The 114,175-nt window shown below is 64.4% G+C and carries 103 protein-coding genes, 2 pseudogenes and 3 riboswitches (1 of these 108 cut by a window edge); of the genes and pseudogenes, 53 read left to right on the forward strand and 52 right to left on the reverse strand.

Translation table 11 applies throughout. The features are described 5' to 3' along the window. From ACZ2IA_RS08275 to ACZ2IA_RS08285, 3 genes are all read right to left on the reverse strand, one after another. Positions 1-1,008, reverse strand: a 1,008-nt coding sequence (locus ACZ2IA_RS08275; RefSeq protein ID WP_470292099.1) for a TonB-dependent receptor plug domain-containing protein, incomplete at its 3' end; no start/stop codon positions are given. Positions 1,009-1,158: 150 nt separating this feature from the next. Beyond that, positions 1,159-1,503 carry a RidA family protein gene (locus ACZ2IA_RS08280; protein ID WP_470292100.1) on the reverse strand — a complete coding sequence of 115 codons (345 nt, stop codon included), beginning with the start codon at positions 1,501-1,503 and terminating at the stop codon, positions 1,159-1,161. A gap of 133 nt (positions 1,504-1,636) precedes the next feature. Further along, on the reverse strand, positions 1,637-2,830 hold the full coding sequence (locus ACZ2IA_RS08285; RefSeq protein ID WP_470292101.1) for a DesA family fatty acid desaturase: 1,194 nt from the start codon (positions 2,828-2,830) through the stop codon (positions 1,637-1,639). A 134-nt stretch (positions 2,831-2,964) separates the two neighbouring features. Here ACZ2IA_RS08285 and ACZ2IA_RS08290 point away from each other — a divergent pair, with 134 nt between their 5' ends. Further along, positions 2,965-4,545: a YdgA family protein gene (locus tag ACZ2IA_RS08290; protein WP_470292102.1), complete on the forward strand. Its 1,581-nt coding sequence runs from the start codon at positions 2,965-2,967 to the stop codon at positions 4,543-4,545. A 229-nt stretch (positions 4,546-4,774) separates the two neighbouring features. Here ACZ2IA_RS08290 and bfr read toward each other — a convergent pair whose 3' ends face one another. Both bfr and ACZ2IA_RS08300 read right to left on the reverse strand, forming a co-directional pair. Then, on the reverse strand, positions 4,775-5,245 hold the full coding sequence (gene bfr / locus ACZ2IA_RS08295) for a bacterioferritin (RefSeq protein ID WP_470292103.1): 471 nt from the start codon (positions 5,243-5,245) through the stop codon (positions 4,775-4,777). Positions 5,246-5,402: 157 nt separating this feature from the next. After that, on the reverse strand, positions 5,403-5,603 hold the full coding sequence (locus tag ACZ2IA_RS08300) for a (2Fe-2S)-binding protein (RefSeq protein WP_470292104.1): 201 nt from the start codon (positions 5,601-5,603) through the stop codon (positions 5,403-5,405). 90 nt (positions 5,604-5,693) lie between these two features. Here ACZ2IA_RS08300 and ACZ2IA_RS08305 point away from each other — a divergent pair, with 90 nt between their 5' ends. The 3 genes from ACZ2IA_RS08305 (at position 5,694) to mnmA (ending at position 7,826) form a co-directional block, all read left to right on the forward strand. Continuing rightward, positions 5,694-6,140: an NUDIX hydrolase gene (locus ACZ2IA_RS08305; RefSeq protein WP_470292105.1), complete on the forward strand. Its 447-nt coding sequence runs from the start codon at positions 5,694-5,696 to the stop codon at positions 6,138-6,140. A 64-nt stretch (positions 6,141-6,204) separates the two neighbouring features. Then, the gene (locus ACZ2IA_RS08310) at positions 6,205-6,753 is read left to right on the forward strand and encodes a hypothetical protein (RefSeq protein WP_470292106.1); all 549 of its coding nucleotides are present in this window, start codon (positions 6,205-6,207) and stop codon (positions 6,751-6,753) included. After that, positions 6,750-7,826, forward strand: a complete 1,077-nt coding sequence (mnmA, locus tag ACZ2IA_RS08315; RefSeq protein ID WP_470292107.1) for a tRNA 2-thiouridine(34) synthase MnmA — start codon at positions 6,750-6,752, stop codon at positions 7,824-7,826. Before ACZ2IA_RS08310 ends, mnmA begins: the two co-directional genes overlap by 4 nt. A 141-nt stretch (positions 7,827-7,967) precedes the next feature. Here the strand turns inward: mnmA and ACZ2IA_RS08320 are convergent, their stop codons facing one another. Continuing rightward, complete coding sequence (locus ACZ2IA_RS08320) at positions 7,968-8,687, reverse strand: intradiol ring-cleavage dioxygenase (protein ID WP_470292108.1); 720 nt, start codon at positions 8,685-8,687, stop codon at positions 7,968-7,970. 17 nt (positions 8,688-8,704) lie between these two features. Then, on the reverse strand, positions 8,705-9,217 hold the full coding sequence (locus ACZ2IA_RS08325; RefSeq protein ID WP_470292109.1) for a Spy/CpxP family protein refolding chaperone: 513 nt from the start codon (positions 9,215-9,217) through the stop codon (positions 8,705-8,707). A 222-nt stretch (positions 9,218-9,439) separates the two neighbouring features. Here ACZ2IA_RS08325 and ACZ2IA_RS08330 point away from each other — a divergent pair, with 222 nt between their 5' ends. Together ACZ2IA_RS08330 and ACZ2IA_RS08335 are read left to right on the forward strand one after the other, a co-directional pair. Beyond that, positions 9,440-10,123, forward strand: a complete 684-nt coding sequence (locus ACZ2IA_RS08330) for a response regulator transcription factor (RefSeq protein ID WP_470292110.1) — start codon at positions 9,440-9,442, stop codon at positions 10,121-10,123. 58 nt (positions 10,124-10,181) lie between these two features. Further along, entirely contained in the window at positions 10,182-11,576 is a 1,395-nt protein-coding gene (locus ACZ2IA_RS08335; protein ID WP_470292111.1) for a HAMP domain-containing sensor histidine kinase, read from the forward strand. Position 11,577: 1 nt separating this feature from the next. Here ACZ2IA_RS08335 and ACZ2IA_RS08340 read toward each other — a convergent pair whose 3' ends face one another. Beyond that, positions 11,578-12,519, reverse strand: coding sequence for a LysR substrate-binding domain-containing protein (locus ACZ2IA_RS08340; protein ID WP_470292112.1), 942 nt, complete (start codon positions 12,517-12,519; stop codon positions 11,578-11,580). Positions 12,520-12,643: 124 nt separating this feature from the next. On the opposite strand from ACZ2IA_RS08340, the gene ACZ2IA_RS08345 reads away from it, so the two are divergent. The 4 genes from ACZ2IA_RS08345 to ACZ2IA_RS08360 all read left to right on the forward strand — a co-directional run bounded on the left by ACZ2IA_RS08345 (position 12,644) and on the right by ACZ2IA_RS08360 (position 16,890). After that, a complete protein-coding gene (locus ACZ2IA_RS08345) occupies positions 12,644-13,795 on the forward strand; it encodes a methionine aminotransferase (RefSeq protein ID WP_470292113.1) in 1,152 nt (383 codons plus the stop codon). 5 nt (positions 13,796-13,800) lie between these two features. After that, positions 13,801-14,631 (forward strand): carbon-nitrogen hydrolase family protein, encoded by an 831-nt coding sequence (locus tag ACZ2IA_RS08350; protein ID WP_470292114.1) that lies wholly within the window; start codon positions 13,801-13,803, stop codon positions 14,629-14,631. Between the two features lie 61 nt (positions 14,632-14,692). Continuing rightward, positions 14,693-15,466, forward strand: coding sequence for a transporter substrate-binding domain-containing protein (locus tag ACZ2IA_RS08355; protein WP_470292115.1), 774 nt, complete (start codon positions 14,693-14,695; stop codon positions 15,464-15,466). A 41-nt stretch (positions 15,467-15,507) separates the two neighbouring features. Beyond that, on the forward strand, positions 15,508-16,890 hold the full coding sequence (locus ACZ2IA_RS08360) for an FAD-binding oxidoreductase (RefSeq protein ID WP_470292116.1): 1,383 nt from the start codon (positions 15,508-15,510) through the stop codon (positions 16,888-16,890). 177 nt (positions 16,891-17,067) lie between these two features. Here the strand turns inward: ACZ2IA_RS08360 and ACZ2IA_RS08365 are convergent, their stop codons facing one another. Beyond that, complete coding sequence (locus ACZ2IA_RS08365) at positions 17,068-17,508, reverse strand: VOC family protein (RefSeq protein ID WP_470292117.1); 441 nt, start codon at positions 17,506-17,508, stop codon at positions 17,068-17,070. 77 nt (positions 17,509-17,585) lie between these two features. After that, positions 17,586-20,411: an excinuclease ABC subunit UvrA gene (gene uvrA / locus ACZ2IA_RS08370; protein ID WP_470292118.1), complete on the reverse strand. Its 2,826-nt coding sequence runs from the start codon at positions 20,409-20,411 to the stop codon at positions 17,586-17,588. A gap of 214 nt (positions 20,412-20,625) precedes the next feature. Here uvrA and ACZ2IA_RS08375 point away from each other — a divergent pair, with 214 nt between their 5' ends. Both ACZ2IA_RS08375 and ACZ2IA_RS08380 read left to right on the forward strand, forming a co-directional pair. Next, positions 20,626-21,987 (forward strand): MFS transporter, encoded by a 1,362-nt coding sequence (locus ACZ2IA_RS08375; protein ID WP_470292119.1) that lies wholly within the window; start codon positions 20,626-20,628, stop codon positions 21,985-21,987. Position 21,988: 1 nt separating this feature from the next. After that, positions 21,989-22,483 (forward strand): single-stranded DNA-binding protein, encoded by a 495-nt coding sequence (locus ACZ2IA_RS08380; protein WP_470292120.1) that lies wholly within the window; start codon positions 21,989-21,991, stop codon positions 22,481-22,483. 281 nt (positions 22,484-22,764) lie between these two features. On the opposite strand, the gene ACZ2IA_RS08385 is transcribed toward ACZ2IA_RS08380, so the two are convergent. The 5 genes from ACZ2IA_RS08385 to ACZ2IA_RS08405 form a co-directional block, all read right to left on the reverse strand. Beyond that, entirely contained in the window at positions 22,765-22,983 is a 219-nt protein-coding gene (locus ACZ2IA_RS08385; protein ID WP_470292121.1) for a hypothetical protein, read from the reverse strand. A gap of 176 nt (positions 22,984-23,159) precedes the next feature. After that, the gene (locus ACZ2IA_RS08390) at positions 23,160-23,609 is read right to left on the reverse strand and encodes a hypothetical protein (protein ID WP_470292122.1); all 450 of its coding nucleotides are present in this window, start codon (positions 23,607-23,609) and stop codon (positions 23,160-23,162) included. 86 nt (positions 23,610-23,695) lie between these two features. Further along, complete coding sequence (locus ACZ2IA_RS08395; protein ID WP_470292123.1) at positions 23,696-24,700, reverse strand: hypothetical protein; 1,005 nt, start codon at positions 24,698-24,700, stop codon at positions 23,696-23,698. Positions 24,701-24,710: 10 nt separating this feature from the next. Next, the gene (locus ACZ2IA_RS08400; protein WP_470292124.1) at positions 24,711-25,214 is read right to left on the reverse strand and encodes a hypothetical protein; all 504 of its coding nucleotides are present in this window, start codon (positions 25,212-25,214) and stop codon (positions 24,711-24,713) included. 77 nt (positions 25,215-25,291) lie between these two features. Then, complete coding sequence (locus ACZ2IA_RS08405) at positions 25,292-27,130, reverse strand: hypothetical protein (RefSeq protein ID WP_470292125.1); 1,839 nt, start codon at positions 27,128-27,130, stop codon at positions 25,292-25,294. A gap of 239 nt (positions 27,131-27,369) precedes the next feature. On the opposite strand from ACZ2IA_RS08405, the gene ACZ2IA_RS08410 reads away from it, so the two are divergent. Both ACZ2IA_RS08410 and ACZ2IA_RS08415 read left to right on the forward strand, forming a co-directional pair. Next, positions 27,370-27,993 (forward strand): response regulator, encoded by a 624-nt coding sequence (locus ACZ2IA_RS08410; protein ID WP_470292126.1) that lies wholly within the window; start codon positions 27,370-27,372, stop codon positions 27,991-27,993. Next, positions 27,990-29,729, forward strand: coding sequence for an ATP-binding response regulator (locus tag ACZ2IA_RS08415; protein WP_470292127.1), 1,740 nt, complete (start codon positions 27,990-27,992; stop codon positions 29,727-29,729). The genes ACZ2IA_RS08410 and ACZ2IA_RS08415 overlap by 4 nt, the downstream gene beginning before the upstream one ends. A gap of 188 nt (positions 29,730-29,917) precedes the next feature. Here the strand turns inward: ACZ2IA_RS08415 and ACZ2IA_RS08420 are convergent, their stop codons facing one another. From ACZ2IA_RS08420 to ACZ2IA_RS08435, 4 genes and pseudogenes are all read right to left on the reverse strand, one after another. Beyond that, entirely contained in the window at positions 29,918-30,232 is a 315-nt protein-coding gene (locus ACZ2IA_RS08420; protein WP_470292128.1) for a hypothetical protein, read from the reverse strand. Next, complete coding sequence (locus ACZ2IA_RS08425) at positions 30,229-30,558, reverse strand: hypothetical protein (protein ID WP_470292129.1); 330 nt, start codon at positions 30,556-30,558, stop codon at positions 30,229-30,231. Before ACZ2IA_RS08425 ends, ACZ2IA_RS08420 begins: the two co-directional genes overlap by 4 nt. A 397-nt stretch (positions 30,559-30,955) precedes the next feature. Next, a pseudogene (locus ACZ2IA_RS08430) lies at positions 30,956-32,394 on the reverse strand (IS1182 family transposase). Positions 32,395-33,052: 658 nt separating this feature from the next. Beyond that, entirely contained in the window at positions 33,053-35,626 is a 2,574-nt protein-coding gene (locus ACZ2IA_RS08435) for an EAL domain-containing protein (protein ID WP_470292130.1), read from the reverse strand. A gap of 584 nt (positions 35,627-36,210) precedes the next feature. On the opposite strand from ACZ2IA_RS08435, the gene ACZ2IA_RS08440 reads away from it, so the two are divergent. Together ACZ2IA_RS08440 and ACZ2IA_RS08445 are read left to right on the forward strand one after the other, a co-directional pair. Beyond that, complete coding sequence (locus tag ACZ2IA_RS08440) at positions 36,211-37,887, forward strand: SulP family inorganic anion transporter (RefSeq protein ID WP_470292131.1); 1,677 nt, start codon at positions 36,211-36,213, stop codon at positions 37,885-37,887. Between the two features lie 201 nt (positions 37,888-38,088). Next, positions 38,089-38,493, forward strand: a complete 405-nt coding sequence (locus ACZ2IA_RS08445; protein WP_470292132.1) for a hypothetical protein — start codon at positions 38,089-38,091, stop codon at positions 38,491-38,493. A gap of 85 nt (positions 38,494-38,578) precedes the next feature. Here ACZ2IA_RS08445 and ACZ2IA_RS08450 read toward each other — a convergent pair whose 3' ends face one another. Beyond that, positions 38,579-38,791 carry a DUF3562 domain-containing protein gene (locus tag ACZ2IA_RS08450; protein WP_470292133.1) on the reverse strand — a complete coding sequence of 71 codons (213 nt, stop codon included), beginning with the start codon at positions 38,789-38,791 and terminating at the stop codon, positions 38,579-38,581. A 200-nt stretch (positions 38,792-38,991) separates the two neighbouring features. Beyond that, positions 38,992-40,503, reverse strand: coding sequence for a CYTH and CHAD domain-containing protein (locus ACZ2IA_RS08455; protein WP_470292134.1), 1,512 nt, complete (start codon positions 40,501-40,503; stop codon positions 38,992-38,994). Positions 40,504-40,807: 304 nt separating this feature from the next. Here ACZ2IA_RS08455 and ACZ2IA_RS08460 point away from each other — a divergent pair, with 304 nt between their 5' ends. Genes ACZ2IA_RS08460 through ACZ2IA_RS08495 form a run of 8 tightly spaced genes read left to right on the forward strand, consistent with a single transcriptional unit; the run spans position 40,808 to position 47,231 of the window. Continuing rightward, positions 40,808-41,281 (forward strand): SUF system Fe-S cluster assembly regulator, encoded by a 474-nt coding sequence (locus ACZ2IA_RS08460; protein ID WP_470292135.1) that lies wholly within the window; start codon positions 40,808-40,810, stop codon positions 41,279-41,281. Positions 41,282-41,284: 3 nt separating this feature from the next. Then, positions 41,285-42,733, forward strand: coding sequence for a Fe-S cluster assembly protein SufB (sufB, locus tag ACZ2IA_RS08465; protein WP_470292136.1), 1,449 nt, complete (start codon positions 41,285-41,287; stop codon positions 42,731-42,733). A gap of 10 nt (positions 42,734-42,743) precedes the next feature. Beyond that, positions 42,744-43,514 (forward strand): Fe-S cluster assembly ATPase SufC, encoded by a 771-nt coding sequence (gene sufC, locus ACZ2IA_RS08470; RefSeq protein ID WP_470292137.1) that lies wholly within the window; start codon positions 42,744-42,746, stop codon positions 43,512-43,514. Beyond that, positions 43,511-44,836, forward strand: coding sequence for a Fe-S cluster assembly protein SufD (sufD, locus tag ACZ2IA_RS08475; RefSeq protein ID WP_470292138.1), 1,326 nt, complete (start codon positions 43,511-43,513; stop codon positions 44,834-44,836). The genes sufC and sufD overlap by 4 nt, the downstream gene beginning before the upstream one ends. Before the next feature lie 8 nt (positions 44,837-44,844). Next, positions 44,845-46,098 (forward strand): SufS family cysteine desulfurase, encoded by a 1,254-nt coding sequence (locus ACZ2IA_RS08480; RefSeq protein ID WP_470292139.1) that lies wholly within the window; start codon positions 44,845-44,847, stop codon positions 46,096-46,098. Then, positions 46,098-46,550 (forward strand): Fe-S cluster assembly sulfur transfer protein SufU, encoded by a 453-nt coding sequence (gene sufU / locus ACZ2IA_RS08485; RefSeq protein WP_470292140.1) that lies wholly within the window; start codon positions 46,098-46,100, stop codon positions 46,548-46,550. The genes ACZ2IA_RS08480 and sufU overlap by 1 nt, the downstream gene beginning before the upstream one ends. A 5-nt stretch (positions 46,551-46,555) precedes the next feature. After that, the gene (locus ACZ2IA_RS08490; RefSeq protein ID WP_470292141.1) at positions 46,556-46,909 is read left to right on the forward strand and encodes an SUF system Fe-S cluster assembly protein; all 354 of its coding nucleotides are present in this window, start codon (positions 46,556-46,558) and stop codon (positions 46,907-46,909) included. Between the two features lies 1 nt (position 46,910). Next, on the forward strand, positions 46,911-47,231 hold the full coding sequence (locus ACZ2IA_RS08495; protein ID WP_470292142.1) for a non-heme iron oxygenase ferredoxin subunit: 321 nt from the start codon (positions 46,911-46,913) through the stop codon (positions 47,229-47,231). Positions 47,232-47,487: 256 nt separating this feature from the next. On the opposite strand, the gene ACZ2IA_RS08500 is transcribed toward ACZ2IA_RS08495, so the two are convergent. Continuing rightward, positions 47,488-48,885, reverse strand: coding sequence for an amino acid permease (locus ACZ2IA_RS08500; RefSeq protein WP_470292143.1), 1,398 nt, complete (start codon positions 48,883-48,885; stop codon positions 47,488-47,490). 350 nt (positions 48,886-49,235) lie between these two features. Continuing rightward, a riboswitch (glycine riboswitch) is annotated at positions 49,236-49,335 on the reverse strand. Positions 49,336-49,856: 521 nt separating this feature from the next. Then, a riboswitch (glycine riboswitch) is annotated at positions 49,857-49,946 on the forward strand. 226 nt (positions 49,947-50,172) lie between these two features. On the opposite strand from ACZ2IA_RS08500, the gene gcvH reads away from it, so the two are divergent. The 8 genes from gcvH to ACZ2IA_RS08540 all read left to right on the forward strand — a co-directional run bounded on the left by gcvH (position 50,173) and on the right by ACZ2IA_RS08540 (position 60,085). Next, complete coding sequence (gene gcvH / locus ACZ2IA_RS08505; RefSeq protein ID WP_470292144.1) at positions 50,173-50,547, forward strand: glycine cleavage system protein GcvH; 375 nt, start codon at positions 50,173-50,175, stop codon at positions 50,545-50,547. A gap of 16 nt (positions 50,548-50,563) precedes the next feature. Further along, positions 50,564-53,434 carry an aminomethyl-transferring glycine dehydrogenase gene (gcvP, locus tag ACZ2IA_RS08510; protein WP_470292145.1) on the forward strand — a complete coding sequence of 957 codons (2,871 nt, stop codon included), beginning with the start codon at positions 50,564-50,566 and terminating at the stop codon, positions 53,432-53,434. Between the two features lie 83 nt (positions 53,435-53,517). Then, positions 53,518-54,789 (forward strand): serine hydroxymethyltransferase, encoded by a 1,272-nt coding sequence (gene glyA, locus ACZ2IA_RS08515; RefSeq protein WP_470292146.1) that lies wholly within the window; start codon positions 53,518-53,520, stop codon positions 54,787-54,789. 17 nt (positions 54,790-54,806) lie between these two features. Next, positions 54,807-56,186, forward strand: coding sequence for an L-serine ammonia-lyase (locus tag ACZ2IA_RS08520; RefSeq protein WP_470292147.1), 1,380 nt, complete (start codon positions 54,807-54,809; stop codon positions 56,184-56,186). A gap of 10 nt (positions 56,187-56,196) precedes the next feature. Further along, positions 56,197-57,315, forward strand: a complete 1,119-nt coding sequence (gene gcvT, locus ACZ2IA_RS08525; protein WP_470292148.1) for a glycine cleavage system aminomethyltransferase GcvT — start codon at positions 56,197-56,199, stop codon at positions 57,313-57,315. A gap of 4 nt (positions 57,316-57,319) precedes the next feature. Further along, positions 57,320-58,288, forward strand: a complete 969-nt coding sequence (gene lipA, locus ACZ2IA_RS08530; RefSeq protein WP_470292149.1) for a lipoyl synthase — start codon at positions 57,320-57,322, stop codon at positions 58,286-58,288. A gap of 50 nt (positions 58,289-58,338) precedes the next feature. Beyond that, on the forward strand, positions 58,339-59,211 hold the full coding sequence (purU, locus tag ACZ2IA_RS08535; RefSeq protein ID WP_470292150.1) for a formyltetrahydrofolate deformylase: 873 nt from the start codon (positions 58,339-58,341) through the stop codon (positions 59,209-59,211). Between the two features lie 16 nt (positions 59,212-59,227). Next, positions 59,228-60,085 (forward strand): methylenetetrahydrofolate reductase, encoded by an 858-nt coding sequence (locus ACZ2IA_RS08540; RefSeq protein WP_470292151.1) that lies wholly within the window; start codon positions 59,228-59,230, stop codon positions 60,083-60,085. A gap of 76 nt (positions 60,086-60,161) precedes the next feature. On the opposite strand, the gene ACZ2IA_RS08545 is transcribed toward ACZ2IA_RS08540, so the two are convergent. The 3 genes from ACZ2IA_RS08545 to ACZ2IA_RS08555 form a co-directional block, all read right to left on the reverse strand. After that, positions 60,162-61,007 (reverse strand): DMT family transporter, encoded by an 846-nt coding sequence (locus tag ACZ2IA_RS08545; protein WP_470292152.1) that lies wholly within the window; start codon positions 61,005-61,007, stop codon positions 60,162-60,164. A 67-nt stretch (positions 61,008-61,074) separates the two neighbouring features. Next, positions 61,075-61,884 carry a DUF2182 domain-containing protein gene (locus ACZ2IA_RS08550; RefSeq protein WP_470292153.1) on the reverse strand — a complete coding sequence of 270 codons (810 nt, stop codon included), beginning with the start codon at positions 61,882-61,884 and terminating at the stop codon, positions 61,075-61,077. A 20-nt stretch (positions 61,885-61,904) separates the two neighbouring features. Beyond that, on the reverse strand, positions 61,905-62,507 hold the full coding sequence (locus ACZ2IA_RS08555) for a DUF1326 domain-containing protein (protein WP_470292154.1): 603 nt from the start codon (positions 62,505-62,507) through the stop codon (positions 61,905-61,907). A 531-nt stretch (positions 62,508-63,038) separates the two neighbouring features. Here ACZ2IA_RS08555 and ACZ2IA_RS08560 point away from each other — a divergent pair. Both ACZ2IA_RS08560 and ACZ2IA_RS08565 read left to right on the forward strand, forming a co-directional pair. Next, entirely contained in the window at positions 63,039-63,317 is a 279-nt protein-coding gene (locus ACZ2IA_RS08560) for a methylenetetrahydrofolate reductase (protein WP_470292287.1), read from the forward strand. Then, complete coding sequence (locus tag ACZ2IA_RS08565; RefSeq protein ID WP_470292288.1) at positions 63,287-63,445, forward strand: methylenetetrahydrofolate reductase; 159 nt, start codon at positions 63,287-63,289, stop codon at positions 63,443-63,445. Before ACZ2IA_RS08560 ends, ACZ2IA_RS08565 begins: the two co-directional genes overlap by 31 nt. 258 nt (positions 63,446-63,703) lie before the next feature. Here the strand turns inward: ACZ2IA_RS08565 and cyoE are convergent, their stop codons facing one another. From cyoE to ACZ2IA_RS08595, 6 genes are all read right to left on the reverse strand, one after another. Next, positions 63,704-64,594, reverse strand: coding sequence for a heme o synthase (cyoE, locus tag ACZ2IA_RS08570; protein WP_470292155.1), 891 nt, complete (start codon positions 64,592-64,594; stop codon positions 63,704-63,706). An 11-nt stretch (positions 64,595-64,605) separates the two neighbouring features. Further along, the gene (gene cyoD, locus ACZ2IA_RS08575) at positions 64,606-64,935 is read right to left on the reverse strand and encodes a cytochrome o ubiquinol oxidase subunit IV (protein ID WP_470292156.1); all 330 of its coding nucleotides are present in this window, start codon (positions 64,933-64,935) and stop codon (positions 64,606-64,608) included. Further along, complete coding sequence (gene cyoC / locus ACZ2IA_RS08580; RefSeq protein ID WP_470292157.1) at positions 64,935-65,549, reverse strand: cytochrome o ubiquinol oxidase subunit III; 615 nt, start codon at positions 65,547-65,549, stop codon at positions 64,935-64,937. The genes cyoD and cyoC overlap by 1 nt, the downstream gene beginning before the upstream one ends. Before the next feature lie 6 nt (positions 65,550-65,555). Further along, on the reverse strand, positions 65,556-67,607 hold the full coding sequence (gene cyoB, locus ACZ2IA_RS08585) for a cytochrome o ubiquinol oxidase subunit I (RefSeq protein WP_470292158.1): 2,052 nt from the start codon (positions 67,605-67,607) through the stop codon (positions 65,556-65,558). Between the two features lie 6 nt (positions 67,608-67,613). Beyond that, on the reverse strand, positions 67,614-68,552 hold the full coding sequence (gene cyoA / locus ACZ2IA_RS08590; protein ID WP_470292159.1) for a ubiquinol oxidase subunit II: 939 nt from the start codon (positions 68,550-68,552) through the stop codon (positions 67,614-67,616). 778 nt (positions 68,553-69,330) lie between these two features. Then, complete coding sequence (locus ACZ2IA_RS08595) at positions 69,331-70,791, reverse strand: cobyric acid synthase (RefSeq protein WP_470292160.1); 1,461 nt, start codon at positions 70,789-70,791, stop codon at positions 69,331-69,333. A 124-nt stretch (positions 70,792-70,915) separates the two neighbouring features. Here ACZ2IA_RS08595 and cbiB point away from each other — a divergent pair, with 124 nt between their 5' ends. The 18 genes from cbiB (at position 70,916) to bluB (ending at position 92,309) form a co-directional block, all read left to right on the forward strand. Continuing rightward, a complete protein-coding gene (cbiB, locus tag ACZ2IA_RS08600; RefSeq protein ID WP_470292161.1) occupies positions 70,916-71,842 on the forward strand; it encodes an adenosylcobinamide-phosphate synthase CbiB in 927 nt (308 codons plus the stop codon). Further along, the gene (gene cobD / locus ACZ2IA_RS08605; protein ID WP_470292162.1) at positions 71,835-72,824 is read left to right on the forward strand and encodes a threonine-phosphate decarboxylase CobD; all 990 of its coding nucleotides are present in this window, start codon (positions 71,835-71,837) and stop codon (positions 72,822-72,824) included. The genes cbiB and cobD overlap by 8 nt, the downstream gene beginning before the upstream one ends. A gap of 40 nt (positions 72,825-72,864) precedes the next feature. Continuing rightward, positions 72,865-73,042: riboswitch (cobalamin riboswitch) on the forward strand. Positions 73,043-73,139: 97 nt separating this feature from the next. Continuing rightward, positions 73,140-74,207 (forward strand): HoxN/HupN/NixA family nickel/cobalt transporter, encoded by a 1,068-nt coding sequence (locus tag ACZ2IA_RS08610; protein ID WP_470292163.1) that lies wholly within the window; start codon positions 73,140-73,142, stop codon positions 74,205-74,207. Next, a complete protein-coding gene (locus ACZ2IA_RS08615) occupies positions 74,204-74,533 on the forward strand; it encodes a (2Fe-2S) ferredoxin domain-containing protein (RefSeq protein WP_470292164.1) in 330 nt (109 codons plus the stop codon). The genes ACZ2IA_RS08610 and ACZ2IA_RS08615 overlap by 4 nt, the downstream gene beginning before the upstream one ends. Beyond that, on the forward strand, positions 74,530-78,639 hold the full coding sequence (locus tag ACZ2IA_RS08620) for a cobaltochelatase subunit CobN (protein ID WP_470292165.1): 4,110 nt from the start codon (positions 74,530-74,532) through the stop codon (positions 78,637-78,639). Before ACZ2IA_RS08615 ends, ACZ2IA_RS08620 begins: the two co-directional genes overlap by 4 nt. Next, a complete protein-coding gene (locus tag ACZ2IA_RS08625) occupies positions 78,636-80,570 on the forward strand; it encodes a putative cobaltochelatase (RefSeq protein WP_470292166.1) in 1,935 nt (644 codons plus the stop codon). Before ACZ2IA_RS08620 ends, ACZ2IA_RS08625 begins: the two co-directional genes overlap by 4 nt. Beyond that, on the forward strand, positions 80,567-81,325 hold the full coding sequence (gene cobA, locus ACZ2IA_RS08630) for a uroporphyrinogen-III C-methyltransferase (RefSeq protein WP_470292167.1): 759 nt from the start codon (positions 80,567-80,569) through the stop codon (positions 81,323-81,325). The genes ACZ2IA_RS08625 and cobA overlap by 4 nt, the downstream gene beginning before the upstream one ends. Then, entirely contained in the window at positions 81,322-82,023 is a 702-nt protein-coding gene (locus ACZ2IA_RS08635; RefSeq protein ID WP_470292168.1) for a cobalt-precorrin-7 (C(5))-methyltransferase, read from the forward strand. Before cobA ends, ACZ2IA_RS08635 begins: the two co-directional genes overlap by 4 nt. Then, the gene (locus ACZ2IA_RS08640; RefSeq protein WP_470292169.1) at positions 82,020-83,597 is read left to right on the forward strand and encodes a precorrin-8X methylmutase; all 1,578 of its coding nucleotides are present in this window, start codon (positions 82,020-82,022) and stop codon (positions 83,595-83,597) included. The genes ACZ2IA_RS08635 and ACZ2IA_RS08640 overlap by 4 nt, the downstream gene beginning before the upstream one ends. Continuing rightward, positions 83,594-84,730: a cobalt-precorrin-5B (C(1))-methyltransferase CbiD gene (gene cbiD, locus ACZ2IA_RS08645; RefSeq protein WP_470292170.1), complete on the forward strand. Its 1,137-nt coding sequence runs from the start codon at positions 83,594-83,596 to the stop codon at positions 84,728-84,730. The genes ACZ2IA_RS08640 and cbiD overlap by 4 nt, the downstream gene beginning before the upstream one ends. Next, positions 84,727-85,458: a precorrin-2 C(20)-methyltransferase gene (gene cobI / locus ACZ2IA_RS08650; protein ID WP_470292171.1), complete on the forward strand. Its 732-nt coding sequence runs from the start codon at positions 84,727-84,729 to the stop codon at positions 85,456-85,458. The genes cbiD and cobI overlap by 4 nt, the downstream gene beginning before the upstream one ends. Continuing rightward, the gene (gene cobM / locus ACZ2IA_RS08655; protein ID WP_470292172.1) at positions 85,455-86,264 is read left to right on the forward strand and encodes a precorrin-4 C(11)-methyltransferase; all 810 of its coding nucleotides are present in this window, start codon (positions 85,455-85,457) and stop codon (positions 86,262-86,264) included. Before cobI ends, cobM begins: the two co-directional genes overlap by 4 nt. Further along, positions 86,261-87,034, forward strand: coding sequence for a cobalamin biosynthesis protein (locus ACZ2IA_RS08660; protein WP_470292173.1), 774 nt, complete (start codon positions 86,261-86,263; stop codon positions 87,032-87,034). The genes cobM and ACZ2IA_RS08660 overlap by 4 nt, the downstream gene beginning before the upstream one ends. A 25-nt stretch (positions 87,035-87,059) precedes the next feature. Then, positions 87,060-88,604, forward strand: coding sequence for a precorrin-3B C(17)-methyltransferase (gene cobJ / locus ACZ2IA_RS08665; protein ID WP_470292174.1), 1,545 nt, complete (start codon positions 87,060-87,062; stop codon positions 88,602-88,604). Next, entirely contained in the window at positions 88,601-89,719 is a 1,119-nt protein-coding gene (locus tag ACZ2IA_RS08670; protein WP_470292175.1) for a CobW family GTP-binding protein, read from the forward strand. Before cobJ ends, ACZ2IA_RS08670 begins: the two co-directional genes overlap by 4 nt. A gap of 14 nt (positions 89,720-89,733) precedes the next feature. Next, positions 89,734-90,336: a cob(I)yrinic acid a,c-diamide adenosyltransferase gene (gene cobO / locus ACZ2IA_RS08675; protein ID WP_470292176.1), complete on the forward strand. Its 603-nt coding sequence runs from the start codon at positions 89,734-89,736 to the stop codon at positions 90,334-90,336. A gap of 3 nt (positions 90,337-90,339) precedes the next feature. After that, positions 90,340-91,644, forward strand: coding sequence for a cobyrinic acid a,c-diamide synthase CobB (locus ACZ2IA_RS08680; RefSeq protein WP_470292177.1), 1,305 nt, complete (start codon positions 90,340-90,342; stop codon positions 91,642-91,644). Further along, positions 91,641-92,309, forward strand: coding sequence for a 5,6-dimethylbenzimidazole synthase (gene bluB, locus ACZ2IA_RS08685; protein ID WP_470292178.1), 669 nt, complete (start codon positions 91,641-91,643; stop codon positions 92,307-92,309). The genes ACZ2IA_RS08680 and bluB overlap by 4 nt, the downstream gene beginning before the upstream one ends. 195 nt (positions 92,310-92,504) lie before the next feature. On the opposite strand, the gene ACZ2IA_RS08690 is transcribed toward bluB, so the two are convergent. The 9 genes from ACZ2IA_RS08690 to ACZ2IA_RS08730 all read right to left on the reverse strand — a co-directional run bounded on the left by ACZ2IA_RS08690 (position 92,505) and on the right by ACZ2IA_RS08730 (position 102,937). Next, complete coding sequence (locus tag ACZ2IA_RS08690; RefSeq protein WP_470292179.1) at positions 92,505-93,845, reverse strand: nicotinate phosphoribosyltransferase; 1,341 nt, start codon at positions 93,843-93,845, stop codon at positions 92,505-92,507. A 148-nt stretch (positions 93,846-93,993) separates the two neighbouring features. Further along, on the reverse strand, positions 93,994-94,416 hold the full coding sequence (locus tag ACZ2IA_RS08695) for a pyridoxamine 5'-phosphate oxidase family protein (protein WP_470292180.1): 423 nt from the start codon (positions 94,414-94,416) through the stop codon (positions 93,994-93,996). A 166-nt stretch (positions 94,417-94,582) separates the two neighbouring features. Continuing rightward, positions 94,583-95,413, reverse strand: coding sequence for an ABC transporter permease (locus ACZ2IA_RS08700; RefSeq protein ID WP_470292181.1), 831 nt, complete (start codon positions 95,411-95,413; stop codon positions 94,583-94,585). A gap of 15 nt (positions 95,414-95,428) precedes the next feature. Further along, on the reverse strand, positions 95,429-96,694 hold the full coding sequence (locus ACZ2IA_RS08705) for an ABC transporter permease (RefSeq protein ID WP_470292182.1): 1,266 nt from the start codon (positions 96,692-96,694) through the stop codon (positions 95,429-95,431). 58 nt (positions 96,695-96,752) lie between these two features. Next, positions 96,753-97,787, reverse strand: coding sequence for an ABC transporter substrate-binding protein (locus tag ACZ2IA_RS08710; RefSeq protein WP_470292183.1), 1,035 nt, complete (start codon positions 97,785-97,787; stop codon positions 96,753-96,755). A gap of 37 nt (positions 97,788-97,824) precedes the next feature. Continuing rightward, positions 97,825-98,937, reverse strand: coding sequence for an ABC transporter ATP-binding protein (locus ACZ2IA_RS08715; RefSeq protein WP_470292184.1), 1,113 nt, complete (start codon positions 98,935-98,937; stop codon positions 97,825-97,827). Positions 98,938-99,286: 349 nt separating this feature from the next. Further along, a complete protein-coding gene (locus ACZ2IA_RS08720) occupies positions 99,287-99,739 on the reverse strand; it encodes a GNAT family N-acetyltransferase (protein ID WP_470292185.1) in 453 nt (150 codons plus the stop codon). Positions 99,740-99,911: 172 nt separating this feature from the next. Next, positions 99,912-100,526, reverse strand: a complete 615-nt coding sequence (locus tag ACZ2IA_RS08725; protein ID WP_470292186.1) for a response regulator — start codon at positions 100,524-100,526, stop codon at positions 99,912-99,914. An 11-nt stretch (positions 100,527-100,537) separates the two neighbouring features. Beyond that, on the reverse strand, positions 100,538-102,937 hold the full coding sequence (locus tag ACZ2IA_RS08730; RefSeq protein WP_470292187.1) for a PAS domain-containing sensor histidine kinase: 2,400 nt from the start codon (positions 102,935-102,937) through the stop codon (positions 100,538-100,540). Positions 102,938-103,409: 472 nt separating this feature from the next. Here ACZ2IA_RS08730 and ACZ2IA_RS08735 point away from each other — a divergent pair, with 472 nt between their 5' ends. After that, positions 103,410-103,934: a cupin domain-containing protein gene (locus ACZ2IA_RS08735; protein ID WP_470292188.1), complete on the forward strand. Its 525-nt coding sequence runs from the start codon at positions 103,410-103,412 to the stop codon at positions 103,932-103,934. A gap of 139 nt (positions 103,935-104,073) precedes the next feature. Here the strand turns inward: ACZ2IA_RS08735 and ACZ2IA_RS08740 are convergent, their stop codons facing one another. The 12 genes and pseudogenes from ACZ2IA_RS08740 to pepP form a co-directional block, all read right to left on the reverse strand. Further along, positions 104,074-104,364 (reverse strand): transposase, encoded by a 291-nt coding sequence (locus tag ACZ2IA_RS08740; protein ID WP_470292189.1) that lies wholly within the window; start codon positions 104,362-104,364, stop codon positions 104,074-104,076. 78 nt (positions 104,365-104,442) lie between these two features. Then, complete coding sequence (phaZ, locus tag ACZ2IA_RS08745; RefSeq protein ID WP_470292190.1) at positions 104,443-105,519, reverse strand: polyhydroxyalkanoate depolymerase; 1,077 nt, start codon at positions 105,517-105,519, stop codon at positions 104,443-104,445. Positions 105,520-105,695: 176 nt separating this feature from the next. After that, positions 105,696-106,010 (reverse strand): annotated as a pseudogene (locus ACZ2IA_RS08750) (transposase family protein); the annotation flags it as partial. Between the two features lie 65 nt (positions 106,011-106,075). After that, positions 106,076-106,921, reverse strand: coding sequence for an S-formylglutathione hydrolase (gene fghA / locus ACZ2IA_RS08755; protein ID WP_470292191.1), 846 nt, complete (start codon positions 106,919-106,921; stop codon positions 106,076-106,078). Positions 106,922-106,931: 10 nt separating this feature from the next. Further along, positions 106,932-108,038: an S-(hydroxymethyl)glutathione dehydrogenase/class III alcohol dehydrogenase gene (locus tag ACZ2IA_RS08760; protein ID WP_470292192.1), complete on the reverse strand. Its 1,107-nt coding sequence runs from the start codon at positions 108,036-108,038 to the stop codon at positions 106,932-106,934. A 156-nt stretch (positions 108,039-108,194) separates the two neighbouring features. Beyond that, a complete protein-coding gene (locus ACZ2IA_RS08765) occupies positions 108,195-109,238 on the reverse strand; it encodes a GNVR domain-containing protein (RefSeq protein ID WP_470292193.1) in 1,044 nt (347 codons plus the stop codon). A 60-nt stretch (positions 109,239-109,298) separates the two neighbouring features. Beyond that, on the reverse strand, positions 109,299-109,559 hold the full coding sequence (locus ACZ2IA_RS08770) for an acyl-CoA-binding protein (RefSeq protein ID WP_470292194.1): 261 nt from the start codon (positions 109,557-109,559) through the stop codon (positions 109,299-109,301). Between the two features lie 135 nt (positions 109,560-109,694). Next, a complete protein-coding gene (locus ACZ2IA_RS08775) occupies positions 109,695-110,270 on the reverse strand; it encodes a hypothetical protein (RefSeq protein ID WP_470292195.1) in 576 nt (191 codons plus the stop codon). A gap of 18 nt (positions 110,271-110,288) precedes the next feature. Beyond that, a complete protein-coding gene (locus tag ACZ2IA_RS08780; RefSeq protein ID WP_470292196.1) occupies positions 110,289-111,029 on the reverse strand; it encodes a DsbC family protein in 741 nt (246 codons plus the stop codon). A 52-nt stretch (positions 111,030-111,081) separates the two neighbouring features. After that, positions 111,082-112,236, reverse strand: a complete 1,155-nt coding sequence (locus ACZ2IA_RS08785) for a UbiH/UbiF family hydroxylase (protein WP_470292197.1) — start codon at positions 112,234-112,236, stop codon at positions 111,082-111,084. A 25-nt stretch (positions 112,237-112,261) separates the two neighbouring features. Then, positions 112,262-113,446, reverse strand: coding sequence for an FAD-dependent oxidoreductase (locus ACZ2IA_RS08790; RefSeq protein WP_470292198.1), 1,185 nt, complete (start codon positions 113,444-113,446; stop codon positions 112,262-112,264). A 16-nt stretch (positions 113,447-113,462) separates the two neighbouring features. Further along, positions 113,463-114,175: the 3' portion of a Xaa-Pro aminopeptidase gene (gene pepP, locus ACZ2IA_RS08795; RefSeq protein ID WP_470292199.1), read on the reverse strand. It continues 580 nt past the right edge of the window; 713 of the gene's 1,293 nt are visible here — the last part of the coding sequence; its start codon lies beyond the right edge, outside the window; the stop codon is at positions 113,463-113,465.

Below are 114,175 nucleotides of genomic sequence, written 5' to 3' on the forward strand. Positions count from 1 at the left end.
GTTTTTTTGGTTGGGGGACGGGGAGGGGGGGGGGAAAAGGTTTTTTGGGGGGGAAAAGGGGGGGGAGTCCCGTTTTTTTTTGTTTCCCCCCCCCCCCCCCCCCCGCCACACCGTCTTGTTCGACAGCCGGGCCATGTCGATATTGCGCTGCTGATCGCCGCGCAGCGCGTCGCGGCTGGCCTGGCGCGGGTCGCTCTGCAGCTGCGCCTTGGTCAGGTTGCCAGGCAGCTCGGAGTTGCTGTGCACGGCGGCGATGAAGAAGCAGGTCTCGAGCTCGGCCGACGCCTGCCAGCCGGCGTTGGCGAACAGCCGATACGCCTCCTGCTCGGCATGGTCGCGGAAGCCGTCCTGGCTCGCACTCGTCAGGCTGACGTAACCGTCGAGCGCACCGCTTTGCCCTGCCGCGGCCAATTGCGCGCGCCGGTAGTCGAAGCTGCCCGCTTCGACCCGGGCGAGCAGCGACGGCGTGGCCGGGTCGCGGCCCGACGGCGACACGTAGTTGATCGCGCCGCCCAGCGTGGTCGCGCCGTAGCGCAGCGCGTTCGCACCGCGGTAGACCTCGACGTAACGGGTCGCCAACGGCTCGACCGCCTGGAAGTCAACGCTGCCGTCGGCCAAGTTGAGTGGCACTCCGTCCTGCAGCAGCGCGATGCCGCGCAGGTGGAAGGTGCGCTGCAGCCCCGAACCGCGAATCGACAAGCGCGACTCGTCGGCGCCGAAGCGCGGTTGCACGAACACCCCGGTGGCGTAACCGAGCGTATCGGCCAGCGTCGACTGCCGGCCGTTGCGCTCAACATCGACCAGCCCGGTGCCGCCTGGCACCCGTGCCAGCTCCGCCTCGGCCGCCGCCCGCGACGGCAGGGTCAGCGCCGGGGCCACCCGCTCGGCGTTGACCGCGACGCTGGGCAACACACTCTCACTGTCGGCCCGCGCATGCGGTGCGGCACTGCACAGTGCCAGCAGCAGCGGCAGCCGCCCTGCCCCACGCTTGGAATGGTTGCCTGTCATGATCTCCTCCTTGTTGTCGGCAAAGCGGCCGATTGTAAGGAAAGAAGAGATCTCACCCGCGCGACATAGTGTCGCAGCCCGATTCACTACAGGCAAAACAAAGCCCTCCGCATGGGAGGGCTGTCGGGACGGAAGCGGAGATCAACGCGCTTAGCGTACCGCGATCACCTTGATCTCGATCTTCCAGCTCGGGTCGACCAGCTTGGCCTGTACCGTCGCGCGGGTCGGGGTGTGGCCCGGGATAACCCAGTCATCCCACGCCGCGTTCATCTCGGCGAAGTCGGCCAGATCGGGCAGAAAGATCGTCACATCGATGACCTTGCTCTTGTCCGAGCCCAGGTCGGCGAGCACCTGGTCGGCCTGCTCCAACACGTCGGTGGTCTGCGCACGGGCGTCGGCGTTGCCGTCGCGCGGCACCTGGGTGGTGAAGATGAAACCGTTGGCGACAACCGCTTCGGCCAGGCGCTCGCCCGGCAGGTGGCGATGAACCGTCATGTGTATCCCCCTGAGTCTTTGCTGGTAACGTTGATGAGCGATCAGTCTAGCAGAGCCGCCATGCAAAACGGCGGGACAAGCCCGCCGTTGTTGCGTCGGTCGGCCCATTCGGCCAACCTGGATCGCTGTACGCTTACGCGGTGGTCGCGCGGCGCAGCTGCTGCGAGAAACGCTGCAGCGATTCGATGCCGCTCGCCTCGGCGCGAGCGCACCAGTCTTGCAGTTCCTTGAGCAGTTCGTCGCGGGTCAGCGACGAGCGCTCCCACAGGCGCGTCAGCTCCTGGCGCATGCTGTACACGGTGGCCAGCACCGGGCTCTTGCCGAGCAGCTCCGTCAGCGCGGCGCGCTCGTTCTCTGGGGTGTCCTTGGCGTCCTGCTTCAGCCAGATCTTCATCTTGCGCGTCAGGTTCAGGCCGCTGAACTCCGGCAGGTGGGCACTCTGCTTCAGCTTGTCGAGTTCGCTGCGATATACCGCCTTCAATTCGCGGGCGTAACGGGCCGCCACCGCGTAGCGGTTGGCGATGATCGCCTGCAGGTGGTCGACGCTCAACTGCGGGCCGGCATCGCCTTCCTGCAGCTTCGGCGCCACACGCAGCACCTTGGCGAGGCCCACCGTTTCCAGCGCACGGATATAGCCCCAGCCGATGTCGAACTCGTACCACTTGTACGAGAACTTCGCCGAGGTGCCGAAGGTGTGGTGGTTGTTGTGCAGCTCTTCGCCGCCGATGATGATGCCCCACGGGATCAGGTTGGTCGCCGCGTCTTCGTTCTCGAAGTTGCGGTAGCCCACATAGTGACCCAGGCCGTTCACCACGCCGGCCGCCCAGAACGGAATCCACACCATCTGCACCGCCCAGATGGTCAGGCCGATCGGGCCGAACAACACCAGGTCGATCGCCATCATGACGAAAATGCCCTTGGCGCTGTGGCGGGTGTAGACGTTGCGCTCCAGCCAGTCGTCCGGGGTGCCGCGGCCGAATTTCTCGACCATCTCGCGGTCTTTGGAGGCGGCGCGATACAGTTCGGCGCCTTCCCACAACACTTTCTTGATGCCCAGCACTTGCGGGCTGTGCGGGTCGTCTTCCGTTTCGCACTTGGCGTGATGCTTGCGGTGGATCGCGACCCACTCCTTGGTGACCATGCCGGTGGTCAGCCACAGCCAGAAGCGGAAGAAGTGGCTGATAGCCGGATGCAGGTCGAGACCGCGGTGGGTCTGGCAACGATGCAGGAAGATGGTGACCGAAGCGATGGTGATGTGGGTAAGCGCCAGCGCCACCAGCACATAGCCCCACCAGGGCAGATCGATCAAGCCGTTAAGCCATTGCATTCGCTAAAACCTTTTTCCTTTAGAGACAAGGCTCTATTGTAATCGAAACCCCCGATCAGCGCACAGTAAACACACTGCGGGCGGCTCTGGTGTAACATAGTCCTTCCATTTCAACCGGAATCTCCACTCCGAACGTGTTGCGTAAACACCATCTGATCGTGGCCGGCGCTTCGCTCGCCGGACTGTTCGTCCTGTACGGCGGCGCGTCCTACTGGGCCGGCGTCGAAGCCGAAAAGACTCTGCAACAGCAGCACCAAATGCTGGCCGACTTGTCGATTTTCAAGGTGAAGTCGCACGTCTACCAGCGTGGCTGGTTCTCTTCGACCGAAACCACCGAGCTGACGTTCAACCGCAAGCTGATCGGCCCGTACGAGAACATGCTGCCGGACAACGTCAAGCCGCTGCTCGGCTCGACCATCCACTACACCCAGCACATCAAGCACGGCCCGTTCCCCGGCCTCGGGCACTTCGACCTGCGCCCAGGCCGCGCGCTGGTGACCACCCAGTTCGCGATGAGCGACGCCACCCGCCAGACGCTGAAGCGCTTCTTCGGCGATGCCGAGCCGATCACCGTCACCAACCGTCTGGGCTTCGGCGGCGGCGGCGAGCTGCTGGTCGAGGTGCCGCCGTTCGACTACGAGGAAACCCTGTCCGGCGTAAAGATGAAGTGGCAGGGCTTCAAGCTCAACGTCGACTACAACTCGGGCTTTAAGGAATACAAGACCGAAGCGCTGTCGCCGGGCTTCATGCTGGCCGCCGCGACCAAGGGCGGCGTGACCTTCAACGGCGTGCGTTACATTTCCGACGTCCGCCCGGGCAACACCGGCGTGAAGCTCGGCACCAGCGAGCTGACCGTCGGCGACGTGGCGCTCAATTGGAAGGATAGCGTCCCGTACAGCATCAAGCTGAATGAATTGATCTACCTGCTGACCCGGATGCGGGTCGGCGAGTTCGTCAACCCGAGCGGAGAATTCAAGCCGTCCAACGTGACGCTGAAGGGGCTGCGTTACCAGATCGTCACCAGCGAGCAGGACGAGTTCATCAATAGCCGCGGCAAGCTCGACTTCGAGAAGTTCGGCTACAACGATCGCGTCTACGGCCCGATGCGGCTCGACGTCTCGGCGAGCCACCTGCACGGCCCGACGCTGATCAAACTCGACAAGGAACTGGGCAAGATCCCGTTCGAGGGCATCGACCCGGCGGTGTTGCGCAAACAGTACATCGACACGGTGAAGCGTTACGGCGTACCGCTGTTGACCAACAACCCGAAGCTGACGGTCAACGACTTCTACCTGAAGATGCCGACCGGCGAGGCGTCGCTCACCGGCCAGCTGGCGCTCGACGGCCTGCAGGAAGCCGATCTGAAGGATCCGGTGGCGTTCATCAAGCGGTTCGACGCCGAAGCCAAGATCAACCTGCCGAGGCAGACGCTGGAAGACTTGGTGGTGGCACAGGCGCGCAACCTGTTCACCGTCGACGCCAGCGCCGAAGACCAGCCGGACGTCGGCGAGATCGACAACCTGGCCAAGAGCCTGCTCGACTCGCAACTGTCCGAATGGTCGAACCAGGGCTTCATCAAGATGGCCGGCGGCCAGGTCGCGACCGAGATGACCTTCAAACAGGGTCAGCTGAGCATCAACAAGAAGAAGGTGCCGCTGCCGTGGGAAGAAAGCGGCGATCTGGACGGACCCGCCGCGGCCAGCGCGGCAAAGTAAGCGCCACACCATGCAAAAAGGGAGCCGATTGGCTCCCTTTTTTGTGCCCGGCGGCAGCACACCGGGCGATCGCCGCGGAACGTAGAGGCTCTAACAAAACCCAGTGAAACAGTTCCGGCTAGGCGCCCTGCCGCAGACAGTACATGTAGTACGGCAAGGCAGGGCAACAACGCCGAAAGGGTTTTAGCTACGCAGAAACTTCGGCTATGCCTCGTTTTGTTAGCGGCTCTTACTCGTCCATCTGGCTCTGCAGGTAGTTCTGCAGACCGATCTTCTCGATCAGGCCAGTCTGAGTCTCCAGCCAGTCGACGTGCTCTTCTTCGCTCTCGAGGATGTCTTCGAGCAGATCGCGGGTGACATAGTCCTGCACCGTTTCACAGTAGGCGATCGCCTCGCGCAGCACCGGGATTGCATCGAGTTCCAGCTTCAGGTCACTGCCGATCATTTCCTGGGCGTTCTCGCCGATGTGCAGCTTGCCCAGATCCTGCAGATTGGGCAGCCCCTCGAGGAACAGGATGCGCTCGATGATCCGGTCGGCGTGCTTCATCTCGTCGATCGATTCGTGGTATTCGTGCTCGTTGAGTTTCTTCAGGCCCCAGTTCTTGTACATGCGGGCATGCAGGAAGTACTGATTGATCGCGGTCAGCTCGTTCTTGAGGATGGTGTTGAGGTATTTGAGGACTTTTTTGTCACCTTGCATGGCCGTCTCCTGATGGGCGCGCATGCCGTGCATGCGTCGTTGAGCAGTCCGTTGCAGCACGGATGCGAAAACGCTGAAATTATGGCACAGCGAGGGGGAGAAACAAGCAAGGTACGACTAAGCCGCCTAGAAAAGGCGGCGAAAGGAATCGGACGACTCAGGCGGCTTCGAGCATCAATGATTTGCAAGACGACTGAGCGATCGTATCCTTCATGATCTGGCAGGCACAGCCGGCACATTTGCCGCATTCGCCGGCCACGCCCAACTCGCGGTTCAGATCACTCATGCGGGTCGCACCGTTTTCCACGGCGTGACGGATCTGACGGTCGGTGACGGCGTTGCAGAGACAGACGTACATGCTGCACACTCCACTAAATGAGAACTGTTATTGGTGATTTTATTTACAGACAATAACGATTGTCAATTACCATTTATCGGGAGACCACCCATGCGCTGGAAGCCGAATGTCACCGTCGCCGCCGTAATCGAGCAGGACGGCCGCTTCCTGATCGTCGAGGAAGACACCGAACACGGTCGCCAGATCAACCAGCCGGCCGGCCACCTCGAACACGGCGAAAGCCTGATCGACGCGGTGCGGCGCGAAGTACTGGAGGAGACCGGTTACGAGTTCGAGCCGGAAGGACTGGTCGGCATCTATCTGTCGGACAAAGCCGGCATCAGTGACGTCAGCTACCTGCGCTTCGCCTTCTTCGGCCGCGTCACCGCCCACCACCCGGAGAGACCGCTCGACGCCGGCATCGTCGCCGCACACTGGCTGAGCGCCGAGGAAATTCTGACGCACCGCTGCCCGCGCCGCAGCCCTCTGGTGGCACGTTGCCTCACCGACTGGCAGGCTGGGCAGCGTTCGCCGCTGTCGCTGCTCGATCGGGTGTGAACGCGCAACGACCCGAGCCGAGCTACCGTCTATAAATCAGGCTCTATCCCCGCTGGACGACCGTATGCGCCGCCTGACCGCCCTGCTGCTGTCCCTGCCCCTCTGGCTGGCCGCCCCGGCGTGGTCGGCGACGCTAAAGGTCTGTTATCATTACGGATGTCAACGACAGGCGTCGTTCGACGTCGACGAACAGGCCGAAACCACGCTGGCCGCACTGTTTGCCGCCAGCCACGATGACGTCGGTGAGCGCGACGCGGTGGCCCAGGCGGTGCAGCAGCTCTACCAGTTGGCCGCCATCCAGTTCGCGCCGATCGCCGAGGACCGCGGCGGCAACTTCGCCGATGGGACGGCGGAGGGCAAGATGGACTGCGTCGACCACAGCAGCAATGTGCAGGGCTTTCTCGACTATTTTCAGGCGCACGGCTGGCTGCGCTTTCACCAGGCGGTAGGCCGGGTCTGGCGGGCGCCCTGGGTACTCGACCTGCACTACGCGGCCAAATTGCATGACATCGTCGACGGCAGCGACTGGATCGTCGACAGCTGGTTCAGGAATTTCGGGGCACCGCCACTGATGGTGCCCCTTGCTATTTGGATGGAAGGATACTCCCCGTGACGGGCAAGAAACGGATCGTCGTCGGCATGTCCGGCGGCGTGGATTCGTCGGTGACCGCGTGGCTGCTGAAACAGCAGGGCCACGAGGTGATCGGCGTGTTCATGCAGAACTGGGAAGACGACAACGACAGCGAATACTGTTCGATCAAGGAAGACGCGCTCGATGCGATGAGCGTGGCCGACATCGTCGGCATCGACATGGAAGTGGTCAACTTCGCCAAGGAATACAAGGACCGGGTGTTCTCGTACTTCCTGAAGGAATACTCGGCCGGCCGCACCCCGAACCCAGACGTGCTGTGCAACGCCGAGATCAAGTTCAAGGCCTTCCTCGACTACGCGATGGAGCTCGGCGCCGACTGCATCGCCACCGGCCACTACGCTCGCAAGCACGTCGAGAACGGCCGCCACTACCTGATGAAGGCGATCGACCACACCAAGGACCAGAGCTACTTTCTGTACCGGCTGAACCAGTCGCAGCTGTCGAAGGCGATGTTCCCGCTCGGCGACATCCGCAAGACCGAGGTGCGCCAGTTGGCCGAACAGGCCGGCCTGCCGACCGCGGCGAAGAAGGACAGCACCGGCATCTGCTTCATCGGCGAGCGGCCGTTCCGCGACTTCCTGCAGCGCTACCTGCCGACCTCGCCGGGCGAGATGATCACCCCGGACGGCAAGGTGGTCGGCGAGCACGTCGGGCTGACCTTCTACACGCTCGGCCAGCGCAAGGGCCTGACCATCGGCGGCTCGCGCGATGGCAACGGCGAGCCGTGGTTCGTCGCCGGCAAGGACATCCCGGCCAACAAGCTGATCGTGGTGCAGGGGCACGACCACCCGCTGCTGCTCAAGCCGACGCTGAGCATGAGCGATCTGTCCTGGACGCTGGACGAGGCGCCGACCGCCGGCGACTACGCGGCGAAGAACCGCTACCGGATGGCCGACGCGGCCTGCTCGCTCAGCCCGGTGGTCGATGGCGCCGCCACGCTGACCTTCCGCGACAAGCAGTGGGCGGTGACGCCGGGCCAGTCGGCGGTGCTGTACGACGGCGATATCTGCCTGGGCGGCGGCATCATCCAATAAGCCCGAACGCCTACACAGCAGCTCGAACCGTCCCGCGTAATACGCCGGACGGTTTTTTCATGCCTCGCGCCGGCGAGCGACGAAAAAGCGGCCAACGAGCTTGCGCAGGTTGGCCGAAGGTACTTCTCTGGAGGGAAATCGTCAGGAACTCGTCAGGCCGATCTGGAAGTCGGCCGTCAGGCCGTCGGCGTTGCGCTGCACCTTCAGCAGCAAGCGCGTACCGCCGCGGCGGAAGATGCCGTCGTCGGCGTTGCGTGTCGTGCGCTGGCCGCGGCGGGCGTACGGCGCCAGCGTATGCACCCGGTCGGTCAGCGCGTCGTCGAAATACAGTTGCGAGGTGAACTCGCCGCCCTCGCGCGGCCGCACCTTGAAGTGGATATGCACCGTCCGGCCATCGTACCAACCCGGGTAGATGGTCAAAAAGCGCACCCGGCCGTCGGCGTCGCTGCGCTGGAAACCGCGCAGGAAGCGGCTGCCGCGGGTATCGAAGCCCGGGTCGACCGCGTCGGAGTAGACGCCGTCGGCGTTGCAGTGCCACAGGTCGACCTGCGCACCGGCGAGCGGATGGCAGACGCCGTCGACCAGCCGCGACACGTGCAGCGTCAGCTGCAGCGGCACGCCCTCCGACACCTTGCCGCTGACCGGGTCGCGGCGCAGGTCGACCCGTTCCAGTCGCTCGTCGACAAAGTACGGCCCCTCGGTCTGCGCCGGCGTCAGCACGCAGGCCGGTACGGCGGCGCTGCTCAGCGCCTGCACCACCGGCGCGGCCACCGCGCGGCCGACCAGCAGGCCGGCGCCACCAAAGCCGCATAGCGCCAGCACGGTACGCCGATTGAGTAACGGGCGATCGTCATCGTTCATCCCACCCTCCTTGGGGTTCAGCCCGGCCAGTGGCCGCGCCGCTGCTCACACTGCTTCACCTGTTGCTGCTGCTCCGGCGTCAACAGGACATAGAGCTTGTGACGCAGTTCGCTGCGGTAGCTGATCAGCTCGGCCGTCTGGCGGCCCTGCTGTTCGGCCAACTTGCGTACCTGCGCCGGGTCGTAGGCGCTGAAGCCGGCCGCGGTGGCCAGGCTTTCACGGGTGGCACGCAACGCCTTCATCTTTTGATATAGCGCCGGTTCGGCGTCGTGCATCAACTGAAATACCTTGTCCTGCTGCGCGTCGCTCAGTTTAAGGTCGTGCAGGGGCAGCAGCCCCCGTAGCGGCATACCGAAACCGGGCTCGTCGTGACCCATGCCATGGCATTCGCCATGATGCGGCCCCGGCTCCATGGCGGACGGCGGGTCCACCGGTACGGGCGTGGTCGGTTCGGCGGCGGACACGCTGCCGGCGCCGAGCAGGAACGAGGCGAGCGCCATCGCACGCAGGAAACGTTTGGTTCGAGTCATCGCGTCTCTCCGGTTTGAGTGGATCGGTCGACGCGCCGCACAGAGCGGTGCATCCGATGCCGCCACTATGCGCCGCGGCGCCGTAAACCGGGGTTAGCGAAGTGTAAAGATTGCGAAAAGCCGCGCCGCGACGGCCGCAGCGCCGCCCCCGGCCGGTATCATCGGTCGCATCGATTACGTATCGCCGCCAGTGCGGCGACGCACGCCATAAGGAGAACGAAGGTGCGGATCCTGCTGGTCGACGACGACACCGAACTGGTCGCGATGCTGAGCGACTACCTGCGCTCGGAGGGCTTCGAGGCCGACAGCGCCGGCGACGGCGAGAGCGGCGCGGCGGCGGCGCTGACCGGTAAGTACGCGCTGGTGGTGCTCGACGTGATGATGCCGCGGGTCGGCGGGCTGGAGGCGCTGCGGCGGATCCGTCAGCACAGCCGGGTGCCGGTGCTGATGCTGACCGCCAAGGGCGACGACATCGACCGCATCGTCGGCCTGGAGCTGGGCGCCGACGACTATGTGCCTAAGCCCTGCCTGCCACGCGAGCTGGTCGCGCGGCTGCGCGCGATCCTGCGCCGCACCGCCGGCCAGGCCGAGCCGAACTCGCACCAGCCTCTGCACGCCGGGGCACTGTCGCTGTATCCGGAGCGGCACCGGGTCGAATGGCGCGGCCAGCCGGTCGAGCTGACCAACGCCGAGTTCCAGCTGCTCGCCGCGCTCTTGGCGGGCGGCGGCCGGGTGCTCAGCAAGCAGGAGCTGAGCGAGCAGGCGCTGGGCCGGCCGCACACCCGTTACGACCGTAGCGTCGACGTGCACATGAGCAATATCCGCCAGAAGCTCGGCCCCGACACTAGCGGCCGCACGCCCATCCTCACCGTGCGTGGCGTCGGCTACCGAATCGTCCAGGAGTGAGCCCGATGCCCTGCTCCACCCCGCCCCGTTCGGCCGCCGGCCACGCCCGGATCTGACCATGGGCCGCTTGTTCTGGAAGATCCTGTTCGGCTTCTGGCTGACACTGCTGACCGTCGCGCTGATCGGCGGCACGCTGTCCTACTCCTACATGGCCAACCGCCTGCACCGCACCGGCGACGTCGCCGAGGGCCCGCGCGCGGCGATGGCCACCTCGGCCGCGGCGGCCACGCTGCACTACGGCGGGCTGCCGGCGCTGACCGAGCTGCTCGACGCCTGGCCGCCGCTCATCCACGAGCACTTGCTGGTGGTCGACAACCTCGGTCACGACGCGCTCGGCCGACCGGTGCCACCGACGTCGTTGGCCGAAGCCCGCCACCGCGCCACCCTGCGCAACGAGTCCCCCAGGGAGCGCAGCGTCCAGACCGCCGTCACCCCGCATGGCGAACGCTATCTGCTGTTCGTGCTGACCGAAGGCCCGATGCCGCGGCCGCTGGCCGGTGGCGCCCATCTGCGCCCACCGCCGCCGCTACCGCCTGGCCTGCCGTTCGACATGATGCTGAGCGTTGCGCTCGGCAGCCTGGTGTTCAGCGTCGCGCTCGCCTGGTACCTGACCCGGCCGCTGCGGCTCTTGAGCGGCGCGTTCGCCCGGCTGGCCGACGGCGACCTGGATACCCGCGTCGCAGCGGCGATAGGCAGGCGGCGCGACGAGGTGGCCGACCTCGGCCACGACTTCGACCGGATGGCCGAACGGCTGAAGACGCTGGTCACCGCGCAGCGCCAGCTGCTGCACGATGTGTCGCACGAGCTGCGCTCGCCGCTGGGCCGCCTGCAGGTCGCGGTCGGGCTGGCCCGCCAGCAGCCGGACAAGCTCGAACGCTCGCTCGACCGGGTCGAACGCGAGGCGGCTCGGCTCGACCGGCTGGTCGGCGAAATCCTGACGCTGTCGCGGCTGGAAGCCGGCGGCAAACCGGCCGAGTCGGACGAGTTCTTCGACCTGACCGAGCTGCTCCACAGCATCGTCGACGACGCGCGCTTCGAGGCGGCCAGCCGGGCGATCACGATCGGCTTCGCCCCGGCCGGGCGTGAGGCGCTGATGCGCGGCCGGGCCGAGCTGCTGTACCGCGCGCTGGAGAACATCGTGCGCAATGCGCTGAAGCATTCGCAGGCAGGTCAGCAGGTCGAGATCGAATTGGAATGCGACGCCGGCCAGGCCACCGTACGCGTCAGCGACCGCGGCCCGGGCGTTGACCCGGCGCAGCTGGCGACGATGTTCGAGCCGTTCGTGCAGTTGGACGGCAGCCGCAGCGCCTCCGGCTGGGGGCTGGGCCTAGCGATCGCGCAGCGCGCCATCGTGGCTCACCACGGCACGGTCGGTGCCGCCAACCGTCCGGGCGGCGGGCTATGCGTCAGCGTGGTGCTGCCGTTGCAGCCGGCCCTGCCGGACGGAGACTGACTCAGCCGGCCGCGATTGCGGCCAGGCTGGCCAGCCCGCTTTTCATCGTCTCCGGCGCGACCCGGTGTCGCGCCAGCAGCCAGTCGTGCATCAACAGCGCCGCCTCGCTTGCCTTGTCGGCCGGCGGCCGCGCCAGCGCGTAGCCGCAGCCGGTCAACAGCAGTTGATCGAACGGCGCCATCACCGTACCGCGCGCCAGCTCGTCCTTGAGCAGCGTCACGTCGGCGATCGACACGCCGAAACCCTGCAGCGCCGCGCTCATCGCCTGGTCGAGCGTCTCGAAGATCTGTCCCGAGGCGACGCCGATCTCGCCCGCCCCCACCGCCGTCAGCCACTGCGTCCAGTCGCGCTTGTCGCGCGTCGGGTGCAGCAGCGGGTAGTGCGTCAAGTCGCCGGGCTCGGTCAGCGGCACACCGACCTGTTCGGCCAGGCCCGGCGTCAACACCGGGGTGAGTCGTTCGGTGAACAGCGGGGTCAGGCTGGGGTTGGCCGAAGGCAACGGCACGAACACCACCGCCAGATCGAACGGCTCGCGTGCGAAGTTGACGTCGTGCGCGTGCACGCTGGTCACCTCCACCTCGATGTCCGGATGCTCGCGCGCGAAGTCGCGCACCTCGCCGAGCAGCCAGCGCGACGCGCACGACGGCGCCTTCAGCCTCAGCCGGTTCTTGACGCTGCGTCCGGTCTCCTCCAGCCCCTTCTCCAGCGTCGACAAGGCCCGCGTCACAAAAGGCAGCAACACCTCGCCCTGCGCGGACAGCGTCAGCTTGCGCACCTGGCGATGGAACAAGGGGTAGCCGAGCTGCGTCTCCAGCTGGCTGATCTGCTTGCTGACCGCGCTTTGCGTGATGAACAGCGCCTCGGCGGTGCGGGTGAAGCTGAGGGTGCGCGCGGCCACCTCGAACACCTGTAGCGCGTAGAGCGGCAACACCGGACGGGCCATGGTTTCATCCTGAGAAAAACTCATCCATACGATGCCGATAATTCGTTTGTCGCACAAGTGGCCGGGCCCGTTAAATGCCCTCAACCGCGCAAGATCTGCGCCCAACGCCACCGAGGATTTCGCGATGAGCACGCCCACCCTGCGCTCCAAACTGCCCGCCGTCGGCACCACGATCTTCACCGTGATCGGCCAGCTCTCCGCCCAGTACCAGGCGATCAACCTGTCGCAAGGGGCACCGAACTTCCCCTGCGACCCGGAACTGATCCGCTACGCCCACGAGGCGATGCAGGCCGGTCACAACCAGTACGCGCCGATGACCGGCCTGCCGGCCCTGCGCGAGGCGATCGCTGCCAAGGCCGAGGCGCTGTACGGCCACACCTACCACCCGGCCGACGAGGTCACCGTGATGGCCAGCGCCAGCGAGGCGCTGTTCTCGGCGATCACCGCGCTGGTGCACCCGGGCGACGAGGTGATCATCTTCGAGCCGGCATTCGACAGCTACGCGCCGATGGTCGAGCTGCAGGGCGCCATCGCGGTGCCGGTGAAGCTGAACGCGCCCGAGTTCGCGATCCCCTGGGACGAGGTCGCCGCCAAGATCGGCCCGCGCACCCGGATGATCGTGCTCAACACCCCGCACAACCCGACCGGCACCGTGCTCGGCGACGCCGACATCGCCGCGCTGACCCGGCTGACCGAAGGCACCGACATCGTCATCCTGTCCGACGAGGTGTACGAGCACGTGGTGTTCGACGGCCGCCCGCACCACAGCATGAGCCGCCACCCGAGGTTGGCCGAACGCGCGGTGGTGGTCGGCTCCTTCGGCAAGACCTTCCACGTCACCGGCTGGCGGGTCGGCTTCTGCCTAGCGCCGGCCGCGCTGATGGACGAGGTGCGCAAGGTGCACCAGTTCGCGATGTTCGCCGCCGACACGCCGATGCAGCACGCACTAGCCAAGATCATGGAAAAGCCGGACAGCTACCTGGGCCTCGCGGCGTTCTACCAGCGAAAGCGCGACCTCTTGATCGACGCGCTGAAGGACTCGCGGCTGAAGCTGCACCCGTCGGCCGGCAGCTTCTTCCTGCTCGCCGAGTTCGGCCACTTAAGCTCCGAGAGCGACAGCCAGTTCGTGCAGCGCCTGATCCGCGAGTTGGGCGTGGCGACGATCCCGGTGTCGGCGTTCTATAGCGACGGCACCGACGCGCGGGTGATCCGCCTGTCGTTCGCCAAGGACGACGCGACGCTGCTCGCCGGCGCCGAACGGCTGTGCCGGGTGTGACGACGATGAATGCTCCGATCACCTCGCTGACCGCCGCCGCGGTGCAGATGGTCTCCGGACCCAACCTTTCGGCCAACCTGGCCGTCGCGCGCCGGCTGGTGCGCGACGCGGCGCTGGCCGGCGCCGAGCTGGTGGCGCTGCCGGAATACTTCTACCTGATGCCGGAGGACGAGACCGAGCGTGTCGCCCTGGCCGAACCGGCCGGCGGCGGCCAGTTCGAAGCGTTCCTGTCGGAGCTGGCCCGCGAGCACGGCATCTGGCTGCTCGGCGGCACCATCCCGACCCAGAGCAGCGAGCCGGGCAAGATGTACAACAGCAGCCTGCTGTTCGGCCCGGACGGCACCTGCCGCCAGCGCTACCACAAGATGCACCTGTTCGGCTTCGACAACGGCGCCGAGCACTACCAGGAGTCGGCGACGATGAGCGCCGGTGACCAGGTGGCGAGCGCGTACACGCCGTGGGGCGCGCTGCGGATGTCGGTCTGCTACGATCTGCGCTTTCCTGAACTGTACCGCCAGGCACCGGCGCCGGCGCTGATCAGCGCGCCGGCCGCGTTCACCTACGCCACCGGCGAGAAGCACTGGGAGCTGCTGCTGCGCGCCCGTGCGGTCGAGAACCTCGCGTTTATGATTGCTCCGGGACAGGGCGGCCACCATCCGGGCGGCCGCCGCAGCTGGGGCCACAGCATGATCGTCGACCCTTGGGGCGACGTTCTGGCCTGCCACGCCGAAGGGGAAGGCGTGGCACTGGCCAAACTCGACCTGGTCTACCAGGCCGAGCTGCGACGCCGTCTGCCGGCGCTGCAACACCGCCGGCTGTTCAGCGCCGACGCGTGAGCAATATAACAACGACACCCCGTTACTCTTTGCCATGTCTACACATCGAGAAGGAATCGCCATGAAACGCCGTACCCTGTGTGCCGCCCTCGCCTGCCTCGCCCTGCCGCTGGCCGGTTTCGCCGCCGAGCCGCTGCGCATCGCCGCCGACGCCACCTACCCGCCGTTCGAGTTCACCGACGCCAGCGGCAACCTGGCCGGCTTCGACATCGATGTCACCAAGGCCGCGTGCGCCGAAATGAAAGCGGAGTGCGTGCTGGTCAACCAGCCGTGGGACGGTCTGATTCCCGGCGTGCAGGCGCGTAAGTTCGACGCCATCGTCAGCATGAACATCTCGGCCGATCGCCTGAAGGTCGTCTCGTTCAGCCAGCCGTTCTACTACATGTACAACAGCTTCGTCGGCCACGCAGGCGGCAAGGCGGACGTGTCGCCGGCGGCGCTGAAGGGCAAGATCATCGCGGTGCAGCGCGGCACCACCCAGGATCGCTTCATCTCCGACCAGTACGGCAAGAGCGCCACCATCAAGCGCTATGTCAACGCGCAGGACCCGATGATCGAGATGGCCAACGGCCGCGCCGATTACACCTTCGGCAATACCGCCCAACTGAAGCGCGGCTTCCTCGACACCCCGAAAGGCCAGGGCTTCGGCTTCGTCGGCCCGACCTTCGACGGCCGCAAGGACAAGGTGCTCGGCGAAGGCATGGCCTTCGTGGTGCGCAAGGACAACACCGAGCTGGCCAACCGCTTCAGCCAGGCGATCGCCGCGCTGAAGCAAAAAGGCGTGATCAAGCAGATCGCGGCCAAACATAACCTGACCGGCCTGATCGGCGAATAAGACAGCCCGCCCCCTGGGGCCTGACATCCTGGACACACGGCATGGACACACTTATCACGGCACTGCGCGACGCGCTCGGCGACGATTCGGTCATCTGCGGCGCAAGGTTGGCCGAACGGGCCCGCTCGTTCTGGGACCCGCGCCCGCTCGATGGCCGCGCGCTGTTGCTGCCGCGCGACACCGCCGCGGTGTCGGCCGCGCTGCGGCTGTGCCATGCCGCACGCCAGGCAGTCATCCCGCTCGGGGGCGGCACCAATATCGCCAACTGCACCGCCAGCGGACCGGACGATGTACTGATCTCGCTGGAGCGCCTGCGCGGCATCGGCGAGATCGACCTCGGCCAGCAGACGGTGGAGGTGGAGGCCGGCGCGCTGCTGGAGGCGATCCAGCTCAAGGCGGCCGAGGCCGGCTTGAAGGTCGCCGTCGACCTGGGTGCGCGCGGTAGCTGCACGCTGGGCGGCATGATCGCCTGCAACGCCGGGGGCAACCAGGTGCTGCGCTACGGCATGACCCGCGACATGATCCTGGGGCTGGAAGTAGTGTTGGCCGACGGCACCGTGCTGTCCGGCCTGACCCCCTATCTGAAGAACAATACCGGTTACGACCTGAAGCAGTGGTTCATCGGTTCGGAAGGCACGCTGGGCATCGTCACCCGTGCGGTGCTGCGACTGCATCCTGCGCCGCTGTCCCGCCACACCGCGATGCTGGCGGTGCGCGAGTTCGACGCCATCCCTCAACTGCTGCTGCGGCTGCGCGCGCGCCTGGGCGGCCTGTTGGCCAGTTTCGAGGGGATGTGGCGGAGCTTCTATCTGCTCAATAGCGGCGAGCACGCGTCGGCCAAGCCGATTTTCGAGCAGGCGCCCGACTACTGCTTGCTGGTCGAGATCGAAGGCAACGACCCGCAGGCCGACGGCGCGCTGTTCGAACAGGTGCTGGCCGAGGTCTGGGACGCGGGCTGGCTGGACGATGCGGTGATCGCCGGCAGCGAGGCCGACCGCTTGGCGATGTGGGCGATACGCGAAGGCTGCGAGGCGGAGAACACGCTGTACGTCCGCACCGACCAGTTCGACATCAGCCTGGCGCTGGACGCGATGCAGCCGTGTACCGAAGGCATCCGCGCGGCGCTGGCGGACGTCGCCCCGGAGAGTGAGCTGCACGTGTTCGGCCATCTCGGCGACGGCAATCTGCACCTCTTGATCGGCCACCGGCGCGACGAGGTGGATTCCGAGCGGGTCAAGCAACTGGTGTACCGCTGGGTGTCGCAATGGCACGGCTCGATCTCGGCCGAACACGGCATCGGTCTCGACAAGAAGCCTTATCTGCCGCTGTCGCGCAGCGAGGTGGAGATCCGGGTGATGCGGACCATCAAGCAGGCGCTGGACCCACACGGCATCCTCAACCCGGGCAAGATCTTCGACCTGTAGCCAGGACGCGACTCCTCTTCCACGACCCGCCGCCCGGCGGGTTTTCTGTTTTCGGCCAACCCGCGTATGACGAAGGCCGGGCGCCACGGCCCATGCTGCCAGCGGCACAAGCATCGTCCATCCGGACAAACAAAAACCCGCCTGATGGCGGGTTTTTGTTATACGAACAGGCCGAGTTCAGACGCGTGCCTTGAACTTCAGCTTGCCAGCCAGCCAGGTGTGGTCATAGCTGATGATCTCGAATGGATTGCCGTGCGGGTCGACGAAGGAAATCGCACAGAAAAAGCCGTGATCGGCCACCGAGTCGCGGGCAATGCTCAGGCCATCGCGGTTGGCGACGCGTTCGCCGGCCAACTGGTCGATCCACTCGAGGAAGTCCTGCCCGCTGACAACGAAGGCGATCGTGCCTGAATCGTCGTTGGGAACGGTGGTTTCGCTCAGAGCAATGCGCACCGAACCACTCTGGTTGGCCAACATGGTCACCCCGTGCGGGTCGTCATTCATGTGGTGGTAGCGGGCATCCGGCACCATGCCAAGCACCCGTTCATACCACGAGATTGCTTTTGGTATATCGCTTACCTTGACATGGATATGGTCGATTTTTCCTAGCGAGAGCATTCGTTCCTCGTAATTTCCATACGCCGGCACAACACCGCGTTTAAAGACTCATTACTGTAAAGGATAGCGGTATTTCATTAGCCGCGTGGCTGCAACATCGGTTTCAGATAGCGCCCGGTATGGCTGGCCGGATTATCGGCCACCTGTTCGGGCGTTCCGGTGGCGATGATCTGACCACCGCCGGCACCGCCCTCGGGACCGAGGTCGATCAACCAGTCCGCCGTCTTGACGACGTCGAGGTTGTGCTCGATCACCACCACCGTGTTGCCGTGCTCGCGCAAGCGATGCAGCACCTTCAACAACAGGTCTATATCATGAAAATGCAGACCTGTGGTCGGTTCATCGAGAATATACAGGGTCCGCCCGGTATCGCGCTTGGAAAGTTCTAGCCCCAGCTTCACCCGCTGCGCCTCGCCGCCCGACAAGGTGGTGGCGCTCTGCCCCAACCGGATATAGCCCAGACCCACGTCCATCAGTGTCTTCAGCTTACGTGCCACCGTCGGCACCGCGCCGAAGAACTCCAGCGCCTGCTCCACCGTCATCTCCAGCACTTCGGTGATGTTCTTGTGCTTGTACTGCACTTCGAGCGTTTCACGGTTGTAGCGCTTGCCGTGGCAAACGTCGCACGGCACGTAGATGTCCGGCAGGAAGTGCATCTCGACCTTGATCACGCCGTCGCCCTGGCAGGCCTCGCAGCGGCCGCCCTTGACGTTGAACGAGAAGCGCCCCGGGCCGTAACCGCGCTCGCGCGACAGCGGCACGCCGGCGTACAGCTCGCGGATCGGCGTGAACAGGCCGGTGTAGGTGGCCGGGTTGGAACGCGGCGTGCGGCCGATCGGGCTCTGGTCGACGTTGATCACCTTGTCGAGGTGGTGCAGGCCGGCCAGGTCGACGAACGGCGCCGGCTCCTCGCTGGCGCGGTTCAGCTCGCGCGCGGCGATCTTGTACAGCGTGTCGTTGATCAGCGTCGACTTGCCCGAGCCGGACACGCCGGTGATGCACACCAGCATCCCGAGCGGCAGCTCCAGCGTGACGTTCTTCAGGTTGTTGCCGCTGGCGCCGATCAGCCGCAGCATCCGCGCCGGATCGGGCTCACGACGGTCGCCCGGCATCGCGATGCGGCGCCGGCCGGACAGGAACTCGCCGGTGACCGAATTCGGCGCGGCGGCGATCTCGGCCGGCGTGCCGGCCACCAGCACCTCGCCGCCGTGCTCACCGGCGCCCGGCCCCATGTCGACCACGTAGTCGGCGGCGCGGATCGCGTCCTCGTCGTGCTCGACCACGATCACGCTATTGCCGATGTCACGCAGGCGTACCAGTGTCGCCAACAAGCGGTCGTTGTCGCGCTGGTGCAGGCCGATCGACGGTTCGTCGAGCACGTACATCACGCCGGTCAGGCCCGAACCGATCTGGCTCGCCAGCCGGATCCGTTGCGCCTCGCCGCCCGACAGGGTGTCGGCCGAACGGGACAAGTTAAGGTAGTCGAGGCCGACGTTGTTCAGGAACGACACCCGCTCGCCGATCTCCTTGACGATTTTTTCCGCCACCGGCTGCTTCTGGCCGGTGAACGCCAGTTGCTCGAAGAACTGCGCGGCGTCCTTCAGCGGCAGCTGGCTGATGCCGTGCAAGGTCTGGCCGCCGACCAGCACGTGGCGCGCCTCGAGACGCAACCGCGAGCCTTCGCAGCTCGGACAGGTCTGGTTGTTCTGGTACTTGGACAACTCCTCGCGCACCGCCGACGAATCGGTCTCGCGATAGCGGCGCTCGAGGCTGGGGATGATGCCCTCGAACGGGTGGCTGCGTGTGAACTTGCTGCCGCGCTCGTTCAGATAAGTGAATTCGATGTTCTCGCGTCCCGAGCCGTGCAGCACCGCGTGCTGCACCTTCTGCGGCAGCAGCTCGAACGGCAGGTCGATGCTGAAGGTGTAGTGTTCGGCCAAGCCCTGCAGCATCTGGAAGTAGAACTGGTTGCGCTTGTCCCAGCCCTTGATCGCGCCGGCGGCGAGGGAGAGCTCCGGATGCGCAACCACCCGCTTCGGGTCGAAGAAGGTCATTTCACCCAGTCCGTCGCACTTCGGGCAGGCACCCATCGGGTTGTTGAACGAGAACAGCCGCGGCTCCAGCTCCGGCAGGCTGTACGAGCACACCGGGCAGGCGAACTTGGCCGAGAACCAGTGCTCCTTGTCGGTATCCATCTCGATCGCGATAGCGCGGCCGTCGGCATGGCGCAGCGCGGTCTCGAAGCTCTCGGCCAGCCGTTGCTTGGCGTCCGGGCGCACCTTCAGGCGGTCGATCACCACCTCGATGGTGTGCTTCTTGTTCTTGTCGAGCTTGGGCACGTTGTCGAGCTCGAGCACCGCGCCGTCCACCCGCACCCGCACGAAGCCCTGCGCGCGCAGGTCGTCGAACAGATCGAGGTTCTCGCCCTTGCGGCCGACGATCACCGGCGCCAGGATCATCACCCGGCTCTCCTCCGGCAGCGCCAGCACATGGTCGACCATCTGGCTGACCGTCTGCGACGCCAGCGGCACATGGTGCTCCGGACAGTGCGGGTCGCCGACACGGGCGAACAACAGGCGCAGGTAGTCGTGGATTTCGGTCACGGTGCCGACGGTGGAGCGCGGGTTGTGGCTGGTCGCCTTCTGCTCGATCGAGATCGCCGGGCTCAGGCCCTCGATCAGGTCGACGTCCGGCTTTTCCATCAGCTGCAGAAACTGCCGCGCGTACGCCGACAGGCTTTCCACGTAGCGGCGCTGGCCCTCGGCGTACAGCGTGTCGAACGCCAGCGACGACTTGCCCGAGCCCGACAGACCGGTAATCACGATCAGCTGGTGGCGCGGCAGATCGAGATTGATGTTTTTCAGGTTGTGGGTGCGTGCGCCACGGATGCGGATGGTGTCCATGCCTTGCTCACGATTCGGTGAAGTAACCTGCTACTATACCGAAGTTTGCCCGGTGAACTCCACCCGTCGGCCCCGCCCAGACCCGCTCGTGCGGCCGGCACGGCGGGCGTTCCGGCCACCGGCGGAACGGCGCGTCCGGCTACCACTGTCATCGGAACCGGCCTCCACCGCGTTTAATCGTTGTGATCGATTCGCATTGCCCCACTAGAACAAGATGAACTCTCTCGAATTGCGGGCCAGCCTCGGCCTAGCGGGCGTCTACGCCCTGCGCATGCTCGGCATGTTCCTGATCCTGCCGGTGTTTGCGCTGTACGCAAAAACCCTGCCGGGCGCCCACAGCTATACCGCCATCGGCCTGGCCTTCGGCGCTTACGGCGGCGCCCAGACGCTGTTGCAACTGCCGCTCGGCATCCTGTCCGATCGGATCGGCCGCAAGAAGGTGATCTACGGCGGCCTGCTGGTGCTCGCCGCCGGCAGCTTCCTCGCCGCCTGGGCTCCCAACCTGACCTGGCTCATCGTCGCCCGCGCCATCCAGGGCGCCGGCGCGATCTCGGCCGCCGTGATGGCGCTGCTGGCCGACCTGACCAGCGAGGAAAACCGTACCAAGGCGATGGCGATGATCGGCATGAGCATCGGCACCACCTTCGCGGTCAGCCTGGTATTGGGACCGATCCTGGCGCACTGGATCGGCGTCAACGGCATCTTCGCACTGACCGGCGTACTGACGCTGGCCGCGATAGTAGGCGTGAAATACCTGATTCCCAACCCGACGATTTCGCGCTTTCACTCCGACGCCGAGACCAAGGCCGCCAACCTGCCGACCGTGCTGAAAAACGGCCAGCTGCTGCGGCTCAACTTCGGCATCTTCGTGCTGCACGCCGCGCAGATGGCGATGTTCGTGGTGATGCCCTTTGCATTGATCAACGTCGGCGGGCTGGACAAGGCGCATCACTGGGAGGTGTACCTGCCGGTGGCGGTGACCGGCTTCATCCTGATGGTGCCGGCGATCATCTACGGCGAAAAGCGCCACCAGCTCAAGCGCGTATTCGCGCTGTCGATCGCCATGATGGCGCTGGCGCAGCTGGGCATGGCGTTCGCACTCAGTTCGCTGTGGCTGATCGTGCTCTGGCTCACCTTCTACTTTGTCGCCTTCAACACCCTCGAAGCGACCCTGCCCTCGCTGGTTTCCAAGATCGCCCCGGCAGAAGCCAAGGGCACCGCGATTGGCGTGTATAATATGTCTCAATCGTTTGGCCTGGCCCTCGGCCCCATGCTGGGTGGCTGGCTCTACACTCATTACGGCAGCATCGGCGTATTCGGCTTCAGCGGCGTCCTGATGCTGATCTGGCTGGCCGTCGCCATGACCATGCGTCCGCCGCTACCGGTCAAGACCGCCATGTTCCATATTGGCGACACCTGGCAGGGCGACGCCGTCGCGCTGTCGAGCCAACTCGCCAAGGTGCGCGGCGTACGCGAGGCGGTGGTCATGGCGGACGAGCGCGTGGCCTACCTCAAGGTCATGCAGCAGGACTGGGACGAGCCCGCCGTACAACAACTCATTCAGGAGACTCATTAGAATGTCAGTCAACAAGGTCATTCTCGTCGGCAACCTGGGTCGCGACCCGGAAATCCGCTACCTGCCGAACGGTGAGGCCGTGGCGAACTTCTCCGTTGCCACCAGCGAAAACTGGAAGGGCAAGGACGGCCAGCGCCAGGAGCGCACCGAGTGGCACAACATCGTGATGTACCGCCGCTTGGCTGAAATTGCCGGTCAGTACCTGAAGAAGGGCCGCACCGTCTACATCGAAGGCCGCATCCAGTCGCGTAAGTACACCGGCAAGGACGGTGTCGAACGCACCGCCTACGAAATCGTCGCCGACCAGATGCAGATGGTCGGTGGCCGCGACAGCAGCGGCAGCAGCGCCTCGATGGACGACGACAGCGGCTACAGCCGCGGCCGCGACGACTCGGCGATGAGCGCCGCGCCGTCGGCGCCGCCGGCTGCCCCTCGTCGGATGGAGCCGAAGCCGGCGCAGAAGTTCGACGATATGGACGACGATATTCCGTTCTAGCGCCTACCTTTACCAATAATGTAACCATATTGAACGGAGTCATTGATTTGACTCCGTTTTTTATTGGTTGACGTTTTTTCGATGGCGGTGACTTTCCAAGAAATAAAATCCCGGTCACTGCTATTAACAGCGACCGGGAGAGTGGCCATCAAGGCTAGTAGCACTGGTTAGTAAAGGATGAGCCCCGACACCATCTAAGTCCACCTAGATAACGGATGAGAGACAGCCATGACTCTTCGAGCGTACGGCAGCTGGCGCTACTACTAGTCAGTTTCCCGTGCCTAATCGGCACCTTCCTCTTCATCTACTTCCGGAAACAGGATTGCTCCTCCCGGAATGCCATTGGACACGAACGGTTTTCCCAAGATATCGTTCCCTTGGAGATCGAAGTGCGTCAACGCCATCTTTATCCATTGGTTACCTTCTTCGTGACTCTTGACTGTGTAACTGCTGGAGTAAGTGTTCCGTGCCTTGGTTTTGAAACACTGGTAATAAGCCATGATTACTCCTTCCACTGTGGATGATGGATGGCACCGGTGAAGGGGCGCCGTTAGCTCTAACTTACCGCCCGTTGATGAACGAGAGCATGAAACAACATTCACAAACACTATGAAAATAGCGCCGCCGCAGATATACTTTTTGGTTGCAAATTGCAATTAATAATAAAATATTAAGGTCAGCTTAGTGGGTTGTCTTTGTTTGCCCATACCCCTTTTATGTTCTTGAGTTTGATGTTGTTGATCAGGCAGTGATTGGGATTGCCATCGACGGGGTCCTTGACCACTCTCGCGCCCTTGTTGATGAGTGTTGACGCGTTAGTAACGCCGACTTTGGACAGTCGACTAGCGGGAGGATGGCCCTTGTCCGACAGGATTAGGGCCTTGACTCCCGCCGGGCTCACGGTTTCGTTCTTCGGCGAGCACACCGCCGATACCGATTGCAGCTTATCGGGATAGCCCTGTTCCTTCTGGTAGTTTTCATCTTTGTAGGAGGTACCATAACGTACGACCAGCGAGCCGATCGGGACGTTCTCGGCCATGACTGGTACTGACATTATCAAGGCGGTCGCCAGGCCTAACCAGGTGTAGGCGGATTTTTTTCCTTGAAACTTAGAGAACAAAATCATTTGGCTTCCTTTTCGTAATTACGATCTAGTGGCATTTCCTACGCCGACTTAAAGCTTGCATGGCACAAGAAGATAAAGCGACTTAATTAATTGCCACAATAGTTGGTGGTACCGCTGATGAGACCGGCATATTGGCTACCGGCATCCAGTTCTCCGCCAAATTGCAGCAATGCCTCTTTCAGGTTATTGGCCCGATTTTCGGCCACGGTTCCGGCTACTACTGGCAAATCGGATTTCTTCGACAGCAGGCTATATAAGCTTTCTAGCGATTCGCGCCGGCTTTCAATGGCAAGTCCCAAAGTGGCATGCAATTTTTCCCAGAAATGCGCACCTTCATTCAGGAACACCACGATCTTGCGGTGGTCGGTCACGCGTTGCACAGCCTCGCTACGCATACGGTTCAGACTTTGGCGTTGCTGATCCAGGTCACGCTGCATGCTCTCCAACTGGACCAGTCGGTCCTGATTTCCTCTGAGTGTCGCCGAGCGGCTTTTCAACATCTGACGCTGGTCCTGTAGCGAATTACTTAGTTTGTGCACGTTGCCGATGTCGTCGTCAGCTAAGGTGCGTATGCCCAGATACAAGCCGTAGCCTGGCACCCACCAATACCGTTCCATCTCTTCCAGCTTCTTGTAATGCTGTTCCAACCGGGTCTGCAAGAGATTCAGCTGGGTGTTGAGCACCTCTACGAGGTGCTGGTTAGCCTGCTTCTCGGCGCTGGCGCCAGCGATGTTGGCACTGAGTACCTTGATGTCGCGATCCAAACGCTGCTCTTCTTGGTACAAGTCGCCGATACTCCTTTCCAGCTCGGTAACTTTGGCTAGGCAGCGTTCGTGCTCGACTCTGGCTTTAGCTTGGTAGCCGTCTAGTAACGATTGAAAATCCTGGGCCGTACCGCTAATTTCGCCCAGTGCTGCCTGCGACTCAGTCAGTTGGCCGGCGTTGAATAGCTCCAGCGATTTGGCCACTTGCTCGACCGCCAACTGAATTTTTCCACGATAGGCACCGTTCTCGGCCTTGGCGCTAATGGCACACAGTAGCAAACTGAGATAAAGTGCACTTTTCCTCACAAAACGATTGAACGGCTTCATCGCGGCCCTCCTATACCCAGTCTTTTTCTCCAAGCCGCTGAGATGCCAAGGCCATTACCTTATTGGGTACGCCTTCGTAAGATTCACGAATATAGTTGTCCTCCATACCGACACTCACGCAAAGACGCCTCATTTCTGTTGATACGGCGGTATCCACGACCAGATAGTCCACGCCCAACAATGCCGCTGTTTTGGCGGCAAGCCAGTGATAAACATAACCTATGCCTTTGTTTCGCATTATTTCCGGAAGATGGATATCGCTGTAACCGAAAGTAGAATGTTTGTCGTGATGGCTGTCTTTATTCACGACATACATTGTGTGTTGAAAAACCACGGAGTCACCGGAAATGGGACGGTAATGGAGGGTAAAGCAGACTTCGCGCCTGCGCTCACCCAAACCAGTTTTTTCTGTTCGCGTGATCCACAATACTCCATGCTGAGCATGCGTGAATTCAAATTTGGCGGATGGCAAGTTCAGTGCTTCAAAATCGGTATTTTGCTGGGTGGTTTGCATGGTGTTGATCCTGGAAATAGGCTTCGGAGCCGAAATAAACCGGGCCACCAGCCGATTTCGTTAGCGATTGTAAAAAGCTAAACCACGGCGGCTACGACGGGTTTTTCTTCTGCCTTGATGCTTTCTTTCAGCATGCTTTTTTCCAACTCGTTCTCGACGCGGTCCGCCTCGGTGTCGTTGAGCAGGATTGCACTCATTTGCTGGGCTTTTTCTCGTGCGGCCTCGATGGACAGATTGCGACTGAAATCGCGGTGCACGCGCTTTTGAATCTGCGCCGCCTCTTTAGCATATTCTTCGCACACCACTTCAATCGCCTTCCAGCCGGCGTAGTAGCTGATCACTTCTTGTTTGAAGCGCTCGTTATGGATGAAGACATGGCGTTTTTCCGGAGCCATCTTGCTGAAATGCTCGATCTTGCTTTTCAGCCGGGTGTCCGCCAATTGTTCGCAGGCGTTGTGCATTTGGGTCCAGAATTGACTGGCCATGCGCAACACCACCGCTACTTGCTTGAGAGCGCCACTGGCCAGGAACAAACTGGCGACCGCCATTCCCACGCTTTGGGAATCGCCGTCGAAGTTTTTGATTTCTACGGAGTATTTCTCGATATCGCCCAGCGCTTCCGCCTCCATATCCTGCTTGGCTTCCAGCATCTTGAAGTACGCCATTTTTTCCTGCCGCAAGTTCTCAGCCAGCGCCATATAGCTCTCGCCAGCCTTGCTGGCATTGTCGCTGGCTTGCCGGAGTGCATCGGCCGCCGCCTGCACCAGTGCCTGTTTGTTGCGTACCTCGGCCTCTCTCTCCTCCACCTTCTTGGCTGCAGCCGCGGCGACGGCTTGGGCCTTCTCCGCTTTGTTACTAGCGTTTGCGGCTTCGGCCTCGGCGCGCTTGGCAGCGGCTTCTTTCTGTGCACGTACCTTATTGTCTTGCTCTTTTTCTACCTCCGAACGTGCGGCATTGGCCGCTTCACTCTTGCCCGCCGCAGTTTTCTCGGCACGGTCTTTCTCTTCGGCGGCGACGGTAGATGCTTTCTTTGCTTCTTCTGCGGCGACAGTGGCTTCTTTCAGTTCCGCTTTTGCGTCCTCCTCTCGCTTTTCAGCGTCGGCTTTGCCTGAATGGAGATTGGTGGGGGGAAGAACATTGCGCGCGGTATTGGCCATTGCCAGCACCGGACCGCCGGTAGAAATGGCGGCAAAGGTACCTAGCCCAGCACCGATCGGTTGCATGATCGCGCCCAAGAAAGTCATGGCAAATGCACGGGCCTCTGCTGTGTCTGCCTTCTCGGCAGCCTTGCTATAGAGCTTTTCCAGCCTTTTCTTTTGCTCGGCCAGGTGCTTGAGCAGAGTTTTGGCTTTAATGGAGCGAGCCTCTAGTTCGGCCATCTTCTGTCGGATCTCCACGCCCCTTTCCTCCTGCAGCGCTTTGACCCTCTCGGTGCTGGCCAGAATTTTCACGGTGCTATTGCCAAGATGGTCAAAATCCTTGGCCAGTGTTTCGGCTCGGCTGGCTAGTATCTTGGCCGCCTGACCACACTCACTCAGCATGTCGCAGGCGAAACTGGGTTCGTCATTGAACAGGCTGGAGAAGGCATCCACCAAAATGTCTTGGATGTTCTTGCTTTGCATGGCGAAATGACCGAGCTCGACATCGCATTTGCCGCAGACAACACCGAACTGGTCGTGCAGTTCGGTAAGCGACGCGCTGAGATCTCCGGCACCTTCACCGGCACCGGCCACACCGTTGTAGGCTAGATAAATCAGGTCACCGGTGCGGTTCAGGCCAGTAACAAGCTTGTGAAGCTCGATGTTCTTCAATACGTTGGCACGCGCTTGGGCCACTGCACCGGTTTGCTTGCTTGGGACTTGATCCAGAGCGTAAGGGGTGCTCTCGCCGGGTAAGAGAACGGTCAGATCGGACATCTTCATCTCCTTAGAGTATTAACGGTTTCCACTTCCCAGCCCGGCGTTGCCGGCGGTAGCGATGCAGCGCAGGGAAGTAGAACGCCGCGTCGATGGAGAGGCAGTGTTCCGCGTTCATGCATACCAGGTAAATAATCCAATACGACTACTACTAGTCGATTAGGACTATTAATTGCATTTTTTATTGCGAGCGATGGGTAGGGCCGTTACCTTTGCGGCATTAGTCCGGAAAAGAAACCATGCTGCGCGCCCGATTGCTCCTCGTTGATGACCACACCCTGTTTCGCACCGGCTTGCGGCTAGTGCTGGCCGACTGCCCACAAGTAGCCGACATCCTGGAAGCGGGATCGGTAATGGAGGCAGTACACAACCATGGCTCGACACCGGTGGACATCATCCTGCTGGATATTCAGCTGCCAGGCCTCAATGGGCTGGATGGGGTGAAGGTGCTGCAACGTTACTTCCATGCGGCACGGATTCTGATCGTGTCAGGTAGCTCCGAGCAGGTGGCGACGCAGGCAGCGGGTGTATCCGGGGTGACTGGTTTTCTGGCCAAGTCCGCCACGGCGGAACAAATCGAGGAAGCCATCGCGCACTGCCTGCGCGGCGAGCGCTACTTTCCGCAGGAGGCGGCGTCGCGGGCACCTGCCTTCCCAGAAGCGTCGCTCACACCACGCCAGCTGGAAGTTCTAGGACAACTCTGCCTCGGGCAGTCCAATAAGGTGATCGCTTACCATTTGGGCCTGTCAGAAAACACCGTGCGCGTGCACGTGGCAGCTATCCTCGACCACTTAGGCGTATATAGCCGTACCGAAGCAGTGCTGGAGGCGCAACAACGCGGCTTGGTGTGGGGTGGCAAATGAAACATCTGCTGCCGAGATTCGACCAGCCACGCTTGCTTGCGGCGCAAATGGAGCTAATCGATCACAGCTTCGGCATTGGCATGCTTGGTTGCTTTCTGGCCTCGGTGCTGCTGAGCGTCGGCATCACCATTTCCACCGGGAATACCGAGATCGTGTTCTGGTCGGCAACAATGGGGGTGGCCTGTGCATTGGGGCACTTCGGCCGGCTCCACCTGCCGGCACGCACCAGCGAACGGCACGCGGCGCTCTACGCCAAAAGTATGACGGCGCTATTGACCGTAATCGGCGCGCTATGGGGCTTCGCCGGTTGGTTGTATATGGATTTGCGCTTCCCTCCCACCGCGATTTGCCTCCTGGCGCTGATCGCCGGTATGAGCGCGGCGGCATTGTCTATTTTTTCGCCCTGCTTGCCGGTAGCGGTCGGTTTCTTCCTGCCGGCGATCGTGCCGGTGTGGAGCGTGTTCCTCGCCTCCAAGAACGTGCATTACTTGCCGATGTTCCTCGGCGTGCCCTTGTATTTGGCCGTACTCTTGGTGTTTGCCCATAACTATTCGCGAGTAGCGCGCCGCTCGATCGAACTGCGTTTCGAAAACGTCGAACTGGTGACACAGTTGCGCGAGCAAACCGCCCGGGCTGAAGAAGCCAACCGCGCCAAGTCGGTGTTTCTGGCCTCGGCCAGTCACGATTTACGCCAACCCTTGCACGCGCTGGGCTTGTTTGCTGTTTCCTTGGGGCGCACCACACTCAACGACAAACAACGCGAGCTGCTGGCTCATATCGAAGCCTCGTCCGGTGCGGCGCGCGAAATGCTCAACACCTTGCTCGACTTTTCCAAGCTCGAGGCCGGCGTGATCAAAGCGCAGCCAAGCACGTTCCGTGTGCAACCGATACTGCGTAAGCTGGAGAACGAGTTTGTGCCGCAAGCGGACAGCAAGCAGCTGATTTACCGCACTCGAGATACCACGGCCATCGGGCATGCTGATCCCAACTTAGTCGAACTGATCCTACGCAACCTCATTGCAAATGCCATCCGCTATACCGAGACTGGCGGCATCCTAGTGGCCTGCCGCCGCCGTGGGCCGAATCTCGTGCTGGAAGTTTGGGATACCGGTATCGGCATACCAGCTACGCAACATCAGGAGATCTTCCGCGAGTTCCACCAGTTGGGTAATCCGGAACGTGACCGGCGCAAGGGCCTGGGTCTAGGCTTGGCGATAGTCGAGGGCTTGGCGCAGACCATGGGGTTAGAGGTAACGCTGGGTTCGCGGTCCGGGTGCGGCTCGGTGTTTCGCGTGGTGCTGCCGCTGGCGACGGCACTCGCTGGCCCGGCGGACCAAGGCGTGTCCGGCTTGCCGCATTCAGGCGGCCTATCCGGCCTGCGGGTGCTAGTGATCGAGGATGATTACGCAGTACAGACGGCCATGCTGGAGTTGCTGTCCAGCTGGAATTGCTCATGCCTGACGGTCGAATCGGAACAAGAAGCGGTGGACAAGCTCGCCACCGTTACCATAGACCTGATCATTGCCGACTATCGCTTGCGCAGCCATCGCACCGGACAGGAAGCGCTGGCTGCGATCAACGCCCGGCTGCAACGCAATGTGCCCGCCATCATCATGACCGGCGATACCGCGCCGGACCGTCTGCGCGATGCACAAGCGAGCGGCGCCGTCCTTTTGCACAAGCCTGTGGAGGTTGAGGTACTGCATGCGACGATGGTTAAGCTACTGTGCTCCTAGCCTACCAATGCTGATTTGAGTTGACGTTCCAGAGCGTATAAGCCATGAACGCTGTTCCAAACGCGCAATACTGCGCCGGAAAAGCCTGCTCAGGACTTAACTAACCGTCCACCGAGCCCGGGACAAGCCAACGTTCGATGCCGTCCCCTTTTTTAAGTTTCTTTTGGGTGCTCACATGCTCGATGGCATCAACTGTGAAAGATGTGGACAAGCAGAAAGTAAATCCCGGTTGCGATGACCGAAGTTGTGATCAGTCCCGAGGAATTCAGTAAGGCCATGACACCGACCAGCAGTAGCGAAACCACTGCGGCAAGAGCTTCCTTGCTGGCCTCGCTGTAGACGATGTACGCCGCAAAATTGATGAACACGGCGGCAGGGAGGATTCGCTCAAGGTATCGCTGGGTGCCCTCGTTCATCTGGAATGCCACGAAAGCCGGGATGATCCGCACTAGGCAACTGGTGCAGAACAACGCGACAATGGCGATCAGGACGGACTCGTTCATACCGTCGCCCTCGTCAGAATGATGGTAGCGATCAGGACGCTGGGTATCCAGAAGTACACCAGTCCGATGAGCTCGATCAGCGCCAGGGCCGTAGCGACGCATAGGCCGATGGCCAGGAGCGCGGGCATTACCCGGTAACGCCCCTCGAACAGCCGTGATCGGAGCTGAGTGACCGAGAGGTACATCAGGACGGCGCTGGCCGGGTAGCCGAGGTTGATGTCGGAACCTATCCAGGACAATGGAATGAGCGTACCCACCAGCGCACCGACCAGCGCACCGACCAGCGCGGCCAACACCCAGGCGATGAAGATGCTGCTCCTGATCACCAGGATGGCGGCGGGTCGATCAGGCGAGAGTTATCGACCTTGCTGAACTCCTTCTCCGCCGACATTTCCTTACCCTGCACGCCTTGTGTATTTTGTGATGTCCTGAGGACGAAACACCTTGGAAAACTGGTGCCGTGACGGATATCTGGGGCTTCATCTGCAACGACTACAAAGATTAAAACTGTGCGGCAGGTCTAGATGGAATGACCGCTTAGGGTCCAGGCCGTGTGTAAACCGCTCGCGTGCTGTGGGTCGCGATCAACGTAGGGAGATATAAGCAACATCGCTGTCGAAGCGCCGGACTCGATTCAGCAAGTGTTCGGCGGCCGGTGATGGGTCCTGAGGCGGTAGGGTATGTGACTAAGGCGGTCGTGACGCGAACAAGGACCGGCGCCCCTCAAACCCTCATCGCTGCCATCGCGCCCCCCACCCCGAGCAGCGCGATCAAGCGCTTGAAGTTGTAGGCCAGTACGTGAAGGCTCATCTCCGTGCTCACCCGCGCGAGTGTCTTCGTCAAGAAGTGTGTCGACCCCATCCAGGACTTGATCGTGCCGAACGGGTGCTCAACCGTCTGTCGCCGCACGCGCATCTTGTCAGGTTCACGATCCAATCGCCGCTGCATCTGATCAAGCACAGTCTCGTGCTCCCAGCGTTTGACACGTCGTTCGGTGCCGGTGGTGCATTGCTCCTTCATAGGACAGGTCTGGCAGACCGAGCACCAGTAGCAGTGCAGCAGCATGCCGTGCTCGATGGTTGAGTAGTGCTTGATCAGCCGCTGCCCTGCCGGGCAGCGGAATTCATCGACATCGGCCAGGTAGATGAAGTCCTGCTTGCCGAAACGTCCCTCAGCCTTGCTGCCTGAGGTCAGTGGCTTGGGCACGTAGGCGGTAATGCCGGTCTGCTCACAGGCCAGGATCTCTTCGCCCTTGAAGTAGCCACGGTCCGCAACGACGGTAAGCTCTTCGATCCCTGTGGCATCGCGCGCTTGCTGCGCCATCGTGGATAGCTGACCCCGATCATTGCCAACATTGGTTACCTCGTGCGCGACGATCAGATGGTGCTGGCTGTCGACTGCAGTCTGCACGTTGTACCCGACGACTCCGGTGCCACGGCCACCAGTGGCCGTGGAGCGTGCATCCGGATCGGTCAGGGAGATTTGGCCATCCGGCGCGTCACGCAGCCGCGTTTCCATCTCCTTGAGCGCTTGCATCTGCTGCTTCAGGATTTCGATCTTGTCCTTGAGCCGAACTGTCTTAGCTTCAGCGACGTCGGGCTGGGTACTATCGGCGGTGTCCATCGCCGCCAGATAGCGGTCGATGCTTTGCTCGATTTGCTCCATGCGCGCCCGGAGCTTGCCGCTGGTGAAGTTGCGGTCACGGTTGTTCATCGCCTTGAACTTGCTGCCGTCGATGGCAACCACGGCTTCAGCGAATAACCCCAGTTCCCGGCATAACGCCACGAACTGCTGGCAGACGCCGCGAATCCCTTTGCCGTTGTCCTTGCGAAAGTTGGCGATGGTCTTGAAGTCGGGCGTCAGGCGTCCGGTCAGCCACATCAATTCCACGTTGCGTTGCGCCTCCCGCTCCAGACGCCGGCTAGACTGGATACGGTTGAGATAGCCGTAGATGTAGAGCTTCAGGAGCACCGATGGGTGATAGGCGGGCCGGCCAGTGGCGGCAGGATCGACGCCTGCGAAACCCAATTTGCCAAGGTCCAGTTCATCAACAAAGACATCCACCACCCGCACCCCGGGTTGGTCTCAGAAACGAAGTCGTCCACGCTCTCGGGCAGCAATGTTCCCTGCGTACGGCTCTGACCTTCGATGAATCGTTTCATAGCACCCAACCAAGCTGGGGCGATGCTGATATCCTACCTGGTCTGGCGTTTTTACACAGTCTGGGCCGATGTCGGTCGTTCACACCATCTCCGCTTACCGTCTCGGCTTAGCTGTGTGCCCCACATCATGCCCATCCTAAAGGGTGGCACAGCTCATCCACTGAGCGGATGACATGCCCCATCAACCGTGGCACACAGCCAAAATGTAAACAAAATCGATAAAAATCATCATCTTGTTTACAAATACTCATGGCAACATCTCTAAAAAATATAATTTTCTTTTATTTTCAATGTATTAAATGAAGTTTACACTAATTGGTAAGCGTAACCGTTCTGAGGCAGAATAGTTCAGAAGTTGTAAAGAAAAAAGGCCGACACGTTCGGCCTTTTTTATTCAGCAATTTAGATATTCACGGCGAATATAAACCACTACTAAAAACCCACCCTATCGCTTTACAAAATATTTAGATGTTGCCGAAACTTCACACCTGCAAAAAGTAATGATCAAATCATTTACCAAAAATCTGTAAAGCGCCATTTCCTAAAAACAGGCACTGGATTGACGACACTGTGCTCTCCATACGCACAATGCATTTCCCATAAGGCCAGGATCGTGTTTTCAAGGGACTGTGACGTCCCTCCCTTCTTGGAAAAACAGTCATGCCGACTTGATCTTCCGGCTGAATGGCTCCGTTGCTATCCACTGTTCCAGCTCTTTCACCGGCATGGGGCGCGCAAATAGAAAGCCCTGTGCCACCTGGCAACCTTTTTCATCCAGGAAGGCCCGCTGGACCTCATTTTCCACCCCCTCTGCGACCACAGTCAGCTGCAGACTTTCACCGATACGGATGATCGCATGGGTCAATGCCCTAGCGGCCTCGTCGCTCTCCAGGTCGTGGACAAAACGCTTGTCGAGCTTGAGTTCATCGACCGGCAGGCGGTGAAGATAGCCGAGACTCGAATAACCGGTACCGAAATCGTCTATCGACAACCGGACACCCTGCTCATGGAGTGCGGAAATCGTCGCAAGGGTTCCAGGACTGCTATCCATCAAGACGCTTTCCGTCATTTCCAGCGTCAAGTCATTGGGCATCAGCCCATGTTGTTGCAGGATGTCGGCAATCAGCTTGGGAAGCCCGATATGGTGGAAATTTTTTGGTGAGAGGTTCACCGAAACCGTAGGAATCGTGAAGCCGCGCCGCCGCCAGTCTGCCAATTGGCGGCAGGCCTCGTGCAGGGCCCAGTTGCTCAGTTCCGTGATCAGTCCACACTCTTCGGCCAACGGTACGAAACGGGCCGGTGACACCTCGCCCATCTGGGGGTGATGCCAGCGGGCCAGTGCCTCAACGCCAAACAACTGGCCATCGTGGAGTCGTACTTGCGGCTGGTAGTGAAGCTGTAGCTGCTTTTGTTCGAGTGCTTCGCGCAGGGCGAGCTCGAGTACCTGGCGTTCCTGAACCTGTTGGTTCATCTCGGTACTGAAGAAGCAATACCGGTTGCGGCCGGCAATTTTGGCCTGGTACATCGCCATATCGGCATGCTGCAACAGCATTTCAATATTGTGACCGCTGTCGGGAAATAGGCTGATACCGATGCTGGCGGAAGAGCGCAGTTTCACCTCTCCAATGACAATAGGTTTGGACAGTGCACCCAGAACCCGTTCCGCAACCTCGGCGGCTTGGGTGCTGTTGCAGTCGGGGGACACAATCACAAATTCATCGCCAGACAGGCGCCCGACAATATCGCTCCCACGGACCTGTGCCTTGATGCGCTGCGCCGCTTCGCACAGCAGTTCATCCCCCACGGAATGACCCAATGAATCATTGACCTGTTTGAACCGGTCCAGATCGACAAACAACACGGCCAACGAGGTGTTTGCGCGCGACACTTGTGCAATGGCCTGGTTCGCCTCGGCGTACAACCGTCTACGGTTGGGCAGCCCGGTCAGTACATCGTAAAAAGCCAGCTGGCGAATATGCACTCGGGCCTCGTCGCGTTCCAATGCAAGGGCGCACAGGTGCTCGCAGACTACGGCAAGGTGCTCGAGAAATTCGCAGGGTTCGCGATGGTCGCGGTAGTAAAAGGCCAAGGTGCCCAATACCTGGCCATCGTTGGATCTGATGGGGTTGGACCAGCAGGCAACCAGCCCGAGCGGCAAGAATAGCTCCTTGTACGATGCCCACCGTGGGTCGGTCGCTATATCCGTCACCACCACCTGTTCACCCCAATAAGCCGCAGAACCGCAGGAACCGACAGCGGGGCCGATGGCCACGCCGCTAATCGCTTGCGCGATATGATCGGGCAGGCTGGGGGCGGCGAGCGGCTGCAGTCTGTCATCCGCATCCACGCGCAGAATAGACACCACTACGTAGGGCGCGATGCGCTCCACCTCCCGACAAATCACATCCATCACTTCCCACAACGGGGCTTCCCTCACCATGGCATTCAGCACCTTGCGCTGCAGGACTTCGTGCATCTTGGTATGGGTGATGTCGGTGTAGACGGCGACCATGTTCTTGAGTAGGCCATGCTCGTTGAACACCGGGTTGATGACCGCAGAGATCCACAGCGGCTTTCCTTGCTTGTCGTAGATCAGGACTTCGAGGTGAAAGTCCTCTTGCGACCTCACGTGCGACCTGGCGTATTCAATGGCCTTCTGGTCGGTATGCCGCCCGGTCAATAGTTCACTCGGAATCTTGCCGCGAACCTCGTCGAGTTCGTAGCCCATCATGCGGGTGAAACCCTCATTGACGTAGAGAATCCTGCTGTCAGGCCCCGTGATAACCACCGCGTTGCCGGTCTCGTTGACCCCCAGCGACAGGAGCCGTAGTTCCTCCCGACGACGCACCTCCTCGGTCACGTCTCTGATGAAGACCGCGTAGAGAATCTTGCCGCCAATTCGCAGGTTGGAGACTGACACAGAGCCACACAGAACCTTGCCATCCTGGCGCACGATAGCCACCTCCACAGTTGAGCCAGGCGTGTGGTTTTCACCAGCCCCTTGGTGGGCGTTGGCGAAGGCATCGTGGGTGGCAAGGGAGGTGAACGGCACCAGCATTCTGACGTTCCGGCCCAGAACGTCGTCACGGCGATAGCCCCAGAGCTTTTCGGCCGCATGGTTGAATAACGTTATGTGGTTTTTTTCGTCAACGATCACCACACCGTCAATTGCTTGCTCCAGCGTTTGCGCCAGGATTTCCTGAGCATCGGGGTATGGGGGGGCTGTGTACATATAACAAGGCTCGTTCACAAGACAGCCGCAATGAGAAAAGCCGACCATAACGTTGTGCCAGATTGCACACCGTATCAGCAACTACGGCAAAACGGTGTAGACAGTCGCCCACCAGGGTTTGACTCCCATGATCGATATCGACGAGCGGCTGTAACGTTGCGGCGTTTTGGCACTGTCAGTGAATACTCAACATCTCATCACGCCATCGCATTCAAGTGACAAAAAACGATGCAAATTGGCTCAAATATACACCGTTTCTTGTCACTTCTTGTTATGTATCTTTTACGAGAAAGAACTACACATAGCCCTATAGTCATCAGCATTTTCCGGTTGTTACCCTCTACCCTTAGAGCCACCATCCCTTATTGGAACCGCCGCATGTGTCACCGCCAATATAGTTCTGCACGATACGGGGTGGGCCCGCAAGCACGACGCCCCCTCCCTGAGGGACTGCATCCATCTCACCGGTCGGTCCCGATCCGTTAAGGAGGCGGCCAAGCTGCTAAAGTGATGCAAAGATTCTATTCGGGCGAGTCGATCGAGGTGAGCGATACCATATGCCAAATAGGCGCGTTCCTTCTTCTGTGACGACGCCCAACGATCCACTTTCTGCCGTGTTTGTGGCGCGGTGGCCGGATGTGATCGCCGGGTTGTCCGTGGCGGGTCTGTTGCTGCCGGAGGCGGTAGCGTACTCGGGTATCGCCAATCTGCCGCCACAGGCCGGCATCATCGCGCTGTTTGTCGGATTGGTGTGCTATGGACTGATCGGGACAAGCCAGTTTGCCATCGCCTCGGCCACGTCTTCCTCGGCGGTGGTGCTAGCCGCGGCAACGGCCTCGCTGGCCAATGGCGATGCCGGTTTGCGTCTGTTGCTGGCATCTGGCCTGCTGTTGCTGACCGGCCTGCTATTTCTGTGTGCCGCGCTGGGTCGTCTCGGTAATATGTCGGATTTCATCGCCAAGCCGGTGTTGCGCGGGGTGACCTTTGGTCTTGCCGTCGTCATCATCCTTCGGCAACTGCCGAACGTCGTCGAAATTCACCCGCGGCACGACGATATCCCGCGCTTTACCGCCGATCTGTTTTCGCAAATCTCGTCGTGGAACCGCACTGGGCTGCTGGTCGGCGCCATTGCCCTGGGGTTACTGGCCGTACTGGGCCGATTCCGGCGCGTGCCGGCGGCGATGCTGGTGATCGCGTTCGGTATCGGGGCCAATGTGTGGCTGAAGCTGCCGAGCTTCGGGGTGCCGCTGGTGGGTAACGTGCATTTCCAGCTGGATCACCCCACCCTCCCCGCGCTGGCCCGGGTTCAATGGTCCAGGCTGGGTGAGCTGGCAGTCGCCATGCTGTTGATCCTGTACGCCGAGTCCTACAGTTCGATCCGTTATTTCGCCCTCAAACACGGCCAGGCGACTTCGCCCAATCGCGACCTAGCGGCCCTGGGAGTGGCCAACCTGATCGCCGGGCTGGTCCACGGCATGCCGATCGGGGCCGGCTATTCCGCCTCCTCGGCCAACGAAGAGGCCGGCGCCCAATCGCGTCTGGCTGGGCTGGTCGCCGCTGGGGTGGTGCTAGTGATCGTGTTGACGCTTTTGCCAGCCATCGCGCTGACGCCCCAGCCGGTACTGGCCGCCATCGTCATCCATGCGGTGGGGCATACGCTACAGCCGGCGGTGTTCCGCCCCTATTTCCAGTGGCGGCGGGATCGGTTCATCGTGGTGGGCTCGGTGTTGGCGGTATTGCTACTGGGCGTGCTCGATGGCTTGCTGGCTTCCATTGCCGTCAGCCTGGCGCTGACCTTGCGGCAGCTTGCCGAACCGAATCTGTCGCTGCTGGGCCGCTTTGGCAGCGGCCATGATTTCGTCGGCCTTGCGGCCCATCCGGACGTTCAGCCGGTGCCGGGCCTGCTCATCGTACGCCCGGAAGAGCCGTTATTCTTTGCCAATGTCGAGCGCGTGCTGGCCCGGGTGAGGCAGCATATGCTCGAGGACGGTTCGAGCATTCACACCGTAATTCTCAGCCTGGAAGAGTCGCCCGATCTGGACGGCACGAGCATCGAGGCGCTGCGTGAGTTTGCCGACTTTGTCGAACGGGAGCACAAGCAGTTGCTGCTGGCGCGGGTCAAGGACACGACTCTGGCCGTGCTGACGCGCGCGGCCATGCCCAATTTGAGCCTGGAGGTCAGCTATCTGAGCGTGGATGATGCGGTCAGTGCGGCGCAAGCGCATGAGCTGAATCGCTCTACTTTCCTCGATAGGCAATGAGCCTCTTTAGTGAGGCTCATGATTTACTAGGTGCCCATGGAGTCAGGTACAGACTGCAGAGATATATCGCACTAAACGGTATATACTATATATACCGTTTAACAATCATGAGAGGTCGCGATGAAGAAAGCCAACACCGTACTCCAGCCGCCCAAAACAACTCCCAAGCCCCGGAGAGCGCCCGCCAGCAGGACGACCTCAGTGAACAAGGACGTCGCCGCTGAATCGGCCGTGCAGCCGCCCGCAGCGGAAGCGGCTGTCCCCGTTGTCGTAACCATGCAGCCTGCCGCTCAGGAAACCACTGCGCCGGCGCCTGTCGAGGTCGTTAAAAAGAGGAAGAAAGCCAAGGTCGTCCGCGACAGCTTCACCATGCCCGAGTCGGACTACACGAAAATCGCTGAGCTGAAGAAAAAGAGCTTGACGGCCGGAATCAGCATCAAGAAAAGCGAGTTGTTACGGGCCGGGCTACACGCCTTGGAGGCCCTGCCCATCGCCAAGCTGAAAGCCCTGCTGAGCCAAGTGGAAAACGTCAAGACCGGTCGCCCGGCTACCGAGAACAAGGTGGAGGCCACACCGGAACAAGCCGCCAAGAAACATCCGGCATAGCCTTACCCTTCAGCCAGGGAGCCCCCAGAGCTCGACGCGCAAGTTCCTTAGCCGAAGAGCGCCCGCGGGGCCTTCCTTGGCCGATTTACTCCGACGAGTCGCCTTGCTGTGCGCGACGCCTGTCCTTCAAGTGCTGACGTACGCGTTTGCTTGCCAAGAGAAGCAGATAATCCTGAACTTGCGCCGCTGCCGCCAGGCTTTGCAGCGCATCATCATAGAGCCTTTTCACCTCGTCTTCCGGCGTACCAGTCTGGCTGGCGATCTCTTGGATTTCACGACTGAGTGAACGCGGGTTCATCGCAAGCTCCATCAGGGATAGGCCGGAGCATCAAGGGCAAGCTTTCATAGCCACTCGCCTGCAAGAGCTATCACTGGCGCTTGATGATAGATCATGCACTGCTACCCGGCCTCATAAGCTAGACCCCAACAAAACCCACCGTCTTCTCATCAATTACGATAGGGCTTACACGCCATCTTTCGTTCCAGCCGTTGCCCGACTCACCAGAATGCCTTGGCCTTTTCCAAGCGCCGGAGTGCTCGTCCCAACTCCGCTTCAGACTGCTTCGCCGCGTAGGCCAGCCATCCGACAACGAGTCCCGCGGCATGCTCGAGAGCAGTGTCCTGCCGAATGAATTGGGCCATCAGCACTTGAGCCGCGACGCCGTCGTTCATCGCCCCCAAGATCTGCTGCAAGTCCTGGAGCCGATCCAGGTAGCCTTCGACCCGGTTGCGCTTGTACAGCGGCGAAAAGAACTCCGCGGCATAGCGCAGTTTCTTCGCACGCTTGCGGAGATCATGCCGTTGCTCACGGTCCAGCGACTGCCAGTCCCGAGCCAAGCGATCCACCGGCCGCCAGCGTTTGTTCAAGGATCGGTGAGCGAAGTCGCTCAGCTTGTCGTGTTCTGGAGCGGGCGGCGGGGGTTCTCGATTCAACCAGGCCAGAAGGCTAAGCAACAGCGAGCCGTAGCGTGCGGAGGTCAACGCGGCACGAGCCTCCCGACGACAGCGGTCTCGGCGCTCGAGCATGGCTTGCTTGAGCGGATCGAAGTTGGCGTCCGGCGCTAGCGCGGCTTCGATGCTAGGCAGCGTTTCCGCCAGGAACACGTCCAGATCACGCACATTGCCCAAGAGCGTGGCAAGCCATTGAATCTTTGCCGTGATCGTTTGCCAATCCTCGTCAGGGACAATGGCGGCAAACGCCTTTTGCGCCGAGCGCAACCGGCGAAGCGCCACCCGCGCCTGATGGACAAACTCCATTTCCTCGCTGTCGAGCACCCCCGGCACGTTGGCCTGCAAGTGACGCAGCGTTTCCAACACGACCGCCTGCATGGCTTCATGCGGCGTCATCTTGAGGCGTAAGCGAGGGTTTTGCGCTTTGGACGGCTCGAGGGGCCTGCCTCCCTGGTAAAGGGCATAGCCCCGCGCCGCTTTGCTTTGTGCCTCTGGGATCAGCGGAAGGGAGTCGGCCAGGGAGAAAGCCAACTCGAATAAGGCTTGCACGTCACCTTGCTTCAGTTCGATCTCGACTTCGTTGAGCTTCAGGGCCTGCTGGCGGCCTGCGATCGAGCCTTGGTCCAAGCACACTTCCACCGTGTTGCCCCGAAGATCTTGCAGCGTCCACCGAGTGCGCTTGACATCTGTCGTAAACAGGGGCTCTAACGCCGATGCGATGTGCCCCTGGGACAAAAACCGACGCGCTTCACGATCCGCAATCTGGTCCAGCTCCAAGGCGGGCCCGTTCACGGCCGCCTCCAGTTCCGGACGCTGATGCAGCCCAGCTCCGGCTTGCTCGCCCAGCTTCAGCGTTTGAATCCACTGGCCATTGACCCGGCGCAGTCGCAGCCCCATGTCCCGCTGCGCCAAATCCAACGATGGGGTGTCGTAGTAGACGCTGACCAGATGTTCCGTTTCAGGGGGGGCAGCCTTGGGTTCGTGGCTCGCCATCGATCGCCTGAAAGCGGCATTTTTGCTCGGTGGCAGCCAAAGCTTCAACTCGGTTTCAATGGTCATCTGCACGCACCTTCCATCAGGCCACAAGACGAATGTCATCCTGAATCTTAGAAAAGATTATGTGGCAGCTGCCGAACTCAAGGGGGAAACCGCAGAGACTATCGTGGATAGATAGACAGATGTCCAAGGGCCGAAGATCGGTGGCGAAATGGGGCCCTAGGCTGGCCGCCCTGGTGTTTGCCATGGATCGGGCCATGCAAGCCTACCGCGGTCGCACGGCTGTCGCTCCAGCGCAGTCACCTGTCGATGGAACGATATGGGACCAAAACAGTCCCATATGAAGATAGGGACCGAGGGACCGACCATGTTGAGATTGAGCAAGCTGACCGATTACGGCACGGTGATCATGTCCTACATGGCGCGAGAGCCGGGTGATATTCACAGCGTGGCGGAGATGGCTGCCACGCTCGGCATCACGGCACCCACGGTAAGCAAGGTATTGAAGACGCTGGCGAGACACGATCTGGTGCAGTCGATGCGAGGGGCGAAGGGCGGTTATATCTTATCGCGGCCGCCCGAGCAGACTTCCATTGCAGAGGTCATCGACGCCATGGAAGGCCCGTTTGGCATGACTGAATGCAGCGTCGTGGCGGGTTTGTGCGCCCAAGAAGCATGGTGCCCGATACGGGGGAGCTGGCAGCGTCTCAACCAGGTCGTTCGCCGCGCACTGAGCGAGGTGACGCTGGCCGACATGAGCGGCGCATCCTTCCGACCGGTAGCGATAGCGGTGCAATCGACATCCGCCGACAAGGGCGGAATGGCGCCGATCAGGAGATGACAGATGGCAACCCAGACATTCGCGCTCGACGCACTCATCAGCCAGGGCTACAAGCAGGGCTTCTACACCCCGCTGGAGGCTGATACCGTGCCGCGTGGGCTCAACGAGGACGTGGTCCGCCTGATTTCGGCCAAGAAGAACGAGCCGGCGTTCATGCTGGAATGGCGCCTCAAGGCCTATCACCACTGGTTGACCATGAGCGAGCCACACTGGTCCACGGTGAAGCATCCGCCAATCGACTATCAGGACATTTCCTACTATTCGGCCCCCAAGGCGCGGCAAGATGGACCGCGTAGTCTCGCGGACCTGGATCCCGAACTGCTGCGGACTTACGAGAAACTCGGCGTGCCGCTCCAGGAACGTGAGCTACTGGCGGGCGTGGCGGTGGACGCGGTGTTCGACAGCGTTTCGGTGGCGACCACCTTCAAGGAAAAGCTGGCCGGCATGGGTATCATTTTCTGTTCCTTTTCCGAGGCCGTACAGAAGCACCCAGACCTGGTGCAGCAATACCTGGGTTCGGTGGTGCCTTACACCGACAACTACTTCGCCACCCTCAATTCGGCCGTGTTTTCCGACGGCTCCTTCTGCTACATCCCACCGGGGGTGCGCTGCCCGATGGAGCTGTCCACGTACTTCCGCATCAACGCCAGCAACACCGGCCAGTTTGAACGGACCCTGATCATCGCTGACAGGGGTGCCTACGTGAGCTACCTCGAAGGCTGTACCGCGCCGATGCGTGACGAGAACCAACTGCACGCGGCGGTAGTGGAGCTGATTGCCCTTGAGGACGCCCAGATCAAATATGCCACGGTACAGAACTGGTACCCCGGCGACAAAGACGGAAAGGGTGGCATCTACAACTTCGTCACCAAGCGTGGAGACTGCCGCGGCGCCAACTCGAAGATTTCCTGGGCCCAGGTGGAAACCGGCTCGGCGATCACCTGGAAATACCCTAGCGTGATCCTCCAGGGCGATAACTCGGTGGGCGAGTTCCGCTCGGTGGCCCTGACCAATCACTACCAGCAGGCGGACACCGGCACCAAGATGCTCCACCTTGGCCGCAACACCCGCAGCACCATCATTTCCAAGGGCATCTCGGCGGGCCATGGCCACAATGCCTACCGCGGGCTGGTGAAGGTGGCGAAGAGCGCCGACGGCGCCCGCAACTACACGCAGTGCGACTCCCTGCTGCTAGGTGACAAGTGCGCCGCCCACACCTTCCCCTATATCGAGGTGAAGAACCCCACTGCCCGCGTCGAGCACGAGGCCACCACGGCCCGCATCGGCGAGGATCAACTGTTCTACTGCCAGAGCCGCGGCATCGCAGCCGAGGACGCGGTGACGATGATCGTGAACGGCTTCTGCAAAGAGGTATTCAAGGAGTTGCCCATGGAATTCGCCGTAGAAGCCCAGAAACTGCTGGGCGTCAGTCTGGAAGGCAGCATCGGCTAGGAGGCCGATCATGCTCGAGATCAGCAATCTGCATGTCAGCATCGACGACAAGCCCATCCTGCGCGGGATCGACCTCGCGATACAGGCCGGCGAGGTACACGCCGTGATGGGGCCGAACGGTTCCGGGAAGAGCACGTTGGCCCAGGTTCTGGCGGGCCGGGACAGTTACACGGTGACAGCCGGCGAGGTCCGCTACCTTGGCCACGACCTGCTCGCTCTGCCTCCCGAGGAGCGCGCTCGCGAGGGCATCTTTCTCGCCTTCCAATATCCGGTGGAGATTCCCGGCGTCGCCAACATCTACCTGCTCAAGGCAGCCCTCAATGCCCTGCGCAAGCACCGCGGCGAGCCGGAGCTGGATGCCATGGATTTCCTGACCCAGATCAGGGCCAAGCTCGTGTTCATGGGGATGGACGAGGATCTGCTCTACCGTCCGGTGAACCAGGGTTTCTCCGGCGGCGAGAAGAAGCGCAACGAGATACTGCAAATGGCGCTGCTGGAGCCGAGACTCGCCATCCTCGACGAGACCGACTCGGGTCTCGATATCGACGCCCTGAAGGTGGTCGCCGCCGGCGTGCAGGCCATGCGCCACCCCGATCGGGCCATCGTGTTGGTGACCCATTACCAGCGGCTGCTCGACTATATCGAGCCGGACCGGGTCCACGTCCTGTCCCAGGGCCGCATCGTCCTTTCCGGCGGACCGGAGCTGGCGCTCGAGTTGGAGCGTCGCGGCTACGGCTGGGTCGAAGCGGAGAAAGTCGACCAGGTGGGAGTAACGCCATGAACGCGATGGCACCCGACCACTATCTGGACGAATTCACCCGCATCAGGGCCACCCTGCCCGGCCAGCGGCTGCCCTGGCTGACCCATATCCGCGACGAGGCACTGGCGAGCTTCCGTACCGCGGGCTTCCCGACGCTGCGTGACGAGGACTGGAAATACACCCGCGTTGCACAAATCGAGAAGGCCGGCTTTTCGCTGGCGCCCGCCGCCTTCACGGCAAACGGCGCCACGGCCGGGCAGATCGATGCGCTGGCTCTGCCCGAGGCGCAGCTGCTGGTATTCGTCGATGGCCACCACGCACCGGCGCTGTCACGGATCGGGACATTGCCTGCGGGCGTCACGCTCGCCAGCCTCGCCGATGTGCTGGAGCATGAACCCGAACGGCTGAAAGCCCTGCTCGATCACCCTGCGGGCAACTACTCCTCCGGCTTTACCGCCCTCAACGCGGCCTGCATGGCCGACGGCGCGTACATCCATCTGGCGGTAGGCGCGACGCTAGAGACGCCGATCCATTTGCTGTTCGTCGCCAGCGAAACCGACTTGGCGACCCATTGCCGCAACGTCGTGATCGCGGAACAGGAAAGTCGGGCCGACATCGTCGAACACCATGCAACGCTAGGCGCGGCAACGTATTTCACCAATGTCGTGACCGACATCTGGGTCGGGGATGGCGCCGAGATTGAGCACTACAAGCTGCAGCAGGAAAGCCAGAAGGCCTTCCATATCGCCGAGGTGAACGCGGCGCTTGAAGAGGGGAGCCACTTCGTCTCCAGCTCCTTCGCGCTCGGTGGCGCGCTGGCGCGGACCGCCATCAACGTTGGGCTCAACGCCGAGGGTGCCGACTGTGCGCTCGACGGCCTGTACATGACCGACGGTCGCCAGCACATCGACCATCACACCCGCATCGACCACGCCCGGCCCCACGGCACCAGCCGCGAGCTCTACAAGGGCGTGCTGGCTGGCGCCTCGCGCGCTGTGTTCAATGGCAAGGTGATCGTCCATCCCGATGCGCAGCACAGCGATGCTTTCCAGACCAACCGCAACCTGCTGCTGTCAGAGCACGCCGAGATAGACACCAAGCCCCAGCTCGAAATCTGGGCCGACGACGTCAAGTGCAGCCATGGCGCCACGGTGGGCCAGCTCGACGCCGATCAGATCTTCTATCTGCGTTCGCGGGGCTTGGACGACGCTACGGCACGAGCCCTGCTGACCTACGCCTTCGCCGCCGAGATGATAGCTCGGGTACGCTTGACGCCACTGCGGGTCCGGCTGGACGAGTTGCTGCGCGGGCGGCTGCCGCAACAAGTCGAGGCACTGTCATGACAATCGCGATGAACGAACTGACGACGCGGCAAGGTTCGGCTCCGATCCCATTGGACGTGGCGAGCTTGCGGCGCGATTTCCCCATCCTTGGCCGAAGCGTGCACGGCAGGCCGCTGGTCTACCTGGACAATGCAGCCACCAGCCAGAAGCCCCAGAGCGTCATCGACTGCGAGGCGCACTACTACGCCGAGTACAACGCCAACATCCACCGCGGCGTGCACAGACTGAGCCAGGAGGCCACCGATGCCCACGAGGCGGCACGCGATACCGTGCAGCGCTTCATCAATGCGGGCAAGCGCGAGGAGGTCGTGTTCGTGCGCGGCACCACCGAGGCCATCAACCTGGTCGCGGCAAGCTATGGCCAGCGCCTGCGGCCGGGCGATGAGATCCTGATTACCACCATGGAGCACCACTCCAACATCGTACCCTGGCAGCTGCTTTGCCAGCGCAGCGGCGCGGTGCTGCGAGTGGCGCCCATAAACGACGCCGGCGAGCTGATGCTGGACGCCTTCGAGCATCTGCTCGGCCCGCGCACCCGGCTCGTCGCGGTGACGCATCTTTCCAACGCCCTTGGCACCATCAACCCGGTAAAGCGCCTGATCGACCTGGCCCACGCCCATGGCGCGGCGGTGCTGGTGGATGGTGCCCAGGCAGTGCCCCACCTGAAGGTGGACGTGCAGGCCCTGGACTGCGATTTCTACGCTTTCTCCGGGCACAAGCTCTACGGTCCTACCGGCATTGGTGTGCTCTACGGCAAGGAGGCGCTGCTCGAATCCATGCCGCCCTACCAGGGGGGCGGCGACATGATCAAACAGGTCAGTTTCGACGGGACCACCTACAACGACCTGCCCTACAAGTTCGAGGCCGGCACACCTAACATCGCCGGCGGCATCGCACTCGGTGCGGCCATCGACTACCTGAATTCACGGGGCATGGACGCTGTCGCCGCTCACGAGCATGCCCTGCTCGACTATGCCACCGGACTGGCGGCCGGAACCCCCGGCCTGCGAGTGATCGGTACCGCCCACGACAAGGCGAGCATCCTGTCCTTCGTCCTCGCCGGCGTGCACCCCCACGACGTCGGCACCATCCTCGACCTTGAGGGTGTCGCGGTGCGCACTGGCCACCACTGCGCCATGCCGGTGATGGAACGTTTCGGCGTGCCGGCCACGGTGCGCGCCTCGTTCGCGCTGTACAACACGCGTGAGGAGGTGGATGCGCTGTTCGCCGCCCTCGCCAAGGTTCGGGAGGTGTTTGCCTGATGTCCGATCTGCGCGACCTTTACCAGGAGGTCATCATCGACCACAGCCGCCGCCCCCGCCACTTCGGCCGGCTGGCGCAAGCCACTCACAGTGCCGAGGGCTTCAACCCGCTGTGCGGGGACCAGCTGACGGTCTATCTCAAGCTTGCAGGTGGGATTGTCGAGGCGGCGAGTTTCGAAGGCGCCGGCTGCGCTATTTCCATCGCCTCGGCCTCGCTCATGACAGAAGCGCTGCCGGGCAAAACCGAGGCGGAAGCCGAGGCCCTGTTCGCCAGCTTCCGTGCGCTGGTGACTGGCGCAGCGGAAACGTCGGCGGCCGTCGTCCCCTTGGGCAAGCTGGAAGTGCTGGCAGGTGTGCAGGAATTCCCGGCCAGGGTGAAATGCGCCACGCTGGCCTGGCACACCCTGCACGCAGCGTTGCACAACCAAGCCGAACCCGTTTCCACGGAGTAACAGACATGGGCATCATCGACTGGCTGAAGAAGATCGACGAAACCGGGAACGAGGACTCGTTGAATGCCCAAGTCATCGCCGCGCTGCGCACCGTCTTCGACCCGGAGATTCCGGTCAACATCTACGACCTGGGCCTCATCTATGAGCTGGATGTCGACGCGAACACCGGCAATATTGCTATCCGGATGACGCTGACCGCCCCCGGCTGTCCGGTGGCAGAGACCTTCCCCGCCACCGTAGTCGACGCCGTGCGGCAGGTCGAGGGGGTCAACGACGTTCAGGTCGAACTGGTTTGGGAGCCGCCCTGGACCCAGGAATCGATGAGCGAAGCGGCGCGCTTGCAACTAGGGTTGCTATGACATGTCCGAATGGATCGACATCGCCGCGGAAGCGGACTTCCCGCCCGGCACCTTCCGCACCGTAGATGTGGAAGGCGTACCGATCGCTGTGTTCAACGTCGGCGGCCACTACTACGCCATCGAGGACGTCTGCACCCATGAGGCTGAGACGCTGTCGTACGGCCGTGTCGAAGGGCTGGAGATCACCTGCCCCCGCCACGAGGCGCGTTTCTCGCTGGTCACCGGGGCGGCGCTTTCGCCACCGGCGTATGAGCCGGTGGCGACCTTCCCGGTTCGCGTCGAAGACGGCATGGTGCAGGTCAGGGACGACCGCTTCGATTAGAGCCTATTTGTCCGGTCCCGGACGATTGGTTACGCGTTTGACAAAGCGTTTAGGCCGGCTTGTTTGCCGGCCTCTGATCGCTTGAAGCGGTGTTCGGTGTTGCAGCGGCAGCTGCGGCAGAATCCGATGTCTACGCTTAGGGCGCAAAAGAAAACCCGATACGCCGTCGATACGGCATATCGGGAAACCCTACACAGACAAAGAACGCTCACTCACATAAGGCGTGAGAGCGCCTCTTGTTTGCCTACCACTTTAATCAGATCGATTGCTCGGCGGTGGCCGGCTGCGTCTCCTGGCTCTGCTTGTTGTAACCCAGCAGGTAATAAACGATCACCAGCATCGCGAGCCACACCGGGCCGACGATCAGCGCGACGCGGGTGTCGGGAAAGTACGCCATCAGGCCGATGACCAGCAGCAGGAACGCACCGGCGAGGTACGAGCCGTACGGGTAGAACGGCATCCGATACGAGAGCGCGGCCAGCTCCACCCGGCTGAGCCGGCTGCGAAAGCGCAGCTGCGAGAGCAAGATCACGCCCCAGGTCCAGATCGCGGCGAAGGTGGAAACGGCGGTCAGCCAGACGAACACCTCTTTCGGCGCGACGTAGTTGAGCAGCACGCCGAACAGCAGCAGCAGCACCGACATCAGCACCGCCGGCACCGGTACGCCGTTTCGGCCAACCTTGGCGAACACTGGCAGCGCCTGCTTCTGCTGCGCCAGGTTGTACAGCATGCGGCCGGTGCTGAAGATGCCGCTGTTACACGAGGACAGCGCGGCGGTCAGCACGACGAAGTTGATGATGCCGGCGGCGGCCGGGATGCCCATCTTCTCGAAGGTCATCACGAACGGGCTGCCCGTGGTGCCGATCTGATTCCACGGGTAGATGGACAGGATCACGAGCAAGGCGCCGATGTAGAAGATCAGGATGCGCCAGAACACCGTGTCGATCGCGCGGGCGAGCGACTTCTTCGGGTTCTTCGCCTCGCCGGCGGTCAGGCCGATCATCTCCACGCCAAGATACGCGAACATCACCATCGGCAGCGCCATCAGCACGCCCTGCATGCCGTTGGGCAGGAAGCCGCCGTGCTGCCACAGGTTGGCGATACCGGTAGCAATGCCGCCGTTGGCGAAGCCGAAGAAGATCGTCCCCGCTCCGGACACGATCATCAGCACGATGGTGACGATCTTGATCAGCGCGAACCAGAACTCGAACTCGCCGTACGCCTTCACCGCGATGAAGTTGACCGACGCCATCGACACCAGCGCGGCCAGCGCCCAGACCCAGCCCGGCGTGCCCGGGAACCACACGGCCATATAGACGGCGACGGCGGTGATCTCGGCCATACAGGTGACGATCCACATAAACCAGTAGGTCCAGCCGGTCAGATAGCCGGCCAACGGCCCCAGATAGTCCTGTGCGTAGCGGCTGAACGAACCGGCGACCGGGTTGTGGATCGCCATCTCGCCGAGCGCACGCATGATGATGAAGATGGCGGCGCCGCCTATCGCGTAAGACAGTATGATGGCCGGGCCGGCCATCTTGATCGCGGTCGCCGAGCCGAGGAACAGGCCGACGCCGATCGCGGCACCGAGCGCCATCATATTGATGTGGCGCTCCTCCAGGCCGCGATGCAACTTGTCTTGTTGCTCTTGCATTCGTTTCTCCTTTGCACACCTTGCCGTCGCTTGAGTCGGCGCATGCCTCTTCGCACGATCACGGGACGGTCGAATTAGATCAGCAGGGATTTCACCGGCGCAGCCGGGCACCGCCTTCTGGCCGATAGGCGAGAAGGAATGGCGGGCGCGCGGTGTGTTAGAACCGGGGACAAAACCCGATGCTGGATTGCCGGGCCGGATTCTGTCGGGGGGTTCGTCAGGCGGATTCGCTAGGAATCGTTAACGGGATAGGGACGCATGGCCTCTCCTGGGCGATGTGGGGGAGCGCAAACCTCGGCGTATCGCCGGCCGGCAGTTGGGGCTCAGTCGGTGCCCGAGGTTTACGACGTCTGCCCCCCTCTGTCCTTTTGCCTGAGAGATTACGCACCAGCGGGGCCGGCGCTTTTCCTTCGGCGAGGCCACGCGGGCCTACTCTCCAGAGAGCTCGTCGATGCGGCAGTCCTTTTGCCTGAGAGTTTCTGGGGCGATTCCCCTTCGGCGCCGCCCGTGTCGGGCGATCTCTCCAGCTGCATCGTCCCGCCCCTCGTCGTACCGAAGGAGCGGAAGCTGCGGAAAATCTAGGTAGGCTCGAAGCCGCTGTCAATCGGTGAGTGAGGAATTAATATTGTGCATCGCAATATTTCCGACTTCGCGATAATGGTAACCACGGCCAATTTCAATTGCCGCAAAACCGATTTGCACCGGCATCAGCAAGCTTTCTATAGGGAGTTAGGCTGGAATTCGATCAAACATTGCGCTGCGGCGCAGCATTTCCCGAATTAAAAAATACCCATTTCCAGCGTATTCATTTTGCAACAGCGTTATTTCCCGTAGAAACAATTTAATTTGAAGTTAGTTTAATCGGCCGTTTGATTTAATGCCCGGTTTTTCTCTCGAGAGAAATAAACCATGCCAAGAGTGTTTTTCTGTTGACAGGCTTTCAGCGTTTCCATTAGCTTGGAAAAAGCTTCACGGATGCTGCAGGAGAGATCGCCCGACCCGGGCGGCGCCGAAGGGGAATCGCCCCAGAAACTCTCAGGCAAAAGGACTGCTGCATCGACGAGCTCTCTGGAGAGTAGGCCCGCGTGGCCTCGCCGAAGGAAAAGCGCCAGCCCCGCTGGCGCGTAATCTCTCAGGCACAAAGGACAGAGGGGGCAACAGGCTGACGTCAGCCTGGAGCGCCCCCGACAGACCCGGCTGCCGATCCCGCGATCGCCCCTTCCGTCTCGCCCTCCGACTGACGTTGGCTGTGTTTTATCCCAACACAATCCTGTCAGGAAGAGAGCAATGAGCGAGACCAAATACACCGAATCCCACGAATGGCTGCGTCTGGAAGACGACGGCAGCGTCACGGTCGGCATCACCGAATATGCGCAGAACCTGCTGGGCGACCTGGTCTATGTCGCGCTGCCCAAAGAAGGCGAATCGTTCACCCAGGGCCAGGAAGCCGCCACGATCGAATCGGTGAAGGCCGCCGGCGAGATCAAGCTGCCGGTCGACGGCACAATCGTCGCGGTCAACAGCCTGCTCGCCGACGAACCGAGCCTGGTCAACGACGCGCCCGAGGGCGACGGCTGGTTCTTCCGCATCCGCCTCGACAACCCAGCCCAATTGGACGGTCTGATGGACGATGTCGCCTATCAGAACCTGATCGACCAATAAGCCCGGGAGAGCTGCCATGTTCCGTGATGATTCGCTCAAAGAGGACGCGCTGTTCCAGCGCCGCCACATCGGCCCGGGCGCCGACGAACAGCAGGCGATGTTGGCCGAACTGCAGGTCGACTCGCTCGCCGAACTGATCGACGAGGTCGTCCCCGCCAGCATCCGCCTGGCCGCCCCGCTCGCCCTCGCCGACGGCTGCAGCGAAGCCGAGGTGCTGGAGCGCCTCGCCAAGATCGCCGCGCGCAACCAGGTGTTCAAGTCCTACATCGGCATGGGCTACTACGACACCCACACCCCGCCGGTGATCCTGCGCAATGTGTTCGAGAACCCGGCCTGGTACACCGCGTACACCCCGTACCAGCCGGAAATCTCGCAGGGCCGCCTCGAGGCGCTGCTGAACTTCCAGACCATGGTCACCGACCTGACCGGGCTTGAGATCGCCAACGCGTCGATGCTCGACGAGGCGACCGCCGCGGCCGAGGCGATGACCTTCTGTCAGCGCCTGTCCAAATCGAAGAGCGCGGTGTTCTTCGTCGCCCGCGACTGCCATCCGCAGACCATCGAAGTGGTGAAGACCCGCGCCGAGCCCTTGGGCATCGAGGTGGTCGTCGGCGACCCGCGCCGCGATCTCGCCGGCTTCGAGTGCTTCGGCGTGCTCTTGCAGTACCCGGGCTCGCACGGCGACCTGATCGACTACCGGTCCGTCACCGAGGCCGCCCACGCACAGGGCGCGCTCGTCGTCGTCGCCGCCGACCTGCTGGCGCTGACGCTGCTGACCCCGCCGGGCGAATTCGGCGCCGACGTCGCGGTCGGCACGACTCAAAGATTCGGCGTGCCGATGGGCTTCGGCGGCCCGCACGCCGGCTACTTCGCGACCCGCGACGAGTTCAAGCGCACCATGCCGGGCCGCCTGGTCGGCGTATCGGTCGACAGCCACGGCCGCCCGGCGCTGCGCCTGGCGATGCAGACGCGCGAGCAGCACATCCGCCGCGAGAAGGCCACCAGCAATATCTGCACCGCGCAGGCGCTCTTGGCGATCATCGCCGGCCTCTACGCCGCCTACCACGGCCCCGAGGGGCTGACCGCGATCGCCCGCCGCGTGCACAGGCTGACCGCCACGTTGGCCGAAGGGCTGCGCGAGCTCGGCTATTCGGTACCGACCGAGTCGTTCTTCGACACGGTGACCGTCTCGGTCGACACCGCCAACCACGCCGACGTGCTGCATGCGCAGGCGCGCTCGCGCGGCGTCAATCTGCGCGCCAGCGCCGACACCCGCATCGGCATCTCGCTCGACGAGACGACGACTTCGGCCGACGTCGTGGCATTGTGGAGCCTGTTCGCGCTCGGCAAGGTCACGCCGGACTTCGCCGCACTCGAAGCGCAGGCCGCCGACGCGATCCCGGCGCCGCTCGTCCGGACCAGCGACTTCCTGACGCACCCGGTGTTCCAGCTGTACCGCTCGGAGACCGAGATGCTGCGTTACCTGCGCCGCCTCGCCGACAAGGACCTGGCGCTCGACCGCACCATGATTCCGCTGGGCAGCTGCACGATGAAGTTGAACGCCACCACCGAGATGATCCCGGTGACCTGGCCGGAATTCGGCAAGCTGCACCCGTTCGCCCCGGCCGAGCAAACCGCCGGCTACCGCGAGCTGACCCAGGAGCTTGAGTCTATGCTGTGTGCGATCACCGGCTACGACGCGGTGTCGCTGCAGCCGAACGCCGGCTCGCAGGGCGAGTACGCCGGCTTGCTCGCGATCCGCGCCTACCACGCCAGCCGCGGCGAGTCGCAGCGCGACGTCTGCCTGATCCCGTCGTCGGCGCACGGCACCAACCCGGCCAGCGCGCAGATGGCGAACATGAAGGTGGTGGTGGTCGCGTGCGACGAGGCCGGCAACGTCGACGTCGATGACCTGAAATCGAAAGCGGAGCAACACAGCGACAAGCTCGCCGCGATCATGATCACCTACCCGTCCACCCACGGCGTGTTCGAGGAGCGGGTGCGCGAGGTGTGCGACGTGGTGCACGCGCACGGCGGCCAGGTCTACATCGACGGCGCGAACATGAACGCGCTGGTCGGCCTGGCGCAACCGGGCGGCTTCGGCGGCGACGTGTCGCACCTGAACCTGCACAAGACCTTCTGCATCCCGCACGGCGGCGGCGGCCCGGGCGTCGGCCCGATCGGCGTGAAGGCGCACCTCGCCCCGTTCCTGCCCGGCCACAAGGCGGGGAGTCTCGGCGGCGGCGGCGCGGTGTCGGCGGCGCCTTACGGCAGCGCCAGCATCCTGCCGATCACCTGGACCTATATCGCGCTGATGGGCGCGGCGGGCCTGAAGCGCGCGACCGAGGTAGCGATCCTCAACGCCAACTACATCACCGCCAAACTGGCGCCGCACTACCCGATCCTCTATACCGGCCCGAACGGCCGCGTCGCGCACGAGTGCATCGTCGATGTGCGGCCCTTGAAGGACAGCACCGGGATCAGCGTCGAGGACATCGCCAAGCGGCTGATCGACTTCGGCTTCCATGCACCGACCATGTCGTTCCCGGTGGCCGGCACCTTGATGATCGAACCGACCGAGTCGGAATCGAAGGCCGAACTCGACCGCTTCATCGAGGCGATGGTGACGATCCGCGAGGAGATCCGCGCGGTGGAGGAAGCCCGCAGCGACGCCAACGACAACCCGCTGAAACACGCGCCGCACACCGCGGCGGTGCTGGCCGGCGAATGGAGCCACGCCTACAGCCGCGAACAGGCGGTGTTCCCGCGAGGGCTGGAGCGCGACCACGCCAACAAGTACTGGCCGTCGGTCGGCCGCGTCGACAACGTCTACGGCGACCGCAACCTCGTCTGCAGCTGCCCGCCGCTGTCGGCCTACGAAGACTGAAACTGAAGACGCCGCTGTTCGGCCAACCCTATCACCCAAAGGTTGGCCGAACGGTGGCTACAGCCCTCACAAAGGAGAAACAGATGTCCCGCCAAGAACAATTCAGCCAGCCGCTGCAAATCGCCGGTTTCGACGACGCGCTGTGGCAGGCGATGGAAGCCGAGCGCTTCCGCCAGGAAGACCATATCGAGTTGATCGCCTCGGAAAACTACGCGAGCCCGCGCGTGATCCAGGCGCAGGGCTCGGTGCTGACCAACAAGTACGCCGAGGGCTATCCGGGCAAGCGCTACTACGGCGGCTGCGAGCATGTCGATGTGGTCGAGCAGCTGGCCATCGATCGCGCCAAGCAGCTGTTCGGCGCCGACTACGCCAATGTGCAGCCGCACTCGGGCTCGCAGGCCAACGCCGCCGTCTACATGGCGCTGATCCAGCCACACGACACGGTGCTGGGCATGAGCCTGGCGCACGGCGGCCACCTCACCCACGGCGCTTCGGTCAACTTCTCGGGAAAGATCTATAACGCCGTCCAGTACGGCATCGACACCAATACCGGCCTGATCGACTACGACGAAGTCGAGAAGCTCGCGCTCGAACATAAACCGAAGCTGATCGTCGCCGGCTTCTCCGCCTACTCGCGGGTGATCGACTGGGCGCGCTTCCGCGCCATCGCCGACCAGGTCGGCGCCTACCTCTTGGTCGACATGGCCCACGTGGCGGGGCTGGTGGCCGCCGGTCTGTACCCGAACCCGGTACCGTTCGCCGACGTGGTGACCACTACCACGCATAAGACGCTGCGCGGCCCGCGAGGCGGCCTGATCCTCGCCAAGTCGAATCCGGACATCGAGAAGAAGCTCAACTCCATCGTATTCCCGGGCATCCAGGGCGGCCCGCTGATGCATGTGATCGCGGCGAAGGCGGTCGCGTTCCAGGAAGCGCTGCAGCCGTCCTTCGCTGCCTACCAGCAACAGGTGATCGCCAACGCTCGCGCGATGGCGGCGGTGTTCGTCGAACGCGGCTACGACATCATCTCAGGCGGCACCGACAACCACCTGTTCCTGCTGAGCCTGGTCCGCCAGGGGCTGACCGGCAAGGCGGCCGACGCCGCACTGGGTGCCGCGCACATCACCGTCAACAAGAACGCCGTGCCGAACGACCCGCAGTCGCCGTTCGTCACCAGCGGCATCCGCATCGGCTCCCCGGCAGTGACCACGCGCGGTTTCAAGGAGGCGGAGGTGCGCGCGGTGGCCGGCTGGATCTGCGACATCCTCGCCGACCTCGACAAGCCGACCGTGATCGAGCGGGTGAAGCACCAGGTCGCCGAGCTGTGCGCGGCCTTCCCGGTTTACGGCAAATAAACGGCGAGGCGCGCATCATGGCCATCAGCGTATTTGATTTGTTCAAGATCGGGATCGGGCCGTCGAGCTCGCATACCGTCGGGCCGATGCGCGCCGCCGCGCGCTTCGCCCACGGTCTGGCCGAACACGGCCTGCTGGACAGAACGGCAGCGGTGAAGTCCGAGCTGTTCGGCTCGCTCGGCGCGACCGGTCGCGGTCACGGCTCGGACGTGGCGGTGCTGCTGGGCCTGGAGGGCGAGGAGCCCGACACGGTCGACACCGACAGCGTCGAACCCCGCGTCGCGGCGATCCGCGCGGCGGGCGAGCTGACCCTGCTCGGTCGGCGTCGCATTGCTTTCAAGGAGAAGGAACACCTGATCCTCTACCGCCGCGAGACGCTGCCCTACCACCCCAACGGCATGCGTTTCACCGCCTACGACGTTGACGGTGAGGTGCTGGCGAGCAAGGTCTACTACTCGGTCGGCGGCGGCTTCGTTGTCAACGAAGAAGCGGCCGGCGCCGACCGCATCGTGCCCGACGCGACGGTGCTGCCCTACCCGTTCAAGTCGGCCAAGACGCTGCTCGCGCTGTGCGAGGAGCACGGCTTGTCGATCAGCCAGCTGATGCTGGAAAACGAGAAGGTGTGGCGCAGCGAAGCCGAGATCCGTGCCGGGCTGCTCGCGATCTGGGACGTGATGCAGGCGTGCGTCAAGCGCGGCTCGGAGCGCGAGGGCATCATGCCCGGCGGCCTGAAGGTGAAGCGCCGCGCCGCCGAGCTGTACCGCAAGCTGTCCAGCCACCCGGAGGCGGCGCTGCGCGACCCGCTCACCATCCTCGACTGGATCAGCTTCTACGCGCTGGCGGTCAACGAGGAGAACGCCACCGGCGGGCGGGTGGTCACCGCCCCCACCAACGGCGCGGCCGGCATCATCCCGGCGGTGCTGCACTACTACACCCGCTTCCTCCCCACCGCCAACGACGACGGCGTGGTGCGCTTCCTGCTCACCGCCGCCGCGATCGGCATTCTCTACAAGGAAAACGCGTCGATCTCCGGCGCCGAGGTCGGCTGCCAGGGCGAGGTCGGCGTCGCCTGCTCGATGGCGGCCGGCGGCTTGGCCGAAGTGCTGGGCGGCAGCGTACTGCAGGTGGAAAACGCCGCCGAGATCGGCATGGAGCACAACCTGGGGCTGACCTGCGACCCGGTCGGCGGCCTGGTGCAAGTGCCGTGCATCGAGCGCAACGCGATGGCGTCGGTGAAGGCGGTCAATGCCGCACGGATGGCGCTGAAGGGCGACGGCAGCCACTTCATCTCACTCGACAAGGTGATCCGCACCATGCGCGACACCGGCGCCGACATGAAGACCAAATACAAGGAAACCTCGCGCGGCGGCCTGGCCGTCAACGTGATCGAATGCTGAGGACTATGCAATGAACGCACCGCTGAACCGCACTCCGCTCTACGACCTGCATATCGAACTGGGCGCCAAGATGGTCCCGTTCGCCGGCTTTGAGATGCCGGTGCAGTATCCGCTCGGCGTGCTGAAGGAACACCTGCACACCCGCGCGCAGGCCGGCCTGTTCGACGTCTCGCACATGGGCCAGGTCAAGCTGATCGGGCCCGGCGCGGCCGCCGCGCTGGAGAGCCTGGTGCCGGTCGACATCATCGACCTGCCGGCGGGCCAGCAGCGCTACGCGCTGTTCACCGACGGGCACGGCGGCATCCTCGACGACCTGATGGTGTCGAACTTCGGCGACGACGTGCTGTACGTGGTGGTCAACGCCGCTTGCAAGGAACAGGACATCGCGCACATGAGACGCCACCTCGCCGGCCAGTGCGAAGTCGTCGAGCTGACCGACCGCGCACTGCTCGCGCTGCAGGGCCCGGCCGCCGCGACGGTGCTCGCGCGCCTGGCGCCGGCCGCTGCCGAGCTGACCTTCATGCAGAACGCCCAACTGGAGCTCGACGGCGTGGCTTGTTACGTCAGCCGCTCGGGCTACACCGGCGAGGACGGCTACGAGATCTCGGTGCCGTCCGAGCACGCCGCAGCGCTGGCGCGCCGGCTGTTGGCCGAAACGGAGGTCGAGGCAATTGGTCTTGGCGCGCGCGACTCGCTGCGCCTGGAAGCCGGCCTGTGCCTGTACGGCCACGACATCGACACCGGCACCACGCCGATCGAGGGCAGCCTGCTGTGGGCGCTGTCGAAGAACCGCCGCCCCGGTGGCGAACGCGCCGGCGGCTATCCGGGCGCCGACGTCGTCGCGCGGCAGATCACCGACGGCGTCGCGAAGAAGCGCGTCGGTTTCGTCGTCAAAGACAAGGTGCCGGTGCGCGAAGGCGCCGAGATCACCGACGCCGACGGCAACGTGATCGGCAAGGTCACCAGCGGCGGCTTCGGCCCGAGCTTCGGCGGCCCGGTCGGCATGGGCTATGTCGCGAGCGCGCACGCGGCGGTCGGCACCGCGCTCTACGCGATCGTGCGCGGCAAGCCGGTAGTGATCGAGGTCGCCAAGACCCCGTTCGTGCCGCAACGCTACTACCGGGGCTGACACCATGAGCACCGTCAAACCCGCCAAATTGGAGGCCGGCATCAAGCTGTCGGCCGCCGAGAAAATGGCGCGCATCCCGGTCAAGATCGCCCCGACCGAAAAGAGCGAGATGCTGCGCAAACCCGAGTGGATCCGCGCCGCCTTTCCCGGCAGCAAGGAGGTCGTCGCGCTGAAAAAGACGCTGCGCGAACACCAGCTCGTCACCGTCTGCGAGGAGGCGAGCTGCCCGAACCTGGGCGAATGTTTCAGCCACGGCACCGCCACCTTCATGATCATGGGCGACATCTGCACGCGGCGTTGTCCGTTCTGCGACGTCGGCCACGGCCGGCCGAACCCGCTCGATGCCGACGAGCCCGCAAGGTTGGCCGAAACGATCGCCGCGATGAAGCTGAAATACGTGGTGATCACCTCGGTCGATCGCGACGACCTGCGCGACGGCGGCGCGGCGCACTTCGCCGCCTGCATCGCCGAGACGCGGCGACTCAGCCCCAGCATCCGCGTCGAGACGCTGGTGCCGGACTTCCGCGGCAGGATGGACACGGCGCTCGAAGTGCTGGCCGACACGCCGCCCGACGTGTTCAACCACAACCTCGAGACCGTGCCACGGCTCTACCGCGAGGCTCGGCCGGGCGCCGACTACACGCACTCACTCGCGCTCTTGGAAGCGTTCAAGGCCGAGCGGCCGGACGTGCCGACCAAGTCGGGGTTGATGGTGGGTCTGGGCGAAACCAACGACGAGATCGTCGAGGTGCTGCGCGATCTGCGTGCCCACCGGGTCGACATGCTGACGCTCGGCCAGTACCTGCAGCCGAGCCGTCACCACTTGCCGGTGAAGCGCTTCGTGACTCCGGCCGAATTCGCCGAACTGCGCCGGATCGCGCTCGAGCTCGGCTTCTCTCAGGTGGCAGCCGGGCCGATGGTGCGATCGAGCTACCACGCCGACCTGCAGGCCCGTGGCGAGCTGGTCGCCTAACAGCCCCTACCCGCAAGGTCGGCCGAACCGGCCTTGCTACGGAGACTCCGATGACTCAAACAGCAGCCCAGCAACGCTTCATCCTCACGCTGACCTGCCCCAGCGCCGCTGGCCAGGTCGCCGCGGTATCGGGCTTTCTCGACACGCGTGGCGGCTACATCGACGAGCTGTCGGTGTTCGACGACGAGCTCAGCCAGCGCTTCTTCATCCGCTGCGTGTTCCACACCCGCAGCACCGACCCCGATCTGCTGGCACGCCTGCAGGCCGAGTTCGCACCGTTGGCCGAACGCTTCGCGATGCAGTGGCAGCTCAACGATGCCGCCGCCCGCACCCGCACGCTGATCCTGGTGTCGAAGCTCGATCATTGCCTGAACGACCTGCTCTACCGCTGGAAGCTCGGCGAGCTGGCGCTCGACATCGCCGGCATCGTCTCCAACCATCCCGACCTGGAGCCGGTCGCCCGCGCCTACGGCCTGCCCTATCACCACCTGCCGGTCACGGCGGACAGCAAGGCGCGGCAGGAAGCGCAGCTGCTCGAGCTGGTCGAATCGACCGGGAGCGAGCTCGTGATCCTGGCCCGCTACATGCAGATCCTGTCGAACGAGACCGCCAGCCGGCTGTCCGGCCGGGCGATCAATATCCACCACTCCTTCTTGCCCGGCTTCAAGGGCGCCAAGCCCTATCACCAGGCGTACGCGCGCGGTGTGAAGCTGATCGGCGCCACCGCCCACTACGTCACCGACGACCTCGACGAAGGCCCGATCATCGAGCAGGTGGTCGAGCGGGTCGACCACACCCACCGCCCCGAGCAGCTGCAGGCCACCGGCCGCGACATGGAATGCCTGGCGCTGGCGCGGGCCATCAAATACCACACCGAGCGGCGCGTGTTCCTCAACGGCGACCGCACCGTGGTGTTCCGCTGACTCACAGGAGCGATACATGACCACCCCCTTCAGCATCGAACTCTACCCGCCCACCCACGCCGGCGCGGCGACACAGCTGGCGGCGGCGCTGCCGCGCCTGATGGCGCTGGGCCCGGAGTACTTCTCGGTCACCTACGGCGCCGGCGGCAGCACCCGCGAACGCACGGTCGAACTGGTCGAGCAGCTGCACCATGCCGGCTGGCCGGTGGCCCCGCACCTGTCGGCGATCGGCGCCGGCCGCGACGAGGTGCGCGCGCTGCTCGCCCACTACCGGGTGCTGAATCTCACCCGGCTGTTCGCCTTGCGCGGCGATGCCCCATCCGGCATGGGCGGCCGCGGCGACTTCGCCTACGCGAGCGACTTGGTGCGCTTCATCCGCGAGGAAAGCGACGGCGACATCGAGCTGACCGTGGCGGCCTACCCAGAGGGTCACCCGCAGGCCCGCAGCCCGGCCGCCGACCTCGCCGCGCTGAAAGCCAAGCAGGACGCCGGTGCCAGCCTCGCCGTCACCCAGTACTTCTTCAACGCCGACTCCTTCCTGCACCTGCGCGACCAGTGCGCCCGCACCGGCGTTCATCTGCCGCTGATCCCCGGCATCCTGCCGCTGACCCGCTTTGCCGGCACGGCTCGCCTGGCCGAAACCCGCGGCATCGAGCTGCCGCGTTGGATCGCGCGCAAGCTATCCAGCCTGGGCGACGACACGGCCGCCGTCCGCGACTTTGGCCTCGACGTCACCACGCGGCTGTGCGAACGATTGATTGCGGAAGGGGTGCCGGCGCTGCATTTCTTCAGCCTGAACCAGGCGGGGGCGCTGGAGACGCTGTGCGAGCGGCTGGCGCTCGTAGAAGCCCGCGACACCCAGCCCGTGCCATGATCTTGCGGTACGGACCGAACGGGGGCCGGCTCGAAATACTCAGGTACGCCCTGCAGATTCCGGCCCTCCCGGCCTCTCACCTCGCTGAGGGCCGCGCGCTCCGTGTCCGACTAGCCAGCACCAGAGCGATGCCGCCAAGGATGGCCGCCGAGGCTGTCGCCAGACGCGGCGTGATCGCCTCGGACAATAAGAGCACGCCGCCGAACGCCGCGATCGGTGGCACCGACAGCTGCACCGTCGCCGCGCGCATGGCCGACAGCCCGCGAAGCGCGGCATACCAGATGACGTAGCCGATGCCCGAGGTCAGCGCGCCGGACGTGATCGCCAGCCCCACCCCAAGCGGCGTGGCGTGAGAGCGGCTGAGGAGCAGCGCGCTCAACGCGAGAGCCATCGGCGCGGCGCGCAGAAAATTGCCGGCGGTGGCGGCCAGCGGACTAGCCAGCCCGCGGCCGCGCAGCGAGTACACGCCCCACGCCACGCCGGCGGCGGCCATCAGCGCCGCGCCCAGCGGTGCCGGCGCCGTGAGCCCCGGCGACATCAGATAGACGAGGCCGGCGACGGCGAGCGCGAGGCCGAACCAGGCGATCGGCCTGAACTGCTCGCCCGCGCGCAGGCCGGCGCTGAACATGGTCACCTGCACGGCGCCGAACAGGATCAGCGCCCCGGAGCCGGCGCTGAGCGTCAGATAGGCGAAGGAGAAGAACGCGACATAGGCGAACAGCATGGCCGCCGCGAGCCAGTCCGGGCGGGCCGGCGCGGCGCGATCGGACATAAGGCGCACGACGAGGGCCAGCATCAGCGCCCCCGAGACTAGCCGGATGCTCGCGAAGCTGGCCACATCGATGGCCGCGTGCTGCAGCGCGAGCCGGCACAGCAGCGAATTGGCCGCAAACGCGACCATCGCGGCGGCGGTGAGCAGCACGGTGCGCCGTGCGGGAGGGCCAGGCTTCGCCTCATCCCTATCGGCCCTCTTCGGCAGGCGGGCGGCATCAAACATTGTTCGCCACGAGTAGCGCGGCCCAGGCCAGCAGCGCCACGCCGAGCGGCGCGCTCAGCCTCCGCCCCCAGCGGACGTTCTTCTCGACCGCCATCACGGCGGCGAGCACCAGCATCCAGCCCAGGCTGCCGGCCCCCACCGCGAACATCAGCAGCATCAGCGCCCAGCAGCACCCGACGCAGAACAGCCCGTGGTGCGCCCCGAGCGCGAACGCCTGCCGCTCCTGATCGCGGCCGCGCCAATGCTCGATCACGAAACTCAAGGGCGTGCGGCACTTCTCCAGGCAACGGTATTTGAGCCTGCTGAACTGGAAGGCACCGGCGACGGCGATGGTGGCGGCACCGATCAGCCAGCTATACCAGGTCAGCGCAGGCACGCTCGCCACCCAGGCCAGCAGCAGCGCGTGCAGCCCGTGCGCCAGCAGCCCGAAGGCGCCCCATGCCGCCAGGTAGCCGAGGCCGAGCAGGGTGAGCAGGCGCAGGCGATCCGTCCGGCCGGTGACGAGCCGGTCGAAGGCGTCGAGCAGCGACAAGGTGGTCGGCAGCATCATCGCCGCGATCATCAGCGTCCATGACACGGCGTAGAGCGCTGCCGGCACGACGAACGATCCGCCGGGAACCACGCGGCAGAGCGATGCCGCCGGCCCCGATGCCGTCCAGTCGCCGTGGTCCAGGTAGCGTCCATAGGGGCTGCGCGCCCAGGCCCACAGGGCGACCCAGGCGAGCGCGACCAGGCCGGCGAGCACTGGCAGGAACACGCGTCGGTGACGCGATGCGCTGAGCATGATCAGGTCGAGCGGCACATGGCACCGCCCGTGACCTTTTAGGCGTCGAACACGAAGATGCTCTGCAGCGCGTTGTGGTCCTTGATGTCGAGGTCGATGCCGATCGCCGCGTTCTTCGAACGGTAGACGGGCGCCTTGCCGACGAACACCGGCGCGCCGGGTACCGTCGAAAAGATGGTGTCCGACAACGTGGTCGTGCTGCCTGTCGCACCGACGTAGGGCTCGAGTTCAGCGTAGTAGTCCGCCCCGATGGCGAGTGTCCCTTTGCCGCCCTGGACATCGAAGGTGATGGGCGCGCGCTCCACCGACACCACAGTACCGATCAACTTGGCGAGGTCGGCGATGGGGCCGCCGGCCTGACCGGTGTAGACCTTGAGCAACGCGTCCTCCTGGTCCTTCGAGGCCTTGTCGTCGACGAAGATCGCCGCCGTCCAGTTGCCTTCCAGGATGTTGCCCGGAACATGGGCCACCGCGGCAATCGTGTTGCCGCCCACGTCGACACCATCGATCGCCCCCTTGTCGATGCGCCACGCGACGATGGTGTCGCAGGTGCCGAAATCGGGATCCTCGCCGATCCAGCAGGGACAGAGGACGCGACAGTTGCAGACCTCGAGCAAACGACCTTCCAGGTGATAGCTCATAACGTCCCTCCATTGGGCTTCGTTGATGCATGCCATTTCGCGACGGCTTCCGCTGCAGATTTGTAGTCCGCGCGACCGGGGTATGCAAAACGTTTGCCTGGCAAGATGACGGACGGTCGCCGGTGGGGAGCGTGCGTCCGTTCGGGGCGGAATCACGGTGCTTCGACGGCCGTTGTCGGCGGAATCTCCTGGCTAGTTTTCGACAGGGGGCCCCCGGATTAGGACGCTGACGCCCACGTCCGAAGGCCGAGATGGGCGTGACGCCGCGGCCTCCCCCGGTCAAGAGAGAGCCGGTCGTGAAACACGCATACAGCCTCGACGACGCCTTGCCACGGCTGGCGGCGCTAGGTCCAGACTGTCTGACCGTCACCGACGGCGCCGGTGGCAGCACTCGCGAGCGCACTATTGGCCTGGTTGAGCGCCACTGCCGGCTGGGCCTACCCGTTGCCGCGCACCTGTCCGCGGTAGGGGGCAAGCCGCGACGACATCCGGGCACGGCTCGTCCACTACCGCGAGCTCGGCCTATCCCAGCTGTTCGTGCTGCGCGCTGACACCCCATCAGGCATGGGCGGCCGTGGCGACTTCCGCTATGCCTGTGATTTGGTGCAGTTCATTCGTACGGAAAGCGGCGATCACTTCCACATCGACGTGGCCGCCTACCCGGAGGGTCATCCGCAAGCGCCGGGGCTGACCGCCGCTCTGCTGGCACTCAAGCCAAGCAGGACACCAGCGCCTTCGTCACTCGGTACTTTTTCAACGCGGATGCCTTCCCGCAGCAGCTGCGCGACCAGTGCGCGGCGGCGGGAATGACCCTACCGCTCATACCGGGCGTGCTGCCGCTGACGCGCTTTGCCAGTACAGCTAAGCTGCACAGGCGCGGGGCATCGAGTTGCCCGCGATGGCTGATGCGCAAGATGTCGAGTTTTTTGGGGGGATGACCTAAGTTCGATGCGCTCGTTCGGCCTCGACTTCAGCACGGTGCTTTGCCAGCGATTGCTAGCCGAGGGCGTGCCGGGTTTGACTTTTTCCTGGCCAGTTCCCTCGAAACACGCTGCGAGAGATTGCCGCTTGCTCGGGCTTGCCGTTAAGAATGGAACCGGCGCCAGCCGGAAAGACAACGGCCGCCTTGGCCTCGCCCGCCCTCGCTGTCAGGCGCGGGACGGCAAGACCAGGCGGCCGCCATGGGGGTTTCGGTGTCAGAAGGTATAGGCCAGCATCCCATGCGCGGGACTCTGGAAATCCACCGCCATCATCACGCTCAGCGAGGTGATGGTGATGATGGAGAAGAAGAACACCTGCCGCGCCCAGACACGGTCGTCGGTGCAGCTCTTGTAGCCGGACAGCGCCATCTTCAGCCACCACAGGCTGGTGGCACAGGCCACCGCCAGGTAGCCGTAGCCGACGTAGCCGCCCAGGGCGAGCATCACCGTGGCCGCAGCAAACGCCAGGATGTAGAGCACGATCTGCTGCTTGGCCTTGGAGATGCCCTTGACCACCGGCAGCACCGGGATCGACGCCGCCTCGTAGTCCTTGAAGCGGAAGATCGCGATCGCGTACGAGTGCGGCATCTGCCACAGACAGAACATCACCAACAGGATCAGCGCGCCCATGTCGAAGCGACCGGTCACCGCACAGTAGCCCGCCACCGGCGGCACCGCGCCGGACAGGCTGCCGACCAGAGTGCCGTACACCGAGTGGCGCTTCATGTACAGGCTGTACACGCCGACGTAGATCACGAAGCCGAACAGCGCGCAGGCGAACGCCAGCGGGTTGGTCCAGTGCCACAGCGTCCCGAAACCAGCGATACCCAGCAGCAGACCGTGCGTCAGCGCCGCCTTGAACGACATGGCGCCGGTCACCAGCACGCGGTTCTTGGTGCGCGCCATCTTGCAGTCGATGTCGCGGTCGATGCAGTTGTTCAAGGAACAACCGGAGGCAACGACCAGGGACAGGCCGATCACCGTCGCCAGGAACACGCCCAGGTCGCCATGGCCCTTGGCGGCGAGCAGGAAGCCGCCCGCCGTCGAGATCAGGTTACCGAAGATGATGCCCGGCTTGGTGACCTGCAGGTATCGCTTGAATTTCACGAGCTTCTCTCTTACGGCATCATCAGCGCGTCGGCGCTGAAGATGATCCACACCGACAGGCCGATGATCATCACGATGATCAGCGCGGTGAACAGGAAGGTAAGGCTGTTGAGACGGCCTTCCTCGCTGAAGTTCAGGTGCAGGAAGTACTTCAGGTGCACCAGGATCTGCACCACGGCGAAGCCGACGATGCCGATCATCGTGTCGTGCGAGCTGAAGTTGCCGCTCATCACCATCCAGAACGGGATGACCGTCAGGATCACCGACAGCAGGAAGCCGATGCCGTAGGACTTTACGCTGCCGTGGTCGGCGGCATGGTCGTGGCTATGTGCATTGCTCATTACATGGCCCCTTTCAGGTAGACGACGGTAAACACGCAGATCCAGACGATGTCCAGGAAGTGCCAGAACAGGCTCAGGCAGTTCAGACGGGTCAGCGAACGCGAGGTCAGACCGGTCTTGACCACTTCAGTCATCATCACCGCCATCCAGACGAGGCCGGCAGTCACGTGCAGGCCGTGCAGACCCACCAGTGCGAAGAACGACGACAGGAAGGCGCTGATCTGCGGACCGTGGCCCTCGGCGATCAGGTTGTGGAACTCGTTCAGTTCCATGCCGATGAAGGTGGCGCCGAACAGGAAGGTCACGATCAGCCAACCGATCAGGCCCGATTTGTTGCCCTTGTGGGCGGAAATCATGGCGAAACCGTAGGTGATACTGCTGAACAGCAGCGCGAAGGTTTCAACGAGCACATACTTCAGCTCGAAGATGTTCTTCCCGGACACCCCGCCCGCCGTGTTGCCGGCCAGCACCGCAAAGGCGGCGAACGCGCTCGCGAACAGGATGCAGTCCGTCATCAGGTAGAGCCAGAAGCCCAGGACGGTGCTCGGGCCGCTGTCGTGATGCTCATGGTCATGAGCATGAGTGCTGTGCACTTGGTTTACATGAGAGGCCATGGCTGCTTACACCTGCTCCAGAGTTTTTGCTTTGTTCGGATGGGCGGCCGGCTTGCTGGCGTCGCGCTCGTCGTACTGATCCACATCGATGCCGAGTTTCTCCAGGCGCTGACGCTCGATCTGCTCGATCTCTTCCGGCTGCACGTAGTAGTCGATGTCGTTGTCGTAGGCGCGTGCCAGCATGCTGGCCACGATGCCGACGAAACCGACGATCGCCAGCCACCAGATGTGCCAGATCATCGCGAAGCCCAGCACGGTGGCGAAGGCACCGATGAACACACCGGCCGAGGTGTTCTTCGGCATGTGGATCGGCTCGTACTGTGCCGGCACCTGGTAGGCGATGCCCTTTTCCTTCATGTCGGTGAAGGCGTCGATGTCGTGCACGTGCGGCAGCTTGGCGAAGTTGTAGAACGGCGGCGGCGACGAGGTCGACCATTCCAGGGTGTGGCCATTCCACGGGTCGCCGGTCTCGTCGACCAGCTTCTTGCGGTCGCGGATGCTCACGGCGATCTGCAGCAGCTGGCAGCCGATACCCAGGGCGATCAGTACGGCGCCGATGCAGGCCACGTACAGCCATGGGGTCCACAGCGGGTTGTCGGTGTGGTTCAGGCGACGGGTCATGCCCAGGAAGCCCAGCACGTACAGCGGCACGAAGGCAAAGTAGAAGCCGGTCTGCCAGAGCCAGAACGCGGTCTTGCCGAGCTTCTCGTTCAGCTTGAAGCCGAAGGCCTTCGGGAACCAGAACACGAAACCGGCCAGGTAGCCGAACACCGCACCACCGATGATGGTGTTGTGGAAGTGCGCGATCAGGAACAGGCTGTTGTGCAGCACGAAGTCGGCGCCCGGCACGGCCATCAGCACGCCGGTCATGCCACCGATCGAGAAGGTGATCATGAAGCCCAGGGTCCACAGCACCGGCGAGGTGAAGCGCAAGCGGCCGCGGTAGATGGTGAACAGCCAGTTGAACAGCTTCACCCCGGTTGGCACCGAGATGATCATGGTCGCGATGCCGAAGAACGCGTTGACGTCGGCGCCCGAACCCATGGTGAAGAAGTGGTGCAGCCAGACCACGAAACCGAGCACCGAGATCACGCCGCTGGCGACGATCATCGAGGTGTGACCGAACAGACGCTTGCCCGAGAAGGTCGAGATCACTTCCGAGAACACGCCGAACGCCGGCAGGATCAGGATGTACACCTCGGGATGACCCCAGGCCCAGAACAGGTTGATGTACATCATCGGGTTGCCACCGGCTTCACTGGTGAAGAAGTGGAAATCCAGATAACGGTCCAGGCTCAGCATGGCCAGCACGCCGGTCAGGATCGGGAACGACGCCACGATCAGCACGTTGGCCCAGGTGCAGGTCCAGGTGAAGATCGGCATCTGCATCAGCTTCATGCCCGGCGTGCGCATCTTGATGATGGTCACCAGGAAGTTGATCGCCGTCAGCGTAGTCCCTATGCCTGATATCTGCAGCGCCCAGATGTAGTAGTCGACCCCGACGCCCGGGCTGTAGGCCAGCTCGGACAGCGGCGGATAGGCAACCCAACCGGTACGGGCGAACTCACCCACCCCCAGCGACAGGTTGACCAGCACAACGGCCGAGACCAGCAGCCAGAAGCTCAGCGAGTTCAGGAACGGGAACGCCACGTCGCGCGCGCCGACCTGCAGCGGCACGACGATGTTCATCAGGCCGGTCATGAACGGCATGGCCATGAAGATGATCATGATCACGCCGTGCGCGGTGAAGATCTGGTCGTAGTGTTCGGGCGGGAAGATCCCCAGGTGGCCGTTGGTAGCCAGGGCCAGCTGGGTACGCATCATCGCCGCATCGGCGAAGCCGCGCAGCAGCATGATCAGGGCGACGACGATGTACATCACGCCGATCTTCTTGTGGTCGACCGAGGTCAACCACTCTTTCCACAGATAGCCCCATTTGCCGAACTTGGTGATGAGGGCAAACACCACGAGCCCCATCAGGCCGGCGCCCGAGAGCGCCCCCATGATGATCGGCTCGTGAAACGGTATCGCGTCGAGCGTCAGTTTACCTAACAACATTTCTTCTTACTCCTTAACAACCGGCGGCTTGCACAGGCTCTTGGAGAGAGCGGCGAGCTGAATGGGGCTGAATCCGGCTTCCATGGTGGTCTGGTGACTGGCCATGTACTTGTTCAGGACGCCGTAGAACAGGTTTGGCGTGACGGAGGCGAAATACTGAACCGGGGTGTTCTCGCTCGGCTTGGCCACTTGCTGGTAGGCCGTCGCATCGAGGGGCTTGCCGGTGGCTTCGCGAACCTTCTTGACCCAGGCGTCGAACTCGGCCGGGGTCACGGTGGCGATGGCCTTGAATTTCATGCCGGAGAAGCCGCCACCGCTGTAGTTGGAGGACATGCCGTCGTAGGTGCCCGCCTCGTTGGCGATCAGGTGCAGCTTGGTCTGCATACCGGCCATCGAGTAGATCTGGCCACCCAGCTGCGGGATGAAGAAGGAGTTCATCGCCGCGTCCGAGGTGATCTTGAAGTTCACCGGGGTATTGGCCGGGAAAGCGATCTGGTTGACGGTGGCGATATTCAGGTCGGGATAGATGAACAGCCACTTCCAGTCCAGCGAAATCGCTTCGATCGTGATGGCTTTCTTGTCCGAGTCGAGCGGACGATACGGATCGAGTTTATGCGTGCTGTTCCAGGTCAGAACAGCCAGGAAAGCGACGATGATGCAGGGGATGATCCAGACAATCGCCTCGATCTTGCCCGAGTGCGACCATTTCGGATCGTAGGTAGCGTTTTCGTTGCTTGCGCGATATTTCCAGGCAAAGCCCAGGGTCATCAGAATGACCGGGACGACCACTAACAACATCAGCACGGTAGCCGTGATGATCAAGGACTTCTCATCCGCCCCGACCTGCCCCTTCGGATCAAGAATGCCGCCTTGACAGCCGGACAGCAGAGCGGCGGCAGTGAGAGAAAGTCCCCGTAAAATGCGAGGGTATTTTCTGATTATCATCTTACGACCTTAAAGGATTGAAAGTGGCTTTTGTCGTGCCCCAGCGAAACAAACGTCGTTAGCCCCCACGACGTCGCTAGACGCAATGGGGGCTAGCGGTTACTTCGCTAAGACGAAATAACGTGGCCAAATGCCGCAGTCCCGATCACCCAATAAAGCCGCGACCGAAGCAGACAAGAATCCATCTCGAGATCGCGCGGGCGTCGGTGATCACTTGATAGGGCGATGGGTAATCGCCCCTATAGATGGCGTGACTGTAAGAAAATCAGGGCTCGATATTGCGAATCGCGATGCTGGCCATACCTGAATCATTCCCTATCGAGAATGTTCTTTTTGTCGGTTTGTGCTGTGGACAGCATCGCTATGCCTTTCGATACGATACGCGACCGAAGGAAAAGCAAATGGAATAGGGGCATTCCATCCTAGGATCTGAACTGGACGGACCGTATTGGAAGCCATTTCGGGTACATCTTCAATGGCCCCCTCCCGCGCGTAACACCGAAAAACGGGCCGGTCAGGGGGCTTGCGAGGGCGTACTTGGCCAGACGATGCGCTGCAATCTCTTGCCACACCTTCATTTAGGTTTTTTGCATATTTTGTAAAATTCGTATCAATCGGTTACATTTTGATACATATCTGTGGTTGCCACTGAGGTATCCCTGTCTAGACGCCGTCTGTCAACCCCCAATTTCCGCACCAGGCATCTTCCCCAGCAACGCGGACTTCGAACCGCGCATGAGCCCCTATCAGGATCGCGCAGCAAGATGACGAACAGGCTCTAAGGCAGGAACGGGGCAAGGCGGTCCAGCTTGAGATGCTGCTCGAGCGAGTCGGCCAAGCGGTCGATATGCCTCTCCCGCTCCGCCCGATAGTCGAGCGGCGCCGGCTCTTCCAGCCCCGCCCAGCGAAGCAGCGCACCGCAGGCCTCCGGATGGTCGAACACGCCGTGCAGATAGGTGCCCAGCACCTGCTGGTCGGCCGAAACGGCGCCGTCCGCCCCCGTGGGCAACGTCACGGCGGGCCGCTCGAGGGCCGGGCCGGTCGTCACCCCCATGTGGATCTCGTAGCCGCTCACCGCCGCGTCGGCGACCGCCAGCCTGCCCTCGACCCGTTCCAGCCGCTTGTGCTCGGTCAACACCGTTTCCATCTCGAGCAGGCCCAGCCCCACGCTGCTGCCGGCGGCGCTTTCCAGCCCGAGCGGGTCGCGCAGAAGACGGCCGAGCATCTGGAAGCCGCCGCAGATGCCGATCAGTTTTCCGCCCAGGCGCAGGTGGCGCAGGATCGCCTTTTCCCAGCCATTGGCCCTGAGCCAGTCGAGGTCGCTGCGGACGTTCTTGCTGCCCGGCAGGATGATCAGATCGGCGACCGGGATCGCCTGCCCCGGCCCGACCAGCGTGAGTTCCACCTGCGGGTGCAGGCGCAAGGGGTCGAAGTCGGTGTGATTGCTGATGCGCGGGAACGCCGGCGCCACCACGCGCAGCGTCTGCGCGGTGCCCAAGGTTGGCCGAACGCTGCTTTGGCTCAGGCTGTCCTCGGCCTCGATATGCAGGCCTTGCAGATACGGCAGCACGCCGAGCACCGGCTTGCCGGTGTAGTGCTCGAGCCAGTCGAGCCCCGGCTGCAGCAGGCCGACATCGCCGCGAAAACGGTTGATGACGAAGCCGACGACGCGGCGCTGCTCCGATTCGGATAACAGCGCGAGCGTGCCCACCAGGTGCGCGAACACGCCGCCGCGGTCGATGTCCGCCACCAGGACTACCGGGCAGTCGACTTCTTCGGCGAAGCCCATATTGGCGATGTCGCCGGCGCGCAGATTGATCTCCGCCGGGCTGCCCGCCCCCTCCACCACGATGCAGTCGTACTGTTCGGCCAACCTTCGGTGCGACGCCAGCACCGCTTTCATCGCCTCGGGCTTGTAGCGGTGATACACGGCGGCGTCCATATTGCCGATCGCCCGCCCCTGCACGATCACCTGCGCACCGATAGTGGTGTTGGGCTTGAGCAGGATCGGGTTCATGTCGGTGTGCGGCTCGATCCCACAGGCCAGCGCCTGCACGGCCTGCGAACGGCCGATCTCGCCGCCGTCGACGGTGACCGCGCTGTTCAGCGCCATGTTTTGCGGCTTGAACGGCGCGGTACGGACCCCGCGGCGCGCTAGCAGACGGCACAGGCCGGTGGCGAAGGTGCTCTTGCCGGCGTCCGAGGTCGTGCCCTGGATCATGATGGTTTTGGCTGACATGGTTTTGCTCCGGACGCGCTTTTTTTTGTCGGCGGCTCTAAAATCGCGCCTTTCGAATCGGTTTTGCGGACTTGCGATGCAAGCCTCATCAAAACCCGAGCCCGACATTATAGAGGCGCCGTTTGTGACCCCTTCCGTTTTTCTGCTCCTCGCCGTACTGCTCGACAAGCTGCTGGGCGAGCCGCGCCGCTGGCACCCGCTGGTCGGCTTCGGCGCGCTGGTACGCCGCATCGAGGCCGCCCTCTACCCGGTCTACCCGAACGCCGAACCCGTCTGGCGCATGAGGCTGCGCGGCGCGCTGGGGATCGCCCTGCTGCTGATCCCCTTCACGCTGGTCGCGGCCGTGCTGGCCTGGTTGCCCTTCATCGGGTGGTTCTACAGCATCCTGCTGCTCTACCTCGCCATCGGCGCCAAGAGCCTGACCCAGCACGCCCAGGCGGTGGTCGAGGCACTGGCGGACAACGACCTGCCGCTGGCGCGGGAGTGCGTCGGCATGATCGTCAGCCGCGACACCTCGGCGCTGAGCGAAGAGGACGTGGCGCGCGCCACCATCGAATCGGTGCTGGAAAACGGCAGCGACGCGATCTTCGCCGCGGTGTTCTGGTTTCTGCTGTTGGGCGCGCCGGGCGTGGTGCTGTACCGGCTCGCCAACACGCTGGATGCGATGTGGGGCTATCGCAGCGAGCGCTACCTGCACTTCGGCTGGGCGGCGGCCCGGTTCGACGACGTGTTGAATTACATCCCGGCGCGGCTGACCGCGCTGACCTACACCCTGCTCGGCAATGTCCGCGACGGCTGGCGCTGCTGGCGCGCGCAGGCGCCAACCTGGTACAGCCCGAACGCCGGTCCGGTGATGGCGGCCGGCGCCGGGGCGCTCGGCGTGGCGCTCGGCGGCGCGGCGCGCTATCACGGCTCGCTGAAACAGCGCCCGGTGCTGGGCCTGATGCGCCCGCCGGGCATCGACGACATCGGCCGCGCGATCAGGCTGGTCAATCGCGGGCTGTGGCTGTGGGTCGCACTCGCCCTGCTCGGGGGATGGCTCCATGCTTGATCACGGCGGCGGCATTCTGGCGGCGGCACGCCGCTACGGCATCGCGGTGGAAAACTGGCTGGACCTGTCCACCGGGCTCAACCCGCAAGGCTGGCCGGTGCCCGAGCTGCCGGCCAGCGTCTGGCAGCGTTTGCCGGAAGAAAACGACGGACTGGAAGACGCCGCGTCGGCCTATTACGGCAGCGCTTTGCTGCTACCGGTCGCCGGCTCCCAGCCGGCGATCCAGACCCTGCCGCTGCTGCGTCCAACGGGGACGGTGGGCCTACTGGAAACCAGCTACGCCGAGCACGCGCACGCCTGGACGCGACACGGCCACCGGGTGGAACGCCTCAAGCCGAAAGAGCTGGAGGATGCGCTGTCCCGGCTCGACGTCGTGCTCGTGTGCAACCCGAACAATCCGACCGGCTGGCGCTTTTCGCCCGAGCGGCTGGAAAGCTGGCGGCAACGCTTGGCGGCGCGCGGCGGCTGGCTAGTCGTCGACGAAGCGTTCATGGACTGCACGCCGCAACACAGCCTGGTGCCGCAGACCGGCGCGCCGGGGCTGATCGTCTTGCGTTCGATCGGCAAGTTCTTCGGTCTCGCCGGCGCCCGGGTCGGCTTCGTGTTCACCTGGCGCGAGCTGCTAGCCCGGCTGCGAGAGGAGCTGGGGCCGTGGACCATCGCCGGACCGGCTCGGGCGGCGGCCAGGGCGGCGCTGCAGGATACCGCCTGGCAAGAACGCACGCGCACGCGCCTCGCCGCCGAAAGTACCCGGCTCGCGGCGACACTGCGCGAGCAGGGGCTGGCGCCGAGCGGCGGCGCGTCCTTGTTCCAGTGGCTGGCCCACCCGCAGGCACTGTTGCTGCACGAATTCCTCGCACGCCGGGGCATCTTATGCCGCTATTTCGCCGAGTCGCACAGCGTGCGTTTCGGTCTGCCGGCCGACGAAGCCGGCTGGCAAAGGCTCCTCGCCACGCTGGCAGAATTCCGGACCACGGCGTAGAACCGGACAGGATTCCCAAGCCAGCGGCCATCACGTATCATCCGGCCCAGCTAATGATGGTGCCCTTCGGGGTGAAACGGGAACGCGGTACGATGCCGCGGCTGCCCCCGCAACTGTAAGTGACGAGCCTGCGTCACAAAGCCACCGGATTCTTCCGGGAAGGCGACGCAAGGTGATGACGCACGAGCCAGGAGACCGGCCATCATCACTGTCGACGTGGGTTGAAACCGGGCGGGGTGTACCGGGGGATAACAACAAACGGCCTAGCCGTCTTGTCCTCGCTCGCGGCGATGTACCTGATCTAAGGACACATCCATGGCATCGCCGCTTCCGCGCAATTCCATCGCACGACACTTCGCACAGCATCGTGCTACGGCCAGCCTGCTTCTGCTGCTGATCGTCGTCAATGTCCTCGCCTGGACCTGGGCGCTGACCGCCTTTGCCAACCATCCGGCGCTGCTGGGTACCGCGCTGCTCGCCTACCTATTCGGCCTGCGCCATGCGGTCGATGCGGATCACATTGCCGCGATCGACAACGTCGTGCGTAAACTGATGCAGGAAGGAAAGCGCCCTCTATCGGTCGGCTTCTTTTTTTCCATCGGCCATTCAACGCTGATCGTGCTTGCCGTGGTCGCCATTGCCGCGACCACGTCGGCGCTGGCAAACCGGATCGACGCCTTCAAGGCCGTCGGCGGCCTCATTTCCACCGGCATCTCGGCCTTTTTCCTGCTCACGATCGCCGTCACCAACCTGATGATTTTGCGGGGGGTCTGGAGAAACTTTCAGCGGGTCAAACAGGGGGAATCGGTCAGCGAAGAAGAAATGGATATGCTGCTGGCAGGACAAGGGTTTCTGGCCCACTTGTTCCGCCCCTTGTTCCGTATGGTGACGAAAAGCTGGCACATGTTTCCAGTTGGCTTTCTGTTCGGCCTCGGTTTCGACACCGCGACCGAAATCGGCCTTTTCTCCGTTTCGGCCACGCACGCCTCGCAGGGCGCGTCGCTCTGGACGATTCTGGTGTTTCCGGTGCTGTTCACCGCGGGCATGGCGCTGGTCGACACGCTCGACAGCATGCTGATGGTCGGCGCCTATGGCTGGGCCTACGTCAATCCGGTACGCAAGATTTGGTACAACCTGACCATCACCATGGTGTCGGTGCTGGTCGCCTTCCTAATCGGCGGCCTCGAGGCGCTTGGACTGCTGGCGAACCAATTGAAATTGACCGGCGTGTTCTGGGACACGGTGTCCTCGTTGAACGATGGTTTGGCCAATTTCGGTTACATGGTAATCGGCGTGTTCATCCTGAGTTGGGCCGTATCGGCCGGTATCTACAAATGGCGCGGCTATGACCTGCGCTACGGCAATACCCAGGACGGTCAATGAGAACCCACTATAAGCACGTGCTGATGTGCACCGGGCCGCGCTGCACCGAAAACGGCGCCGAGGCCGAGGAAATGTTCAAGGTCCTCGGCCAGACGATCGACGCCTGTGAGGGGCTGCGCGTGAAGCGCACCCGCACCCACTGTTTCGCCGTATGCAAAGAGGGGCCGATCATCGCGGTCTACCCCGAAGGGGTCTGGTACCGCAAGGTCGACGCCGCCGCGATCGGCCGCATCGTCACCGAACACCTGGCCGGCGACTGCCCGGTCGAACCGCTGATCTTCCACCGCTTAGGTCTAGGCGACGTCGACGAGGACACCCCGGCATGAGCGACTCCCTCCACGGCGGCATCGTACTGCTCAGCCACGCCGGCACCGACCTGACCGCGCTCTCCCGCGCCCGCACCGCGCTGCCCGACGGCTTCGGTCCGGTCGACGGCGTCAATCTGCAGGCGGTGGACAGCGCGGAGCGCATGATCGCCCTGCTCGGCGAGACCGTCGCCCACGCGCGCATCGTGATCGTGCGGGTGCTGGGCCGCACCAACGCCATCCCCGGCTTCGAAGCGCTGCGCAAGGACGCACAGGCGCACGGCCGCTCGCTGATCGTGGTCAGCGGCACCGGCGAGCCCGACCCGGAGCTGGCTGCGCTGTCGACCGTTCCGCCGGCACTGCAGCACGAGGTGACCGCCTACCTGCAGGCCGGCGGCACCGCCAATATGGCGCAACTGCTGCGCTGCCTGTCCGACCGGCTGCTGATGACCGGCTTCGGCTACCAACCGCCCGCTGCGCTGCCCGAACACGGCATCTACCACCCGGAACTATCGGGCCTCGCCACGCTGGACGACTGGGCACAGATCCGCAATTCGGATTGGCCGACCGTCGGCATCACCTTCTATCGGGCACACTGGGTCAGCGGCAACACCCGCTTCATCGACATGCTGGTCGACATGTTGGCCGAACGGCGGCTCAACGCCCTGCCGGTGTACACCGCCTCGCTGCGCACACTGGCCGACTCGGGCCTGCCGGCTGCGTTGGACTTCTTCGTCGACGGCGATGCCTGCCGCATCGACGCGCTGATCAACACCACCTCGTTCGCGATGGGCGATGTGAACGCCGACGGCCCCACCGCGGCGGGCTGGTCGGTGGCGGCGTTCGAGCGACTGGACCTTCCGGTGATCCAGGCGATCACCAGCAGCATGACCCAGGCGCAGTGGGAAGCGTCCGAGCGCGGCCTCAACCCGCTCGACACCGCGATGAACGTGGCGCTGCCCGAGTTCGACGGCCGCATCGTCAGCGTGCCGATGTCGTTCAAACACGAGCAGGACGAGACCGACTATGCGCCGCTGCCCGACCGGGTGCGCCGCATCGCCGGCATCGCCGCGCGCCAGGTTCGGCTGCGCCGCATCCCGGCGGCGGACAAGCGCATCGCTTTCATCTTCACCAACTCCAATAGCAAGGCCTCGCAGATCGGCAACGCGGTCGGTCTCGACTCGCCCGCCTCGCTGTTCGCGCTGCTGCATGCGATGCAGACGCAGGGCTACCACATCCCCGGCCTGCCCGAATCGAGCGATGCGCTGATCCACGAGCTGATCGACCGCGGCGCCTACGACGAGGACTACCTCACCGCCGACCAGCTCAGTCGTGCCGTCGCCAGCGTGCCGGCCGCGCGCTACGCCGAGTGGTTCGGCCAACTGCCGCAAGTGCTGCAAGAGAAAATGCACGAGCGCTGGGGGGCCGCGCCGGGCACGGCCTATGTACACCAGGACCAACTGGTGTTCGCCGGCCTCGAATACGGCAACGCCTTCGTCGCGCTGCAGCCACCACGCGGCTACGGCATGGACCCGGACGCGATCTACCACACGCCGGACCTGCCGCCGACCCACCACTACTACGCGCTCTATTGCTGGCTGCGCGATGACTGGCAGGCCGACGCGATCGTCCACGTCGGCAAGCACGGCACGTTGGAATGGCTGCCGGGCAAGGGCGTCGGAGTGTCGGAACTGTGCTTCCCGGATGCGCTGCTCGGCGACATGCCGATGTTTTACCCGTTTATCCTGAACGACCCGGGCGAGGGTTCGCAGGCCAAGCGGCGCGCGCACTCGGTGGTGATCGACCACCTGACCCCGCCGATGACCACCGCCGACACCTACGGGCCGCTGGCACAGCTGACCCAGCTGGTCGACGAGTACTACCAGGTTGAGATGCTGGACCCGGCCAAGCTGCCGCTGCTGCAGCAGCAGATCTGGGACCTGATCAAGGAAGCCAGGCTCGATACCGACCTGGCGGCGATGCTGGGGCACGATCACGATCACGATCACGACCATAACCACGATCATGCGCACGGCCACGATCATGCACATGCCCACCCGGAGCCTGCACCGGTGGCGAACGGTAAATACCGCCTGCAGCCCGCCAAAGCCGCCGTGGCGCCGGCCCAGCCGGCCGCCGCCGGGGCCAGCAAGTACCGGCTGAGCCCGGCCAAGCCGCACGACCACCATGGCCATCACCACCACGGTGAACACGGCCATCACGGGCACGATCACCACCACCATCACGACCACGATCACGCGCACGAGTGGGACGACACACTGAACGAGGACGGCGTACCGCTGACGCTGGCCAAGATGGAAGGCGTCGACGTCGCCCACCTGATCGAGGACATCGACGGCTATCTGTGCGAACTGGGCGCGGCGCAGATCCGCGACGGCCTGCACGTGCTGGGCAAGGTGCCGCAGGACGAGGCGCTGATCGACATGGTCTGCGCGCTGGTGCGTCTGCCCAACCTCGCCGTGCCCGGCCTGCCGGCCGGCGTGGCCGAAGCGCTGGGCGTGGACCTGGATATGCTCATGACCGACAAGGGCAAGCGGCTGGACAGCGTGCCGGCGGCCTTGCAGCGGCTCGCGTCCAAGCCGCTCATCACCCGCGCCGACGCGATCGACGAAATCGCCGCGCTGGGCCGCCGGCTGGTCGCAGGGTTGGCCGAACAGGGTTTCGCTGCGACCGCGCTCGACACGGCGCTGGCGCAGCGGCTGCCTGACCTTAACGCTGACACGGTCAAGCGCACCCTCGCCTTCGTCTGCCGCGAGCTGGTGCCCAATCTCGCGCGCACCACAGAAGAAATCGACAACCTGCTGCGCGGCCTTGCCGGCGGCTACGTGCCGGCCGGCCCGAGCGGCGCGCCGACCCGCGGCATGGCACACGTGCTGCCGACCGGGCGCAACTTCTACTCGGTCGACCCGCGCAGCCTGCCCTCCCAGGCGGCCTGGCGCATCGGCACCGAACTGGCCAACGAGGTGATCAACCGTCACCGCAAGGAAACCGGGCACGAGCCGGAATCGGTCAGCATCAGCGTATGGGGCACCAGCGCGATGCGCACCCATGGCGACGACATCGCGCAGATCCTGGCGCTGCTCGGGGTGCGACCGCGCTGGCAGGCCGAGAGCCGCCGCGTTTCCGGCATCGAGGTGATTCCGCTCGCCGAACTCGGCCGCCCGCGCATCGATGTGACGGTGCGCATCAGCGGCTTCTTCCGCGACGCTTTCCCGCATCTGATCCACCTGGTCGACGAGGCGGTGCACACGGTGGCGCGGCTCGACGAGCCGGTGGAGCAGAACTATGTGCGCAAGCACTACTTGGCCGACCTGAAGGACCAGCTGTTCGGCCAACTGCCGGCCGAGACCGCCGAACAACGCGCGCTGTATCGGGTGTTCGGCTCCAAGCCGGGCACTTACGGCGCCGGCATCCTGCCGCTGATCAACGAGCAGAACTGGCAGGACGATGCCGACTTCGCCACCGCCTACGTCAACTGGGGCGGCTACGCCTACGGCCGGCGCGACAACGGCACCGATGCCCGCGCGGACTTCCGCCACCGCCTGTCCGGGGTCGAGGTGGCGCTGCACAACCAGGACAACCGCGAGCACGACATCTTCGACAGCGACGACTATCTGCAATACCACGGCGGGATGATCGCCACCATCCGCAGCCTGACCGGCCGCCAGCCGCGCCACTACTTCGGCGACAGCCACAACCCGGACAACCCGGCGGTGCGCGGCCTGAAGGAGGAAGTGCTGCGCGTGTTCCGCTCGCGCGTCGCCAACCCGAAATGGATCGCCGGCATCCAGAAGCACGGCTACAAGGGCGGGCTGGAGCTGACCGCCACCGTCGACTACCTGTTCGGCTACGACGCCACCGCCCACGTGGTGGACGACTGGGTGTACGAGCAATTGGCCGAAACCTACGCCTTCGACCCGGCGATGCAGGCCTTCTTCGCCGAGAGCAACCCGTGGGCGCTCGGCGCGATCACCGAAAGATTATTGGAGGCCGCGCAGCGACAGCTGTGGGAAGCCCCCAAGCCCGAGACCCTGAACGCGCTGAAGGAACTGCACCTGAAGAGCGAAGCGATGCTGGAAGCGCGCGCAGAGAACCCGAAACGATGAGACACCACTACCCCTTCGCCGCGATCGTCGGCCAGGAACAACTGAAGCGCGCGCTGCTGCTGTGTGCGATCGACCCGACGCTGGGCGGCGTGCTGATCCGCGGCGACAAAGGCACCGCCAAGAGCACCGCCGCGCGCGGCCTGACCGACGTGCTGCCGCCGATCACCCGCGTGGCCGGCTGCACCTTCAACTGCGCGCCGGACGCGCCGCTCTCCGAATGCGACGCCTGCCAGAACGACAGCGCCGACCACCGGAGCGCCCCCGTACCGTTCATCAACCTGCCGCTGGGCGCCACAGAGGACCGCGTGCTCGGCAGCCTCGACTTCGAGCGTGCGCTGAAGGACGGCAAGAAGGCGTTCCAGCCGGGCCTGCTCGCCGCCGCGCACCGCGGCCTCCTGTACATCGACGAGGTCAACCTGTTGGCCGACCACCTGGTGGACGTGCTGCTCGACGTGTCGGCGATGGGCCGCAACACGGTAGAGCGCGAGGGCTTGGCAATCAGCCACCCGGCACGCATCACCCTGCTCGGCACGATGAACCTGGAGGAAGGCGAGCTGCGTCCGCAGTTGCTCGACCGCTTCGGCCTGATGGTGGAAGTGACCGCGCCGCGCGACCCGGCCGTGCGCACCGAGGTGGTACGCCGCCGCCTGGCGTTCGAGGCCGACCCGGCCGGCTTCGCCGCCGCCTGGCAGGCCGACACCGACGCGCTGCGCGCGACGATCCGCGCCGCCCAACAGAACATCGCCGCCGTCGCCCTGCCCGACTCGCTACTCACCTTCATCAGCCAGCTGTGCTGCGAATTCGAGGTGGCGAGCCTGCGCGCCGACATCGTGATGCACAAGGCGGCGCGCGCCATCGCGGCGCTGGCCGGCCGAGGCGAGGTGACGGCCGAGGACGTGCGCGACGCGGCCGAGCTGGTGCTGCCGCACCGGCGCCGCAAGAAGCCGTTCGAGCAGCCCGGTCTCGACCGCGACAAGCTCGACGAGCTGACCCGCCAGGCGTCCCCGCCGCCGCCATCCCAGAACGATACCGAGTCCGGCGATGGGAATACTGATCGCGAACCCGGCGAATCCGAGCCTACCGATACCGACCCCGACGGCGACGAACAGCCGGGCAACGCGCCCGAACAACTGTTCGCCGCCGGTCCGGCCGCCGAGCTTGGCCGCATCGAGGTGACGGCGCTCACCGCGCACGAGGCCAGCGGCCGGCGCAGCAGCGTGCTCGGCACGCGGCGCGGCCACTACGTCGGCGCAGTGCAGAGCGACGCGCCGAGCCAGCTGGCGGTGGACGCCACCTTGCGCCACGCGCTGCTGCGCAACCCTGGCGAGTTCGGCGTCACCCGCGCCGACCTGCACGAGAAGGTGCGCGTCGGCAAACAAGCCAACCTGATCCTGCTAGTGGTGGACGCCTCCGGCTCGATGGCGGCGCGCCGCCGCATGGAGACGGTGAAGTCCTGCGTGCTCGGCCTCTTGCAGGACGCCTACCAGCGCCGCGACCAGGTGGCGGTGATCGCTTTCCGCGGCGAGCGCGCCGAGCTGGTGCTGCCGCCGACCCGCCAGGTCGAGCAGGCCGAGCGCGCGCTCGCCGAGCTGCCCACCGGCGGTCGCACCCCGCTGTCCCACGCGCTGCAGCTGGCCGCCCAGACGCTGGCCCAGCAGGACGCGCTGACGCCGCTGCTGGTGGTACTCAGCGACGGGCGCGCCAATATCGGGCTTTCCGACAGCGCCGACCCGTGGCGAGAGTCGCTGAGCTTGGCCGAAAGCCTGGCCGGGCTTGGCACGCCGGCGCTGGTGCTCGACACCGAACAGGACTTCGTGCGCCTGGGCCGTGCCCGCGAACTCGCCCAGGCGCTGCAGGCCGACTACCTGCCGCTGGAACAGCTCAGCGGCGAGCAACTGTCACTGACCATTAAAGAAAGACTGCCGCGATGAAACGCCACGGCAAGGTATACCTGATCGGCGCCGGCCCCGGCGACGTGGAACTGTTGACGCTGAAGGCGGTGCGCCGCCTCGGCCTCGCCGACGTGGTGCTGATCGACGATCTGGCCAACCCCGAGGTGCTGCAGTTCGTGCCGGACGAGGCCGAGGTGGTGCACGTCGGCAAGCGCGGCGGCTGTGCGTCGGCGGCCCAGGCCGACATCGAGGCGCGCCTATTGGCCGAAGCGCAGGCCGGTCGCTGCGTCGCCCGCATCAAGGGCGGCGATCCCTTCGTGTTCGGCCGCGGCGGCGAGGAAATGCAGACGCTGCTCGCCGCGGGCATCGAGGTGGAGGTGATCAACGGCATCACCGCCGGCCTCGCGGTGCCGGCCACGCTGGGCATTCCGCTCACCCATCGCGACCACGTGCACGGCGTCACCTTCGTATCCGGCCACACCCACCAGGGCGACGAGCCCGACTGGGCGCGGCTGGCCAAGAGCGGCATGACCCTGGTGATCTACATGGGCCTGGGCCGGCTCGCCACCATTACCGAACAATTGCAACAGGGCCTGCCTGCCGACACCCCGGCGGCGGCGATCCAGTACGGCACCCGCCCCGAGCAGCGCGAGGTGCTCAGCACGCTGGCGAACCTCGCCGATGACGTCGCCGCGGCCGGTCTCGGCAGCCCGGCGCTGCTGGTGATCGGCCCGACCGTCGGCCTCGCCCGCCTGCCGGCCCGCGCCCACTCCATCGAAAAGGAATTCGCATGATTGTCTGTATCGGCGCCGGCCCCGGCGACATCGGCTACCTGCCGCAACGCTCGGCGCAACTGATCCGCGACGCCGATGTGGTCGCCGGCTTCGACGCGGTGATCGACGTGGTGCGCCCGCTGATCCCCGACACCGCCCAGGTGGTGCTGATGGGTTACCGCGACCAGGTCGCCCAGCTCGACGAGGTCGCCCGCCTGCACCACGCCGGCAAGAAGTGCGTGGTGGTGTTCATGGGTGACATCCACTTCAGCGGCTTCCAGTACCTGGAGCGCGTCGAGCGCGCCTGCGGCCACCCGGTGGACACCATTCCAGGCATCTCCTCGGCGCAAATCCTGGCCTCGCGCGCCAAGGTGTGCTTCGACGAGACCACCTTCGTCACCTTCCACCGCCGCGGCGACCTGACCCCGTTCAAGCGCCACCTGGTGCACGTGCTGCAGGATCAGCGCAACGCCATCGTGATCCCCTGCCCGTGGGACGAGGCGCGTTCGTTCATGCCCTGGCACATCGCCGCCTACCTGCTGGAAAACGGCATCCCAGCCGAACACCGCGTCGAGGTATGGGAAAACCTCACCCGTGGCGACGCCGAGTGGCATGGCACCTTGGCCGAATGCGCCGACCAGCGCTTCTCCGACATGAGCATCATGCTGATCCGCACCCTCACTCCGATGGACAGCCAGATCGAGCCGAGCCACAAATGAGTACCAACGATTACGCCATCGTGCTGGCCGGCCACGGCAGCCGCGACCCGGACGGGGTCAACGAATTCATGGCGCTGGTCGAGCTGTTGCGCGAGCGCGCCGGCGGCCGCCGCGTCGAGCACGGTTTCCTAGAATTCGCCACGCCGACCATCGATGAGGCGGTCGATGCGGTGATCGCAGACGGCGCGAAGAAAGTGGTGATGGTGCCGGGCGTGCTGCTCGCCGCCACCCACGCCAAGAACGACATGCCGAGCGAGCTGCTGGCGCTGCAGCGCGCCCACCCCGGCACTGCATTCCACTTCGGCGCGGCGATGGACCTGCATCCGAAGCTGCTGGAGCTGTGCCGCCAGCGTCTGGTCGAAGCCGAAGCGCGCTCAAACCACACCGTCTCCCGCGCCGACACCTGTCTCGTCGTGGTCGGGCGCGGCACCTCGGACCCGGACGCCAACTCGGAGATCTCGAAGCTGACGCGGATGCTGGAAGAAGGCATGGGCTTCGGCACCTCCTTCGTCTGCTATTCCGGCACCGCCAAGCCGCTGGTCGCCGACGGCCTGAAGGCCGCCGCGCTCTTGGGCCACAAGCGCATCGTGGTGCTGCCCTATTTCCTGTTCGACGGCGTACTGGTCAAGCGCATCTACAGCGCGGTCGACGACCTGGCCGCGCGCCACCCCGAGATCGAAGTGCTGCCGGCGCCTTACTTAGGCGTTCACCCGCACGTCGCCGACGTGTTCCTTGAACGCGCCCGCGAGGGCGTCGAGGGCCGCGCCGCAATGAACTGCGCGCTGTGCAAGTACCGGGTGCAAATCGTCGGCTTCGAGGAACAAGTCGGCACCCCGCAGCAAGGCCACCACGGCCTGGTGCGCGGGCTGCTCGGCCGCACCGATGCCGCACCGGCGCCGATCGACAGCTGGCCGCCCTATGTGCCGCACCCGATCGAAGCCGAAAGCATGCGCATCATCGACGAGGGCCGCGACTGGTCCGAAGTGCCGGCAGACCACCAGATCGTGCTCAAACGCCTGGTGCATACCAGCGGCGACTTCGACATCGTCGACGACCTCTACTTCTCGCCCGGCTCGGTCGACACCGGCATTCGCGCGCTGCTGCGCTGCCGCCGCATCGTCGCCGACGTCACCATGGTGCAGACCGGCCTCAAGCGCGCGGTGCTGGAACAGCTGGGGGTGGAAACCTGGTGCGGCGTGCACGACAAGGAGACGCACCTGCTGGCCGAAGCGCATGGCATCACCCGCTCGGCCGCCGGCATCCGCCGCGCCTGGCAGAAGTTCGGCAACGACGTGGTGGTGGCGATCGGCGACGCGCCGACCGCGATCATGGAGGTAGTGCGGCTAGTGCGCGAGCACGGCTGGCGCCCGCAGCTGGTGGTCGGCCTGCCGGTCGGCTTCGTCGGCACCCGCGAGTGCAAGGACGAGCTGCGCCGGCTGATGCAGGTGCCGCGCATCACCAACCGCGGCACGCGCGGCGGTTCACCGTGGGCGGCGTCGGCGATCAACGCGCTGATGATCGCCGCGATCGACCAGGTGTATCGCCAAACCCAGGAACAGCAACAACAGCCATGAGCGAGCCGGCGCGCCGCCCTTTTGATCTCGCCACGCCGGCCCCGAACGGCCTGCGGCGCGGCCGCACCACCGGCAGCTGTGCGACGGCGGCGGTAAAGGCGGCGCTGCTGATGCTGCTGCGCGATCAGCGTGCTCATGAAGTCGAGGTGAGCCTGCCGGACCCGGACTACTACCTGGTGGTGCCGGTGGAAAAGGTCGAGCGGCTGGCCAACGGCGCAGTGCGTGCCGAGGTGCTCAAGTACGGCGGCGACGACCCGGACAACACCGACGGCGCGACGATCTTCGCCGAGGTGGCGGTCAACCACAGCGGCGCGGTGCGATTTCTCGCCGCCGAGGGTGTCGGCATGGTCACGCAGCCGGGTCTGCGCGTGCCGGTCGGGGAACCGGCGATCAACCCGGTGCCGCGCCAGATGATGCAGTGGGCGGTGGACGAGGTGCTGAACGGTTCGGCCAACCCTGGCTTTGACCTCGCGGTCGGCTGCGTCGACGGCGAGAAGATTGCCAAACGCACCTTCAACCCGATGCTCGGCATCGTCGGCGGCATCTCGATACTCGGCACCAGCGGCATCGTCGAGCCGATGTCGCTGGCAGCCTGGATGGCGTCGATCGAGGTGTATATCCGCGTGGCGCTGGGTGAACGCCCCGACGCCATCGCCTTCACCCCCGGCAAGATCGGCCGCGGTTTTGCAGCCGACACGCTGGGCCTGGTGAAGAAGGAAGTGGTGCAGATCGCCAACTTCGTCGGCGCGTCGCTCGACTACACGCAGGCGACGCTGGAAGAACAACAGGCGCGGCTCGGCACGCTGTGGGTGCTGGGCCACCCCGGCAAGATCGCCAAGCTGCTAGACGGCGTGTGGGACACCCATTCGAGCAAGAGCGGCATGGCGATGCAAGGTGTCGCGGCCGTCGCCGCCGAGCTCGGCTTTGAAGCCTGCCTCGTGGAACAGATAGAGAAAGCCAATACCGTGGAAAACGTTGTACAGATTTTGCGAGACGAGCCGGGCGCGCAAGCGTTCTGGATCGACATCGAACGGCGCGTCGCCGCGCTGATGCAGCCGAAGGTGCCGCGCGTCGACCGCGTGGCGGTGCGGCTGTTCAGCATGGACGGCACCCCCCTGGGAGAAGCCGCATGAGCGCGCTCGGGCATTTCACCGGCGTCGGCGTCGGCCCCGGCCCGGCCGGGCTGATCCCGGTCGCCGCGCTGGCCGCACTGCAACAGGCCGACCTGATCTACCTGCCGCGCGCGCGTTCGAGCGAAGTATCGATCGCGCGCCAGTGCCTGGCCGGCCTCGCCATCCCGGACGATAAATTCCGCGAGGTCGAGTTTCAGATGGACCCGGACCGCAGCGTGCTGTCCGGCTACTACGCCGAGTTGGCCGAAGCGGTCGCCGCCGAGCTGCGCGCCGGGCGCAACGTCGCCTACCTGACCATCGGCGACTCGATGACCTATTCGACCTACGGCTATTTGCTGGCGGCCTTGCGCGACAAGCTGCCCATGCTAACTCACACCACCTTCCCCGGCGTCACCAGCTTCGCCGCCACCGCATCGGCGCTGTCCTGGCCGCTGGGCGAAGGCAAGGAACGGATATTGATCCTGCCCTGCCCGGACGAGATGGACGCGCTACGCGCCGACATCGATGGCCACGACATCGTGGTGCTGATGAAGATCGGCGCGCGGCTGCCGGACGTGCTCGGGCTGCTGGGCGAGATAGGCATCGCGCGCCACTGCGCGTTCGCGCGCCGCATCGGCCTGCCCGGCGAGGTGCTGTGCGACGACGTCAGCACCCTCACCCCGGACGCCAGCGGCTACCTCGCCACCATGCTGATCCGCAAAACCGCCCGGGAGCAACGTCACCCATGAAAGTCTATTTCATCGGCGCCGGCCCCGGCGCCGCCGACCTGATCACGCTGCGCGGCAGCCGCCTGCTCGGCGCCGTTCCGATGGTGCTGTACGCCGGCTCGCTGGTGCCCGCCGAGATGCTGCAGCACTGCCGCGCCGACGCGGAAATCTTCGACACCGCCGAGCTGTCGCTCGGCGAGCAGGAGGCGCTGTACCGCCGCGCCCAGCTCGACGACAAGGACGTGGTGCGGCTGCACTCCGGCGACCCGGCGATCTACGGCGCCACCGCCGAGCAGATGCGTCGGCTGGAAGCGCTCGGCATCGAGTACGAGATCGTGCCCGGCGTATCGTCGTTCACCGCCGCCGCCGCCGCGCTCGGCAGCGAACTGACCCGCCCGGCGGTGTCGCAGTCGATCATCCTGACCCGCGTGTCGGGCCGCGCCTCGGCGGTGCCCGAGCTCGAATCGATCGCCCGCTTCGCCGAGCACCAGGCGACGATGTGCATCTTCCTGTCCGGCCAGCGCCTGAAGCAGACCATCGCCGACCTGCTGCTGCACTACCCGGCCGACACCCCGGTGGCGCTGGTGCGCCGCGCGAGCTGGCCCGACCAGGCCATCCACCGCAGCACGCTCGCTTCCTTGATGAGCGAGGTGAAGCAGAAGGACTGGCTGCTGACCACGCTGCTCTTGGTCGGCCATGCGCTATCGCGCGAGGGCGGGGTCGAGTCGAGCCTGTACGCGGCCGGCTTCACCCACATCTTCCGCGATGGCACCGACCGCAAGACGCCGCGTCCGAGCAAGCGCAAGCCGGCGAAGGACGCGGTGTGAGCGAGACCGCCGTCTGGCTGGTACGCGCCGACGCCTTGCCGCTGGGCCAGAGGTTGGCCGAAGCGCTGGGCGCGACACTGTACCAGCCTTGGTTGATGCCCAATGAAAGTCCGCGCGAGCAGTTCCGCCGCGCCTTCCATCAGCATCGCCGCTGGGTGGCGGTGATGGCCAGCGGCATCGCGGTGCGCTATCTCGACGGCCTGCCGACGAGCAAGTACTCCGACCCGGCGCTGGTGGTGCTGGACGAGGCGGCACGCTTCGCCATCCCGCTGCTGTCCGGCCACGAAGGCGGCGCCAATGCGCTCGCCTACGAAGTCGCCCGGCTCACCGGCGCGGTGCCTGCCGTTACCACCGCCACCGAAGCGCTCAAGCCGTTGACGCTCGGCATCGGTTGCCGGCGCGGCAAGTCGGTCGAAGCAATCGAGCTGGCGGTAACGGCCGCGCTGAACGGCCGGACCTTGGCCGAAGTGCGCGAGGTCGCGACCATCGATATCAAGGCCGACGAGGAAGGACTGCTGGCGTTCTGCGCGCGCCACGCGCTGCCCCTACGGGTGATCGCGCAGTCCGACGTCGCCGCGCGCGCATGGCTGAACCAACCTTCGGACTGGGTGCTGCAGAACGTCGGCGTGGCCGGCGTGTGCGAGCCCTGCGCGCTGATCGCCAGCCCACGCGGCCGGCTGATCGTGCCCAAGACTGCGCTCGACGGCGTCACCGTCGCCGTGGTCGAAGACCACCCCACCGATTACCCGCATGACGCACCGTCGTCATGATCGAACAGACATACGGAAAGCATTGATGAACGGCAAACTCTACCTGGTCTCCGTCGGCCCGGGCACCAGCGAACTGATCCCGCCGATGGTGAAGAACGCCCTCGCCGCGAGCGAAGTGATCGTGTCCTACGAGCTGTATCTGACCTGGATCCAGCCGTGGATCGCCGGCAAGGACATCCGCACCCTGCCGCTGACGCAGGAGCGCGACCGCGCCCAGCTGGCGCTGGAACAGGCCCGCGCCGGCAAGACCGTGGCGCTGATCTCCAGCGGCGACATCGGCATCTACGCGATGGCCACACTGGCGTTCGAGGACATGCTCGAAACCGACACCTTCGACGTACAACTGATCCCCGGCATCACCTCGGCCAACGCCTGCGCCTCGCTACTGGGCGCACCGCTGTCGCACGACTTCGCCACCTTGAGCCTGTCCGACCTGCTCTGCCCGTGGGAATGGATCGAGAAGCGCGCGCGCCACATCGCCGAAGCCGACCTCGCCGCCGTCTTCTACAACGTGCAGAGCAAGCAGCGCCAGGAAGGCGTGTACCGCATCCTCGACATCATGCTCGAGCACAAGCGCCCCGAGACGCTGTGCGGCATCGTGCACAACGCCTACCGCGAGGGCCAGACGGTCGAGGTGGTGACCTTGGCCGAACTGCGCACCCGCCGCTTCAACATGCTGACCTCGATCGTGATCGGCAACCGCTTCACCAAGCGCAAGCGCAACTGGATCTTCTCGCCGCGCGGCTACGGCAACTGGGACGACACGCCCGACACCGTCAAGGCCGACGCGCTGCCGCAGGATGCGGTGTGGGTATTCTCCGGCACCAGCGACGGCAATGCGCTGGCGCGCGAGATCGCCGCCACCGGCAAGCCGGTCATCGTGTCGAGCGCCACCGACTACGGCGCCGAGCTGGTCGAGCAGCACTGCCCGGGCGTCACCGCCGTGGCGGGCCGGCTCGGCATCGAGCGCCGCCGCGAGCTGCTGACGCAAAGCCGCGCCCGCGCCATCGTCGACGCCACCCACCCCTACGCCACCGAGATGTCGCAGCAGCTGATCGAGTTGAGCAAGGAACTCGCGCTGCCGTACCTGCGCTACGAACGCCCCGGCGCCGCCGACGAGCCCCCGGCCGAGCACGCGGCGACGATGGAAGACGCCGCGCAACTGGCGATGCGCCTCGGCCAACGCATCTTCCTCGCCACCGGCAGCAAGGACCTGGTGAGCTTCGTCAAGGCCGACTGCGCCGATCAGCGCCAGTGGTTCGTGCGCCTGGCCCCCGATCCACAGCACCTGCAGCGCGCCATCGACGCCGGCGTGCCGCGCGCCAACCTCGTCGCGATGCAAGGCCCGTTCTCGCAGGCAGCCAACGAAACGCTGTGGCGCGACTGGGGCATCGACTGCGTGGTGACCAAGGACTCGGGCGACGCCGGTGGCTACCGCGCGAAGGCGGCGGCCGCGGCCGCGCTCGGCATCCCGCTGATCGTGGTCGACCGCCCCCATGTCGACTACCCTGCCGTCGCCGACGATTTCGCCGGCGTGCTGGCCACACTGGATCAGGAACAGCCGGCATGAGTGCACCGCGCATCCCGGTCACCGTCGTCACCGGCTTTCTCGGTGCAGGCAAGACTACGCTGCTGTCCAACCTGATTCGTGACAGCAAGCAGCGCCGGCTGGCGATCCTGGTCAACGAGTTCGGCGAGGTATCGATCGACGGCGCGCTGCTGCGCGGCGAGCGCGGCCACGGCGTGGCCGAGATCCACGACCTGTCCAACGGACTGGTCGCCTACGACGACGACGAAGACTTTCTGCCAACCATGCAGGCCTTATGGCAGCGCCGCGGCCTGATCGATCACGTGCTGATCGAGACCTCGGGCCTGGCCTTGCCCAGCGCGGTGATGGAACAGCTGCAGGGCGAGGCGCTGGCGCCCTGCTTCGTGCTCGACGCCACGCTGGCGGTGGTCGACACCCCGCTGCTGCTGAGCGGGGGATTCGGCCAACCTTTTCCAGGCGAACGCGCGGCAGCCGATGCCTCAATCGCCGGGCTATTCGAGCAACAGCTCGCCAACGCCGACATCGTGGTACTGAACAAGATCGACGCGATGGATGAGGACGCGCTGCTCGACGCCGAAGCCCGCGTGCGCGAGCTGGCGCCGTCGATCCGCTTCATCGAGCTCGCCTACGAAGCCAAGCTCGACACCCGGCTGACGCTGGGCCTGCACCTGCACGAGCCGGCCAACACCGGGCACCGCCACTACGGCCCGGTCGCGAGCCTGCCGGGGCTGGCGATGCGGCCGCTCGCCAATCAGGGCCTGCTCGACGGCCACAGCCACGGCGGTCTGGGCGCGCACAGCCATGGCCTGACCACCCACAAGCATTTTCACGAGCAGGACCCGGGCTGGCAGTCGTTCATGATCCGCAGCAAGGAGGCGCAGGACGCCACCACCTTGCAGCAGGCCATCGCCGCCATCGCCCGCCATGAGCCGCTGTTGCGCATCAAGGGTTTTGCCGCACCGCTCGATGGCAGCGGCCGCTTGTCGATCCAGGGAGTGCGCAGCCGCATCGAGCTGCGCCACGAGCCCGAGGCCGCGCCGGCACGGCAGGCGCAGCTGGTCTTCATCGGCTATCACCCGAGCCGCCCGCGCATCGTCGAGCAGTTGTGCGAGCTCACCGGCACCACCTGGCGCTAACCAAGGAATCCATCATGAAAACCGACCCGACCTCCCACCAGCGCATGACCGAACGGCGCAAGACGGGCTTCGAGAAGAAGAAGGCCGCCGCCACCAAGGAAAAAGGCCTGCTGATCGTCAATACCGGCACCGGCAAGGGCAAGAGCAGCGCCGCCTTCGGCATGGGGCTGCGCGTGGTCGGCCACGGCATGCGCCTGGGCGTGGTGCAGTTCATCAAGGGCGCGCTACACACCGCCGAGCGCGACCTCTTGGGCGGCTTCGACAACTGCGACTTTCTCACCATGGGCGACGGCTACACCTGGAACACGCAGGACCGCGACGCCGACATCGCCACCGCGCGCCGCGGCTGGGACGAGGCCTGCCGCATGATAGAAAGCGGCGACTACGACATGGTGATCCTCGACGAGCTCAATATCGTGCTCAAGTACGACTACCTGCCGCTGGCCGAGGTGCTCGCCGTGTTCGCCGCGCGCCCGGCCGACCTGCACGTGGTCGTCACCGGCCGCCATGCGCCCGAAGCGCTGATCGAGGCGGCCGACCTCGTTACCGAGATGCGCCTGGTCAAGCATCCGTACCGCGAGCAGGGCATCAAGGCGCAGCAGGGAGTCGAATACTAAGCCATGCCAAGCAAACCGAAGCCTCGCCACTGCCCGGCGCTGTTCCTCTCCGCACCGGCCTCGCACCAGGGCAAGACCACGCTGACCGCCGGCCTGGCGCGCTACCACCGCGACCAGGGCCGCGTCGTTCGGGTATTCAAGACCGGTCCGGACTTCCTCGACCCCTATATTCTGGAGCGCGCATCCGGCAACCCGGTGTACTCGCTCGACCTGTGGATGACCGGCGAGGCGGACTGCCGGCAGAGGCTGTACGACGCGGCCGGCGACGCCGACCTGATCCTGATCGAGGGCAGCATGGGACTGTTCGACGGCACGCCGTCGAGTGCCGATCTGGCCGAAGCGTTCGGCGTGCCGGTGCTGGCGCTGATCGACGCCACCGGCATGGCGCAGACCTTCGCCGCGATCGCGCACGGGCTGGCGAGCTTCCGCCCAAGCCTGCCGTTTTACGGCGTGCTGGCCAACCAGGTCGCCAGCGCGCGGCACGGCGAGATGCTGCTCCAAGCGCTGCCGCCGCCTATCCGCTGCCTCGGCCAGGTGGCGCGCAACAGCGAAATGACGCTGCCGGAGCGTCACCTGGGCCTGGTGCAGGCGCAGGAAATCGACGATCTCGAACGACGCCTGCAGAGCGCCGCAACGCAGATCGCCGACACCGGGCTGACTGCGCTGCCGCCCCAGGTCGCCTTCCAGCCGGCCATGCCCGAACCGGTAGCGCCGCTCTTGGCCGGTGTGCGCATCGCCATCGCGCGCGACGCGGCGTTCTCATTCATCTACCCGGCCAATCTGGAGCTGCTCGCGGCGCTCGGGGCGGAGCTCGCGTTCTTCTCGCCGCTGGCCGACGACGCGCTGCCGCCGGCCGACGCGGTCTACCTGCCGGGCGGCTATCCGGAGCTGCACTTGGATCGGCTTTCGGCCAACCTTCGCGTCAAAGCCGCGCTGCGCGCCCACGTCGTGGCCGGCAAACCGCTGTACGCCGAATGCGGCGGCATGCTCTATCTGAGCGATACGCTGACCGATAGCGCCGGCCACTGCGGTGCCATGACCGGGCTGCTGCCCGGCACCACCACGCTGCACAGTCGGCTGGCCGGGCTGGGACTGCAGTCGGCCGACCTGCCCGGCGGCGAGCTGCGCGGCCACACCTTCCACTACTCGAGCCTGCAAACGCCGCTCGTGCCGAGCGCGCACGCCAAGCGCGCCAGCGCCGCCGCACCGGGAGAGGCGATCTATCGACACGGCAGCATCGTGGCGAGCTATCTACATTTGTATTTCCCGTCCAACCCCATTGCCGCCGCCGGGCTGTTTAAACAATGAACCGTTATAGCGACACCGACATCGCCGCCGTCTACCGCGTCATCCGCGAACGCCGCGACATGCGCCACTTCCGCCCCGACCCGATCGACCCTACGCTGCTGGAGCGGCTGCTGCACGCGGCGCACCTGGCGCCCAGCGTCGGCTTCATGCAGCCGTGGCGCTTCATCCGCATCGCCGACGCGGAATTGAGAACGCGCATACACGCGCTAGTCGACGAAGAACGCCGGCGCACCGCCGTGGCGCTCGGCGAACGGCAGGACGAATTCATGCGGCTCAAGGTGGAGGGGATTCTGGACTGCGGCGAGGTGCTGGTCGCGGCGCTGATGGACGGGCGCGAGCGACATATCTTCGGCCGACGTACCCTGCCGGAAATGGACCTCGCCTCGGTCGCCTGCGCGATCCAGAACCTCTGGCTCGCCGCCCGGGCCGAGGGCATCGGCATGGGCTGGGTGTCGCTATTCGACCCCGAGCAACTGGGGCAGCTGTTGCGGCTGCCCCCCGGCGCCAAACCGGTGGCCGTGCTCTGCCTCGGTCATGTCGACGCCTTCTACGAGAAACCGATGCTGGAACAGGATGGGTGGGCCAGCCGGCGGCCATTGGAAACGATGCTGTTCGAGAATCACTGGCGGGATGACCCGTCGCCCGACCCCGCTCGCAACGATTAAGCGCAGCGCTCATTCGGCCATCGGCTGTTTAGAGCCGCTAACAAAACCCAGCGAAGCGATCCTGCTCGTCGCCCTGCCGCAGACAATACAAGTAGTACGGCAAGGCAGGGCAACAACGCCGGGAGGGGTTTGTTAGCGGCTCTTAACGGAGAAATCGGGCCTGCCACCACCGATGCCCGGCAAGAAAAGTACGGGTCAATGTACCTGGTGGTCGAGCTCGACCGCTAGGCGCTGCAGCTCTTCCGAGATTTCCACCAGATAGGGCTGCCCGCCCGGCGCCAGCGCCAACAGCGCGACCGGCAGGCTCGCCAGTGCCACGCGCGTCGCCTCGCGCAGCTCGGCAAGTGGCCGCGGGACGGCCAGCCGCCGGCCGCCGCGCATCACCGGTGCAAGCAGCGGCGTACCGGGCTGCGCCTCACCCTCCAGCGCGACCAGGTCGCCCGCCGCCCTGCCCGCCTCATCCAGGCGCCGGAACACCTGCTTCGCGCCCGGCCAGTTCGCCTTGCCCGATGAACGCTTGCGCCGCGGCCGGCCGGCGTAGGCCTGCAGCTTGTAGACGCAATCGAGATAGGGCGCATCGGCCGAGGTATCGAGCCGGGTACCGACCCCGAAGCCGTCGATCGGCGCACCGGCGGCCAGCAGGCGCTCCAGTTCGTATTCGTCGAGACTGCCGCTGCAGAAGATGCCGACCGCGTGGCAGCCGGCCGCATCGAAAATTTCCCGCACCTCCCGCGCTTGCTGCGCGAGATCGCCGCTGTCGAGCCGCACCGCCTTCACCGTAATCCCCCGCTCCGCCAGACGCGGCACCAAGCGGGCGACCGTACGGGCGCCTACTACGGTGTCGTAGGTATCGATCAGCAGCACCACGCTACCGGGCAGACTGTGGGCGAAACGCTCGAACGCGTCCGCCTCGCGCGCGTGCGCCAGCACGTAGGAATGCGCCATGGTACCGACCAGCGGAATGCCGTAGCGCTGGCCGGCGAGCACCGTGGCGGTACCGTCGAAGCCGGCCAGATAACAGGCGCGCGCCGCCAGCAAGCCGGCCTCCGCGCCATGCGCCCGGCGCAGGCCGAAGTCGATTAGTTGCTTGTCCGGCGCAGCCAGCACGCAGCGCGCGGCCTTGGACGCGACCAGGATCTGGTAATGCAGCAGGTTGATGATGCGGCTTTCCACCAGCTGCGCCTCGCCGATCGGCGCGGTGACGCGCAGTACCGGTTCGTCGGGAAAGAACGGCGTACCCTCCGCCATCGCCGTTACTTCGCCAGTGAAACGCAGCGCGCCGAGCCAGTCGAGGAAGGCGGGTTTGAAGCGACCCAGCGTGGCGAGCCAGGCAAGCTCGTCCTCGCTCACCCGCAGCCCCTCCAGGAAGTCGAGCACCGGATCGAGCCCGGCAAACAGCAGGAAGTTGCGCTTGGGTGGCAGTTCGCGCACATAGAATTCGAACACCGCTGGCTCGTGCATGCCCTCTTCGAAATACGCCTGCAGCATGGTGAGCTGGTACAGGTCGGTCACCAGCGCGCTCTTGAGCTCGTTCATCCGGACAGCTCCGCCACCATCGCAGCTCGCGCGCCGTCACGTTCAGCCACGCACGGTCCATCCTGAACAGCAAACGAGCGCTGACCGGACGGAGGCCATACGACGTGCTGCAGATTTTGATTGCGTGCGGGGACCATCGCATCGTCCTCTACTTCCCCAGCTTCAGCTCGACGATCCGTTCCGGATCGTGGGTAAAGTCGCTATAGCGTATCCATTTGGGTTTGACGACGAAATAGGCCGTGTCCGCCAAGCCTTCCCGCTCGCGCCCGCCCGGAAACTTGGCGAAGTACACCTCCTTGTAGCGCCCGATCTCCTCGTCGGACGGCTCCCGAGCCTCGCCCTCGTACTGCACGGTGGTCTCGTTCTCCCAGCCGATCACGAAGGCCAGGTGGGAATTCTCGCGGATATTCGGGTATTTGCGCGAGCTCTTGCCGGTGTCGAAGACCAGTTCCAGCTCGGGCGTGACGGCGATGCCCACCAGCGCGGCTTCCGGGGTGTTGGACGGCGACACGGACGCCAGCACGGCGTGGTCGTGCCGGTCGATGAATTCGTAGAGGTCTTGCTTGGTCATGGGACCACCTCCTCAAGCACACTACCCACTCATGGTATACGGCGCAGCGGCATAAATCAGTTTAAAACTGCCGAAAATTCAATATGTTGTGCTGTCTTTTCCAGTAAGCACAAAATGCATGCCGCCCGGCAGAGCTGCCGGGCGGCATGCAGGGGCTGGCCGACGGTCAGGCGCCGGTCGGCTCGGTCCGCAGCCGTTCAGCGCGGCCGCGCAGCCATTCCAGCGTCAGCAGCATCACCACCGAGAAACCGATCAGCAAGGTAGCCGCGGCGGCGATGGTCGGGCTCAGGTTCTCACGGATGCCGCTGAACATCGCCCGCGGCAGGGTGGCCTGCTCCGGCCCGGCGATGAAGATGGTCACCACCACTTCATCAAATGAAGTCCCGAACGCGAACAACGCGCCGGAGATCACGCCCGGGGCGATCAGCGGCAGCGTCACCTTGAAGAAGCTGGTGAGCGGCGAGGCGCCCAGGCTGGCGGCGGCGCGCACCAGGTTGTGGTTGAATCCCTGCAGCGTGGCGGTGACGGTGATCACCACGAACGGCACCCCCAGCGCGGCGTGCATCAGGATCAGCGTGATATAGCTCGCGTCCATGCCGAGCGGTGCGAAGAACAGGTAGCCGGCCACGCCGACGATCACCACCGGCACCACCATCGGCGAGATCAACAGGCTCATCAACAGCGCCTTGCCGCGGAATTCGGCGCGGGTCAGGCCGATCGACGCCAGCGTGCCGAACACCATCGCCAGCACGGTCGCCGACGGTGCGACGATCAGGCTGTTCTTGAGCGAGCGCATCCATTCGGCCGAGCCGAAGAAGTCCTGGTACCAGCGCATCGAGAAGCCAGTCAACGGATAGACCAGGAACGAGCTCTCGTTGAACGACAGCGGGATGATCACCAGCACCGGCAGCACCAGGAACAGCAGCGTCAGCCCGCTCAACAGCCGGTGCAGGTAGAACCAGGCACGCTCGATCGGGGACATATAGGGGTTACGCATTGTCGATTCTCCTGCTTAACCGAGGCGCAGCCGGCCCGCGCCGACCAGCCGGTTGTACACCATGTAGAGCACCAGCGTCGCCGCCAACAGCAGCCCGCCTAGCGCGGTGGCCATGCCCCAGTTGATCGTGGTGTTGGTGTAGAAGGCGACGAAGTAGCTGACCATCTGGTCGTTCGGGCTGCCGAGCAGCGCCGGCGTGATGTAGTAGCCGATCGACAGGATGAACACCAGGAGGCAGCCCGCCCCCACCCCGGCGACGGTCTGCGGGAAATACACCCGCCAGAAGCTGGCGAACGGATGGCAGCCGAGCGACACCGCGGCGCGCAGATAGGTCGGCGAGATGCCCTTCATCACGCTGTAGATCGGCAGGATCATGAACGGCATCAGGATGTGCACCATCGCGATGTAGACGCCGACGCGGTTGAACACCAGCTGCAGCGGGTGATCGGTGATGCCGAGCGCCATCAGCGCGCCGTTGATCAGGCCGCCGGACTGCAACAGCACGATCCAGGCGGCCACCCGCACCAGCACCGAGGTCCAGAACGGCAACAGCACCAGGATCATCAAGAGGTTGCTCTGCCGGGTCGGCAGCTTGGCCAGCAAGTAGGCGAGCGGATAGGCGAGCAGCAGGCATATCACCGTCACCACCAGGCTCATCCAGAAGGTGCGCGCGAACACGTCCAGATAGATCGCCTGGTCCGGCGTCGCCTTGGCGATTTCCCCCAGATCGTCGATGCGGTGGTCGAGCGCGGCGAGCAGATAGTACGGGGTATGAGCACCGGAATTGCGCCGGATCACCTGCCAGTAGGCCGGATCGCCCCAGCGCTCGTCCAGCTTCACCAGCGCGTCCTTGTACGAGGCGGGCGCCGGATCGAGCGGCAGCGCGCGCGCGGTCTTGCCGAGCAGGCTGCGATAGCCGGCCACCTCCATATTGAGCCGCTTGCCCAGGTCGCCGAGGGTCTGGTCGTCGCGCGCCTGGATCAGGTCGGCGCTGACCGCGCGGTACACCGGCTCGGGCGGCAGCGACTTGCCGTCCCACGCCGCGATCGCCTTGATCGTGCGCGGCATCGAGTGCACCACTTCGGGGTTGTCGACGCTTCTTAGCAGCAGGGAGCCGATCGGCACGATGAAGGTCAGCAACAGGAACAGCGCCAACGGCAGCACCAGCGCCAGCGACTTCATCTTGTTCATGCGCTCGGCGCGCATGAGCTTGGTCTTGAGCGGAACACCGTCCTGCGTGGTGAGGGACGGGCCCGTCAGGGGGGCGGAAGGGGCCATCATGCATCGGACTCCGGTGAAGAAGCCGCCCGGTCAGGGGCGGCTTCGATCGATTGACGACTTACTTTGACGCCCAGGCGTTGAAGCGCTGCTCCAGGCTCTCGCCGTAATCGGCCCAGAAGCCCACGTCCACCTTCACCGAGTCCTTCATGTTCTGCGGCGCGGTCGGCAGTTCGGCCAACTCCTTCTTGTCGATCAGCGGCACCGCCAGCTTGTTGGACGGGCCGTAGGCGATGTTCTGCGAGTAGACCTTCTGGTTCTCCGGCTTGCTGGCGAAGGCGATGAACTTGTACGCGGCGTCCTTGTTCTGTGCGCCCTTCGGAATCGCCCACGAGTCGAAGTCGTACATGCCGCCGTTCCAGACCACCTTCAGGTTCTTGCCCTCCTTCTGGGCCGCGGCGATGCGGCCGTTGTACGCCGAGCTCATCACCACGTCGCCCGAGGCGAGGTACTGCGGCGGCTGTGCACCGGCTTCCCACCACTGGATGCTCGGCTTGAGCTGGTCGAGCTTCTTGAACGCGCGATCGACGCCGGCCGGGGTGGCCAGCACCTTGTACACGTCCTTCGGTGCCACGCCGTCGGCCATCAGCGCGATCTCCAGCGTGTACTTGGCGCCCTTGCGCATGCCGCGCTTGCCCGGGAATTTCTTCACGTCCCAGAAGTCGGCCCAGCTGCGCGGCGCGGTCTTGAGCTTGTCGGCGTTGTACGCCAGCGTCGTCGACCAGACGAAGATGCCGATGCCACATTGCTGCACCGCGCCGGGAACGAAGTCGGCCTTGTTGCCGATCTTGCTGTAGTCGAGCTTCTCGAACAGGCCCTCGTCACAGCCGCGCGCCAGCTCCGGCGACTCGACCTCGAGCACGTCCCACGACACGCTCTTGGTGTCGACCATCGCCTTCACCTTGGCCATCTCGCCGTTGTACTCGCCGCCCACCACATTGATGCCCGAGGCTTTCTTGAACGGATCGTAATAGGCCTTCACCTGCGCCGCCTTGTTGGCGCCGCCGAACGAGATGACGGTCAGGTCCTTGGCCATCGCCTGTCCCACGAAAGCCAGACCCACGGCCATAACGGCCAGTTTCACGCTTGTCGACATTCTCTGTTTCTCCTTTGTGTGATGGTGCTGCTTGCTCTTATTCGGCGTGTTCGAGCGGGTCGAGCGCACGCACGTGTTCTACCTGCCACCCCAGCGGGACGACATCACCCACCGAGAGTTTGTGGTCCAGTTCGGCAATCGGCTGTTTGACGAAGAAATCGGTCTTACCGCACACCTCCATCCGCACCCGGACGTGGTCGCCCAGATAGATGAATTCCTGCACGCGCCCCGAGAAGCGGTTGTCGCAGTGCTCGCTGTGGCCGTTGAGGCTGACGCGCTCCGGCCGCACCGACAGCGATACCGGGCTGCCCGGCGCGCCGACGTTGACCGCCAACGCCGTCACCTGTTCACCGCGCTCGAGCTGCACCACGCAGCGCTCGCCGTCCTGGCGAACCAGCTTGCCGGACAAGCGATTGTTCTCGCCGATGAAGTTGGCGACGAAGGTGTTCTTCGGGTTCTCGTACAGCACCGAGGGCGCGTCGATCTGCTGGATCTCGCCCTGGTGGAACACCGCCACCCGGTTCGACATCGTCAGCGCCTCGCCCTGGTCGTGCGTCACGTACACCACGGTCACGCCGAGGCGCTGGTGCAGGTGCTTGATCTCCATCTGCATGTGCTCGCGCAGCTGCTTGTCGAGCGCGCCGAGCGGCTCGTCCATCAGCACCAGCTGCGGCTCGAACACCAAGGCCCGCGCCAGCGCCACCCGCTGCTGCTGGCCGCCGGACATCTGGCCGGGGTAGCGGCTGGCGAACTTGTCGAGCTGCACCATGGCGAGCACGCGCTTGACCCGGTCCTGCACGTCGGTCTTGCTCATGCCGCGCACCGACAGCGGAAACGCCAGGTTCTCGGCCACGGTCATGTGCGGAAACAGCGCGTAGTTCTGGAACACCATGCCGATGTTGCGCTTGTGCGGCGGCACGTTGTTAAGCGAACGGCCGGCCAGCTCGATCACCCCGGCGGTCGGGGTCTCGAAACCGGCCAGCATCATCAGGCTGGTGGTCTTGCCGGAGCCGGACGGCCCGAGCAGGGTCAGGAATTCGCCCTTGCGAATATCCAGGTTCAGGTCTTTGACGATCAGGTTTACACCGTCGTAACTCTTCTGGACGTTACGGAAGCTAACCAGTACATCGTGGGCGGGGGACTCAGACATGGCGACACCTGTGTTAACGCTGCATGACAGGCATAGTAGGCATCGCCATCGCGCTCGCCCATCGGCGGGCGGCGGATTTTGTTGTCGGGGAATCAGGTCGTTGTCTGTAGGAAAATCCCTACACGACCCTTGGGGCTGTTGCTGTCTTAGTGCACTAAAGAAATACGGATCATTCTTATTCTTGACATGACCACCAAGGGGCTATAAATGAATTGCTTCTTCCCGAGGGACTTTGTCTGGGGGAGAAACCCGGGAGCTCTGAACTGTGTAAAGTCAGGGCTTTCGGTCTTTCTGGACGGCTTCAGCGCCCCCAACCACAGCTGTCTGGCTGCGGGGGGTCGGTATCGGCTTACAAGGGCTGGCAGTACTGGATAAAACCGGAGCGCTCGGCGATGCGGTTGTACAGCTGCTGGGCCGTGCTGTTGGTTTCGTGCGTGAGCCAATGCACCGAAGCGCAGCCGGCCTGCCCGGCTACCTCGTACACATGCTCGATCAACCGGCGCCCCGTTCCACCGCCGCGCACCTCAGGCTTCACGAACAAATCCTGCAGATAGCAATCATCGCCATCGGACCAGGTGGTGCGGTGGTAAATCCAGTGCACCAGCCCGACCGCCTGCTCGCCTTGCCAGGCCAGCGCGCCGTGCACCGGCTCGGCCGGATCGAGCAGCCGTCGCCAGGTTGTTGCCGAGGTTTGCTCGGGGATATCGACCTCATAAAAATGTTGGTAGCCACGCCACAACTGGTGCCAGACATCGTAGTGGTCGGCTTCGACGGGGCGGATCGCGATCTCGGCTCTTTGCATGGATGCTCCTTGTTGGCCTTGGAAAAACCTCTTAAAACCTTTTCGTCACAAAATCCACAGAATCCACAGAAAAACACAGAAAGAAAACCAGGCTGCCGAGCTGACTCACTTTGACGAGCGGCCTGGTCATATCGGATGTCGATGTTTTTCCGTGTGCTTCCGTGGCCAAAAACTACATCAACTGGTTCTCGATCGCATACTTCACCAGTTCCGCCACCGAATGCGCCCCCAGCTTCTGCATCAGCCGCACCTTGTGGGTGCTGACCGTCTTGGCGCTGATCACCAGCTGCTGCGCGATCTCGTTGACGTTGGCCCCGTGCACCAGCCGTTCGAACACCTGGAACTCGCGCTCGGACAGCAGGGCATGCGGCGGACGCGAGTCGCTCAGGCCCACCTCGAACACCATCCGGTCGGCCAGTTGCGGGTCGATGTAGCGTCCGCCCGCGGCGACCTTGCGGATCGCGGTCAGCAACAGCGCCGGGTCGCTATCCTTGGTGGCATAACCCGCCGCTCCCGCTTTGAGCGCACGCGCCGCCATCTGCGCCTCGTCGTGCATCGACAGCACCAGGATAGCGGGCGGCGTGGCCAGGCTGCGGATGCGCGGGATCACCTCCAGCCCACTCAGACCTGGCATCGAAATATCCAGCAGCAGCACCTCGCACTCGGTGCGCCGCAACACGTCGAACACGCAGCTGCCGTTGTTCGCTTCCCCGACTACGGTCAGATCGTCGGCGAGCCCGATCAGCTGCTTGATCCCCTCGCGCACGATCGTATGGTCCTCTGCCACCACCACTCGAATCACCGTGTTTCCCCCTCGTTCTCGTCTAGTGGAACCGTGATGGTGAGCGTACTGCCCTCGCCCGGTTCACTGTAGATATCCAGTCGGCCGCCGAACATCAACACCCGTTCGCGGATGCCGATCAGGCCGTAGGAACTGCTGCGCCGGTCGCGCTCGAGCTCGAAGCCCTTGCCGTCGTCGGCGATGGTCAGCTCCAACTGCCGTTCGGCCAAGGTGAGGCGCAGCTCCACCGTGTGCGCTTCGGCGTGGCGCATCACATTGGTGAGCGCCTCCTGCAGCACGCGAAACAGGCCGATCGCCTTGGCGTCCGACAGCCGGATCGGCCGCTCCGGCACCACGACCAGGCACGGGATCCGGGTACGCGCCTCGAAGCGCCGTCCCTGCCACTCGACCGCCGAACCGATGCCGGCGTCCAGAATCGGCGGGCGCAAGGCGGTCGCCACGTCGCGCACGATGGAAAAGGTCTGCGCGATCAGCTTCTTCATGCTCTGCAGCCGTTCGGCCAAGCCCGGATCGAGCCGGGCAAAGCTCAATTCGCACATCGAGGTTTCCAGTTTCAGCACCGTCAGCACCTGGCCCAGCTCGTCGTGCACCTCACGCGCGATGCGCGCCTTTTCCTCTTCGCGCACCGACTCCAGGTGGGCCGACAGGTCGCGCAGCATCGCGCGCGACTCGGCCAGACGCAGCTCGCTTTCCTTGTTGGCGGTCATGTCCCACACGATGCCATCCCACACCACGCGGCCATCGTCGAAGCGTCGGGCACTCGCCTTAAGATCGCCCCAGCGCAGCTCGCCGTCACGGGTCAGGATGCGCCCCTGCCAGTGCCAGTCGGCCTCGGCCGCGAGTGCCTCCTGCCGGCTGCGCCGATACGCGGCCACATCGTCCGGATGCACCAGCGTCCGGATGCCGTCCGGCAAGGCACGCAGACCCGCCGCCGGATACCCTAGCAGCGCCAGGCTCGCCTCGCTCAGGAACGCGAGTTCGGGCGCCTGCGTCGGCGCGGCCCGCTCCAAGCGGAACACCAGCCCCGGCACGTTGGCCGCGATCCCTTTGAGCCGCGCCTCGCTCTCTTCCAGCGCCGCCCGCGCCTGACGCTTTTCGGTCACATCGGTGAGAAACACCACCAGGTATTCGGCCTCGCGAAAGCGCAAGAAGCTCAGGGACACGTCCACCGGCAAGCCGCTGCCGTCGCCGCGCCGACAGACGGTTTCAAAATTGGCCATTCCCTCGAGCCGCACCCGGCCCCACAGCGCGAGCCAGCGGTCCATGTCCAGGCTCGGTTCGAACTGCGACAACGGCCGGCCGAGCACCTGACCGGCCGGATAGCCGAGCATCGTCTGCGCGGCCTGGTTGGCGTAGCGCACCCGGCTGTCCCAGTTCACCCACAGGATGCCGACCGTGCTCAGGTCCACCGAAAACTGGGTCAGCCGCAGCGACTCCTCCACCGCTTCGCGCTGTTCCACGTCCAGCCGGGCGGCCGCCAGGCGCTGCTCGACGAAATGGCGCTGACGCACGTTCCACAGCCAGGCCGCCGCCGCCCCGGCGGTCAGCAGCCCCAGGAGCAGCGCCAGCCTGCGCCAGAACGAGATGGTATCGGTAAGGTGCGGGTAGCTGGGCAGAATCCAACGCTCGTAGAGCCGGTTGAGATCCTTGCGCGGAATGGTCAGCAACGCACGGTCGATCAGGCGCGACAGCTCGGGCGCGTCCTTGCGCGTGGCCACGCGCAACAACTGGGTGTAGCCGGTGTCGCCCACCACCAATAGCCGTGCGAATTCCGGCTCGCGCAGCAACAGATTGAGCTGGGCCTCGTCCACCACCGCGTAATCGACCTCGCCCGCCAAGAGCTGCTGCAGGGCGATGCGTTCGGAGGCGGCGGCCGAGCGGCCCAGTACCGGGTAGTTGGCGGCCAGAAACCTCGCCGCGGCGCTCGGCGTGCGTACCGCGACGCGATAGCTGATCGGCAACTGATCCAGCTCCACCGAGGTCGTGGTTTCGCTGCGCCCCACCACCTTGTAGGGCACGCGCAAGTACGGGTCGGAAAAGAGCCAGGTCTTCAGCCCGGCCGGTGACTGCACTAGCCCTGGGGCCAGATCGATGGCACCGACGCGCGCGGCCTCGTCCAGGGCGGACACCGTGGGGTAGGACTGCCATACCAGCGGAGCCTTGAGTTCGGCCGCCAGCAGGTTCATCAGCTCGATGTCGGCGCCGTAGAGTTTGTGCGTGCGCGGGTCGAGCTGGGCGTAAGGCGCCTGCAGCACGATGCCGACCCGCAACGGGCCATGCGTATTCAGCCACGCGCGCTCGGCCGGCGCCAGGTTGAGCGCTAGCGCAGCGTTGGCCAGACACGCCAGCAACAGCAGGGCCAACAGCGGCCTGATCCGGCGGGCTAGGCCGACCATGGGTTCGGTTTTTGTGAAGGGATCATGCCGCGCCTTCTATCGTGACGATCCGCCCCGATGGGGCGCTGAGCTATTCACCCTTAACAGAGCCGCTAACAAAACTCAGCGGAGCGATCCTGCGCGTCGTTCTGCCGCAGCAGTACACGGCGTGCGGCAAGACAGCGCAACAACGCCGGGAGTAGCGGCTCTCAAGTGCAGGACTTCCCGCTGCTAGCGCGGTAGGTGGCGGGTTCGGGCTTACCCAACGGTGCAGTGTACTAGGAAGCCCCTACGCCGCCAGGGCCACGTGCCGAATTTTGCAACGAAGCCATCGCATAACAAAATGCGCTTGAAACGATAAATCAAGCCGCCGGCTTCAGTATACTGCGGGGCTAGGAACGCATTTCATCCGGGAAATCGGGTAGCTGCACAGCGTCATTGTCAATCCTCGAAGAAGCCCTGTACAACTATGGATATTGGATTACGAGTCAAAATGGTGCGCGAGCATTACGCCCTCTCGCAGCGTGAGCTGGCCAAGCGAGCCGGCTTGACCAACGCGACCATTTCCCTGATAGAACTGAATCGCGTCAGTCCATCCATCAGCTCCCTGTTGAAACTGCTCGGCGGCATTCCGATGTCACTGAGCGAGTTCCTGACCTTTGGCGAACCACCGCAGGAAGACCCCTACATTTTCCGTTCGGAGCAGCAACCGGACCTGGGTCGTGGTGGCCTGAAACTCCTCCTGGTAGGCGCCTCCTCACCGCACCGGCAGATGCGCATGCTGCGCGAGCTGTACGCGCCCGGCTCGGATACGGGGGAAGAGCTGATCATCCATACGGAAGGGGAAGAATGCGGCGTGGTCGTCCGGGGCACGATAGAACTGACCGTCGACGGTAAAGTCAGCGTGTTGACGGCCGGCGAAGGCTATTACTTCCCGAGCACGCTTCCGCACAAGTTCCGCAACATCGGGCAGGAAGAGGCGGAGATCATCAGCGCCAATACGCCGGCCAATTTCTAAGCTGCCTTTCTGCCAGAAAGAGCTCTGCTGAGTCGACACGCTGACCCGATACGCAAAAACGGCAGCACCGTAACGGTGTTGCCGTTTTGTTTTCCCGGCCCGACGCATGGCCGAACCCGCGTTCGACCACGCTAACGCCCTACACCCGCACCAGCAGCTTGCCGAGATTCCGTCCCTCGAATAGGCTGGCGAGCGCTTCGGGCAGCCGCTCGAAACCGTCGACGATGCTTTCCTGAAGCACAATCTCGCCGTTTTTCACCCACGGCGCCACCTGCGCGACCATCTCCGGCATGCGGTGCAGAAAGTCTGCGCGCCAGGATGCCCTGATGTCGAGTGCCTGAGCAACGTGACGTAACGAGGCGCCGACCAGCACCAGCCCGACAGCCTCACGTTTGAAGGATTCGGGAAAACTTCTACGGGTTTTGGTCATGAACACTCCTTGGTGGGCATTATCCGCCTTAAGTTAGTGTCCACCGAACCTGGGACAGACCAGCGGCCACCTTGCGCCCTACTCATTGTCCGCGATGAATCGGGTGAGGAGGGGAAGAATGTCGCGCCGCCACGACGTGCCGTGGAACGTACCGAAATGGCCGACGGCCGGCTGGTGGTGATGGCTGCGCTTGGCCATAGGCAGCATCGGGGTCAGGTCGTGGGCGGCGGCGGTCTGTCCGATGCCGGCGATATCGTCCTCCTCGCCTTCAATGGTCAGAAGGGCCGTGTGCTCGATCGCCCGCGGCTCCACGCGCACGCCATGCCAGCGCATCTGCCCTCGCGGCAATGCGGCCTCGTGGAACACCACCCGCATGGTATCGAGGAATACCTGTGCCGGCAGGTCCATCAGCGACAGGTAATGGGCGATGAAGGGATGGCGCCCGGGGTCGGCGCCATCGTCATGCAGCATCTTGCGCTGCAATTCCCGGCCCGTTGCCATGTGCCGGGCCAGATAGGCCATCAGTCCGGCGCGCTGGATTTCTGACGAATAGACGCGGCGCCCGGCGCCGGGCCACGGCGGGCCGACGGTGGTGAGCGCGTTGCGTTCCAGCCAGTCCAGCGAATGGCTGCGGATCATCTGGCCGACGCGCGTCGGCGCGACGCGGGGATCGATGGGACCGGCGATCAGCGTCAGTGAGCGCGGGACGGCGGCATCGCCGGCCTGCGCCAGCAGTGCGGTAGCGGCGAAGGCCGGCACTACCGACTGGCAAAGCCCCAGCAGATGCACGCCCGGGGCCATACCGTGCAAATGTAGAAGGATGTCGGCGATGTTCTCGTCGTGGCCGAATTCACCTTGGACTACCGGCACCTCGCGGCCGTCGCGCCATTCCACGACATAGAGGTCGTGTGCGGGCAGCAGCCCGACGATAGTATCCCGCATGACATAGGCGAAATGGCTCGACAACGGCGCCACCAGAACGACCCTGGGCAGGTCTGAAGCACCGGCGCGGACGAAGCGCGTCAAGCGGCTGAACGGGCGCTCCACCAGCATTTCTTCTCGGACTGGAACCGATTCGTTTCCCACGGCGATTTCGTCGATGTCGAACGCCGGCCGCCGGCTCATCGCCTGCGGCATTGTCGTCTTTTGGGACATGGTTTTGCCCTCCTCGAAAAAGGGCTTTCCCTAAGCGTTTCCCGATACCTTACAGTAGATTAGCCTGTCGTCGAGCGGCATCAACCACCAATCGCTGCGGCTTGTTTGCCGCAGTCGACAATGCCGGCTCTCCCGCGCACTGGACGGCCCTAGCAAGTAGCGGGCAATAAGAGCCGCTAACAAAACCGTTCGGCAATGCGTAAGCAAATCAACGAACAAGCCAGCTTGAGCAAGGAGTAATGGGTAGCTAGCCGCCGTTCGAAGCGAATTCGCCGCTTGCCAAGCGCAGCAAACTAGGCATGAGTGCGTTCGACCACCCGGCGGTGCCGGCCCAGTTTCTCGCGGCTTTCCACACCTCTGCGGGCAATTCCGGCCCGAATGCCCCTTCGTCGCAAGTGCTCGCGACAGCGACGGAAGTCGTAGCCTTTGTCCGCATGCAGTTTGTGCGGACGCTGGCGGGGACGCCCTGACAGACCGGGAATGGCCGGAATGGCTTCCACCTTCGCCGACGCGCAGGCCGTGCCGCGCTGACGCGATCGCGTTCGGCTGACGTGATTCAGGCCGGGCCGAGCAGGCGCGCGTGATGGCGCAGGTGGTCCTCGATGAAGCTGGCGACGAAGTAGTAACCGTGGTCGTAGCCGGGCTGGTAACGCAGCGTCAGCGGCTGGCTGGCGTCACGACAGGCGGCCTCGAACAGCTCGGGCCTGAGCTGCTCGGCGAGGAAACCGTCGTCGAGGCCCTGGTCGATCAGGATGCCGCCCGGAAAGCGCGCGCTGCGCGTGCGGATCAGCTCACTGGCGTCGTGCTCGCGCCAGGCCTCGCGGTCGTCGCCCAGGTAGCCGGCAAACGCCTTCTGCCCCCACGGACACTGCGTCGGCGCGACCACCGGCGCCAACGCCGACACCGAGCGGAACACGTCGGGGTGGCGCAGCGCCAGCGTCAGCGCGCCGTGACCGCCCATCGAGTGGCCGAACACGCCGAGCCGCTTGCCGTCGATCGGCAGGCTGCCCACCACCAGCGCACGCAGCTCATCGACGATGTAGCTTTCCATCCGGTAATGCTGCCGCCACGGTTCACGCGAGGCGTCCAGATAGAAGCCCGCGCCGACGCCGAAGTCCCAGCTGTCGGTCTCGCCCGGCAGGTTCGCGCCGCGCGGGCTGGTGTCCGGCGCGACCAGCGCGAGGCCTAGCTCGGCGGCGCAGCGCTGCGCGCCGCCCTTGATCATGAAGGTCTCTTCGCTGCAGGTCAGCCCGGCGAGATAAAACAGCGCCGGTACCGCGCCGTACCGGGCCTGTGGCGGCAGATAGACGGCAAAGCGCATCGGCAGATCGATGGTAGTCGAGTCGTGCCAGTAGAAGCGCTGCACGCCGTCGAAACAGCGGTGTTCGCTAATCAGTTCCATCGCGCCCTCCTCAGAACACCACCACCGAGCGGATCGACTCGCCGCGCTTCATCAGGTCGAAGCCGTCGTTGATCTGGGCTAGCGTCAGCGTGTGGGTGATCAGGTCGTCGATATTGAGCTTGCCATCCATATACCAGTCGACGATCTTCGGCACGTCGGTACGACCGCGCGCGCCGCCGAACGCCGAGCCCTTCCAGACCCGGCCGGTGACCAGCTGGAACGGCCGGGTGCTGATCTCCTCGCCGGCCGCCGCCACGCCGATTACGATCGACTGGCCCCAGCCCTTGTGGCAGCACTCGAGCGCCTGGCGCATCGTCGTCACATTGCCGATGCACTCGAACGAGTAGTCGGCACCGCCATCGGTCAGCTGCACGATCGCGTCGACGACGTTCTCGACCTCGTTCGGGTTGATGAAGTCGGTCATGCCGAATTGCTTCGCCAACGCCACTCGGCGCGGGTTGATGTCGACGCCGATGATCTTGTCCGCGCCGACCATCCTGGCGCCCTGGATCACATTCAGGCCGATGCCGCCCAGGCCGAACACCACCACGTTCGCCCCCGCCTCGACCTTGGCGGTGAACAGCACCGCGCCGACGCCGGTGGTCACGCCGCAACCGATGTAGCAGACCTTGTCGAACGGTGCGTCATCGCGGATCTTCGCCAGCGCGATCTCCGGCACCACGATGTGGTTGGCGAAGGTCGACGTGCCCATGTAGTGGAACAGCGGCTGGCCGTCCAAGGAGAAGCGCGACGTGCCATCCGGCATCACGCCGCGGCCCTGGGTGGTGCGGATTGCCTGGCACAGATTGGTCTTGCGCGACAGGCAGAACTTGCACTGGCGACATTCCGGCGTGTAGAGCGGGATCACGTGGTCGCCGGGTTTCAGGCTGGTGACACCGGCACCGACCTCGAGCACCACCCCGGCGCCCTCGTGGCCGAGAATCGCCGGGAACAACCCCTCCGGGTCGGCCCCGGACAGCGTGTACCAGTCGGTGTGGCAGATGCCGCTAGCCTTCACCTCGACCAGCACCTCGCCGGCGCGCGGCCCCTCCAGGGTGACTTCTTCGATGGTCAACGGGGCGCTTGCCTGCCAGGCGACGGCGGCTTTGGTCTTCATGGTCGTGACTCCTTGTGGGATGTTGACGGTTGGGCGAGGCGATGACGACGCGCCAGCCTGCCGGGTTGGCCGAACAGCTGGCGCGGCGGTTTTCACGCTGGACTGCAAACCAAATAAAGCAAAACGGCAGGCGCTTCGCCTGCCGTTTGTTTCATTTTACTTTTGACCGTTTGCCCGGCGCAGCGCATGACGCCAGCCGCCGGCCTTGTCCAGGCCTTCTTTGGCGAAGGCGTATAAGGCGGCGAGCATTCCGCCCGCCAGGAAGGCCAATGCCACGATCAGCGCTCGCTTCGGCTTTTCCTTGTGTAGCGGGACGTCGGCCTTGGCCACGACGCGGATCTCGTTGGCCTGCTGGGCTTTAGACAAGGCCATCGACTGCTGCAGGCGCTGTTTCAGGCTGGAATAGAACACCATATCGCTATAAGCCGCGAGCAACTCCGGAGTCACGCCAGACCGCGGCTTGGCCGCCATATCCTGGCGCAACAGGCCGAGCTGCTCCTGAAGCTTGACGATGGAGCTGGAGGGGTCGGTCAGCTTGGCATCGTTGCTGTTGAAGAATTCCTTGGCGGCCAGCTCCGCCTGCATCTGCCCCAAGGCGGCGGCGATCGCACGATCCTCGTTGGAGAGCATGCTCGACCACACAGGCGAAATCGACGCGAGCTTGCTTTCGGCCTCCTTGCGCTGTTGCTCGGTGATGGTCAAACGCGACTGCAGGGTGTACTGGAAGGCCGAGCTCGGGCTCAGATGGTTGTCGTGGGCGGCCTGGATGATCGTGTTGGCGTAGCCGTCAGCCAGCGCCGCCGCCACCTTGGGATCCGGATCCAGCACCTTGATCTCCAGCAGTTGGTCCTTGGTCAGGCTGGTCTTAACATTGTTATCGAGTGCCAGCAGCGCTTCCTGGCGATCGCTGGCCTGGTAATGATTCTGCAGTTTGAACTGGTCGAGAACGCTGTCTCGTACCTGATCGCTGCCAGCCAGACTCAGCAGCACCGGCGCCATCGTCGTTGGCGGGACCAGCAGCGTCGACGATTGGTACTGGTTGGGCAGTGTCAACGAAATACCGGCGGCAGCGACGGCACAGGCCACCGGCAGACCCAGCACGACTTTCTTGTGCTTGCATAGCACGGCCAGAATGTCGAACAGCGACAGCTCGTCCTGCTCGACGCGGTGATTCTGGGTATCGGAAACTTGGTCAGTCATTCACTAGGGCATTCAAACGTAGATTGAACAAGGGCCGGCACAAGCCGGCCCGTTGGGTGCTTACTTCCCGAGCAATCCGTTCACCACGTCGACGTAACGCTGTTTCGCTTCATCGCTGCTGGTGCCCTTGAGCTTGTCCCAGGCGTCGTACTTGGCACGGTTGATGAAGTCCATCATACCCGGGCGTTCGCCCTGCACGTCGCCGTCGGTCGCCTGTTTGTAGAAGGCGTAGAGCTGCAACAGTGTCTGGTTGTCGGGGCGCTCGGCCAGCGTTTTGACATTGGCTTGCGCTTCGGTAAACAGAGTGGTCAGGTCAGACATGGGGTTTCCTTCGTGAATGAGGCGTCGTTGTTGTAAGAGCTTAGCCCGTCGGCCGGTCAGCCGGCCGCCCGTGAATTTACCATGAAATGTCGTTCGGGAAAGCGGCCAGCCGACACCGGCAAACGACGCCTCCGCTCAGGGTGAAAAACCCATTCCCACCTCGATCCGCTTGTAGTTGCGCACCGCCACGCCCTGCCGCAGTCCGGGGCTGAAGCGGGCCTGGCGGAACACGGCCAGCAATGGTTCAACGTCGACGCCGGCCTGCTCGCCCGGTTCCGGTTCGACCCGGTCGACGCCGCCCGCCTCGTTCAGATAGACCCGCAGCACCAGCCGCGCCGGTGCGCCGGCACCAAGCAGCCCGGCCGGCAGCTCGATCGGCGTCAACGGCTCGGGACGTACGTCGAGTTCGCGCGCCGAGTAGTAGACCGGGCCGGCCACGCCCAGCGCGCTATCCTGCGCGATACTGGTCGGTTGAGAGACAACTTCGGAGGGAGAGTAGGAGCGATGCGACGGCGGCTCGGACTGGCCGACGTCCGCCGGTGCCTCGGCAGGTAGATGCTCAAGCACCGTCGGCCGCGTGCGAGACGCGGCTGGCGCGATCACCCGTAGCGTCAGCGGCGCGCCGAGGCGGCCGGCCGGTGCGGCACCTACGGCCATCACCGCCAGCCCCGCACCATGCAACAGCAGCGACGCACCCAGCGCAAGCGCCAACCGCCCGCGCATCATCGCTTACTTGGCGTTCAGCAGTTTCTCGATCTCGTCCTTGTCGATCGCCCCCGGCACCATCTGGCCGTTAGCGAAGATCAGTGCCGGCGTGCCGTTGATGCCGAGCTTCTCACCGAGCTTCAGGTTGCGCTCGATCGGGGTGGTGCAGTCGGCCGAACTGCTCAGCTTCTTGCCTTCACGCATCCAGCCGGTCCAGGCGACGGTGCGGTCCTTGCTGCACCACACCTGTTTCGACTTGTGCATCGCGTCCGGGTGCAGCGAGGTCAGCGGGAACAGGAAGGTGTAGATCGTCACGTTGTCGAGCTGCGACAGGCTCTCGCGCTCGAGCTTATGACAGAACGGACAGTCCGGGTCGGAGAACACCGCCAGCTTGCGCGCGCCGTTGCCGCGCACCTCCTTGAACGCGTCGTTCAGCGGCAAGGAACTGAACGCCACCTTGTTGAGCTCGGCCATCTTCTTCTCGGTCAGGCTCTCACGCTTTTGCGTGTCGATCAGGTCGCCGACGAACAGATAGTCGACCTTGGCGTCGGTGTAGACGATCTGCTTGCCCTGTACCACCACCTCGTAGATGCCGGCCACCGGGGTCGGGGTGACGCTCTGTACCGGACGGCTCGGGAAGCGCGCCTCGAAGGCCTTCTTCACCTCGGCCGGTTTGACCGCCGACGCATCGGCGGCCGGTGCCGAGCAGGCCATCAGCGGCACGAAACCGAGCGACAGGACCAGGGAGCGCAGCAACGTTTTCATTCACTATCCTTGTGTGGGTTGGCAGCCGACCACAGGCCGGCTGCGGGCAGAGTCAAAAACCGATCGCGTGGCGCGCCAGCTGGCGCTTGATCGGCGCGATCCGGCCGGTCAGCGTCAATCCGGTATTGCGCAGCCAGGACAGCCCCGGCACGCTCTTGCCGTTAAACAGTCGGAACAGGGCGTCGCAGGTCAGCTGCATGGTGCGTACCGCCTCGAGCCGGCTGCGCGCGTGACGGCGCAGCAGCATCCAGTCGCCGGGGTCGGCGGCGTTACGCAGCAGTTCGGCCAACGCCGCGGCGTCCTGGAAGCCCAGGTTGACGCCCTGGCCGGCGAGCGGATGTACGGTGTGCGCGGCGTCGCCGAGCAGCACCACCCGCTCGGCGACGGTCGCTTCCGGGCGGATCAGCCGCAGCGGGAACGCCGCTGCCGGGGTGATCGTCTCAAAGTGTCCCAGCTCGTGACCGCCGGCCGCCGCCACCTTGGCGGCCAGCTCGTCGGCCGGCAGCGCCATCAGCGCGTCGGGATCGCTGGTAGACCAGACCATCGACACGCGGTTCCCGGCCATCGGCAGCCAGGCGAGGATGCTGTCGCCGGTGAACCACTGCCGGGCGACGTTGCCGTGTGCTCGCTCGCAGGCGAAGTTGGCGACCACGCCGCTCTGGCCGTAGGTGTCGATACGGGCGGCCAGGCCAGCCTGCGCGCGCACCCAGGAGTTGGCGCCGTCGGCGCCGACCAGCAGACGCGTGTTCAGCACCCGGCCGTCAGCCAGCGTCAGCTCGGCCCGGCTCGGCGTGGTGGCGAGCGCGGTCGGCAGCGCGCCGCAGACCAGTTCCACTGGGCTTTCGGCCAACCTCTGCCAGATCGCAGCGAGCAGCCAGCGGTTCTCGGCTATCCAGGCCAGCGCGGTGGCACCGGCATCGGACGCGGCGAAGCGGATGCGGCCGCCGGCGTCGCCGGCGACGTCCATCTCCTCGATGGTGCCGAGCCGTTCTTCCCCCGGCCAGGCGTCGAGCCGTTCGAGAAAACGCCGGTTGACCGGGCTGATCGCGTAGAGACGCGCGTCCCAGCCGCTGGTGAGCTCGCCGAAATCCGGCTCGCGCGCCTCGACCAAGGCGACGCGCCGGCGGCCGTCGGCCAGCGCCAACGCTAGGCTCGCGCCGACCAGGCCGCCGCCGACCACGATGATGTCAAACTGGGTATCGTTCATTCTGTGCAAAACCGAAACGGGGGACTCAGCGCGCCGTGCCTACGCCGAACACCAGGTGTCCGGCGAAACGGCGCCGCGCCGGCGGCAGCAGGTCGAGCAGGTTCATGCCGGCACCGCGCAACAGCGACACCAGGCGACCGTTGCCGTCGAACAGGCTGACCAGGCCGTGGGTGAAGCCGACCACCGCCTGACTGTCGAGCCGGCGCAGCTCCGCGTAACGGCGCAAGCTCGCGGCCTCGCCGGGGTCGGCCACCGCCGCGGTCGCATCGACTAGGCCGAGCGCGTCGCGCACCCCCAGGTTCAGCCCCTGCGCGGCGACCGGGTGCATCGTTTGCGCGGCGTTGCCGATCAGCGCCACCCGGCCGCTGACGCTGCGATTGACCTGTTTCAGCGTCAGCGGGAACACCGCGCGGCCACTCACCTCGAGCACCTTGCCGAAGCGGCCGCCCAGCGCCTCGTCCAGCTGTGCGATCAGCTGTTCCGGCGGCGCGTCGCGCAGCGCCTGCGCGTCCTCCGGACTGCGCGTCCAGACCAGCTTGAACGCGTCGCCGTGCGGCAACAGCGCGAGCGGGCCGCGGCTGGAGAAGCGCTCGTAGGCGACGCCGTCGTGCGGCCGTTCGGTACGCAGCTCGGCGAGCAAGGCCGACTGCCGGTAATCGTGCACCCGGCGCGTTACGCCGGGTAGTTGTTCGGCCAACTCGCCGCCGTCGGCGAGCACCGCCAGCCGACAGGTCAGCGGACTCGTCTTGCCGTCGCGACTCAGCGTCAGCCGGGCGAACGCCGCGAGCGTCGCCACCCGCGTCACCCGGGTGCGCCACAGCACGGCGACACCGGCGGCGGCCAGCGCGTCCTGACACGCTTCGGCCAGCGCCGGGTAGTCGACCACCGCACCGAGCCGCGGCAGGTCCAGGTCGTCGCGCGACAGCACGGTACGGCCCCAGCTGCCCTGCTGCGACACGTGTACGGTGTCGATCGAGGTCAATGCCGCGTCGGGAATCACCACGCCGGCGTCGGCAAACGACGCTAGGCTCGCCCACGACAGCGCGATCGCGCGCGCGTCGGCGAGCTTCGTCGACGGGTCGCGCGCCTCGATCAGCACCACCCTGCGGCCGGCCCGGGCCAGCCGCAGCGCGGTCAGCGCGCCGACCGGGCCGCCGCCGACGACGGCGATCTCGACATGTTCTGGCACGGTTTCACTCGGCCGACTCATCAATGCTCCTGCAGGGTTAGCGCGCCATCAGCGCTTCGATCTCGTCGATGCGCTTCGGTACGTCGGCGGTATACACCTCGCGGCCTTCGCGCGTCACCAGCACGTCGTCCTCGATGCGGATACCGATATTATGGAATTCAGCCGGCACATTGTCGGCCGGACGGATATAGAGGCCCGGCTCGACCGTGGTGCACATGCCCGGCGCGAAGCGGATGATCTCGCCGTCGCGGTAGCGGCCGCCCACGTCGTGCACGTCGAGGCCGATCCAGTGGCCGATGCCATGCATATAAAACTGCTTGTATGCGCCCGACTCGATGATGCCGTCGACGCTACCGGAGAGCAGCTTCAGATCGGCCATGCCCTGCGCGAGGATGCGCAAGGCGGTGTCGGACGGCACGTTCCACTCCACGCCCGGCGCCACCGCGTCGATCGCGGCGAGCTCGGCCGCCAGCACGATCTCGTAGACCGCGCGCTGCGCACCGCTGAACTTGCCGTTGACAGGGAAGGTGCGGGTGATGTCGCCGGCGTAGCCGTTCAGCTCGCAGCCGGCGTCGACCAGCAGCAGCTCGCCGTCGTTCAGACGTGCGTTGTTGCCGACGTAGTGCAGCGTGCAGGCGTTGGCGCCGCCGGCGACGATGCTCTCGTACGCCGGGAAGCGCGCGCCGTGGCGCACGAAGGTGTGCAGGATTTCCGCCTCGACCTGGTACTCGTACAGGCCCGGCCGGGTCG

The sequence above is a fragment of the Crenobacter sp. CS_VA4 genome (assembly GCF_055597485.1).

What these genes read in the sequence shown, in the direction of transcription:
- ACZ2IA_RS08280 (WP_470292100.1), bottom strand. Translation starts at nt 1,503, where the DNA reads ATGACGGTTCATCGCCACCTGCCGGGCGAGCGCCTGGCCGAAGCGGTT.
- ACZ2IA_RS08285 (WP_470292101.1), bottom strand. Translation starts at nt 2,830, where the DNA reads ATGCAATGGCTTAACGGCTTGATCGATCTGCCCTGGTGGGGCTATGTG.
- bfr (WP_470292103.1), bottom strand. Translation starts at nt 5,245, where the DNA reads ATGCAAGGTGACAAAAAAGTCCTCAAATACCTCAACACCATCCTCAAG.
- ACZ2IA_RS08300 (WP_470292104.1), bottom strand. Translation starts at nt 5,603, where the DNA reads ATGTACGTCTGTCTCTGCAACGCCGTCACCGACCGTCAGATCCGTCAC.
- ACZ2IA_RS08305 (WP_470292105.1), top strand. Translation starts at nt 5,694, where the DNA reads ATGCGCTGGAAGCCGAATGTCACCGTCGCCGCCGTAATCGAGCAGGAC.
- ACZ2IA_RS08310 (WP_470292106.1), top strand. Translation starts at nt 6,205, where the DNA reads ATGCGCCGCCTGACCGCCCTGCTGCTGTCCCTGCCCCTCTGGCTGGCC.
- ACZ2IA_RS08320 (WP_470292108.1), bottom strand. Translation starts at nt 8,687, where the DNA reads ATGAACGATGACGATCGCCCGTTACTCAATCGGCGTACCGTGCTGGCG.
- ACZ2IA_RS08325 (WP_470292109.1), bottom strand. Translation starts at nt 9,217, where the DNA reads ATGACTCGAACCAAACGTTTCCTGCGTGCGATGGCGCTCGCCTCGTTC.
- ACZ2IA_RS08335 (WP_470292111.1), top strand. Translation starts at nt 10,182, where the DNA reads ATGGGCCGCTTGTTCTGGAAGATCCTGTTCGGCTTCTGGCTGACACTG.
- ACZ2IA_RS08340 (WP_470292112.1), bottom strand. Translation starts at nt 12,519, where the DNA reads ATGGCCCGTCCGGTGTTGCCGCTCTACGCGCTACAGGTGTTCGAGGTG.
- ACZ2IA_RS08345 (WP_470292113.1), top strand. Translation starts at nt 12,644, where the DNA reads ATGAGCACGCCCACCCTGCGCTCCAAACTGCCCGCCGTCGGCACCACG.
- ACZ2IA_RS08350 (WP_470292114.1), top strand. Translation starts at nt 13,801, where the DNA reads ATGAATGCTCCGATCACCTCGCTGACCGCCGCCGCGGTGCAGATGGTC.
- ACZ2IA_RS08355 (WP_470292115.1), top strand. Translation starts at nt 14,693, where the DNA reads ATGAAACGCCGTACCCTGTGTGCCGCCCTCGCCTGCCTCGCCCTGCCG.
- ACZ2IA_RS08360 (WP_470292116.1), top strand. Translation starts at nt 15,508, where the DNA reads ATGGACACACTTATCACGGCACTGCGCGACGCGCTCGGCGACGATTCG.
- ACZ2IA_RS08365 (WP_470292117.1), bottom strand. Translation starts at nt 17,508, where the DNA reads ATGCTCTCGCTAGGAAAAATCGACCATATCCATGTCAAGGTAAGCGAT.
- uvrA (WP_470292118.1), bottom strand. Translation starts at nt 20,411, where the DNA reads ATGGACACCATCCGCATCCGTGGCGCACGCACCCACAACCTGAAAAAC.
- ACZ2IA_RS08375 (WP_470292119.1), top strand. Translation starts at nt 20,626, where the DNA reads ATGAACTCTCTCGAATTGCGGGCCAGCCTCGGCCTAGCGGGCGTCTAC.
- ACZ2IA_RS08380 (WP_470292120.1), top strand. Translation starts at nt 21,989, where the DNA reads ATGTCAGTCAACAAGGTCATTCTCGTCGGCAACCTGGGTCGCGACCCG.
- ACZ2IA_RS08385 (WP_470292121.1), bottom strand. Translation starts at nt 22,983, where the DNA reads ATGGCTTATTACCAGTGTTTCAAAACCAAGGCACGGAACACTTACTCC.
- ACZ2IA_RS08390 (WP_470292122.1), bottom strand. Translation starts at nt 23,609, where the DNA reads ATGATTTTGTTCTCTAAGTTTCAAGGAAAAAAATCCGCCTACACCTGG.
- ACZ2IA_RS08395 (WP_470292123.1), bottom strand. Translation starts at nt 24,700, where the DNA reads ATGAAGCCGTTCAATCGTTTTGTGAGGAAAAGTGCACTTTATCTCAGT.
- ACZ2IA_RS08400 (WP_470292124.1), bottom strand. Translation starts at nt 25,214, where the DNA reads ATGCAAACCACCCAGCAAAATACCGATTTTGAAGCACTGAACTTGCCA.
- ACZ2IA_RS08405 (WP_470292125.1), bottom strand. Translation starts at nt 27,130, where the DNA reads ATGTCCGATCTGACCGTTCTCTTACCCGGCGAGAGCACCCCTTACGCT.
- ACZ2IA_RS08410 (WP_470292126.1), top strand. Translation starts at nt 27,370, where the DNA reads ATGCTGCGCGCCCGATTGCTCCTCGTTGATGACCACACCCTGTTTCGC.
- ACZ2IA_RS08415 (WP_470292127.1), top strand. Translation starts at nt 27,990, where the DNA reads ATGAAACATCTGCTGCCGAGATTCGACCAGCCACGCTTGCTTGCGGCG.
- ACZ2IA_RS08420 (WP_470292128.1), bottom strand. Translation starts at nt 30,232, where the DNA reads ATGAACGAGTCCGTCCTGATCGCCATTGTCGCGTTGTTCTGCACCAGT.
- ACZ2IA_RS08435 (WP_470292130.1), bottom strand. Translation starts at nt 35,626, where the DNA reads ATGTACACAGCCCCCCCATACCCCGATGCTCAGGAAATCCTGGCGCAA.
- ACZ2IA_RS08450 (WP_470292133.1), bottom strand. Translation starts at nt 38,791, where the DNA reads ATGAACCCGCGTTCACTCAGTCGTGAAATCCAAGAGATCGCCAGCCAG.
- ACZ2IA_RS08455 (WP_470292134.1), bottom strand. Translation starts at nt 40,503, where the DNA reads ATGACCATTGAAACCGAGTTGAAGCTTTGGCTGCCACCGAGCAAAAAT.
- ACZ2IA_RS08460 (WP_470292135.1), top strand. Translation starts at nt 40,808, where the DNA reads ATGTTGAGATTGAGCAAGCTGACCGATTACGGCACGGTGATCATGTCC.
- sufB (WP_470292136.1), top strand. Translation starts at nt 41,285, where the DNA reads ATGGCAACCCAGACATTCGCGCTCGACGCACTCATCAGCCAGGGCTAC.
- sufC (WP_470292137.1), top strand. Translation starts at nt 42,744, where the DNA reads ATGCTCGAGATCAGCAATCTGCATGTCAGCATCGACGACAAGCCCATC.
- sufD (WP_470292138.1), top strand. Translation starts at nt 43,511, where the DNA reads ATGAACGCGATGGCACCCGACCACTATCTGGACGAATTCACCCGCATC.
- ACZ2IA_RS08480 (WP_470292139.1), top strand. Translation starts at nt 44,845, where the DNA reads ATGAACGAACTGACGACGCGGCAAGGTTCGGCTCCGATCCCATTGGAC.
- sufU (WP_470292140.1), top strand. Translation starts at nt 46,098, where the DNA reads ATGTCCGATCTGCGCGACCTTTACCAGGAGGTCATCATCGACCACAGC.
- ACZ2IA_RS08490 (WP_470292141.1), top strand. Translation starts at nt 46,556, where the DNA reads ATGGGCATCATCGACTGGCTGAAGAAGATCGACGAAACCGGGAACGAG.
- ACZ2IA_RS08495 (WP_470292142.1), top strand. Translation starts at nt 46,911, where the DNA reads ATGTCCGAATGGATCGACATCGCCGCGGAAGCGGACTTCCCGCCCGGC.
- ACZ2IA_RS08500 (WP_470292143.1), bottom strand. Translation starts at nt 48,885, where the DNA reads ATGCAAGAGCAACAAGACAAGTTGCATCGCGGCCTGGAGGAGCGCCAC.
- gcvH (WP_470292144.1), top strand. Translation starts at nt 50,173, where the DNA reads ATGAGCGAGACCAAATACACCGAATCCCACGAATGGCTGCGTCTGGAA.
- gcvP (WP_470292145.1), top strand. Translation starts at nt 50,564, where the DNA reads ATGTTCCGTGATGATTCGCTCAAAGAGGACGCGCTGTTCCAGCGCCGC.
- glyA (WP_470292146.1), top strand. Translation starts at nt 53,518, where the DNA reads ATGTCCCGCCAAGAACAATTCAGCCAGCCGCTGCAAATCGCCGGTTTC.
- ACZ2IA_RS08520 (WP_470292147.1), top strand. Translation starts at nt 54,807, where the DNA reads ATGGCCATCAGCGTATTTGATTTGTTCAAGATCGGGATCGGGCCGTCG.
- gcvT (WP_470292148.1), top strand. Translation starts at nt 56,197, where the DNA reads ATGAACGCACCGCTGAACCGCACTCCGCTCTACGACCTGCATATCGAA.
- lipA (WP_470292149.1), top strand. Translation starts at nt 57,320, where the DNA reads ATGAGCACCGTCAAACCCGCCAAATTGGAGGCCGGCATCAAGCTGTCG.
- purU (WP_470292150.1), top strand. Translation starts at nt 58,339, where the DNA reads ATGACTCAAACAGCAGCCCAGCAACGCTTCATCCTCACGCTGACCTGC.
- ACZ2IA_RS08540 (WP_470292151.1), top strand. Translation starts at nt 59,228, where the DNA reads ATGACCACCCCCTTCAGCATCGAACTCTACCCGCCCACCCACGCCGGC.
- ACZ2IA_RS08555 (WP_470292154.1), bottom strand. Translation starts at nt 62,507, where the DNA reads ATGAGCTATCACCTGGAAGGTCGTTTGCTCGAGGTCTGCAACTGTCGC.
- cyoD (WP_470292156.1), bottom strand. Translation starts at nt 64,935, where the DNA reads ATGAGCAATGCACATAGCCACGACCATGCCGCCGACCACGGCAGCGTA.
- cyoC (WP_470292157.1), bottom strand. Translation starts at nt 65,549, where the DNA reads ATGGCCTCTCATGTAAACCAAGTGCACAGCACTCATGCTCATGACCAT.
- cyoB (WP_470292158.1), bottom strand. Translation starts at nt 67,607, where the DNA reads ATGTTGTTAGGTAAACTGACGCTCGACGCGATACCGTTTCACGAGCCG.
- cyoA (WP_470292159.1), bottom strand. Translation starts at nt 68,552, where the DNA reads ATGATAATCAGAAAATACCCTCGCATTTTACGGGGACTTTCTCTCACT.
- ACZ2IA_RS08595 (WP_470292160.1), bottom strand. Translation starts at nt 70,791, where the DNA reads ATGTCAGCCAAAACCATCATGATCCAGGGCACGACCTCGGACGCCGGC.
- cobD (WP_470292162.1), top strand. Translation starts at nt 71,835, where the DNA reads ATGCTTGATCACGGCGGCGGCATTCTGGCGGCGGCACGCCGCTACGGC.
- ACZ2IA_RS08610 (WP_470292163.1), top strand. Translation starts at nt 73,140, where the DNA reads ATGGCATCGCCGCTTCCGCGCAATTCCATCGCACGACACTTCGCACAG.
- ACZ2IA_RS08615 (WP_470292164.1), top strand. Translation starts at nt 74,204, where the DNA reads ATGAGAACCCACTATAAGCACGTGCTGATGTGCACCGGGCCGCGCTGC.
- ACZ2IA_RS08620 (WP_470292165.1), top strand. Translation starts at nt 74,530, where the DNA reads ATGAGCGACTCCCTCCACGGCGGCATCGTACTGCTCAGCCACGCCGGC.
- ACZ2IA_RS08625 (WP_470292166.1), top strand. Translation starts at nt 78,636, where the DNA reads ATGAGACACCACTACCCCTTCGCCGCGATCGTCGGCCAGGAACAACTG.
- cobA (WP_470292167.1), top strand. Translation starts at nt 80,567, where the DNA reads ATGAAACGCCACGGCAAGGTATACCTGATCGGCGCCGGCCCCGGCGAC.
- ACZ2IA_RS08635 (WP_470292168.1), top strand. Translation starts at nt 81,322, where the DNA reads ATGATTGTCTGTATCGGCGCCGGCCCCGGCGACATCGGCTACCTGCCG.
- ACZ2IA_RS08640 (WP_470292169.1), top strand. Translation starts at nt 82,020, where the DNA reads ATGAGTACCAACGATTACGCCATCGTGCTGGCCGGCCACGGCAGCCGC.
- cbiD (WP_470292170.1), top strand. Translation starts at nt 83,594, where the DNA reads ATGAGCGAGCCGGCGCGCCGCCCTTTTGATCTCGCCACGCCGGCCCCG.
- cobI (WP_470292171.1), top strand. Translation starts at nt 84,727, where the DNA reads ATGAGCGCGCTCGGGCATTTCACCGGCGTCGGCGTCGGCCCCGGCCCG.
- cobM (WP_470292172.1), top strand. Translation starts at nt 85,455, where the DNA reads ATGAAAGTCTATTTCATCGGCGCCGGCCCCGGCGCCGCCGACCTGATC.
- cobJ (WP_470292174.1), top strand. Translation starts at nt 87,060, where the DNA reads ATGAACGGCAAACTCTACCTGGTCTCCGTCGGCCCGGGCACCAGCGAA.
- ACZ2IA_RS08670 (WP_470292175.1), top strand. Translation starts at nt 88,601, where the DNA reads ATGAGTGCACCGCGCATCCCGGTCACCGTCGTCACCGGCTTTCTCGGT.
- cobO (WP_470292176.1), top strand. Translation starts at nt 89,734, where the DNA reads ATGAAAACCGACCCGACCTCCCACCAGCGCATGACCGAACGGCGCAAG.
- ACZ2IA_RS08680 (WP_470292177.1), top strand. Translation starts at nt 90,340, where the DNA reads ATGCCAAGCAAACCGAAGCCTCGCCACTGCCCGGCGCTGTTCCTCTCC.
- bluB (WP_470292178.1), top strand. Translation starts at nt 91,641, where the DNA reads ATGAACCGTTATAGCGACACCGACATCGCCGCCGTCTACCGCGTCATC.
- ACZ2IA_RS08690 (WP_470292179.1), bottom strand. Translation starts at nt 93,845, where the DNA reads ATGAACGAGCTCAAGAGCGCGCTGGTGACCGACCTGTACCAGCTCACC.
- ACZ2IA_RS08695 (WP_470292180.1), bottom strand. Translation starts at nt 94,416, where the DNA reads ATGACCAAGCAAGACCTCTACGAATTCATCGACCGGCACGACCACGCC.
- ACZ2IA_RS08700 (WP_470292181.1), bottom strand. Translation starts at nt 95,413, where the DNA reads ATGCGTAACCCCTATATGTCCCCGATCGAGCGTGCCTGGTTCTACCTG.
- ACZ2IA_RS08705 (WP_470292182.1), bottom strand. Translation starts at nt 96,694, where the DNA reads ATGATGGCCCCTTCCGCCCCCCTGACGGGCCCGTCCCTCACCACGCAG.
- ACZ2IA_RS08710 (WP_470292183.1), bottom strand. Translation starts at nt 97,787, where the DNA reads ATGTCGACAAGCGTGAAACTGGCCGTTATGGCCGTGGGTCTGGCTTTC.
- ACZ2IA_RS08715 (WP_470292184.1), bottom strand. Translation starts at nt 98,937, where the DNA reads ATGTCTGAGTCCCCCGCCCACGATGTACTGGTTAGCTTCCGTAACGTC.
- ACZ2IA_RS08720 (WP_470292185.1), bottom strand. Translation starts at nt 99,739, where the DNA reads ATGCAAAGAGCCGAGATCGCGATCCGCCCCGTCGAAGCCGACCACTAC.
- ACZ2IA_RS08730 (WP_470292187.1), bottom strand. Translation starts at nt 102,937, where the DNA reads ATGGTCGGCCTAGCCCGCCGGATCAGGCCGCTGTTGGCCCTGCTGTTG.
- ACZ2IA_RS08735 (WP_470292188.1), top strand. Translation starts at nt 103,410, where the DNA reads ATGGTGCGCGAGCATTACGCCCTCTCGCAGCGTGAGCTGGCCAAGCGA.
- ACZ2IA_RS08740 (WP_470292189.1), bottom strand. Translation starts at nt 104,364, where the DNA reads ATGACCAAAACCCGTAGAAGTTTTCCCGAATCCTTCAAACGTGAGGCT.
- phaZ (WP_470292190.1), bottom strand. Translation starts at nt 105,519, where the DNA reads ATGTCCCAAAAGACGACAATGCCGCAGGCGATGAGCCGGCGGCCGGCG.
- fghA (WP_470292191.1), bottom strand. Translation starts at nt 106,921, where the DNA reads ATGGAACTGATTAGCGAACACCGCTGTTTCGACGGCGTGCAGCGCTTC.
- ACZ2IA_RS08760 (WP_470292192.1), bottom strand. Translation starts at nt 108,038, where the DNA reads ATGAAGACCAAAGCCGCCGTCGCCTGGCAGGCAAGCGCCCCGTTGACC.
- ACZ2IA_RS08765 (WP_470292193.1), bottom strand. Translation starts at nt 109,238, where the DNA reads ATGACTGACCAAGTTTCCGATACCCAGAATCACCGCGTCGAGCAGGAC.
- ACZ2IA_RS08770 (WP_470292194.1), bottom strand. Translation starts at nt 109,559, where the DNA reads ATGTCTGACCTGACCACTCTGTTTACCGAAGCGCAAGCCAATGTCAAA.
- ACZ2IA_RS08780 (WP_470292196.1), bottom strand. Translation starts at nt 111,029, where the DNA reads ATGAAAACGTTGCTGCGCTCCCTGGTCCTGTCGCTCGGTTTCGTGCCG.
- ACZ2IA_RS08785 (WP_470292197.1), bottom strand. Translation starts at nt 112,236, where the DNA reads ATGAACGATACCCAGTTTGACATCATCGTGGTCGGCGGCGGCCTGGTC.
- ACZ2IA_RS08790 (WP_470292198.1), bottom strand. Translation starts at nt 113,446, where the DNA reads ATGAGTCGGCCGAGTGAAACCGTGCCAGAACATGTCGAGATCGCCGTC.